Below are 114,625 nucleotides of genomic sequence, written 5' to 3' on the forward strand. Positions count from 1 at the left end.
GATGTGCAGGGCGTGGTGCACGAGCAGGACGGCGCTCGGTGCGCTGGCGGTGCCTTGATGGCCGACGAACTGGCGCGGGTCGGCCAGGCCGACGTGGTCGGAGCCGATGTCGACAGCGAGCCGGCCGTTGTCGATGCGATAGGCCTGGGCGTCGGCGTGCGAGCCGCCGTCGAGGGGGAAGTGGGCGTCGAGGAATTCAGCCGCATGGGCGACGACCTTGGCGCCCCGCTTGGGGTTGTAGCTTTTGCCTTTTTCGGCGCCGTCGGTCTCGGGGATGATGTCGGCGCCGTAGAGGGCGTCGTAGAGGCTGCCCCAACGGGCGTTGGCGGCGTTCAAGGCAAACCGGGCGTTGGTGATGGGCACGACGAGTTGCGGGCCGGGCACGGTGGCGATTTCGGGGTCGACGTGGTCGGTGGAGACCGAGAAGTCGTCGACGTCCGGCACGATGTATTCGAGTTCGGTCAGCAGTTGACGGTATGCGTCGCGGTCGAAGGCGTCGCCGCGATGTTCGCGATGCCATTTGTCCAGGGTTTCCTGGAGGTCGACACGGTGCTTGAGCAGGGCCGCGTTCTTGGGCCCGAATTCTTCGACCAGGGCCGCCAGTTCGGCCCAGAACATGTCCGAGTCGATCCCGGTCCCCGGCAGGGCGCGCTCGATCAGGTCGTATAAAGGCTGGCCGATCTGCAGGCCGGCGCGTTCGATTCGCTGGGTCATGACTAGGCCTTTCTCGCTTGTAGACGTCGGTCGCGGCAAGCCGCGCTCGAAAAAATGTATTTTCAGACAGGACGACCGACTATAGCGAAAGCCGTTGCCTGCGCAAACCGGCCGCTCAGTCAGGAAACGCCTTGTGTACGTGCCTCGAGCCGACGCAGGAATTCGGCCATGACGGCACGGTATAGCGCTTTCCCTGCCACGGCATCCTCGATCCCGGCATCGATGCTCGGGTTGTCGTTGATCTCGATCACGCGCAGCCCGTCGGCGGTCTGCTTGATATCGACCCCGTAGAGCCCGTCGCCAATCAGACCGGCCGCCGTCACGGCGGTCTCGACCACCTCGGGCGGCGCGTCTGCTACGTCCAGCGTGCGGGAATCGCCCTCGCTGATGCCATCGGCGCCGTTGTAGTCCACCACTTGCCAGTGACCGCCCGCCATCATGTATTGACAGACATACAGCGCGCGTCCGCCCAGCACGCCCACGCGCCAATCGAATTCCGTCGGCATGAATTCCTGGGCCAGGGCCAGTTCCGAATCCTCCAGCAAACGCGCTGCGATGTCGTTGAGCTCGGCCATGTTCTCGGCCTTGAACACGCCTTTCGAGAATGCGCCCTCGGGGGCCTTGAGCACCATCGGGAACCCCAGCAGCTCGGGCAGACGGTCGATCTCGTGCTCGCCGAAGATCGCGGCTTTGGGCGCGGCCACGTTGTGGCGCGTGAGCAACTCGGCGAGATAAACCTTGTTGGTACAACGCAGAATGGAGATCGGATCGTCGATCACCACCAGCCCCTCCTGCTCCGCGCGGCGCGAAAACGCATAGGTGTGGTGGTTCAAGCGCGTGGTCTCGCGGATGAACAACGCATCGAATTCGGCCAGCCGCCCCAGATCGCGCTTGGTGATCCGCTCGACTTCCAGGCCCAGTTCACGGCCCGCGGCGACGAAGCCAGCCAGCGCGGCCTCGTTGGACGGCGGCTGCGGGTCGCCGGGATCCACCAGCATGGCGACGTCGAAACGCGCATGACGTCGATGGCCGGGCTGTTGCCAGCCGCGCGCCAGATAGGCGTTCATGGCCTCGGCCAGAAAATCGGCTTCGGCCCCGTCGAGTTGACGGATCGACAACGTGCGTACCGTCCCGACCCGAACCGAACCGGCGGTTTCGCGCAGTTCCAGATTGATCAACGGAACCGCGAACTGTTCGAAGACATGGCGTGCCACGCGTTCCAGCTCTGGATAACGACAACGCCCCAGCACGATATGACAGTCCTCCGGCAGCGCTTGCCACGTTCCCGCGTCGAGCGCGGCCAGCGCCTCGTTAATAGCCGGAATCTCACTGGAATACAGCAGTTTGCGCGACAGATCGGCGAGTCGAGCCACCGACGGGATTACCCGCTGGCCACGGGCCTCGGCCAATAACGAACAGTAATAGCCGAGGCTCTGATAACGGGTACTACGACAGAGATTGATCACATGCAGCCCGGCATCGGCGTAGACCGGATCGGCCAGGTAGTCGTCGGCCAGGACCAGACGGGCGGCCGGCGATGCGGCACGCCAGTCGCGCAGGGATTCAACCACGATTACAGGTTCGGCCATTCGGCGCTCCAGTACACCTACACAATCGCTGGATTATGGCGAACCGGACCCCTCGTCGAATAGCAGGCGTTTCCCCAAACGCACGCCCGCTTCGTAACCGCCGTCCGTATCCTCGTAATAATCGATGAGCCGGCCGGTCTCATCGAAGCCACAGGCCGCGAACAGTGCCCGCGACCCCGTGTTAGACAAGCGCGCCTCGGCACTGAGACGCGTACAGCCCGCGGCCTTCGCGCTTTGCTCGGCGTCGTCGATCAGGCGCCGTGCCAACCCTCGGCCGCGCGCTTGCGCATCAACCGCGATCGAATAAATCCGCGCCACCCGCGTCCCGCGTCGATACAACAGCATCAGATAACCCAGCAGGCGACCGCCGGCTTCGGCGATGCGCAGCTCGCCATGCGCGCGCTGGATCAGATGCCGCATGCTGCGCCGGGACTGTGCGTCCTGGGCGAAACAACGGTGTTCCAGCGCCATCAGGGCATCCAGATCGGTGAGAGCGGCCCGCCGGATCCGAATATCGTCGGCGGGCCGCGGCGCGCTCACGGTATGCGGACGACGATCTTGCCGAACTGCTGGTTCGATTCCATGTAACGATGCGCTTCCACGATATCGTCGAAATCGAAGACGCGATCGACCGTCGGCACCAGATCGCCGGACGCGATGCCGTCGAACACGAACTGCTTGCCGCGCGCGAAGGCCTGCTCGTCTGCGAAAATTTCCAGCACCGTATAACCCCGCAGCGTGAGCGCCTTGGCCAGGGCCGTGAACAGCGGAAACGGCGTTTCATCGGGGGCGAGCGCGCCATAGAGGAACATCGTCCCGCCCGGGCTCATGGCGTTGGCCAGATCGTTGACCGTGGATCCCGCAACCGGGTCGAACACGATCCGTGCGCCGGCATTGTTCGTCAGCCGCATCGTCTCGCCGGCAATGTCCTGGGACTCGGAGACGATCACATGCGCCGCGCCGGCCTTCTTGAGCTGCTCGACCTTGGCATTCGTGCGCGACATCGCGATCGGCGTCGCGCCGACGTGATTGGCGATCTGGATCGCGGCCAGGCCGACGCTGGACGACGCCGCAGGAATCAGCACCGCCTCGCCGGCTTGTAGCTGACCGAATTCGATCAGCGCGCCATAAGCGGTCAGATATGCCATCCAGATCGCCGCAGACTGGACCGCATCCAACCCCGCCGGGCGCACCGTGAGCGCGTGCGCCGGCACGATGGTGGATTCGGCATACATGCTGTAAGCGTTCATGGAAAACGCGGGCGCCACCGCCACAGCATCGCCCTCGGCGAAATCGCGCACGCCAGGCCCGACGGCCTCGACGATACCCGCGCCTTCATAACCCATACCGGCCGGCAGATTCGGCGATTCCAGATAAGCACCGTTGCGAAACATCACTTCGGCCCGGTTCAGGCCGATCGCCTCAACCCGGATGCGAACTTCGCCTTCGCCCGGCTCACGCACGGTCACATCTTCGATCTTGAGCACGTCGGCATTGCCGGTTTCGTGAATACGTACGGCTCGCGTCATGATCTTCCCGGCCCGAAGCCGGTCGTTGTTAAATGATGCCCTCAGCTTATCGCGTCGACGGCCGGCGATGTCACGTGGTTGGCGGTTGCGGCGCGCAAGCGATCGCGATCCGTCGCCGCTACGCCCGGGCGCGAGGCAGCGTCATACGCACGACGAGGCCGCCCTCGGCCCGATTGCCCAGCGTGATATCGCCGCCGTGGCCGCGAATCACCGAGCGGGCGATCGACAGACCCAGGCCGACCCCGCCGGTATCCCGGCTCCGCGACGTCTCCAGCCGGACAAACGCGTCGAATACGGACGACATTGCCGATTCGGCAATACCCGGCCCGCGGTCCGCCACCTCGATCACCACCTGTCCCGGGCTTTCGACGAGGCTCACCTCGGCGCTCTGGCCGTACGCCAGCGCGTTGTCGATGACGTTACGCAGCGCGCGCCGGATCGCCACCGGCCGACAGACCAGCGTGACCTGATCGCCGGTTTTGAATACCACCGGCGCATCGGCTGCGCGGTAATCCTCGACCACGGCATCCACCAGCGCGGTCAGATCCATGCGCCGGCTGGCTTCGGCGCTGGCTTCCTCGCGCATGAAGGTGAGCGCGGCCTCCGACATATGCGCCATATCCTCGAGCGTGGCGCGCATGGCCCGCGTATTGTCGTCGTTGGGCAGGAATTCCAGTCGCAGACGCAGTGCCGTAATGGGCGTGCGTAGATCATGGGCCAGTGCGGCCACCAGGCGCGTGCGTTCGGCCACGAATCGATCGATGCGCTCGTGCATCCGGTTGAACTCGATGATCGATCGCTTGATCTCGTCACCGCCGCGTTCCGGCACCGGATCGATGGCCTCGCCGCGCCCGAAGCGCTCGGCCGCGGTTGCCAGATCCCGCAGCGGCCGCGTAAAGCGACGCGAGGCCACGACCACCATCACGATCATGATCGCCAGCGTGATCAGTATGTTACGAAGAGTCTGGCCGCCCCAGCCGTGGCCCAAACCGGGCCGGCTAGCGCGAATCTCAAGCCAACGCCCGTCCTCACGCCGCACCGAGAACGCAATCGCCGGACGTTTCGGATGGGCCGCCAGCAGTCCCGCGCCTACGCAGACCCGGGCGGCGTCGGGCGCCAGGCCGAGCTTGTCGGCCAGATCCTTGGCATAGGCCGGGCGCGGTGCGCTCGGCGGCGGGCAATGCAGCGGCCGATTCCGGATGGCATAGCTGGCAAAAGGATTCGACAGGCCCCGAACCGCGGCCCGTTCCTCACCCGGCTTGACGTGCCGGAGCATGCGATTGATCGAGGGTACCGTCTGGCTGAGATAATTGGTGAGAACGCGCTGTACCAAGTGGTCCTGGTTGTAGACGAAGCTCAGATAACCCACGAGCTGCGAAACCAGCAGCGCCACCAACGTCAACAGAATGATGCGGGCCGACAACCCGCGCGGCAGCCAGCGTTTCACGCCGGCCCCACATCAGGCGTGAAGCGATAGCCGCCGCCCCACACGGTCTTGATCAGCGCGGGCGCCGCGGAGTCGCGCTCGATCTTGCGGCGCAGCCGCGAGACCTGATTGTCCACACTGCGATCGAATACCTCGGCCTCCCGGCCCTGGGTCAGATCGAGCAACTGCTCGCGTGACAGCACGCGGTTCGGATGACGTACGAAGGCCAGTAGGAGCCGGAATTCGCCCGTCGACAGGGTTACCGACAGGCCGGTCTCGTCCTCCAGCTCCTGCCGCGCGACGTGAAACACCCAGCGATCGAAGCGCACGGTCTGTTCTTCGATCGCATCGCGCTGGGTGGGCAAGGCCGCCGCGCGACGCAGCACCGCCCGTACGCGCGCCAGGAGTTCGCGCGGCGAGAACGGTTTGGTGACGTAATCGTCCGCGCCCATTTCCAGGCCGATCACGCGATCGGTCTCCTCGGCGACAGCGGTCAACAGAATCACCGGGATCGCGGTGGTCTCGCGCAGCCAACGGCACAGGCTCAGCCCGTCCTCGCCCGGCATCATGATGTCGAGAATGACCAGATCGAGCGCGGCATCGCGAACTTGCCGGCGTGCCGCGGCGGCATCGGCCGCAGCCGATACACGAAATCCGTGACCCGCGAGATAACGGGCCAGCGAGTCGCGGATATCGCGATGATCATCGACAACCAGAAGATGCGGGGTCGGCTCGGCCATGGGGAGCGGCAATCGCTGTAAACGCTGGCGTCAATATAACGCGCAGCGTCCGGCCCGCCCGGCCGATCGTGTAACCGAGTCTGCCAGGCGGGCGCACTGACACGGTTTGCGACAAAATCGCGCATCGACGACAGAGTTGCAGCACATTTCTGCGCGGTAATGAGCACCGTGGACAGCGCCGCACACGCGGCGACCACACTCATCCGCAAAGGAGTACGTGATGAACAAGTATCTGACCCTGTCGCTGATCGCCGCCGGCCTGTCGGTTTCGGCCGCCGGGTTCGCGGCCGACAACAACGCGCCCGGCCCGGACCGCGACAGCCAGGCCGTGTTCAAAAAGCTCGACACTAACGGCGACGGCAAACTCAGCGCGGCCGAAATGACCCGGCTGCCCGAAGTGATGACGCAGCAGCGGCTCGACAAGATGGACACCAATCACGACGGCAAAATCGAAAAGAGCGAATTCGAGGCGCATGCCAAGGCCCGTGCCGATCGCATGTTCGCGCGGCTCGACACGAATCACGACGGCTCGATCTCAATCGACGAAATGGCGCAGCTGCGAGGCCGGCATCACATGGGCCCGCCCAAGCGCCCTTCCAATGGCGATATGCCGCCCCCGCCGCCCTCGGACGACGCGGGTAATGCGCCGCCGCCGAAACCGGACGACATGGCGCATCGAGGCCCCGACCCCGAGCATCACCGCTGGCACCGCCATGGCCGCCCGACCACGGACCAGATCTTCGCCCATATGGACACCAACAACGACGGCTATGTGTCGGCCCAGGAATGGCAGCAGGCCGCCCGGCAGTGGCGTCATCATCACGGCGCGCACCCGGCGAAACCGGCCCCGGCTGACGACAGCAACGGCTGATCGGCCATCGACCGATACCGATCGGAACCCTCAAAGGGCCGGCGCCTGGCGCCGGCCCTTTGTTCGATGCGCCGCCCCAGCCGAGCGCCAACCCGCGGCGATATCGGCCGGTCCGAGGGCCATCGGTATCATCAGGCTGGCTTCGCTACACCCGAACGGATGGTGGTCGCCGTCAGGCCCGCCTTGCCCCATAACCCACCGCGGGGCGTATTCTGGCGCAAATACTTCGCTCGACCCCGTCGCCATGATCGCCCGCCCTGCCCGGATTGCCGCGGCGCTGTTTGTTCCGATCGCGGCGCTATTGTCCGCCTGCGCCAGCCATCCGCCGACCGGACCCGGTGATACGCGCTCGAGCGCCGACGTGCCCGATCGCTCGATTCTGGTGTCCGACAAGCATTCGTCAGCCCTGGCGCAGGGCCTGCGCCACGCGTTGAGCCAGCGCGGCTGGCATCTGGTCCGCTATCGCGGCGATCTGACGCATCCCGGCCGGCACTATCGGGCCATGGCACAACGCGCGAAATATCGTCTCACGCTCACCGACACACCGGTCAGCGCATGCCGCGACGGCGATCCGGGCTATCGATATCGAATCGCGGTGATTCAAAACGACGGCGGCAACGTCCCGGTCACGTTATCCGGCGCGGCCTGCCTGAGCACGATCGTGCAGGACTTCGCCAGCGCGCTGGATCGCAATGGACTCGCCCGGGCCTCGCGTCAGGACGACTTGCCGTAAATCCGTCCTAGGTGTGTAAACCCACCACATTGTTCACGTTGAGCCGCAGCCGGCTGATCGGTGGTTGATGGTTCAGGCTGGCATGGGGTCGGTGCCAGTTGTAGTCATGCAGCCAGTACGGCAGATAGTCAGCGCGCTCATCGGCGTTTTGATAGCCATGGGCATACGCCGATTCGTGTAGCGCCGTCTGAATCCAGCGCTCGGCCTTGCCGTTGGTCCGCGGCCGGTACGGCCGCGTGCGCTTGTGTTCAAGCCCGAGTCGACGACAGGCGGTGGCAAAGCGCCGGGATTGATAGCACGCCCCATTGTCGGTGAGGACGGCCTTGAACTGGACGCCCAAGCGGCGGTAGTAACGCAAGGCGGCGATCAGCGCTCGAACCGCACTGGCGCCGGTCTCATCCGGCCAGATGGTGGCATGGGCCACCCGGCTGTGATCGTCGATGGCCATATGGAGGTAGTCCCAGCCGGCACCCCGCGACTTGCCGCGCCGGTCGCCGGTCACGCGATGACCGGGACGCGCAAAACGATTCACTTTCTTGATGTCCAGGTGCAACCGGTCGCCGGGGGCGTCGTGTTCGTAGCGTCGGACGGGCGGCGCGGGGTCCCGCGCCGACAATCGATTCAGGCCGCCCCGCTGGAGCACGCGCGCGCCCGTCGCGCGCGGCACGCCGGTCTGACGCGTGAGCGCCGAATAAATACGTCGCTGGCGACGGAGACGGCGGATGCGCGCTTGCTGCGCGCCTGAAGTCCGATGCGGGCATCGGTGCGGCCGGCAGCTTCGGTCCCACAACCCCGCCCAGCCTTCGTTGCGATAGCGCGCCAGCCACTTGTAGACCGTGCGGGGCCTGACCGCCATGGCCTGGGCGACATCGACCGGCCTGAGCCCTTGTTCGCTCACACGATGGACCCGCACGTGTCGACTGTGAACGGTGAGGCACGCATTCTTGTGTGTGTTCATCCGGGTCGCTCCTTACGTCTGACGGATTTCAGCACCCATCAGCTTCAAGGCTTGCGGCTCGGATGAACAATCTACTGAGAGGTCACACCTAGGGCGTGTTGAGGTTTCGTGCGGGTCCGCGCCAAGCGCTGTTTTACGGCAAGACGAGGCGTAGCGAACGTGGCGTAGTGAACCTACGCGAGAGAGCTATAACGCTGGATTGCCGCAAAACAGCGCTTGTCACTTCGGGTTGGGCCGCCCATAAAAAATTAACTAGGGGCGCCCTGCGGTGTTGCGAATCTGGGTCGTGGCACGCCACGACGCGGCGACTCGCGCCTTGCCGGACACGATTTGCGGACGCCAACGCGGCGCTCGCACCAAACCTCAACACGCCCTAGGCTGTGTCGTCACGAGATCTTAAGCCAGAGGCAGAGACAGGCGATTTGCGCTTGGGCTAGAAACGACGACAGTCGTTTCGCGTAGCGTGTGGCCAACCCACGCCAGCGTTTGAGTTGCTCGAATGCGTTTTCGACGAGGTGCCGGTGTTGATACAGCGCGGTATCCAACGCGCGCGGTGTTTTACGATGAACGCGCGATGGAATCTGGACATGCATGCCCTGACTCTGGGCGTGCTCGACAATCGCGTTGCTGTCGTAACCTTTGTCTGCAATCAAATGCTCGGCCTCGACCCCGTGGATCAACTCGTCAGCTTCTGCACAATCCGCTCGGGTACCTGACGTTGTAAGAACTCGGAGCGGCATACCATGCGCATCCACGGCCAGGTGCAGCTTGGTGTTGAGCCCCCTTTTGTACGACCTATCCCGTCATTACCGCCGAGCGCGCCTGCGGCGGCCGCATGCGCTTTGCAATGGCTGGCATCGATCATCAGCCATTCGAAATCGGGCTCGTCGATCAACACCTCAAGCAGGGCTTCCCAGATCCCGCGATCCCGCCAGCGGCAAAAGCGTCGATGCGTGTTCTTCCAGTCGCCATAGGTCGGCGGCAAATCACGCCATGGCGACCCGGTGCGTAAAATCCACAGGACCGCATTGACGAATCGGCGATTATCCCGGGCCACGCCGCCCCATTGGCCGGCGCGGCCGGGCAAGTGGGGCTCAATCAACGCCCACTGATGGTCGGTCAGATCGTGGCGATGTTGGGCGTCTGACATGCTGTGATCGTCGCTCAGGTGTATCCGCACCCTATGAAAACATATCTCGTGACGACACGCCCTAGGGTCTGTTGAGGTTTCGTGCGAGTCCTCGGCGCAAGACCGTCAGCAGGCGCGCGCGTCGCCGCGCAGGCTGGCTTCCAGCCCATCGCGATAATCGGGGAAGACCAGCGAATAGCCGGTATCGGCCAGCAATCGTGCGTTCGACAGTCGCCGCGACTCGGCCAGGAACGACAGCCGCATGGCCGAAAATCGCTGCTGCGCCTCGGTCCAGTCGATCTTTGGCGGCGCCGGTACGCCGAGTAGCGCAGCCAGCGTGTCGTAATAGGCTTCGCGACGCGTCGGCGCGCCGTCGCAGGCGTTGTAGATCGTATGCGCCGGTTGCTTGGTCGCCACCTGCCAGACCATGCCGGCGAGATCGTCGATATGGACCCGATTGGTCCAGCCACCCGCCGTGTCGGCCAGCACCGGTTCTCCGGCCAACACACGATCGACCGGGATGCGGCCCGGGCCGTATATTCCCGGCGCACGCAAAATCACGGCCTGCGGCGCCCAGGCCGCGATCCGCCGTTCTGCATCCACGCGGCGCCTGGCGCGCGGGGTGTCCGGGGCCACGGCCCGAGTCTCGTCGACCCAGGCCTCGCCGCAGTCGCCGTAGACGCCGCTGGTACTGATGTATACGACATGCTCCGGTGCCACCGGCAAGGCCGCCAGCACGCGCGCCATGCGCGCGTCGGCCTCGCCCGCACGGCCCGGCGGCGCGCTGTAGATCAGGCGCCGACAAGCCGGCAAGACCTCGATCTCGGCATCCAGATCGATACGCAACGCACGGGCGCCCACCGAGCGCACCCGCATGGCAGACGCCGGGCTGCGAACCACACCGGTCACGCGCTCACCCGCGGCCACGGCACGCGCGGCCACGCGCACGCCGGTATCGCCGCATCCGACGATGAGCGTCGACACCTCAGCCGATGCGCTCAACGCGTCGCCTCGATCCGGCCCGCCGTCTCACGACGAGGTGCGCAACTCCAGACCCCGACGATAAGCCGAGCGCGCCTGATCCGCCTCATCAATCTGCTCGAACAGATGACCCAGCTCCAGGAGCGCGTCAGCACGCGAATGCTGCGTCTGGCTGGCCTCGAAATAACTGCGGGCGCGTCCCCAGAGCTGGTTTCGCAGACACAGCCGACCGGCGACCAGCATCAACTCGGGCTCACGCCCGTGGATCTTGATCCATTCTTCGACGGTCGCGAGCTGTTCGGTCTGATCGCTGCAGTCGAGATCGCCGAAGATCAGCGCCAGCGCGGGGACCCACTGCTTCTTCAAGGCATTGCGAATCACGTTGGCGGCTTCGTCGTCGGCGCCCTGCTGTTTCAGGCACACCGCGTAGTGACGCAGGATTTCCGGTTCCTGCCGCAAATCCTTCGGCACATGACGCCAGGTTGCGGTAAGCCCGCCGATATCAGCCTGCTGACTCAGACGATGCTGATAGGCCGCAATCGACATCTCGCGTACGCGTTGTTTCGACAACGCTGAATGCTTGCCGAGTTCCGGCAACAACTCGTAGACCCGACCGTAATCGCCACAGGCCATCGCGTGCTCGGCATACATCCGCAACACCCAGGGATGCCGCGGCTCCAGTTCGTACAGTCGCGCCAACGTGGCCTGGGCCTCGGCCGTCTGACCCGCCTCAATCTGCAGCTGCGCCTGGGTGATAAGCACCGCGAGTTCGCTGACCGATTTACGCGACGACGCTTTGCGTAGATAACGGTCGCGATCGCCCAGATGATCCTGGTACTGCGCGGCGCGCGCCGAGAACAGATGATTCAGACCCGGCGCCTCGTTGGACTCGGCCAAGGCCTGCAGATCAGCTTCGGCCAGCGCCCAGCGGGCTTCGGCCATATGCTCGAGCCCAACATAGAGCGAGCGCCGCGCCTTGCGTTGACGACGTCGTCCGAAGAAACCGCGAATATTGCGCGGTGCAAACACCAGCGCAACCAGGATGCGCCAGGCCATCGCCAGCACCCACACGCCGAGGATTACGGCCGCACAGGCAAACAACAACGAGGTTTCGATCTGCCATCCGTTGAACGCGATCAGGACATAGCCCTGATGATTTCGGAACACCAGCGACAGCAGAATTCCGAGCAGCAGGAATACGAAGAAAGCCAGCAGCAGGCGACGCATCACGAGCTCCCCGCCGTATCGGCGCTGTCGGTCGCATCAGTGTTCGACTGGCCCTGGCCCTTCGTGGCGCCCTTGTCCTTCGACGTGCCGGGCTTACCCGCCTGGGACTGGCCGGACTGGGACTGTCCCGATTGATCGGACTTGCTGGCCTGGCTGCCGCTGTTGCGATCACGCGCCATGATCTGGCGCAGCGTCTTGAGACTGCCGGACAGATCGGGCGCCTGCCAGGAGAGCTTGACGTGCGACAGCTGCGACAGATCGTCGAGCACCGCCGACACCGACGAATCGCTGGTATCGAAATACTTCTGGACCCAGTCGCGCGCTTCGGACAAGGCATCGTGATAGGTCTGCGCGTTACCGTTGAGCAACGCCAGACGCGCCGTACGCAGCTGCAGCTGCAGATTCTGGACCAGGAAATAAGCCTGATCCGGCGCCATCAGCGCCGGCGCGTTCTCGGTGCCGTTCGCACGACGGATCGTGACCATCCGCGACAGGGCGTTGCCAACCGAGTTGACGAACTCATGCCACTTCTTCGCCAGCTTGATTCCGGCGAATTCCATCGAATCGCCGTTGTTCTGGCTATTGTCAGCCGTCTTGTTCGAGCCCGAAGCCTGATCGCCAGCCTGCGGCGGCTGGTAGGTGCTCGGCACGTTCGATTTGACCGGCAGTTTCGGGATCTGCTGAATCAGATTAGACAGCTTGAGCGACATCCCTTCGATATCGGGATTGGGCAACGCTTTAAGCGCGGCCATCTCGTCCGCGATCTGGGCCCGCACCGGATGTAGTTCGGGGTCGCCGCTGCGTTTGATGGCCTGATCGGCGAGCGAGAGCGCCTGAGCTGCGCCCTGCGGGTCGCGCGCGACCTGCAGGCGCTGGTTAGCCGCTTCCAGCAACAGGGCAATGCGCTGTTCAACAAACTGCGAGTGATCGCCGCCCAGTTGATCGGACAGCTGCTTGTTCTGGCTCTGGACGTGCTCGATCGTCTGCTGCAGCTGCGCGATCTGCTGCTTGCGCTGGTCCAACGCCTGCGACAGCTGATCCACCCGCTGCGAGAACTTGCCGATGCGATCGCTCATATCGGAGAGCTTCGGCATGACCACTTTCTGGACGTTGTTCTGCAGCCCTTTCTCGACGGTGTTGATCCGCGAGTCCAGATCGGCGATGCGCTGCTGGCCGCGATACCAGAGATAACCGGTCGAAGCCGCGGCCAGAACCGCCACGATCAGCGCGACGATCGCCACGAGCAGGCCGAGCTTGCGGCCCTGGCCGCCCCGTTTCGTGCTGCCGGAAGCCGGCGTACCCGTACGGTTGCCGCCGGCGGAACCCGAAGCGGCGCTACGCGCGCTGCCGGACGAGGTCGACGGGCTGTTACCCGCAGAGCTCGTCGAGGGCGAGGCGGCCGAAGAACTCGACGTACTCGAACGCGGCCCCGAGGTGCTGCTGGCGCCCGCGGATGGCTTGTTGCCGGCACTGCTGCTCTTGGCCGTGGCGGCACTCGTCGAGGCCGCGCCGGAGGCGGCCGTCGCCTTGTGCTTGCCCTTGTCAGACGTTTTGGGTCCGCTCGAGCTGGTGGTGGACGCCGATCCCGATGAGGACGAGGCCGAGCCGCTGCTGGACGCGGCCTTGTTGCCGGTGTTCTGCGCCCCGGACGACTTGCTCGGGCCGTTGCCGGTATCCGAGGCGCTCTTCGTCCCGGCGCCACTCGCGGATTTCGTCGTGCCGGACTCGCCGCTCTTGGCGCTCGATTTGTCGGCACCGGCCGTGCTGCTGGGTCCGGATTGCGAAGCCGCGCTCGACTTTCCGCCGTTCGACGACGACGCGCTCGATCCGGACGCGGTCTGGCGATCCGAGCCGGCGCCCGAACTCGCGCTCGTCGACTGGGCCGATCCCGCCGATGAGGCGTCCGATTTCCCGGCGTCGCTCGTCTTGTCCTTGGGCGGAGCGGCAGACTCCGACGGCTTGTTGCTGGCGCTCGATTGGCTCTTGTCGTCGGACGGGGCCGAGGACTTGGCTCGATCGGCGTTGTTCTGGTCGCGCTTGTCTTGACTCATAAGGTAGCGGCATTCCCCCGGTATCGGTGGCCGTTATTGTCCACGGGCCGGCCAGACCCGGTCCAGCGCGGCCACGGCACCCGCAGCATCCATGCGTTCGATCACGACGGGCGCGATAGCCCAATCGACGTCGTAGCCGGCTTGTTGTACCACACGGCGGCTGGCAGCCACCAACCGCAGGCGCGCCAGGCGGGCGCGCTCCGGGCCCTCGGCCAAAGCCAGCAAATGTCGCCACGCCTCCACGCTGGTCACCACCACGGCATCGGCCGCAAGCAGTCGTTCGAGCCGCGCGCGTTCGATCCGGGCCGCCACGCGTCGATATAGCACGATCTTGTCGAGCTGCGCGCCGCGCGTCGTCAAAGCCTCGGTGAGTGCTTCGCGTCCGCCCTGACCGGCCAGCAACGCCACCCGACACCCGGCGACGTCACGCAGTGCCGGCATGGCGAGCAGTCCCTCGCTATCCGATCGCGCCGGGGTCGCCACGGCCCGCCCGCTATAGTCGGCCAGTGCCGCGGCCGTTGCGTCGCCCACGGCCAACAGTTGACCAGTCGGTGTCCAACGCGGGCACAGGCGCGCCGCGCCCGCGATCGCATTGGCCGAAGTGGCTATGACGATATCTGCGGTTTCGGCGCGGGCCAGCCCGGCTCGGGCAGCCGGCTCGTCTTCAGGCGCCTCGATCACGAGCAATGGCTCGATCAACACCTCGGCCCCGGCCGCCTCGAACGCGCGCCGCCAGGATTCGGCGCCCGCGATCGGCCGTGTCAGCCAGACCGTGGCACCCGACAGATCGGGGGGCGACGCGCTACTCACGCTGCGCTCAGCCGAGATCGGCCAGAATACGATCCGCACCGGCCACCAGCAGCCGTTCCGCCAGGGCATGCCCAAGCGCCGCGGCCTCGTCGACCGGCCCGCTGATTTCATCGCGGACCATCTCGGAGCCGTCGGGACGACCAACGCAGGCACGCAGGCGCAAGGTCACGCCGTCGTGTGTGGCATGCGCGGCGATGGGCAAATGACAGCTGCCCTCGAGCCGGCTATTCACCGCGCGCTCGGCGTCGATGCGCACGTGCGTATATTCGTCGTCGAGCGCGGCGATGGCCGCGGCCGTCTCGTCGTCTCCGACCCGGATTTCGATGCCGAGCACACCCTGCCCGATCGCCGGCAGGCTCTGCTCCGGCGTCAGTTCGCTACGAATACGCGCCGCCAGTTCGAGGCGCTCCAGACCGGCACAGGCCAGCAGGATAGCGTCGTATTCGCCGGCATCCAGCTTGGCGAGACGCGTCTGTACGTTGCCGCGCAGGTTGCGAATCTCCAGATCCGGCCGCAGGTGCTTGATCATGGCCGACCGCCGCAGGCTGGATGTGCCCACGATCGCCCCCGCCGGCATGGCCTCCGGGTTGTCGTAGGTATTCGACACAAAGGCATCCAGCGGACTGGCCGGGGCCAGCACCACCGGCAGCACGAAGCCTTCGGGCAGCTCGGCCGGCACATCCTTCATGGAATGCACGGCCAGATCGGCCTCGCCGTTCGCCATCGCCGCTTCCAGTTCCTTGAGAAACAGGCCCTTGCCGCCGATCGCGGACAGCGGCCGATCAGTCACGCGATCGCCTTCGGTGCGGATCGGCAGCAGTTCGACGGTGGTCTCGGGCAGTGCCACGGCCAGGCGCGCCTGAACGTGGCGGGCCTGCCACAGCGCCAGTTGGGACTGCCGGGTAGCGATACGGAGGGTCTTGGGCATGAACTCTCGCTCGTGAAGGTTTTCAGAGATGGCCGGTCGCCTAGGCGAAGTCCTAAGAATCCAGCAGCGCGCGCACCTCGGCCAGGCGGCGGCGCGAAACGGGCACGGCAGTGTCGATATGGCGTAGGGTCAGGCTGGCGCTGCCGTCGCTATTGTATTTGAGCCCGGTGACATGGGCACGAGCCACCAGCGCCTTGCGATGCACCCGCATGAAGTTGTCGGACAGCGATTGCTCCAGCGTGGCCAACGACTGTTCGATCAGCAGCTCGCCATGCAGATGGAACACCGACGTATATTTCCGATCGGCCCAAAAATACAGAATGTCGCGAATCGCAACGCGCTCGATGCCGTCGCGGGTACGGGCGCTGACATAACCCATGGGGCCGCTACCGTCGGGCTGTCCAGCGAGCGCCGCGTACTGGGCTCGGCTCGGTCGGCGGGCCCGCGCCAGCGCTTCGGCCAAATCCTCACGCCGTACGGGTTTGAGCAGGTAACCGTCGGCCTGACTGTTATGCGCCGACAAGGCGTGCTCGCTGTGCGCCGTCACGAAGATCACCGCCGGCGGCAGTTCGGTTGTCGCGAGCTCACGCGCGACCCGCAGGCCGTCGATACCGGGCATATGGACATCCAGCAGCACGGCATCCGGCGCGAGTTCAGCCACACGCTCGATCGCGGAACGCCCTTCGGAAGCCTCGCCGACCACGACATGGTCCGGGAAGCTCTCGATCATGCGGCGTAGCCGCTCGCGAGCGAGCGGTTCGTCGTCGACGATCATGACATTCATGGGGGTGCGTCTTCTCGATCTTGTTGGGGCACTGCAAGCCTTACCGTGAACCAGGTCGCGTCCTGAGTGAAGTCAAGCCGGGCTCGCCCCTCGTAGGCCAGCGCGAGCCGACGTCGGATGTTCGACAACGCTTGTCGATGCCCCGGCGCCCGTTCCGCGGCGGAGGCCACCGGGTTGCGCACCTCCGCGAACAACATGCCATCCGCTATCCACGCGCGTACTCGTACCGTGCCCCCATCGGGCAACCGGGCGACACCGTGGCCGATCGCGTTCTCGACCAGCGGCTGCAGACACAATGACGGCAAGCGGCCTTCGCGCGCCGCTGGCGACAAATCCACCTCCATCGCCAGCCGGTCGCCCAGACGCAGCTGCTCTATACGCACATAGGCCTCGACCAGTCGCATCTCGTCGACCAGCCGAATCGCGGTCGGCGTCTCGGCCTTCAGGCGGGCCCGCAGCAGCGTGGCCAGGTCTTCGAGTGCGGTTTCGGCCTCGGCCGGGCGATGCTCGATCAATGCGGCCACACTGTTGAGCGTATTGAACAGAAAATGCGGTTCGATACGCGCCTGCAACGCTTCCAGTCGCGCTCGCAACTCTGCCTCGGCGTGTACGGCCCAAGAGGCCCGCAACCAGAAATAGCGCAGCGCCAAGGCGGCCACTACGGCACAGATCCCCAGGCTGCGAGCGAGAAATATCTCCTGACTGCTGTGCTCGATGATCAGGCCGAAACCGGTGAAGCGGCCGGCCACGAAAATGATCTCGGTGACTGCCAGCGTCACCAGCAATAGGCAGAGATAGGACAGTCCGACCACCGTACGCGTACTCATGCGGCCGGCATGGCGTCGGATCAGACACAGGGCGGCGGCGCTGCACACACCGATCCATTGCAGGTAGACCGATAACAGGAACAGGCGGCGCCATAAATCGCCGGACATGGAACTGCCCAGCGCCAGTACGATCGCCACGGCCTCGCACACGATCAGAACCCGAACAACACGCGAGCCGGTGCAGAAATCCGGCAGGATGGCGGTCGGTTGTTCGGGCTCGGACATTGGCGACAGTGTTTGAACAGCGCCGCATCGGCGTCAAGCCCGGCTGCCGGCCGCCGGGCCGGCATTGCTATACTCGCGCGCTGTCCGAGACCGCTCCGCGGCACGCGCGGGCGGCGCCCATCACCACCGGAGCACGCCGATGAGCACGCAATCGAGTCACCAGACCTGGGGCGGCCGTTTCGCCGAAGGCCCGGATGCCCGGGTCGCCGCGTTCACCGAATCGATTTCGTTCGAAACACGCCTCGCGCCGTACGATATCCGCGGCTCGATCGCGCATGCGCGCATGCTCTCGACCATCGGTGTGCTGAGCGCCGACGAATTCGGCGAGATCGAAGCCGGGCTGAAAGCCATCGAGGCCCGTATCGCTGCTGGCGACTTCCCGTGGGACGCCGCGCTCGAAGACGTGCACATGAACATCGAGGCGCGGCTGACCGACGACATCGGCGCGCTCGGCAAGAAGCTGCACACCGCCAGATCTCGCAACGATCAGGTCGCCACCGACGTGCGCCTGTGGCTGCGCGACACGCTCGATGCGCTTATCGACGAAGTGAAGCGTCTGCGCGCCGGCCTCATCGAGCTCGCCGAGCGGGAAGCGGACACGATCATGCCCGGCTTCACCCACATGCAGGTGGCCCAGCCGGTGACCTTCGGCCACCACATGCTGGCCTGGCAGGCGATGCTGGCGCGCGACAGTGAGCGGCTGGCCCAGATCCGGGCGCGGGCCAACGTCCTTCCCTTGGGCGCGGCCGCGCTGGCGGGCACCACGTTCGCCATCGATCGCGAAATGGTCGCCCAGGAACTGGGCTTCGACGGCGTCATCGACAACTCGCTGGATGCGGTCTCGGATCGTGATTTCGCGATCGAGTTCGTCTCGGCCGCGGCCACGATCATGATGCATCTGTCGCGGTTCTCCGAAGAGCTCATCCTCTGGATGAGCCCGGCGTTCGATTTCGTCGAGCTGCCCGATCGCTACTGCACCGGCAGCTCGATCATGCCGCAGAAGAAGAACCCGGATGTCGCCGAACTCACGCGCGGCAAGACGGCGCGCGTACAGGGCCATCTCACCGCCCTGCTCACGCTGATGAAGGGCCAGCCGCTGGCCTACAACCGCGATAATCAGGAAGACAAGGTGCCGATGTTCGACACCGCCGACACGGTGGGCGCCTGTGTCGCTCTGTTCGCCGATATGGCCCCGCATATCATGGTCAAGCGCGAACAATGCCGGGAAGCCGCGCGCCGTGGCTTCGCCACCGCCACCGATCTGGCCGATTACCTGGTGCGGGCCGGCGTCGCCTTTCGCGATGCCCACGAAATCGTCGGCAACTGTGTGTCGCGCGCCATCCGCGAAGGCTGCGATCTGGCCGAACTGGAACTCACCACCCTGCGTGAATATTCCGATGCCATCGGCGAAGACGTCTACGAAGTGCTGACGTTGGAAGGCTCCGTCGCCGCCCGCAACCACATCGGCGGCACCGCACCCGACCAGGTGCGCGCGGCCGCTGCGCGGGCGCGTCACGCCCTGGAAAGCTAGTTAAGAACATCGTCCGCAAATGAACACTAACCGGCGCAAATATAAAACAAAGATATGTATTGATTGGCGTCTAGTTTCGCGTTCATTTGCGGACTAATCGGCCTGCCCGCCAGCGACGCTATTTATCGAACAGATCCGCTCGGGCGCGATACAGCGCCGAGATATCCTCGTCGCCGTGGCCGTCGGCCATGAGCTGTTCGTATTCCTCGCGCGTCTTGGCCGATAACGGCAGCTTGCCCTGCTTCAGGCTCGCCATGTGCAGGCAGATGCCGAGATCCTTGTGGTGGTGCTTGAGCTTGAAGCCCGGATCGAAGACATCCTTGACCATGGTCTTGCCGCGGTGATTGACGAACCAGTTGCCCGCCGCGCCGGAACCGACCACATCGACCACCTTGTCCAGCGGCAGCTCCATGGCCGCAGCAAACCGCATGGCCTCGCACACCGCCTGATTGATGCCGGCAACCATGATCTGGTTGACGGCCTTGGTCGCCTGACCGAAGCCGATCGGACCCATCAGCGTGATCCCCGCGCCCATCGCCTCGAGCACGGGCGTGACCCGTTGAAACACGGCCTCGTCGGCACCGACCATGATCGAGAGCGTGCCGTTCTTGGCGCCTTCCGTGCCGCCGGACACCGGGGCATCGACGAATGCGGCCCCGGTTTCGCCGACACGCCGGGCGGCTTCCTTGGCGGTATCGCTGGCCACGGTGGAGCAATCGATCACGACGTGTCGCTCGGTAAGCGCGCCACATAGCGCATCGACCATTTCCAGCACGTCGTCGTCCGCGGACACACACAGGACGATGGCCTCGGCGTGGGCCGCGGCTTCGGCCGGATCGGTGACCACACGCACATCGTGTTCGCCGGCGAAATCCTCGGCCCGGCTCGTGGTCCGGTTATAGACCGCGGTCAGCAGCCCCGCCTTGTGTAGATTGGCCGCCATGCCGTGGCCCATGCCGCCGAGACCGAGAAATGCGCTGTTCATGACATCGTTTCCATGCGTGATTTTCGTTCGATGATAAGCTCTTGATACCCAGGGCCCAAACCGGCGAATACATGGCAGTCAGACGTGGCGCGCGATGGGCGCTGATCGCAACCGGCGCGCTGATCGTGGTGATTGCGGCCACGCTGATCATCGCCCCGCCGTTCGTCGTGCGCTATGCCCTGCAGCATTATCTGAAAGCCGAGGGTGTGACCGTTGATATCGGCGGGGTCGATGCCAACGTATTCACCGGTCAGGTTTCGCTCGACGACGTCCAAGGCCGCGGCCCGCACCACCGTCAGTTCAACATCGGGCACGTGGCGGTCGATATCGATTACCGGCCGCTGGCCGATCACCATATCGATCTGACCGTGATTCGTCTCAGCAAGGCCCGCATCGATGTCGGACGCAATGCCGACGGTCAGCTCACGGTTGCCGGCGTGCCCATTCCGCTCGGCAGCGGCGGCGCATCGAGCGGCTGGGGGTTCGGCGTGGGCGGCGTCACGCTCGGCAATGTCACGCTGCACTACCGCGAACCGGTCAACGGCGATCGGCCTGCGGTGGACGAAACGCTCGGCATCGACAGCCTGCATATCGGCAAGATTGCGACCTGGCAACCAAGCCAGGCCACGCCGGTACGGGCCCGGCTCAAGGTTGCCAATGGCCAGCTCGATCTCGACGGCCACCTTAGCCCTCTCGGTGCCACCCGCCGGGCCAACTTTGCCGTCCAAGCCAAGAATTTCGAGATGAAAGCATTCACGCCGCTGGCACGGCTGGGCTACATCACGAGACTCGAAGGCCGGTTCGACGCCGATCAACAATTGTCCATCACCTACGGTGCCGACGGCACCCTGCAAGGTCGCCTGAAGGGGCAGAGCAGTTGGCATGACGCCCGCATGACCGCTACCGACGGCACCCATCTTCGTGGCGACACGCTGTCCTGGCAGGGCGACGAACACGCCACCCTCTGGCCCGGCAACGGCCAGCCGGGCACGATCACGGCAGACGGCACGTTACGGCTGGCCGGCATTGTCGCCAAGCGCGCGAGCCAGCTCGATTTCACCCAGAAAAGCGCTTCCTGGAAGGGCAAGGCCAAGGCCACGCTCGGGCAGACGAGCACCCGCGTGACCACGACCGGCCAGCTGGACGCCGAGAAAACCAACCTCGCCTCCGGCAACTGGCTGGACCTGGCCAGTGATGCCGAGCACCTCACCGGTGGCCTCGACCTGACGCTCACCCCCGATGAAACCCGCATCGACACCGATGGCGGTTTCAAAGCCAGCGGCATGGCGTTTTCGGTACCCAACACGGTGCGCATGAAAAGCCATGCGCTGGACTGGACCGGCAAGACCACCACCCGACTGGCCGGCCACGGCACCCGCATCGACACGAACGGCTCGCTGGCCAGCGATCAGCTGGTCTTCGACGTGCCGCAAACCAGTCACGTCACGGCCGACCATGTGAACTGGAAAGGCGACGTCGCCCTGCACAGCGCCCATCTGTTCTCTCGCCGCGCGAAAGGACAGCTGGATGCCAGCGACGTCCGGCTGGATATTCCCGGCGCGCCGATTCGCATGTCAGCGGCCCATTTCGGCTTCGATGGCAACTATGCGGAACAGCCCGACACATCCGGCCAGGCATTGCGCCTGACCCTGTCGGGCGAAGCCCATAGTCACAAGCTCGATGCTATCGACACCGCCATCGACGCGCCCTGGGTCGCCCTATTGCAGACCGAGGCGAGCGGCATTGATATCAACGGACTGAATTCGATCAATGTCGGCAGCCTGAAATCCAGCGGTGTCCGTATCCTGGGCGATACCAATACCGACAGCGCCGTCATCCAGGCCGTATCGATCAAGGCGACCCGGTTCTCACTACAGGATCTGCTGCACTACAGCGTTCACGACCTGGAACTCGACGGCGCGAACATCCATACCCGCCGCGACGCCCACGGCATGGGCGTGATCAGCGAGTTTGTCGACAGCATGTCGAACAGCACCGGCAAGACCAAAAGCCAAGCAAGCCCGGCAAGCTCCAGCTCCGACGCTGCCGGCCAGACCACGGCCTCGCATTCGGCAACCTCGACCTACGCGGTGGACCATCTGCATCTGTCCGGCCCGGCCATCGCATTCGTCGACACCACCATGACGCCGACCGTCAACGTCACCGGCTCGAAGCTGGATTTCACGCTCGATCATCTCGACACCGCCAAACCCGATCAAAGCGCGAATTACACCCTGGGCCTCGACGTCGGCGCCTACGGCCATCTGGACAGCCGCGGCAAAATCGCGCCGTTCGCGCCCGGCGGTATTCACATGGATCTCGACGCCTGGCTGCGCTCGCTGGCACTGGCACCCATGTCGGGTTATCTCAACGCGGCCATGGGCCGCAAGATCTCCAACGGCGTCGCCGACGGCACGCTCAACCTCAAGGCCACCAAGGGCCAACTCAACGGTGTGCTGGATACCACCATCACCAATTTCCGCCTGGCCAACAGCGCCACCAAGGAAACGGATATCGCCTACGGCATATCGATGAACACGGCGCTCGGCCTGATCCGCGGCCAAAACGACATCATCCATTTCCGCACCAAGATCCTGGGCGACGTCACCAACCCGTACTTCTCGATCGACAACCTGATCCGCGAGGCCGTGCTCGCCGGCCTGCGTACGGCGCTGCTGTCGAATTATTCGCCGGTCGGGCTGCTCAACAACATCAAGAACGGTTTCCTCAACCTGTTCCGGTCGGTCGAGGATCGGCCCGCTATCTTTGCCAAGGGCAAGCATTACGTGCGGCCGGAAGACCGCAAGTATCTGGCACTGATCGCCAAGGCGATGCGCCAACATCCGCCGTGGGTCCTGCATCTGGCCGGCCAGGCCGTACCGGCCGATGCCAAGGCAATGAAGCTGGATGGCTCGGCCGCGGCACAGCATGCCAAGCTCGAGCAACTGGCCCGACAGCGCCAGCAGGCCGTGCGCGATTATCTGGCCGCGCGCAACGTCAATCCGGCCCGGCTGATCGGCGGTAACCCGTCAGTTAAGACCAACGATCAGGCCAAGCCGGCGGTCAAGTTCTCGCTCAACAAGAACGACAAGGATTGATCGCCGGGCGTCAGGATTCCAGCAGATAGGTATAGCCGGCCAGGCCGGCTTCCAGCAGCGCTTCGCATTCCGCGCGCTGGCCCGGCGCCAGGCCAGCGGCATTCAGCTTGCGACGATAAGCGCGACGCAATGCTTCCGGCTCGAAGTGCACATAGGTCAGCAGCTCATCGGTCCGATCGCCGTGCTGGGCATCGCCGAGATGCCAGGCGCCATCGCGAATCTCGACGTTCACCACGTCGGTATCGCCGAACAGATTGTGCATGTCGCCCAGGTTTTCCTGGTAGGCGCCGACCATGAAGATGCCGAGGCGGTAGGTCTCGTCGTCGCGCAGCGCATGCAGCGGCAGCGTCGAATCCAAGCCGTTCTCGTCCACATAACGATCGAGCCGGCCGTCCGAGTCGCAGGTCAGATCGCACAGCCGAGCATTCTGATCGGGCGCTTCGTCGAGACGCGCGAGCGGCATGACCGGAAACACCTGATCCAGCGCCCAGACGTCCGGCACCGACTGAAACACCGAGAAATTCACGAAATACTTGGTCGCGAGTTTTTCACGCGCCGCCGTGACCGCGGCGCGGTCGTCGGCATCGTCCGGTGCGAGCCGCGCCAGCGCGCGATAGACCGAAGCGGCCTCACGCTCGGCCTCGGCGCGGTCGGCGAGATTGAGCTCGCCGGCCACGAAACGGGCCTGAACATCCGCCAGATGCGCGCCCACTCGATCGAGCTGGGCCGAGGCCGAGAGCTTGTCGTCCAACACCGCCGGCGCGACTGCCACGCTGGTCTCGCTGTCGATGACCTGGGTGAGCAACACCGCGTGGTGTGCGGTCAGTGCCCGACCGGATTCGCTGATGATATTCGGCTGCGGTAGATCGAACCGCTCGGCCACCCGCGCCAGCGCGCCGACCACGACATCGGCGTAATCGGGCACGCCATAGTTCATGGAACAGAACGAACGGGCCCCACGGCCTTCATAATCCACCGCCAGACCGCCGCCGACATCCACCGTGTCCACGGGCGCACCCAGCGCGCGCAGGCTGCGATACAGATGCGCGGTTTCGTCCATGGCGCGGGCAAGCGCGGCATGATCGGCCACCTGCGAGCCGACGTGCACGTGCAGCATCGACACACAATCCAGAATGCCCAATTCGCGCATCCGCGCGACTGCGGTCACCACTTGATCGGCCGTCAGGCCGAACTTGGATTTCTCGCCCCCGGTGTTCTGCCAGTGGCCCGCCGCGACGCTTGCGAGGCGCACTCGTAGCCCGAGCCGCGGGCGCAGCCCCAGCGCGTCGGCCAGCTCGGCGATCGGCGCCAGTTCCGACGGTTTTTCCACCACGATGTAGACGCGGTGGCCGAGTTGTTGTCCGGCCAGGGCCAGCCGCAGGAAGGAGCGGTCCTTGTAACCGTTGCACACAATAGTGGAGCCCGGTCGGGCCAGCGCCAGCACGGCCATCAGTTCGGGCTTGCTACCAGCTTCCAGTCCGGCGCGATCGCCCCCGGCGGTGACCAACTGCTCGACCACGGCGCGCTGCTGGTTCACCTTGACCGGGTAGACCACCGTATAACGCCCGGCATAGTCATGGGCGCCGCGCGCGGCGTCGAACGCATCGGCCAGACGATTGAGCCGGTCGCCCAGAATATCGGTGAAACGCACCAGCACCGGCAGGCGCAGCCCGGCGTCGCGGATCTCGTCGGCCAGCGCGTCCAGATCGATGCCGGGCTGGTCGGCGGCCGGCCGTACTTCGGCGTGGCCGGCCTCGTTGATCCCGAAATAACCGTCGCCCCAGGTGGCGACCCGATACAGGCGGCGCGCGTCTTCCAGCGTCCAGCCGTCGGCGACTGCTTCTCGAGCGGATACGGACATCATCTATACTGCCAACTCATCCAGTGAATCGAACCGCCGACAACGGCGAAGGAGCATACCGCGCCATGGTAGCGGACGAATCGTGGTTCACCGAGGCCAGCGACGAGCTGGGCGTCGGCTTTTCGTTGAAAATCCGAGACAAACTCCATGAGGAGACCTCGGACTACCAGACCATCGCCGTCTACGAGACCGAAACATTCGGCCGCCTGATGACGATCGACGGTCTGGTGATGCTGACCGATCGCGACAACTTCGTCTATCACGAGATGATGACCCACCCCGCCCTGTTCGCCCATGGCCGGGCGCGCAACGTGGTGATCATCGGCGGTGGCGATTGCGGCACGCTGCGCGAGGTCCTCAAGCACGACACGGTCGAATCGGTCACCCAGATCGATATCGACGAACGCGTGACTCGTGTGGCTGAGCGTTATTTCCCGCGGCTGGTCGAATCCAACGACGACCCGCGGGCCCGGCTGGCCTTTGAGGACGGCGTGGCCTGGATGGCGGCCGCCGGCGATGCCACGGTGGATCTGATCATCATCGACAGCACCGACCCGATCGGCCCGGCCGAAGGGCTGTTCAACGAGGCTTTCTACCGGCAATGCCATCGCGTGCTCGCCCCGCACGGCCTGCTCGTGCAGCAGAGCGAATCGCCGCTGGCACACGCCACCCTGATTCATGACATGCATCGCGGCTTCAAGCGAGCCGGCTTTGCCGCCACGCACCTGCTGAGTTTCCCGCAGCCGAGCTATCCCACCGGCTGGTGGTCCGCCACGCTAGCCGCACGCGACGACCTCGCCCTGGCCGTGCCGACCGCGGAGCTGGATTTCCATACCGAGTACTACACGCCGGCGATGCACCACGCGGCATTCGCGCAACCGGCCTTCATCCAGCGCGCCCTGGCCGGCGACTGAGCGCGACAGGACGCTGCGACGCGGGCTCAGCCCCAGGGCATGTTGAGGTTTCGTGCGAGCGCCGCGTTGGCGTCCGCAAATCGTGTCCGGCAAGGCGCGAGTCTGGGTCGTGGCGTGCCACGACCCAGACTCGCAACGCCGCAGGGCGCCCCTGGTTAATTTTTAATGGGCGGCCCAACCCGAAGGGACAAGCGCCCTTAAATTAACGACACGACGGCAATACAGCGTTATAGCTCTCTCGCGTATGTCCACTACGCCACGTTCGCTACGCCTCGTCTTGCCGCCCCTAGTTAATTTTCAGGGAGCGCTTGGCACGGACTCGCACGAAACCTCAACACGCCCTAGCCCAGCGCCTTGGCGAATTCTTTCGAGCCATAGAAATCGGCCAGCTGGTCGCGCACCAGCGTCTCGAGCAGGCCGGTGTCGGCCAGTCCGGCGATCAGGTCAGGCGCCAGCGCGGCCACTTCGTCGGCCACGACCTGGCGATCGATACCGACATGGCCCATCAGCTCGGCCAGCGTATCGTCGCCGTGTCGGGCGAAATACGCCTGCACGCCCTGGTCGATCATAACGCCGAGATATTCGGTCTCGCGCAGCGAGCGCCAGACCTGCAGGCCATAATCGACCAGCCGCTGGAGCTCGTGCGAGGCCACGGCATCGGCGATGGACAAGGGCTGGTCCGCCATCGCGGCCCAGATCTCGTCGGCCAGCGCGCGCAGACGGTCGCCGTCCAGTGAATCGAGCAACAACGCTTCAGTACGCGCGAGCGTGCGCGCGGTGTTGGCCTCGATATAGGCTTTCACCCGGCTCTCGACCTGTGCCTCGAGGCCCGGCATGCGACGGCTGACCGCACTCGACGACCCTTTGATCAGCCGCGATACGCCTGGGATCGACCGAATCGCACCGGAATCCGAAAAAATATAATCCTTGATGCCCTGATACAGCACGTCGGACGCCAGCGCCGTGTAGACCGGGCTTTTCAGCAGACGCTGGATCAGCCGCACCCGCAGGTTTTCCAGTTCTACCGCCAGCGCCACGCCGTCGTCGAACAACGCCTGATCGATCACGTCGCGTACACGCGTTTCACGATTGACGTCGAGCCGTACCAGTTCGTCGGCGATGCTGCCGATGACGGCCGCCAGTTGATCGGGCAGCTCGAGGTCCAGCGCCAGTCGTTCGGCCGCGCCGCGCACGGTATCGCAATCGATCACCTCGGCCAGCGTGGTGCGTTCGGCCCAATCCCAGAAGGCGTCGACCAGACGCGCCAGCCGCTTATCGCCGCGGCGGCCGCGCCAGGCCGCCAGCTCATGGGCGACATGGGCTTCGAACAATCGGTCGGCGATATCAGGGCGGGCGGTTTCAGGCATGACGCGGGCATCGATGAGCGTGGACATCGAGCTTAATGATTATGGCTGGCCCGGGCGACCATCCGCCGGTATCCGGCCGCAGCAATACGCCTGCTGGAAACGATAGGTAGTTGCCCGGATGGTGTGCTCGCCACACGCTGATAGCGTTCGTCATACAGTTTCCAACCGTGAGTTCGCTATGAACGACGATCAGTTCGAAGGCAAATGGGATCGTATGAAAGGCTCGGTGCGCGAGCATCTGGGCCGTCTCACCGACGACGATGTCGAAGAGGTTCGCGGCAAGCGCGAAAACCTGCTTGGCAAGATCCAGGAGAAGTACGGCGACACCAAGGAAGCCGCCGAAGAAAAACTCCAGGAGTTCGAACGCAAGTTCTAAGACCGACCGTCGGGTGGCACCGACAAAGCGAGGTTTCATGGCCAAGCAATGGATTCTGGTCGCCGACGCGGCAGCGGCTCGCCTGTTTTCTCGCGAGAACGCTGGCTCGCTGTCGCGCGTGAATGCGTTCTATCACGACGACAGTCGCAAGCACGAAGGCGATCTGCGAACCGGAGGCAAAGGCGAGATCGAGGATTCGGCGGCGCACGGGCGTCATCAGGCCGATCCTCAGACCCGCACCAGCGAAAAACACGAAGACATCTTCGCCAAGGAGGTCGTGGGCAAGCTCAAGGCCGGCCTGAACGACGATGCCTTCGACGAGCTGGTGCTGGTGGCAGCGCCTCAGTTTCTCGGTCGGCTGCGCGATCATCTCGACAGCCCGCTGTCGCAGCGCGTGGCCGCGACCATCGACAAGGACTGGACCAACCAGAACGATTCCGAGATCCAAAAACATCTCGATTCGCAGCTCGGTTGATATCGTCTCTCTCAAGAGACGTTTTCACGTCGTGTGGTTCATGCCTCGTACATGAAACCACGCGATACTCAAACTGTGCCGGGCGACCGGCTGGGATGAATTTTCAATGATTGGATTCATTCCGGCCGGGCCGCTCGAACCCGCACAACAACAAGGAGGCGGATCATGCTCGGATGGGCTGTCGTATTTTTCGTTATCGCCATTATCGCGGCGGTGTTCGGTTTCGGGGGAATTGCCGCCGGAGCGGCTGGCATCGCTAAGATTCTGTTCTTTATCTTTGTCGTGCTCTTCGTACTGGCGTTGATATCCAACGCAGTCCGAGGTCGCGGGCCGAAGATATAGCTCGATGAAAAAAGCCGCTGATCAATGATCAGCGGCTTTTCGGACTACGCCGGGCAACTTTTTGTTTTGGCGTGCGAAACCTGGCGCTTTTAGCTTTCCTGTTGCGCGCCCGCGGCTAGCCAGATGCGCACAAGATGCGCCAGTGAATCGGCCTGAAGCTTTTGCATGATATGTACGCGGTGTGTTTCCACCGTACGCGCACTAATGCCTAGATCGGCCGCGACCTGCTTGTTCGCTTTTCCGTCGACGATGCCGCCAAGCACCTGTTTTTCGCGCGGTGTCAGGGTATCGATCAGCGCTGCGCGCTGACGCGCATCGCGCTGAAGCCGTTCGTTGGTATCGCTGGCCCGCGAAAGCTCGTACAGTTGCTTTAGCAGGTAGTCGGGATCGAACGGTTTTTCGAGAAAGTCGACCGCTCCCAGGCGCATGGCTTCCACGGCGTGTTCAATATCGCCGTACGCACTCATCATCACGATATCGATTTGAATCTGGCGTGCGATCAATTCCTTCTGCAGGGCGATGCCGTCCATATCCTGCAGCCGAAGATCAATCAGCGCACAGCCGGTGGCCGATTCGCAACGATCGAGAAAAGCCGAGGCGCTGGGGTAGCAAAAGGCCGGATATTCGGAGCCACGCACCAGTGTTTTCATCGACTCCCGAACGCCGGGGTCATCATCTACGATATGGATAGCAAAATCATTACGCATAGCGTCTCCCGGCTGCTCGGCTTCGATCTGCCATGTTCAACCACGGCGATCGTACGCAAAGCCGATATCTTATGGCCGCCTCGGTCATTTCGCCACCGTTAACCGATCGGTCCCATGTCATCTACACCAAATTCCTCGACATCGCTGCCTGCAGATCTCGCCACAGCGCATGAACAGATCAAGTCGCTGCGCTCCGATCTGACGCACTGCGAGAAGCGCGTCAACGCGGCAGAACGCGAAACCCGCTGTTTTCGCGAGCTTGCCGAACATATTCAAGAAGTGTTCTGGATGACCAACCCCCTCGGCGACGAGCTGATTTATATCAGCCCTGCGTACGAGCACATCTGGGGACAACCCTGTAACAGCCTCTATGAAGACCCGGGGCGGCGACTCGCCTGGGTGCATGAGAGTGACCGGGACCGCGTTTTAAAGGCGTTCAAGCGCGACGCCGCCAAGGGCCTTTATGACGAGACTTTCCGGATCAATCGGCCGGACGGCGAAGTCCGCTGGATTCGCGATCGCGCCTTTCCGGTGTACGACAGCTCGGGCGAGATTTATCGTCTGGCCGGCTTCGCCATCGACCTGACCGACGAAGTTGAAAGTCAGGATCGAATGAACGAGCTGCAGAACCTGATCGCCATGCGCGAACGCATCAGCGTATTTGCCTCGTTGGGCACCGGGCTGGCGCACGACCTGGGGCAGCCGCTGACCTCGGCCCGTAATTTCGTGACCCGGGCCCTGACGGTCGCCCGCGACGAAGGCAGCGCCGAAACCGATCTGCTGGTACGAGCCGACTATCAGATCCAGCGTGCTTCCGCGATCATCCGTCATCTGCGCGATTTCGCGCGGGAAGGACGCCCGACCATCAACCAGCAGTCGCTCTTCCCGGTGTTGAGCGAAGTCCGCGACCTGCTCGAACCCAGCCTCCGCGCCGAGCGTGTCTTGTTCTGCTGGCCCAATCAGCTCGAACTATCCAATATCGAACTGCCGATGGACCGCGTCTTCACCCAGCAGGTATTGCGCAATCTCATCAGCAATGCGATCGAAGCCCTGGCCCAATCCTCGGTCGCGACCGACAATCGCCGCATTACGCTAACCGTCGATAACACGAACGATGCACGGGTCGACATCTATGTGGCCGACAACGGGGGCGGCATCGCTGAGGATGTCGAATTATTTTCCCCGTTCACCACGACCAAGAGCAACGGTCTTGGCCTCGGTCTGAGCGTGAGCCGCTCTCTGGCCCGCAGCCACGGCGGCGACCTGTATCTCGTGCATCACGGACGGGGCGGTAGCGACCCGACCTGCTTCATGCTCCGTCTGCCGCGCAAGTTCGTGGCCGCCGCCTGACGGCATCGGCCCGCATCGAGATACGGCCGGGCGGTTGAAACAAGCGTCACGCCGCGCCCGGCGCAGACGCTTCGGGCGCTTTCCGTTATGAAATCCGTCGCGGATCGAGGCCATGTGTCGCGAGGCGTCGGCACGCGGTCGCCACGAGCCTGTTGGCTCAGACTCGGACCATCAATTCAGCGCGGCGGATGGAAAAGGCGCATCAGCAACGCGAATCCGAGCCCGTAGGCCGCGTTCGCGGCGAGCGCGACACCGATCGCATTCATCGAATAACCCACGAGCAATACGCCGAACAGGCCCATGCCCAGCCACGGCGTTACCGCCAACGCCACGCCCGTCAGCAGTACAGCCCCGAGGATGATGGCGCCGACATAGTAGCCAGCGGCCTCGGCTCGGCGTATGAGCAGCCAGATCACCAAGCCCCAAAGCCCGCCCCAGAGCGCCTGCCAGGCGATGACGGGAACATCGGTATGCATAAGACCCTGGGTACTCCAGGTCGCAACCTGAGCAAACCCCGCGCGATCGATCAACCAGAGCGCGCCCTGATTGAACACGACAATGGCGATGAGCCCAGCGACAAAAGCCTTGATGAACGCGAACACGAGCTCTTTCTCCTGGAGGGCGTAACGAAGCCGGGAATTGTACTGGTCGCGCTCACTCGCGCGAAGGCGTCGCGGCCGTGTTTGCCGTCTGCTCGAACAAACGGCGGCGGGCCGCTTCGTTTTTGGGTTGCCCGCCCCGCCACTGCTTGCCCAGATCCACGCCGCGCTGAACCGCCGGGCGCTGCTTCACGCGTGCGCGCCAGGCCGCCACGCACGGAAAATCATCCAGCGGTTGGCCCATGGCCTTGGCGATGAGTACCCAGGGCCAGTTGACGATATCAGCGATCGTGTAGGTGTCGCCGACCAGATAGTCGCGCTCGGCCAGCCGACGCTCCAGCACGCCGAGGCAGCGATGATACTCGTTGCGATAACGCCGCTCCGAGTACGGATGATCGCCCGGCGCATAATTGACATAGTGGCTCATCTGGCCGCCCATCGGGCCCAGGTTGCCCACCTGCCAGAACAGCCATTCGTCGATCTCGGTACGCAGACGCGCGTCCGGTGGATAGAACCGGCCGGTCTTGATGGCCAGATAGCGCGCGATCGCGCCCGACTCGAATACCGAAACCGCGCCCGGGCCGTATTCGGCCGTAGGCTCGTGATCGACGATCGCCGGCATGCGATTGTTGGGCGAAATCGCCAGAAACTCGGGATCGAATTGATCGCCGGCGTTGATATCGACTGGCACGGTCCGGTACGCCACGCCGAGCTCTTCCAGCAGGATCGAGATCTTCCAGCCATTCGGCGTGGGCCAATAGTAGAAATCGATCACTCCTCACCTCCCGCGTCGGCGCTGGCCGCCGCGCCGGTTTCGATCAACGCGTCGATCGTGGCGTCGTCGTAGCCGACGTCGGCCAGTACCGTACGCGTGTCGGCCGCGAGCGGCGGGGCACCGCGTACCGGCGTTTCTTCAACGCCCGAAAAACGCGCGGCCGGCCGCGCCTGGCGCAATCGCCCCGCGATATCGTGCTCGGTTTCCAGCAGGATATCGTTGGCCCGGATCTGCGGATGATCGATGAGATCCGAACGGGTCAACACCGGCGCACACGGCACGCCGTATTCTTCCAGACGTTCGAGCCAGTATTCGGCACTCGCCTCGCGCAGCCGCGACTGCGTCAGCTCCAGCCGCGCATCGATATGATCCTGGCGATCGGCCGGCGTGGCGAAGCGCGGGTCGTCGCGCCAGTGCGGCGTCTCGAGCGCTTCGGTCAGCGCATGCCACTGATCGTCGGTCTGCACCGCGACGCTGATGTAATCCGTCGTGGTTTCATAGATCAGATCGATAAAGCTCGCCGCCTCCGACTGCGCCATCGCGTCGCCGACGAAAGTCTGGCTGTTCATGTCCGAATGCCAGAGGAAATCGATCACCGCGTCCAGCATGGATACGCGAATATGCTGGCCGGCGCCGCCGTTGGTTCGTGCCAGCAATGCCGCAGTAATCGCCTGAGCCGCTACATAACCGGTGAGTTTGTCGGGCACGATGGTGCGGACGAGTCGCGGACGCGCCGTGTCTGCCCCGCCCTGAATGCTGGCGAGCCCCGACAGCGCCTGAACCAGCGGATCGTAGACCGGCTTGGTGGCGTAGGGCCCGTTCTCGCCAAAACCGCTGATCGAGACATAGATGATGTCCGGCGCTACGCCGCGAATCGCCTGTTCGCCGATGCCGATCCGCTCGGCCACCCCGGGGCGGAAGTTCTGTACGAACACATCCGAGGTGGCCGCGATCCGCTTGAGCGCCTCCAGTCCCTCCGGGTGTTTGATATCGAGCGCGACCGAGCGCTTGTTGCGATTGTTGTTGAGAAAACTGGCTGACATGCCGGCGCGTCGATTGGAGGCCAGTCGCGTGTAGTCACCCACGCCCGGACGTTCGATCTTGATGACATCCGCCCCTTGATCCGCCAACTGCATGGTGGCCAACGGCCCGGAAATCATGGCGGTGAGGTCGCAGACGCGGTAGCCGTTGAGCGGTTGTTTCATGCGTTGTATCCAGATTCCGACGATCTTTGCCCAAGAGACGGGCGCTGCGCTATAAGCCGTGCAAGATCTCGATCATGGCTCGTCACGCCCACCTGGAGCAACGCCGACCGCCATAGCTTGTTGAACTTTCCCCATGCTGGACCGCAAATCGTAGGCGTACCAGAGGGGGCCGGAATCCAATGGTTGGTGAGGCCGAACAGATCGGACGCGACAGATCAATCCCCAAAGCCCCTTATTCAGAAAGTATCAAGGCACGCGTAGGCTAAAATGTCGTCTATCGGGGGCCAAAAATGAATTCAGCCTCCGGGGGTTCATCCTATATTCAGGAGAAAACGTGAATAAAAAGATTTCGACGTTGCTGATCGCCGCGATTCTCGGCCTGACCACGCTGACGCTGGCGGCCTGTGACAACGATGATGGTCCGGCGGAAAAAGCGGGCCAGAAAATCGATAACGCCGCCGATAATACTTCCGACGCCATGGAAGATGCCGGCGACAAGGCTTCGGATGCAGCCGACGACGCCGCGGACAAAGCCAAGGATGCGACCGACAACGACTAGTCGGAACCCGACGATGGCTAGCCGGCTGCCTGTCGGCAACGAGGAAACCCGCCGCAATACCGGCGGGTTTTTTTTGTCTGTCTGGCGGCGCATCATCCGACACCAGAGTTCACCCCATATTTCCGCATGTCAGCTCCCGATAAGATCTGTCTCGTCACCGGCGCCGCGCAGGGCATCGGCCGAGCCATTACACGTCGTTTGCTCGCCGACGGGCATATCGTGTGGTGTCTTGACCACGACCAGGGCGCGCTGGACGACCTGGCCGCCGGCGTCGACGCCACGCAGACGACGCGGGTGCATACGATCGTCGCCGATGTGTCCTGCGAGGACGATGTCGCCGCCGCGGCCCAAGCCATCAAACAGCAGCACGGCCGGCTCGATCTTGTGGTCAACAACGCCGGCATCTCGGGGCCTTTCAACGGGCCGATCGATGCGCTCGCCCTGGCCGACTGGCAGCGGGTGATCGACGTCAATCTCACCGGCTTTTTCCTGGTCGTTAAGCACACCGTCCCGCTACTGCGGTCCAGCAGCCAAAACGCCACGATCGTGAACATGGCATCCAGTCGCGCCTACCAATCCGAGCCGCAAACCGAAGCGTATGCGGCGTCCAAGGGCGGCATTCACGCATTAACCCATGCCTTGGCCATCAGCCTTGGGCCGGACATTCGGGTCAATGCCGTGGCGCCCGGCTGGATCGACGTGCGCAGCGAGCAGACCGGCGCCGACACCCCCGAGCCGTTGCGCGAGATCGATCACGCCCAGCATCCGACCGGCCGCGTCGGCCGCGGAGAAGATATCGCCGGCATTGTCGCGTTCCTGGCCAGTGCCGACGCCGCCTTCATCACCGGACAGACTCTGGTCGCCGATGGCGGCATGACCCGCAAGATGATTTACGAACACTAGATACGCCGTCGCATGACGACACACCCTTAATCCGCCCGCGACAACGGGCATAAAAAACCGCCGCCGGAGTGCTCCGGCGGCGGTTTTTGTCAGACGCGTCGTACGACGCAGAATCAAGCGGCAGGCGCCGGCTCCTTGCGCGGTCCGCTACCGCCGGCATATTGCGCCTTCGAGCCCGGCAGCGGCCGGCGAGCGGTTTCCGGTATCAGCAATATCGGAATCAGCGCGACGGCCGCGGCCGTCATCAGATAAAACGCCGGTACCGACTTATTTCCGGTCACGCCGATCAACCACTGGATGACATACGGCGCCGTGCCGCCGAACAAGGCAGTCGAGATGTTGTAGGCGATCGCGAACCCGCCATAACGGACGTTGGTCGGAAAAATCGCCGGTAGCGTCGAAGGCATGCTACCTGCCAGAGACACGGTCAGCAGGCCGAGGATCACCAGACCGGCCACGATGCCCCAGACCTGCGTGGTCTGCAGCATGGCAAAAGCCGGATAGGACAGCAGAATAAAGCCAATGCAGGCCCCGACCAGAACCGGCTTGCGCCCCACCCTGTCGCACAGACCGCCGAACAGATAGATCACGCACATCATGCCGACCATCGTCACCACGAGGAGTAGGGTCGATTCGATCGAGCCAATTTTCAGCTCGGTGGTCAGATACGACGGCAGGTAAGTCAGAATTGCGTAATAGGCCACGTTGAGGATAAGCACCAGGCCCATGCACAGAATCAGCTGGCGCAGGTGATTGGACACCACTTCACCGAGCGATCCCTTGGCCTTGCCCTCTTCCTTGACGGCTTCGAAGGCCGGGCTGTCTTCCAGCTTGAGCCGCAGATACAGGCCAAACAGCCCCAGAGGCGCGGCAAACAGGAACGGGATACGCCAGCCCCAGCTATGGAAGGCGGCGTCGCCCATCAGCAGCTGCGTGCACAGCACCAGTAGCGCGCCGATGATGTAGCCGCCCAGCGTGCCGAACTCGAGAAAGCTGGCCAGAAAGCCGCGGTTCTTGTCGGGCGAATACTCACAGATGAAGGTCGCGGCCCCGCCATACTCGCCGCCGGTAGAAAACCCCTGCACCAGACGCGCCAGTACCAGCAGTATCGGGGCCCAGATACCAATACTCTCGAAGCTGGGCAGAACGCCGATCGCGAACGTGCCGATCGACATCAGGATGATGGTGGTGGCCAGCACCGCCGAGCGTCCGACCTTGTCGCCCAAGGGGCCAAAGAACAGGCCGCCAAGCGGCCGCACCATGAAGGCCACGGCAAAGCCGGCGAAGGCCGCCAGCAACGAGGCCGACTGGCTGTGTGACGGAAAGAACACGCTGCCGATAGTGGCCGCCATGTAGGAATACACGCTGAAGTCGAACCACTCCAGCGCGTTGCCCATGGCGGCCGCCATGACCGCGCGCTGTACGTCGTCGTTATCGACGGAAAAACTGTCGTCGGTCGTGTCGCTCATTATTTTTGGCGATGCCCGCATTATCGAGTCGTATTTTTGAAACTAGCAGTATCAGAAGAGCTCCACAAATCAGGAATTCGGCGGATTGCAAAGGCCGCCTGGGCCATCTGCGACCGGCGTCCGGATACGGATTCATCTTGTCTTCGCAACACGCGCGACGTAGATTCGTGGCGGTACATCGAAAACGCAAAGGAGCAATCGATGCCCGTACGCAAGGCCAATGCTCAATGGCAGGGCGACCTGAAATCCGGCAAAGGCAACATGGCGCTCGGCAGCGGCGCCTATGAAGGCCAGTTCTCGTACAAGACCCGCTTCGAGGAAGGCAACGGGACCAATCCGGAAGAACTGCTCGGCGCGGCCCATGCCGGCTGTTTCTCGATGCAGTTCTCCGCCATGCTCGCCGCCGACGGTCATACGCCCGATTCGATCCAGACCGAGGCGAAAGTGCACTTCTCGCTCGACGATACGCCGACCATCACGCAGATCGATCTGATCTGTCACGGCAAGGTACCGGGTATCGACGAAGAGACCTTCCGGCAGACGGCGAACAAGGCCAAGGATGCCTGCCCGGTCTCGCGGCTGTTCAAGGGCGCCGAGATCACCCTCACCGCGGCCCTGGACGGCTGATTGGCGCGATGGCAGCGCCCAAGCCGGGCGATATTACGCCCGGCTTTTTATGCCACGACTTGTCGTTCGCCCGAAGGCGACAACCATCGAATTGACGATCCGGCATTGTATTTTCCGCAATCGTCGCAACGTTTGATCGCTCACGAATAAAGCACTCAGAATCAAAGAGGCCAATATGCAAGCGCAGCGCGACAACGTCGTCAGCATTCACTACGTCCTGCGCGATACCGAGGGCGAAGTGATCGATCAGTCCGCCGAAGGACAACCGCTTTCCTATCTGCACGGCCACGAAAACATCGTGCCCGGCCTGGAAAAAGCCATCGAAGGCCATGCCGAAGGCGACGAGGTTCGCGCGACGGTCGAGCCCGAAGAAGGCTACGGCCCCTATCGCGAAGAACTGGTTCAGAAGGTCAACCGCGAAGCGTTCCAGGGCGTGGACGAACTTGCCCCGGGCATGAGCTTCCGTGCCGAATCCGACGCTGGCCCGATGATCGTCACGATCAAGGAAGTCGAGGGCGACGAAGTCACGGTCGACGGTAACCACGTGCTGGCCGGCCAGACGCTGGACTTCACGGTGAACGTAGCGGGCATCCGGCCGGCGACCGACACCGAGATCGAGCACGGACACGTGCACGACGAAAACCACACGCACGAATAATCGAAGCCGGCGATCGCGCTTCGGAATCGGCTCGGGAGTCGAAAATGAGTGACGCAGTGCTTCTCATTACCGGCGGGTCGACCGGCATCGGCGCGGCTACGGCCCGCGCGGCCGTGGCCGATGGCTGGCGCGTGGCCCTGGCCGCGCGTACCGCCTCCAAGCTGGACGATCTGGTCGAGGAACTCGGCGGTGAAGCCCATGCGATGGCCGTCGCATGCGACGTGACCGACAAGGCCTCGCAACAGGCCATGGTCGACACGACGCTGGAACGCTTCGGCCGTATCGACGCGGTGTTCGCCAACGCCGGCATTGGCGGCAAGCCCGGTGGTTTCACCGGCGCCGATAGCGACGTCTGGAAGGACATGATCCTGACCAACGTCTACGGTGTCGGCCTGACGATCCAGTGCACGGCCCCCGCGCTCAAGGCCAGCCGTGGCCACTTGCTGATCACCGGTTCAGCCGCCGGACGCGTTACCATTCCCGGGTCGATGTACAGCGCCACCAAGTGGGCGGTGTCGGCCATTGGCTATGGCGTTCGCGAAGAACTCCGCGGCACCGGCGTTCGTACGACGCTGATCGAGCCGGGGATGGTGGATACGCCTTTCTTCGACGAAAAACCCGAGCATGCCTTGACCGATCGAGACATCGCGGCCTCGGTCATGTACGCGCTGTCGCAACCGGCGCATGTGGACGTCAACGAAATCCTGATTCGGCCGACGCCGCCGATCGCGGATTGATGCCCATAAACGCGTGTTGAAGCGTGATCAAAGCCGCTCTTATCGAGCGGCTTTTTTTTGGTCATGGAGGAAACAGCCCCGCGGGGGCTGCGACAGCAATGCCGTGCCGTCGCCAGTTACATGCCGCGAATCACGGAGCTCGGTCTTTACTGCGAAACGAGCAGATAACCCGCGACCCAGCCCTTCATGCCGCCCGGGGTGCGGACATAACGCCAGCCATTGTGCTCGTCGAGCAACTTGACCCGATCGCCGCGATGCAACTGACCGACCACCCGGGCCCCGCCGGCGGCCTTGGCGCGCAGATTGGCCGCGTCGACGCCCACGGTGGCGTGGGTCGGCGCCGGCGTCGACTTCTTGCTCGCCGATGGCGCCTTCGGCGTCGCCTTGGCCGGCGCCGTTGTCTTGCCAGCCGGGTGCGAGGCGCCAGCCGACGCCTGCTTCGGCGTGGCGGACGTCTTGGACGCGGCAATCGCGGGCGCCGTGCTCGACGGCTCAGGCTGGGCCTGCGAGTGATCGGCTGGTTGTTTCGATTGATCAGCCGGCTCCGAGCCGGCGGCCGGCGGCTCCGCCGATGACGCGGTCTTTGTTTCCGGCGGCGCCTTGGTGGTCGCCTGCGAACCGGTGGCCGACGGTCCGGGCGCCGAGCGACGATCGAGCGTCAGGTCTTTCCCGCTGGCATGAGTCGGCGCTTCGGCTTGGGTCGGCTCGGGGTTCGACTGCGGCTGCGGCGGTTTTGCCGGTGCGGCGTTCGCTTGAGCCTGGCCGGCGCTGTTTGCGTTGGGCGCCGGCGTGCTCGAGCTCGTCGCTATCGATCCGGTATGGCCCGGCTTCGACGATGCCGGCGCCGGTTGCGGCATGGCGTTGCCGGCCAGCGGGGCCTGGCTATCGGAGAGCAGGAAATTCGCCACCCAACCTAACGTGTAGTCGTCCGGCAAGAGAACCTGAGTCCAGTGATCCCGGCGCGAGAGCACAACGGCCACCGTGTCGCTGTCGACGTGGCCAACGACGCGCGACTCACGATTCGGCTGATCGCGAACGTTGACGTTCTCGGCGTTGACATGGATATGCGGCAAGCCGGCGATGATGCGCGGCAGGTTATCGATGGCAGCGCTATTGCCGCCAGCCGCCGCCTTGGCCGCCCAGAATGCCGCCTTGCCGGTATTCTGAGGCACGCCCTCGCCTTTCATGTAGAGCACGGCAAGGTTGTTCTGGGAGGCGGTCTGGCCATCGTCGGCACCACGACGGAACCAGTGTGCCGCCTTGCTTGGATCGCGCGGGACACCCTTGCCTGCCTCGTACATGATGCCGAGATTGTGTTCGGCGCGGGCGTAGTGCTGGGCCGCAGCCTTCTCGTACCACTGCCGAGCCTTGGCATAATCGCGCTTGACGCCATAGCCGCGGTCGTACAGCACGCCCATGTTGTATTGCGCGCTGGCATCGCCTTGCTTGGCCAACGGGCGGTTCTGCTCCAGGATCTGCTCGGCACGCGCGGGGGCCGGGGCGTCGCTTCCGGCGCTCCAGGCGACCGTGGGCGCGGCGACGAGCGTCGCGGCAATAACGATGGCAAGCCGAACGTCGGCCCTTGCGCTCATGTAGGGATCCTTGGAAACAGCGACAACAGGCCTCGCTACACTAACCCCAGCGCCGCACGAACGCGAGCCCGGCCATCGATCGGCGCACGCCTTTCAATCCGTGGGGTAAACGGTGGCGTAGCGTGCGGTAAAAGTCGCCACCGCCTCGGCAATGGCCGGGTCGCGTTCGGCCGCATCGGGCGATTGACCCAGCAGGATGCGCATATGCAGATCGCCCCGTAGCAGGCTCAGAAACTGCTCGGCTGCGCGGCGTGTATCGCAATCGATCAACCAGCCCTGGCGCCGGGCCCGATCGAGATAGCAGGTCACGCTCGTCAGCGTCTGCCCGGGCGCGCTGTCGTAATAGATCTGGCCGAGTTCGGGGAAACGTGTCGATTCGGCGATCACCATGCGCAGCAGACCCACGATCTCCGGCGACATCAGCGTATCGAGAAAGGCTCGGCCGATATGCGTCAACGCCTCCTCCAGCGAGCGATGCGCCACCAGATCGTCGCCGATCGCCATGCGGGCGACGGCACGACGGCACTCACGACGCGCCGTCGCCGCGAATAAGACTTCCTTGCTTTCGTAGTGCGCATAGATCGTCGCCTTGGAGACACCGGCGGCGGCGGCCAATGCATCCATATTGGTGGCGCCGAAACCATGCTCGACGAACAGTCGCCGAGCGGCATCGAGTACCTGTTCGGCTTTCTTGGACGGGGATTTACAGGAGGACACGGCAAACACGAATACGCGGATGAACAAGGTATCGAACGACGGTATGTGTATTTGACAGGCATACCGCCAGCGACTAAATTAACGCACCTGAACTAAACCGTACAGTTCAGTCCTGAACCCCCACCGGATCGGGTCCCATGCGAACCGTCTTGCTCACACGCTCCCGGGCTCAGCGTCCCGCGCTGACTGCCGCGTTCATGTTGATTACGTTGATCACCGGCTGCACCGTCGGCCCGGATTATCATCCGCCGGCTGCGCCCGCGAGCAACGCGTACGACATCAATGGCTCGACGACCGGCGACGAGAATGCCGAGGCGTCCGACAGCCGCGAATCGATTCCGAAGCAGGCCTTCGAGCGCGCCAGCAAGGTCCGGGCGGACTGGTACAAAGTGTTTGGCTCCGACAAGCTCGATGCGCTGATCGGCCGAGCTATCCAGCACAGCCCGACGCTGGCCGCGGGCCGCGCCCGTATCAAGGCGGCGCGAGAAGTGGTGAAAGAAAACAAGGCCGCGCTGTATCCGCAGATCGGCGTCAACGGGGGTTACTCGCGCAACCGGGTGACCGGGGCCCAGTTCGGCATCACGCAATCCTCGTTCACCAACGTCTTCAACTTGTATCAGGCGCAGGCGACGGCGAGCTACGACCTCGATCTGTTCGGCAAGACCCGGCGCATGATAGAAGCCAGTAACGCCCAGCTCGATGAGCAGCAGTATCAGGTCATCAATACCTACGTCACGCTGATTAACAACGTGGTGGCCACCGCGATTACCGAGGCGGGCCTGAACGCTGCCATCGAAACCACCCGTGATATCGCCAAGAGCCAGGCCGATGCATTGGCTATCGTGCGCAAGCAGATCAAATATGGCGCGGCGATCGACGCCGACGCCACCCAGATCCAGACCCAGCTCGCCCGCACGCGTGCGTCGCTCGAGCCGCTGCTCAAGCAAAAGACGCTGGCGGTCAATCGGCTCGCCGTGCTGGTCGGCAGCAACCCGGGTGATTTCAGCGACCCCGATTTCACGCTCGATCAGCTACGCCTGCCGCACAAACTGCCGGTGAGCGTGCCGGGGCAACTCGTCGAGCAGCGCCCGGATATCCTGGCGGCGGCCGCAGCGGTACACGCGGCCAGCGCCCGAATCGGCGTGGCCACCGCCAATCTGCTGCCGGACATCAGCATCAGCGGGTCCTACAGCCGCTCGGCGCTCACGCCGTCGGATCTCGGCGATCCGGCTTTTGCGCTGTATTCGCTCGGCGCCTCGCTGAGCGCGCCGCTGTTCGAGGGTGGGCGCCTGCACGCCGCCAAGCGCCAGGCGCAGGATCTGTTCGTGGCGGCCCTGTCGGATTATCGCGCCACCACGCTCTCGGCCTTTGGCGAAGTGGCTAACAGTCTGCGCTCCATTGAATCCGATGCGCGCGCGCTGGAAGCCCAGCGTACGGCGCTCAGGGCCGCCCGAAACAACCTGCAGACCGTACGTACGCAGCTGAAGAACGGGGCCGCGGATTACGTCAATCTGTATACGGCCCAGGCGCAATATCAGAGTGCGGAACTCGATTACACCGAAGCGCGGGTCACGCGTTATCGGGATACAGCTGACCTGTTCCGGGCCCTGGGCGGCGGCTGGGCGAAAGGTGATCGCATGCCAACAGCCCGCACGACCGATGCCAGCCGCCATAGCGATTCCGCCAACGCTCATACGGACTAGACGCTCATGGCCGACAACGACAACGCCTCGTCGAAAGACAGCAGCCAACGTAAGTCAGGACGCCGCAAATGGTATCTGCTGGGTCTGGCCGCGATCTTCATCGTGGCCGGCGCGGCGTACGCGGTCTATTACTTCACGGTCGCCCAGTTCTATGCCCAGACCGACGATGCCTACGTCAAAGGCAATCGGATCGAGCTGACACCGCAGATCAGCGGCACGGTAACGTCGATCGCCGCCGACGACACCGACCTCGTCCATGCCGGCGACATCGTGGTGCGACTCGACCCGACCGATGCGCGCAATTCGCTCGATGCGGCCGAGGCCCGGTTGGCCGAAACCGTGCGCTCCGTCCACCAGCTCTATGCCCAGGTCGCCGAGCAGCAAGCGATCATCGATCAACGACAGAGTACGCTGGCGCAGGCCAAGCGTGACTACGAACGAGACCGCCGCCTGGTCCGCGCCAATGGCGTGACCCGTCAGGCGTTCGAGCGTTCGCGTGCGACGTACCATGAAGATCGGGCCGCGCTCTCGGCTGCCCGACACAAACTGACGGAACTCAAGGCCCAGACCGACGGCACGACCGTGCGCGATCATCCGCGCGTGAAACAGGCCGAAAGCGCGCTCCGAAACGCTTACCTCAACCTCCAGCGCACGAAAATTCCGGCGCCGGTCACCGGCCATATCGCCCAACGCGAGGTCCAGGTCGGCGAGCGGGTCGATCCATCCAAGCCGATGTTATCGATCGTGCCGAGCAACCAGGTATGGGTGGACGCCAACTTCAAGGAAACCGATCTCGCGTCGATGCGCATCGGCCAACCGGTCACCGTGACCTCGGATTTCTATGGCAGCAACGTGACATATCACGGCCATGTCGCCGGTATCAGCGCGGGTACCGGCTCGGCGTTCGAGCTGCTGCCGCCGCAGAACGCGACCGGCAACTGGATCAAGATCGTGCGCCGCGTGCCGGTACGTATCGTGCTGGACAACCAGCACCACGCGCTTGACAAATATCCGCTGCGGCTCGGCCTGTCGATGAGCGTCACGGTCAATCTGCACAACACCAGTGGGCCGCGGCTTTCGCGCGAGGCGCCGAAAGAACCCCGCTATCGCACCGAGGTCTATCAGCATCGGCTGGCCGGCGCGAACCAGTTGATCCGGCGCATCGTCGAAGCCAATGACGGCTCGACGTCGAACAGCGCGGCCGGCACGAGCCATACGAAGGGCTCATGAGCGAGCGCGGCGAGGCCGCAGCGGACGCCGCCAACGCGCCGCTGCCCACCGGTGCGCTGGTCATGGTCACCCTGAGCCTAGCGCTCGCGGTGTTCATGAACGTGCTGGATGTGTCGATCGCCAACGTCTCGATCCCGACCATCGCCGGCAATCTGGCGGTGTCCTCGAGCCAGGGGACCTGGGTCATCACCTCGTTCGCGGTGGCCAACGCCATCGCTGTGCCGGTCTCCGGCTGGCTGGCCAAGCGCGTCGGCGAAGTGAAACTCTTCGTGCTCTGCACCGCGTTGTTCACCGCGGCTTCGTTCGCCTGTGGCATCGCGCCGAGTTTCTATTTCCTGCTCGCCATGCGCGCAGCACAGGGCCTGGTCGCAGGGCCCATGATCCCCCTTTCACAAAGCCTGTTGCTCGCCAACTATCCGCCGGAACGACGCGGCTTCGCCAACGGCATCTGGGGCATGACGGCCGTGGTCGGACCGGTCGCCGGACCGATCATGGGCGGCTGGATCACCGACAACATCAGCTGGTCGTGGATCTTCTACATCAACGTCCCGGTCGGTATCTTCTCGGCCTTGGTGACCTGGTTCGTCCTACGCGAGCGTGAGACCGAAACCTCCCGCCTACCGCTGGACGTGGTCGGGCTGGTGCTGCTGACCATCGGCGTCGGCGCGCTCCAGATCATGCTCGACAAAGGCAACGAGGATGCCTGGTTCCAGTCCAACTTCATTACGATACTGGCGATCGTCGCGGTGGTGTTCCTGGCATTCTGGATCGTCTGGGAACTCACCGACGACAATCCCGTGGTCGATCTTCGGCTGTTCGCACGGCGCAACTTCACGGTTGCAACGCTGTGCGTCACCTTCGGTTTCATGACCTACTTCGCGGGTGTCGTGCTGCTGCCCCTGTGGCTGCAGAACGTACAGAACTACACGGCGACCTGGGCCGGGCTGACCACCGCATCGCTCGGGCTGCTCGGCGCCATCTTCTCGCCCATCGTCGGTCGGCTGACCGACAAGATTGACCTTCGACTGATCGTCACCTTCGGCATGATGCTGTTTGCCGTGCTGTCGTTCGTCAAAGCCGACGCCAATACCAGCATTAGCTTCGAGCGGTTGTTCCTGACCCGGCTGCCCTGGGGTATCGGGCTGGCTTGTTTCTTCATTCCGCTGATCACGCTTTCGCTCACCGGCCTGCCCTCGAACAAGATCGCCAGCGCGTCGGGGTTGTTCAACTTCATGCGGCTGATCGCGCTCGCCATCGGCACGTCGCTGTCTCAGACGCTGTGGGACTGGCGCGAGGCCTTCCACGACCATGTGCTGTCGGCCCACACGGCCGTCGCCGATCCGGCCACCGAACACTGGCTGGCCCAGGCTCAGGCAGCCGGACTCACCCAAGGCCAGGCTTACGGCGCCATGGCCGGGGTGATCAAACAGCAGTCATTCATGATCGGGCTCAATGAGATGTACACCCTTGCCGGCTGGGTCTTCCTTGGGCTCACGGTGCTGATCTGGTTGTCCAAGCCACACGCACGCTGATATTGATCCAGTATCACCACGGCTGCCCCATCAGCGGGTTTAAAAGGCGTCGCGGCGGACGGTCGCGACGCGCATGCATCCTCGCGCTATCCCCCTGACCAGTCGTCTGTTTTGCGTACAAGACGCATAACGCAGCTTGCACGCCGGCTCATTATGTTATTTTATAACGATACCTGAAACACGGTGTCCGTCGACATGGTGCGCCTTCCGTTTATCACCCCGGCCGCTCATCACGCGGCCCTGCGTGGCCTACCATCGCTGTGCCTGATCGCCGCGGCATGTTGGCTCGTGCTGGTAGTCGCCGCCGGCCGCGACGGGCTCTGGGTGCTGACGACGCTGACCGTGTTCAGTGCCGCTGCGTTTCTGGCCGGCGCCGCCATCAGCGCGCTGCCCCATGACCCGCGACTCATCACGCGCATCGATGCGGCCGCAGCCGGCGCCATGCTCGCCTCGGCGCTCGTGCTGGTGGTCCCGCATGCACTGGCTGAACATGCCCGCACCGGCGCCATCGGCCTCGTCGTCGGGCTACTGGTGGGGGTAGGCCTGCAAATCGCCGCTTCGGGCCGGGGGAGTCGCTCGATTCTCGGCGCCCTCACCCTTCATTCGATCTGCGACGGCATCGTACTGGGCGCGTTGTACACCCTCATGCCGGCTCTCGGCTGGGGCGTAGGGCTCGCGATTCTGGCGCACAAGGCACCGGCCGGATACGTGCTTGCCAGGCGCCTGGCGGCCCATCCTGGACACCGGATATTAGTCGTACTTCCGGCCCTGGGGACTGGACTCGGTGCGCTTTGTGTTGCAATCATGCCTGCGGCGGTGGCCCTGCCTGCCGGTCTGATCTTCGGCGCGGCCGCCGGATTGTTTCTGTTTGTGGCCCTGGCATTTTTTGCCGCGAGCGCCAAGACCGGGGCGCACGATACTGCGGATTGGGCCGCATTCGTCTTGGGTGGCATGGCTATTGCCTTGACCGGATGGATAGCGCCACACGGCATCTAGACCGGGCGCTGCAACGAACCAGACGAACAAGAAACTTTATCGGCGATAGCCGGTCGAAGGGTTTGATTTTTTCGCTAAACAGGCGTGGTGCCGGCACGGACGACAGACCGGTCACGTCATCGAGGGTTGGGAATGCAACACAAGCGCGTGCTACGTGCCGGTGCCGCCGGCGCGCTCGGTGTAACTTTATGTTTTTGCGGTGGAGCTCAGGCTTCTCCCGGCAAATCCGACAGCACCGGCATCCGCGCTTCCAGCCAACAAAAGACCCACCTCGAAATCCAGCCGCTCGCTGCCAATCAGATGCAGGCAGCCAAGGCGCTCGGTCTGATCACGACGCCGCAAATCACCCCCTGGCAACAGATCAGCGTACGATCCGGCGATACTCTTTCGGGCGTGTTCTCGCGCGCCGGGCTAGGCGCCTCCCAGTGGCAGAAACTGCTCAAACTGGGCAAGTCGACTGACGCTCTGCGTCACATTCACCCCGGAGACACGCTGGAAATCCGCAAGACGCCGACGGGGAAACTCGCCGAATTGCGCTATCGATTGAACTCGATCAAGACGCTGCATGTGAACCGTCGGGGCGGCCGCCTCCAAGCCAGCATCGAGAAGCGCGCGACTCAGACCCGTGAGATCACCGCCACCGGCACGGTGGGCAAATCCTTGTCGCACTCGATGACCGCCGACGGCGTCCCGGCGAGCGTGGCCGATCAGATGGCCCGGATTTATCGCTATCGTCACAACCTGCGCCATCTACACCCGGGCGACCAGTTTGCCGTGGTCTATCGCGCAACCTACAGTGACGGGCAACAGATCGCTACCGGGCCGGTGTTAGCCGCCAGTATCACGACCAACCACCATAACTACAAAGCCTTTCGTGCCAAGGGTGCGAACGGCAACTTCGGTTATTTCGACACCACCGGTACCTCTTACAAGCCGGCCTTCACACGCAAGCCGGTGGCCTATACGCGCATTAGCAGCCCCTTCAATCTGCATCGCATGAATCCGGTCACGCATCATGTACGACCGCATAAGGGCGTGGACATGGCCGCGCCCATGGGCACCCCGATCCACGCGGCCGCCGAAGGCACAGTCAAATATGCCGGCTGGATGCACGGCTACGGGCGTATCGTCGAGCTCACCAATTTCGACGGTTACAGCACCCGCTACGCTCATATGCACAAGATCCGTTCGAAGCTGCATGTCGGCGAGCATGTCACCAAGGGTGAGGTGATCGGGTATGTTGGCGAATCCGGCGAAGCAACCGGGCCGCATCTGCATTTCGAAATCCGCCGCAACGGCGTGGCTTACAACCCGCTGACCGTGAAGCTACCGGCCGGGCAGTCACTACCGCACAGCGAACTGGCGGCTTATACCCATAAGATTCAGCCGCTAATCGCCAAGCTGTCGCCGGCGCCGACTACGCTTCTGGCCAAAACGGCGTCGACCCCGACCAACAACAACAGCTGTACCCGCGCGGTTTCGCTCAACGCCACCCTGGCGCTGGACCCGGTGGGTGCGGCCCGTCGACACAGCCTAAGCAACATTTTCTGCGTGGTCCGACATCACGCGACCAACGCCTAGGGCATGTCGTCATGAGATACCCCGCCGCACCCGCGCCCGTGAGGTGGCAAGACAAGGCCTCGTGAGCGTCGCGTGGCCCGGCCACGGGAGCGAACGATAACGCCGGATTGCCGGCTCCCGGGCCCGGGCCCTGCGGGTGAGGCCCGCCCACCGCGCCAGGCGGCGTTGCATGCCTTGACCGTGGGCCCGCCACGCTCGGCGGCATGCGCCTTGCCTGACACGATGGGCGGGCCTCATGCGGTGGCGTCTCTCGTGACAACATGCCCTAGAGCAACGAGCACAGCCTGGCTTGGTCGGCAACCGCTCGACGCATGCGCCGCCGGGGTCGCCCGGACCGCTGCCGGCAACTCGGCCCACCCACCCTATCGGCGACACGCACCACTGGGTGGGCTGATCTGACGATCGCGGCGATCGACAATGCGTCGGATACGGCGCCAAGGGCCGGGGATACGTAAAACCCTGAGGCGTTTTGTTTGTAGTGCGGTCTCGTTGCACTGCGACGGTGACCCCAGCACAGGGCCGGGTGCTGTGGCCCCTGGATTACGTCATCTTGATCAAGCAAGCACGGCGACTCGCGCTACAGCACGAAACCGAAGATCGGCGAAGACGGAGGAACGAGGCTTTCCTCCGTTTCTCCTTGGTATGCGTTCTCACCCAAACGACACACCGAGCAATTGGCGAGCACTCAACCCTGAACTGTCAGGATTAGCCGAACGCGATAACCTTAATGCCACTCAAAAAAAGGCCGCGCGGCGAAACCGCACGGCCTTTTGAACAATCAGCCACCGCCAGCCGCGCCGACCGGCCCGGTGCGCGGAAATCGCTAGCGCCAGTCGCGCCGATCCCAGCCATGATGACGCCACCGATCGTGATCGCGGTGCCCGTAATGGACGTCACGACGGCGATGATCCCAGTCGCGACCGCGATAATGGTCGTCATCATGCTCGTTGTATTTGCCGGCGAGAATCGCGCCACCGGCGCCGCCGAGGCCGCCGCCGATCACGGCGCCGGTCTGCCCACCCATGGAACCGCCAATCGCCGCACCAATGGCGCCGCCCAGACCGCCGCCCAGCGCGTTATTGAAGGTATCGCTGGCCATGGCGGCCGAGCTGCCACCCGCTAATGTCAACGCCACGACCCACGGAATAATGTGCTTGCTACGCATGTTCGTCACCCTGTCTTTTCGAGACTTGAGCGTAAGCCTATACCTGAGCGTTTAACCAAATCTGAACAGAATGAATGGACAGCGCTGCGCTTCGTTCAGCCGCGGTCGTAGCGGTAACGTCAAACTGTAAGTCTGTTACCCAAGGCTTCCACGACACACCATGGACCTCATTCGTATCTTGTTGTCGATCCTGTTGCCGCCGGTCGGCGTATTTCTCCAGGTCGGCATCGGTCTTCAATTCTGGATCAATATTCTGTTGACGCTGCTCGGTTACATCCCCGGCGTCGTGCATGCCGTCTATATCATTGCGACACGGGACTGACGGCGGTTGCGGGCGCGCCCTATGAAATCGGCGGGTGCGCCCCCATCGTGATCGATATCGAATCACGACTTCGTAACTTGTCATGTCCATTGATCTTTCCGTGCTCGATCTGGTCCCGGTCCCGAGCGGCACGGCGCCCTCGCAAGCCGTCCGCGACAGCATCGATCTCGCGATGCTGGCCGAGAGTCACGGCTATAAGCGCTACTGGATCTCCGAGCACCACAGTATGCCGGCGATCGCCAGTTCTTCGCCGGAAGTTCTATTATCCCGGATCGGCGCGCTGACCGAGCGTATCCGGATCGGCTCCGGCGGCATCATGTTGCCCAACCATGCCCCGATGCGGGTCGCGGAGCACTTCCGCACGCTGGAGGCCCTCTACCCTGGCCGTGTAGACCTGGGTCTCGGACGTGCGCCGGGTTCGGATATGCGTGCCAATCGGGCATTGCACGCCCGCTCGGGCGAGCACTTCGCCGAAATGCTCGACGAAATGCGCTCGCTCTCGGAGGACCGCTACGCCGCCGACCACCCCTATGCCGGGGTCAAGGTCGTGCCCGAGGATGTACCGCTACCGCCAATTTGGATTCTCGGCTCGTCGGGCGCAAGTGCCGATATGGCAGGCGCCGGAGGCTACGGCTATAGCTTTGCCAGCCATTTCAGCCCGATGCCGGCCGAACCCGCGCTCGAACGCTATCGCTATGCGTTCGAACCATCAGCGCAATTCAGCCAGCCACATACCATCCTGGGTGTATCGGTCATCTGCGCGCCGACCGACGAAGAAGCCGAGGAACTGGCCGCCACGGTCGATCTGATGTGGCTACGGTTGCGCAAAGGACAATTCCTGCCTCTGCCATCACCGGCCGAGGCCCATGCCTATTCCTACAGCGATATCGAGCGCAATGCGATCAAGGAAAACCGCGCGCGCCATATCATCGGCTCCCCCGAAACGGTGCGCGCCGGCCTTGAGGACGTCGCGAGCCGCACCCGTGCCGACGAGTTGATGATCGTGTCCAACATTCACGACGCCGAAGCTCGACTTCGTTCGTACGCGCTGGTCGCCGACGCGCTATCGACCTGATTACGGCGGGCGGCGTTTTTCCACAAAGATGACGCCGCCTACCTGTACAGCGCACAATACCGGCGCATATACATTGAGGATGAGTTCGCCATGACCGCCCAATCCGCGCCTGTAGACGCCGACTTTCCGGCGCTCGACGACCAGTTGTGCTTCGCGTTGTATACCGCGACACATCGAATAACTCGAGCGTATCGCCCGTTGCTTGAGCCGCTGGGGCTCACTTATGTTCAGTATCTGGTGATGCTGGTGCTTTGGGAAGCCGCCCCGCGCTCGGTAGGCGAACTCGGCCAGGCGTTATATCTGGACAGCGGCACGCTCACGCCTTTGCTCAAACGCATGGAAAAGGCCGGCATGGTCACGCGGCAGCGGGATAACAACGATGAGCGGCGCGTGCTCATTCATCTGACCGAGCACGGCGCCAGCCTCAAATCGCAGGCTCGAAACATTCAGGACGAATTACTCTGCCGGATGGAGCTGACACGCGAACAGTCGCGCGAGCTCAAGGTCCGGGTGATGACGCTGATCGACAAGCTCGAAGATCACTAGGGCCTAGCTAGACGGATGCCGACGGCACCAGATCGCGCCAGGCCGGGGGAATAGTCGTCAGCCGCGGGTAGCCGGTATCGGCGAGTTGGTCGGCCTCGGCCAGCCAGGGGGCGTGGCGCTGCTTACGCGGCAAAGCACGCAGTTCGGGGATCCAGTAGCTGACATATTCGGCCTCACCGTCGTAATGCAGCGCCTGAGACATTACGTTGAACCCTTCGTCGCGCTTGTCGGTGCCCACACCGGCGATATTCGCCCAGTTGCCCCAGTTGCTGGCGACGTCGTAATCGACGAGCTGTGCCTCGAACCAGGCCGCGCCCCAGCGCCAGTCCTGACGCAGATCACGGATGAAATAGCTGGCCACGTTTTGGCGGCCGCGATTGGACATGTAGCCGGTCGCGGCCAGTTCCCGCATATTGGCATCGACGAACGGCATACCCGTCCGCCCAGCTTTCCAAGCATCGATGACGGCAGCATCGACAGCGTCCGGACGATCATGGCGGTCGAGCAGCCCGCTACGCGCGAACAAGCGCACGCCATGGCGCGCGAGGACCCAGTAGAAAAATTCACGCCAACGCAGCTCGAGCATCAGCCAGTACGTCGATTCATTGGCGAGCACCGAGGACTCGAAGCGCGATAATTCGTCCGCGACCCGCCGAACCGACAAACAACCGCTTGCGAGCCACGGCGAGAGCTTCGACGAGAAATGCTCACCCAACAGCCGGTTACGAGTCTGCTTATAGTGAGTCACGGCCCGCGTCTGCCAGAGGTAGTGCGACAAGCGAGCCCGGGCCACATCTTCGCCCCCGACGAACGGCACGTCGGTCGCCGGCGGGTCGCTGGAATCGACCCACGCCACCCCGGACAAATCCGGATCCTCGATACCGCGGCACCAGTCCGGCGGATCGATCGGGGGTGCCGGACGCGCAGCCCGCTCGATACGGCGGCGGAACCGCGTGAACACGCGGGGCATTTCTGCCAGCTCGAACGGCAGCTCATCCCGAGCGTGCAGTGTATTCGGGCGGGTTTCGTACAACGTGACGTCGACACGCGCGAGCGCATCGCGTACGCGTTGCATCTGCCATCTTTCCTCGGGTGCGATTTCTGCCACGGTCCACACCGAATCCACGCCGTTTTTGACGGCCAGGCGCACCATTACGTCCTCGGGCTCGCCGACGGCCACCACAAGACGAACGCCCAGGCTGGCTAGGCGCTCGTGCAATGCCGCCAGTGCTTGCGCGATAAAATCGCGGCGGTGTGCGCCCATTCGCGGCGCCCCGTAGGCGCTGTCACCCGCGCATCGTGCTTCCAGGCAATAAACCGCGAGTAATGCCCCCGCCCGCGCAGCGGACGTCAGCGCGGGGTTGTCGTCTATCCGAAGATCGTTCTTGAACCAGCAGATCGCGCGGCTCATCTTGCCACTCCACGCCCCGCAGTAAGCGCCTTGGATGCCGACCGGCAGGCCTTGCTGCAGTATTTGACCTGATGCCAGTCGCGCGCCCATTTACGGCGCCAAGTGAACGGCCGACCACAGTGCACACAACTCTTCGTGGGCAAGTCGCCCTTCCTGCGCATCCGCGCCATGAAACCGCATCTCCGTCGGAGTCCCGACGATGGCCTACGCACCGCTCCCGTCGCCGGATGCAGCACCTGGGGGCCGGCGCATGATGTCCTCGCCGTGCACGCGTCGTCCGGTGTCCTCGAACCCCAGACGGGCGTACAAACGTCGCGCCGCGGTATTGTCGGGCTTCAGGCTGATCGTCACGGCCGCGGTCGGGCATTCTGCGGCAAGTTCTTCCAGGAGCCGCGCCAGACCGGCACGACCGTAGCCATAACCCTGCCAGGCAACATCGATCATGAAACGAGGAATGTTGAAGATCTCCTCGGCCGCCACGTATTCGTACATGGCGAAACCCACGACCGTACGCCCGGCGACGATGGCGCGCGGTCGACAACGTGGCTCGACATAGGCCTCGGCAAGCGAATAAAGGTTGGATGCCAGGTTCCCCGCCTGATCGTTGGCGACACGCAAGGCGATGACCGCCTGCCAGTTGGCCGGCGTCACCGGCGCCAACGTAACCGCCAGCTTGGTGCCTTGCGTTTCGCTCGGGTCGTGACCGGTCATTCCATGTCCGCGAACGCCGACCGATGAAATTCGGCGATCTTCGCGACCTCATCCACGCCCGGCTCGTTCAGCGGGCTCGGGGCGCCCCCGGCCATTACTTCCAGCGTCGTGCGCGTACATCGGGCCAACGTATCCGGGTTGTAGCCGCCTTCGAGCGCCATCACGAGCCGGCCATCGCAATAGGTATCGGCCAGCGCCTGCACGATGCCGGTCAGCTTGCTAAAGCCGTCGAACGTCATGGTCAGGCACATCTCGTTGATGTGGGCATCCATGCCGGCCGACACCATCACCAGATCCGGTTTGAACCAGTCGGCGGCGGGCACGAGGATATCCTCGAAGGCCCGGACGATCGCCCGATCGCCGGCTTCGCCGGGCAGCGGTACGTTGACGGTGGTGCCCTCGCCCAGACCTTCGCCCACGTTGTCCATCTGCCCGGTGCCGGGGTAGAACGGCGCCGCGCGGTGCGTATCGAAGAACAGCACGCTCGGGTCGGCGGCAAAGATATCCTGGGTGCCATTACCATGGTGGGCATCCCAGTCAACGATCAATATGCGCTCGGCATCCCAATGCGCCTGGGCGTGCGCGGCGCCCACCGCGATGTTGTTGACCAAACAAAAGCCGCGCGCCCGCACCGCATTGGCGTGATGCCCCGGCGGTCGCGACACGACGAAGGCCGAGCCAGTGCGCTTATCGAATACGGCATCCACCGCCGCCACGACCGACCCGGCGGCGACTTCGGCTGCTTCCAGGCTGCCGGCAGAAACAGCGGTGGTATCCACATCCAGCCAGGCCTGCTTGCCCTTGAGATGCTGCAGGCTTTCCAGATAGGACGTGGTATGCACGCGCTGGAGCTGTTCCATGGTGGCCGGTCGCCCGCCCTCGAAGCGCACGCCCGGCACCGGTTCGGCATGGAGCAACTCGTTGATCGCGGTCACGCGGCCGGGATGTTCCGGATAGCTCCATTTGGCCTCCATGCCGAGGCCCTGAAGAATGTGCTGCACGCGGCTGTTCATTCGGCCCGGTAGAAAAGGCTCTTGAGCCTCGGGCCGATGCAGCAGCACGCGTTCGTCGTAGAACACCGTCACATCTCGATCACCGATCACGCTTGACCCTCCAGTGCGGACCGTCTCGCAGCATAGCGTGTGGCCCCGCCGCTGCGATAGCGGCAACACCCGGCCACCCTACCCGATCGAGCCGGATTCGCGCGCACGCATACGGATCAGCGTCTGCAGTGTATGCAGCCGCGGCACGGCCACGCCGAGGCGCTCGGCCTTGGTCACCACGTTGCCGAGAATGGCGTCAATCTCCAGCGCCCGGCCGGCGCGATAATCCAGCGCCATGCTGTTGCGATAGGCCGGCATACGCCGTGTCGCTTCGATATTGCGGTCGATCGCGTCGTCCGGCAGCGGGTATCCATCGGCAGCGGCGACCGCCATCACCTCGGCCATCGCCGCCCGCGCCAGTGCCTCGCCGCCCGGGGTCTCCAGCAGGGTGACCGTATCGGTGCCGTCGGCCAGAACCGAGATCGGGTTAAACGGCGTATTCCAAAGGCTTTTGGCCCAGCGCTCTCGCACGATCGACTCGCGGCATTTTGCGTCCACGCCGCCGGCCTCGAACCATTGCGCCAGCTGGCGCGCTTCCTCACTCACGCCTTGGGGCCAAGCGCCGAGCGTAAGCCGCCCGTAGGCACGATGCTCGATCTCGCCCGGCCCCCGTCGGCTGACCGCGATAAAGGCCAGCGCGCTGATCAGCGGATGATCCGGCAGTGCTTCGGCCACGGCGGGCTCGATATCCAGCCCGTTCTCGATCAGGGCGATGGCCGATTGCGGGCCAAGCCACGGCGCAATCAGCGCCGCGCGATCGATATCGGGCAATACCTTCACGCAACAGATCACGAAATCGGCGCCGGGCACGGGCGTATCCTCGGGGCCGTAGACCGCAGCAGGCCGGTACGACAGATCGCCCAGCGGGCTGTCGATACAGAACCCGCGCTCGCGCACGACCGCGGCATCCGAACGCAGTACGACCTCCACCCGTGCGCCGGCGCGCTGCAGGATCGCGCCGTAGAAAGCACCGATCGCCCCGGCCCCGACGATCACGACCCGCGGCGCGTGCGTTGTCATCCGGCGCCCCGCGCCGTGGCCGGCGTGTCGCCCAATGGCCATTCATGACCGACACCCACGGCCTCCAGCCGCGCCTCGTCGCAGCGCTCGCGCTTGAGCGGCATGGCCGAGACATAGCCTTCGCGCAGTGCGACCGCATCCGAATGTGCGTGATCGACCGCTTCCAGACCGCGCTCGAACGCGATCCAGCGATAGGATTGCCCGCGTGAATCCTGTTGTTCGACCAGCCGAGGCGAGGCCATGCTGCCACCGACCTGACGCGTGAAACGCAGGCCCTGGATCCGCGCCGGATCGCCCGTCGGGAAATTCACATTCCAGACACAGCCATGTGCCTCGCGCGCGGCCCAGAGCGCTTCGACCGCCGCCCGGGCCCAGGTTTCGGTGACGGCGAAATCGAAAGCCGCTCGATCGGTAAATGCCTGGCTGAGTGCGATCGCCGGCAGATTGAAATGCGCCGCGGCCACGGCCGCGCCCACGGTGCCGGAATACATCACCGAATCGGACAGATTGTGGCCCCAGTTCACGCCGGACAGTACGAGATCCGGTCGTGCACCGTCCATCAGCTCGGTACCGAGCGCCACCATCACGCAGTCGGCCGGTGTGCCGGTCACGGAATAGCGCCGAGCCCCGTGTTCGCCCACGCGCAGCGGATGATGCATCGACAGCGCCTGGGCCATGCCGCTCTGGTCGGTCGCGGGCGCGAACACCCACACTTCTTCAGCCAGCTCAGCGGCCAGACGTTCCGCCACGGCCAGGCCCGGCGCATCAATGCCGTCGTCGTTGGTCACGACGATGCGTTTGAGTTTCATCGAAGCAGATCTCCAGCTTCTTCAAAGGACGCCCAGCTTAGCGTTTCAACCGTACGCCCGGTAATCATTCCGGGCGACCGCCATCGACACCCGTCGGCGGGTCGACGATCGCCGAAGACGGCCGACTTGCCCCACGCCGCCACAACGGTTTACATACGGTGGAGTATCTTCATCGTTGCACGAGTTGTTCATGACCGAAACCGAGCTGCAGAGCGGCTTTGTCCGCGCCGAGATCGACGACCACGTCCTGCGCATCACGCTCGATCGCGCCGACAAGCGCAACGCCCTCACCCGAGCGATGTACGCCGATCTGGGCCGGGTTCTGAACAACGGCATCAACGATGCTTCGGTCCATGTCATCGTGCTCGACGGCAACGGCCAGATGTTCTGTGCCGGCAACGACATCGCGGATTTCGCCCACGTCGACATCGACTCCGGGGATGCCGGCCCGACCGGGCCGGCGCTGAGTTTCATCCGCGCGATGGCCGAATGCGACAAGCCGATCGTCGTAGCCGTCCAGGGTCAGGCCACCGGCATCGGCACCACGTTGCTGCTCCACGCCGATCTGGTGATTGCCGCCGACGACGCGCGTTTCTATACCGCCTTCATCGATCTCGGCCTGGTCCCGGAAGCCGGCTCGAGCCGGCTGCTGCCGGCGGTGCTCGGACGCCAGAACGCCGCCCGCCTGCTGCTGGCCGGCGATACGCTGACCGCCGAGGAAGCCGAGCGCATGGGGTTAATCGCCTATCGCGTTCCGGCCGCCGAGCTGGCCGAGCGCACCCGTGAACTGGCAGCCCGGCTGGCGGCCAAGCCGCCGGGCGCGATGGCCGCTAGCAAGCAGCTGCTACGTGAAGGGATGGACCACGCCGCGACCATCGCCCAGATCGAGCGCGAGGCCGACGTATTCGGCCAGCGTCTCGTCAGCACCGAGGTCCGCGACATCATGAACGCGTTTCTGAACCGCAAGAAACGTTGACGGGCGCCGGCTCGTTGCCGTCTTGACGGGGCCGGACGGCCTTTCCATACTCCGGCGTATGTCAGGTGCCGGCTTCCGGCCCGCTCGCCGCGCGCCCGCGGCCCTCGTCAGATTTCTCCCGTTCGACCCGGCAAGGAGTTGCCATGCGTCAGGCCGTTATCGTATCCACCGCCCGTACGCCGATCGGCAAGGCGTATCGCGGCGCCTTCAACGACACCCAGGCCCAGGCACTCGGCGCGCACGCCATCGAGCACGCCGTGGCGCGCGCTCGTCTCGCCCCGGCCGAAATCGAGGATGTCGTGCTCGGCGCGGCCATGCAGCAGGGCTCGACTGCGCCCAATATCGCGCGCCAGTGCGCCCTGCGCGCCGGCCTGCCGGTGACGGTGCCCGGCATGAGCATCGACCGGCAGTGTGCGTCGGGACTCATGGGCATCGCCAGCGCGGCGCATCAGATCGTGCACGACGGCATGAACGTGGTCGTCGGCGGCGGGCTCGAATCGATCTCGCTGGTCCAGAACGAACACATGAATCATTTTCGAGCCCGCGATCCGTGGCTGGACGAACACGTCCCCGCGCTGTATATGAGCATGCTCGAAACCGCCGAGATCGTGGCCGAACGCTACGGCATCTCGCGCGAAGCACAGGACGAATACGCCTGGCAATCGCAGATGCGCACGGCGGATGCCCAGGCCGCCGGTCGTTTCGACGACGAAATCGTGCCGATGGCCACGCACAAGCAGGTCCTGGACAAGACCACCGGCGAAACCCATACCGAAGCGGTCACGCTCGAACGCGACGAAGGCAATCGTCCGGACACTACGCTGGAGGGCCTCGCCTCGCTCAAACCGGTCTTCCGGCACGGTCAGCAAGTCGAGACCGGCGCGTACGTCACCGCCGGCAATGCCTCGCAGCTGTCCGACGGCGCCTCGGCCAGCGTACTCATGGAAGCTGCCGAAGCCGAGCGCCGCGGACTGGAACCGCTCGGCGCCTATCTCGGTATGGCGGTGGCCGGCTGCGCGCCCGAGGAAATGGGGATCGGCCCGGTCTTCGCCGTACCCAAGCTGCTCGATCGGTTCGGCCTCACGATCGACGACATCGGGCTGTGGGAACTCAACGAAGCATTCGCCAGCCAGTGCTTCTACTGCCGCGACACCCTCGGCATCGACCCGTCGATCTACAACGTCGACGGCGGCTCCATCGCCATCGGCCATCCCTACGGCATGTCGGGGGCGCGCATGACCGGGCATGCATTGATCGAGGGCCGTCGCCGCGGCGCGAAGTACGTGGTCGTAACCATGTGCGTCGGCGGCGGCATCGGCGCTGCCGGCCTGTTCGAAGTGTTCTGAAGCAAACCGCGGCAGCCGACATCGTGCTTTGAAATGATCGCTGGCGGGCCACGCCAGCCTCCGCCGCGGTCCACGCTGGCGACGCACCCGGCGAAGCCGAAAGCCGCTATCGGTCGATAGCGGCTTTTTTTATGGTTCTGCCCTTAAAGACACCGCGGACGCCGCATCCGGCACGGTTGCCGCCGTCACTCCATCAGGACCCCGCACGCGCGCGCCGGACGTAATCGTCCAGCGCCTGAGTCACCCGACGGCGCCAGACCAGCGCCTGCTGGGCGCCCAGCTGATCGGCCATGTCGTAACTATCGGACGCCACCGTGCGGCGCACCATCGCGATCTGGCGCGCCCGATACACCTGATACGAGTCGTTACAGTGTGCCTGGGCACGCAGTGCAGCCTCTCGCGATGTCAGGTTGCGTTGATTGACATATGGCCGAACGGCTTGGCTCGCGCATGCCCAGTATTGGTTGTACGCATCCTGCGTCTGGGACGCGGGATGCGAGGCGCAACCGGCCAACCCGGCCAGCACCGAAGCAGCCACCAGCATTCGTCGCATCATGAGCTATCTCCCTGAAAGCTAAAGCCAGATCGGCCTCACTATAGCGTGTGCTCGGCACCCTGTCGGCGGCGAGTTGATAACATGCCGCCAGACTTCGCTTAATCGCAGGATCTGACGTCATGGCGCATGTCTTTTCAACCTACCGATGGCTGCTCGGGCTCGGTTTTTGCCTGGCCCTGCTGACAGCGGCCGGCTGTGCGCACCGGGCGGAGACATCGGCCGAACTCGGCCATCTCCCGTCTCACTACCAAGGCACGCTGCCCTGCTCCGACTGTGCGGGTATCGACTACAGCCTGTGGCTATCGGCCGACCATGTATACGTCCTGCGAGAACATTACCGGAGCGATCAGCCGGTCGGCGACGTGATCGAGACCGGCCGCTGGCGTGTGCGCAAAGCGGTAAACCAGCTGCGACTGACCCCCTCCGATACCGACGCGCGCTTCACCAGCCTGTGGCGCATCGATGGGCGTCACGGCCTCACCGCGCTGGACGAACATGGCCAGCCGATCGATTCGGGCGCCCATTACACGCTCAAGCGCGCGGCCGATCCCATCAAGCGCCATCTCGCCGGTCCGCGATGGATGCTGGTCGATGCCCCGGATCGGCCTGGGGCCAGTCCGGCGTTCATTCGTTTCGATCACAAGACCCGGCGCGTAACGGGCTCGACTGGCTGCAATCGATTGATGGCGCATTATCAGCGCAAGGACGACCAGCTACATATCGCGCAAGCCGCCACGACCCGCCGCGCCTGTCCGGAACAGGCCGACACCGAGCAGGCGCTCGACGAAGCATTGCGTCGTACGCGGCACTTCGAAACCCTGGGCCGATTCTTGTTACTTTACGGCGCCGACAGCGACCCGTCGCCGCTCGCGGTCTTCAGCGCTGCCTGAGCGAGGGTCAGCACGACGCTCAGAGGGTCTGACGGAGCCGCCACGCCCGGCGACTCGCCGCATTCCGCGACACCGCTACCGATACGGCGATGACAATCGCGACACCGGGTCGCACCATGGCCTGCCACGCGATGCAGGGGTTGTTCAGAACGTCGCCCAGTCGGCGTCGTCCGGCTCGTCGGCTTCTTTGCGTCTCGGTTCAGCCGCCGGCGCTGGCCTTTTTGTTTCGGCCGGCGCATCGTCGCCAGCGAGCGTCGGTTGCGCTACAGCAATCGGAACCGATGCGCGTTTCGGCGCGTTGTCGTGTGCCACCGCTGCGGATTCGGCCTCGTTGTCGAGCCGGAAGAAAGCGACTTCGGCGATCAACTCACGAGCCTGTTCAGTCAACGAACGACTGGCGGCCGCCGACTCTTCGACCAAGGCCGCGTTCTGCTGTGTCATGCCGTCCATTTGTGTCACGGCCTGGTTGACCTGCTCGATCCCGCCGGTCTGTTCCTTGCTGGCGGCGGCGATCTCGGCGACGACATCACTGACCTGATTGATACTGCCGGTGATCTGCTGCAACGTCTCGCCCGATCGGCCGACATCGCGCGAGCCCTCGGCCACCTTAGCGGTGCTGTCGGTCACCAGCGCGTTGATTTCCTTGGCGGCGGCGGCGCTTCGCGTGGCGAGATTACGCACTTCCGTGGCCACCACCGCGAAACCGCGCCCCTGCTCGCCAGCCCGGGCCGCTTCGACCGAAGCATTGAGCGCGAGCAGATTGGTCTGGAAGGCGATGTCGTCGATCAGGCTGATATTTTCGGCGATACGGCGGCTGACCTCGTCGATCGCCTGCATCGAAGCTACCGCCTGCCCGACGATATCGGCCCCTGAACGTGCTTGGTCGCGTACCGTGCGCGCCAGCTGGTCGGCCTGCGCGGCGTTGTCCGCATTCTGACGCACGGTCGAGGTCATCTGCTCCATCGAGGCGGCGGTTTCTTCGAGGCTCGCGGCCTGTTGCTGGGTCCGGGTACTGAGTTCTTCGTTGCCCGAGGCGATCTCGCCGACGCCGCCGGAAACCGACTCGGCGTGCCCTCGTACGCGCGCTACTACGCGCGCCAGGCGTTCGCGCATGACTTCGATAGCGCCCAGCATGGCACCAAATTCATCGCGATAAGGGTTATTGATGGTCGCGCTAAGGTTACCGTCGGCGATGGCTTCCACAGCGCCGCGCGCGGCCGCCAAAGGCCGCATGATCATGCGCACCAGCCAGATCATCGAGAGGAGCGTCACCAGAAGCACCGCCCCACCAAAGCCCATCAGCCCTAGCCGCGCCAGATGCGCAATATGCTGTTCCTCGGCAAAGGCCTTGGCACCCGCCTTGCTCTGATAACCGGCCAACGTGTCGAACTCGTCGTTGAGCTGTTCGAACGGTTGCCGCAGTGACATACCATAGAACGTCGCCGCACCCAGCGTCCCCTGGTCCTTGATGGTATCGACGAAACGGCCGAGCGCAGCGTCGATCTGTTTCAATTCCGCCTGGGTTTTCTTGGCGGCCCGGGCTTCGTCGCCGGCGCCCGCGAGCGCCGGATAATATTGGGCCCACGCTGCGTTGACACGCTGGCGTACACGGGTAATTTCCTTGGGCAGGTCGTGGACGTTGGCCGACTGCGCTGACGAATTGAGTGCGATCTTGATGTCGCCGTTCAGCCCGGAGAGCAATGCCTGGCTGCGAGCAATAGCCTTACCACCAACGATATTGCTGCGATAGATTTCGGTCGTAGCGCGATTCACTAGCGTTATCGCGCCCACCGACACCGCGACCAAAGCGGCCACCAGAACAAACGTCAGCCCCAGACCCAGGCCCAGCTTCGCCCGTACGCTCTTTCTGACATTCAGCATCCTGTCATTTCTCCGCTCTCTCCGCCGGAGCTCCGGCTGCCGACGCCGTCCATGCGTCGCTTACCGACTGCTTATCGGCGTTTGGCCATAAATCTTGAGCCTCGGATACCGACCAAGCAGCGCGCGCGGCCGCGAAGTTGCCCATAACCGCCAAACCTGATCTCATGCGCACCGCGAGGGAAACTGGAGGCGCATACGCGCCGGGGCCGGATCGATCGATCATATTCATGAGGTCCGACCTGATGTCCCATTCGCGCTCCGTGTCACGCGCTCTGCCCCTGATCGCCCTGCTGCTCACGAGCGGGTGCGCGCCCGCGGCCTCGCCTTCCGTGGTGACCGTGTCCTCGTTGGACGGTTTGCAGACCGCCATCGACAATGCATCCGCCGGCGAGACGATCATCCTGGCGCCCGGCGTCTACCACGAAACGCGCGCGATCCGGATTGCGGGTCGACACGATCTGACCATCACCGGCGCCACCAAGGATTACGCCGACACAGTCATCCGCGGACCGGGCATGAACGATCCGAGCCTGCAGTCGAATATTCGTCTGAATAACGCCGACGGCATCACGCTCGAAAATCTGACGCTGCGCGACAGCTATTATCACGGCGTCCAGGTCAACAACGACTCCGACCGCTTCACCGCGGACAACGTCCGCACGCTCGACAACGGCGAATCGGGGTTCAAGGTCACCAGCCCGACCAATGCCAGCGGCCCCGCCGCCTATTCCGACAAGGGCACCATCGAGAACTGCTGGATCGGGTTCACCACCACCGGGCGGCGCGGTGTGGTCGAGGGCGTGGACATCGTCGCCGGCAATGGCTGGCATCTGCTCGGCAATCATTTCGTCAATATCCGGCGCGCCGATGGCGGGCCGGCGTATGCGGCCTTCGCCAAGGGCAACGCGCATAACCCAGTGTTTGCCGACAACGAGGTCGAAAACAGCTTTATCGGGCTCTCGTTCGGCGGGGGCGGGACCGATGGCGTCTACTTCCGCAACGGCGATACACGCTACGAGACGCAGGGCGGCGTGATGCGACACAACGTGATCCACGACACCGACGATGCCGGCATCTATCTCAACAAAGCCCACGATTTTTTGATCGAAGGCAACACCGTTTTGCGCAACGGCCCCGGCACGGGCGCGATCGAGTCACGCTTTACTCAAAGCACGGGCACGATCCGTGATAACCGAGTCAGCGGCCCGATCAAGATGCGCGACGGCGGAACCGCAGTGACCCGAAACAATCAGACCGTGCCGGCCGATACGCATGCCCCTGATCCCAACGGCGACGCCGACTAATAGGCGCGTGTTCCAATAGGCCCGAGGGTCTGTTGAGGTTTCTTGGGAGTCCGCGCCAAGCGCAGTTTTGCGGCAAGACGAGGCGTAGCGAACGTGGCGTAGTGAACCTACGCGAGAGAGCTATAACGCTGGATTGCCGTCGTGTCGTTAATTCATGGGCGCTTGTCCCTTCGGGTTGGGCCGCCCATAAAAAATTAACCATGGACGCCCGGCGGCGTTGCGAGTCTGGGGCGTGGCACGCCACGACGCAGCGACTCGCGCCTTGCCGGACACGATTTGCGGACGCCAACGCGGCGCTCGCACGAAACCTCAACAGACCCCAGGTCTGTCAGCGCGAGTCTTTGACGCCGACCGGGCGGCGGGCCGGGCCGCCCGAGCCTGCGCGTGCGCTGCCCGCACGGTAGCGTTCCTTCTCGGCATATAAGCCGGCGTCGGCATATTCATGCAACGCCTTGGCGCCGCGCCCGTCGTCCGGATAGATCGCCGTGCCGATACTCGCGCCGACGCGGATACTGTGACCCTCCAGCACCATCGGCTGTTCCAGCACGCTGGTCACACGATCGGCAAGGCGCGTGGCGTCGCGACTATCCTCCACATGCCATTGCATGATCGCGAACTCGTCGCCGCCCAGCCTTGCCACCACGTCCTCGCGCCGCGCAAGCGCGCTCATGAGGACCGCAATCTCCTTCAGCAGAGCGTCGCCGGTGCCGTGACCATAGGTGTCGTTGATCGGCTTGAAGCGATCGAGATCGATCAGATGCAGCGCAAAGCGTTCGCCGGTTCGCTCGCAGTGCTCGATCTTGTCCGTCATCGCCTGTTCAAAAGCGTGTCGGTTGGCCACGCCAGTCAGTGGATCCTGATAAGCCAACTCCTTGTGATACGCCGCCTGCAAAAATTCCGCGAGCATGCCGCGCAGCTCTTCGGCGATTCGGAGCACCGCGACATCCCAGCGCTTGGCCCGATGCCGTACGCTCTCCGACCACGCAGCAAAGGAATGCCGCGGTGACAGGGACTGGACGACCGAGCCGTCCGGGGGCTGGCCAGCCCAGGTAATCTTCTCGACCTGTTCCTTGCGCACGGCGATCACGTCACAGCGTTCGCCGAACGGTAGATACAGCACGCCGGCGGCATCCGCACACAACCCGGGCCGATCGCGTAGATCCGGCGGCAACGCATCGAAATGCGTGCAATGCCCTTCCACGTGCTGATCGTGCAGCCAGGACTCCAGCGCGGCCAGATCGTACTCCTCGGGCAATTCGCCGCGACGATAGACAGTGCCCCCCCAGCGCAGACAGACCCCGTCGGCATCGAGCAACAGGCAGATCTGGCGCAACTGGCCGGCCAAAATCGCCCCCGTGTCCTCGAGCGCGGGGTCGAGCGCCCGATTCATGACCGACAACCGTTCGCGCAGAATCGAATGCAGCGTGGCCTCTTCCAGGCGGGCCAGATTGGCCAGATGAAGACTGGCCAGCCGCGCCATTTCCTCCAGCGCCAGCCGCTGTTCCGCGTGTAGGTGCTTAGCCTCGTGGTGATGACAAGTGACCAGCCCCCAGAGCACGCCGTCGACGATCAGGGAGACACTGAACGAACCGCGTACCCCCATATTGCGGAGATAGCGAATATGGACCGGATGCACGGAACGCAGCATCGAGTGGGTGAGATCCAGCGGCTCGGCATCCGCGTGCATCGTGCACAACGCCGCATCGGGCGTCTCGGTATCGGCAATCAATCGCTGCCAGTTCACCGTATAGAGACGACGCGCGTTCTCCGGAATATCCTGGGCCGGGAAGCGCAGCCCGAGAAAGCCTTCGACGCCCTCGGCACAACGTTGGTCGACAACTTCGCCGTCCCAGTTCTCCAGAAAACGATAGACCATGACGCGGTCGTAACCGGTGAACTCGGCAATGCGATCAGTAATGACGGCGGCCACGTCGGCGGACGAATGCGCGTTCGACAGCCGTGAAATGAAATCGATACGCGCCGACTCGTTCCAACAACCGCTTCGCGAAGTCGCCGGCGCCTCGAATTCGAGCAATAGCCGGTCATTGCGGCAATGGCCAATCGCTGTCGCCAGACGCCCATCGGGCAGATGAATACTCACACAGCGCGGTGCATCGACCGCCAGTTCGGCAAGCGCCGGCCACTGCGCCCCAAACACCGCGGCCGCGTCGCATCCGAGCAACACCGCCGGCCAAACGCCAAGCCAATCGGCGATATTGTCCGAACAATAGTCAATGCGACGTGTGGTCCGGTCGACGGCAACCAGTGCACCGAACGACTGGATCGAACCAATCAGATGAAGACCGCCGTGCTTGCAGTCGTCCATGACACTGGACATCAATGGCCTTCCTCGCTCGCCGCCTCGGCGAAACAGCTCTGAAACAGATCGAACATGTAGCGTGCGGCAATAGTGGCCGCGGCCGCCGACGATCGCGTCGGCATGTTCATCAGCCGGCGGCATAACGAGCGCCAATCCTCGGTCGCCAGAAATCGCGTACGCCAGAACGATAACGCCGAAGCCGGCAAAGTCGCGGCGACTTCGGACGACGCCAGGGCCCGGGCGATCACGAGATGCCCGAATTGTGCGCCGTCCAGAACATAGCGACACCCCAAATAAGCCGCCGTGTTATCGATCGCTCGATCGGCGCCCGATCGCACCGGCCCCGACGAAAAATCGCCGAGAGCCGACAAGGCGCCCCCGATCAACGGCGAGCGCGCCCGATACGGGGCCACACCGGTGGGCCGATGTGCTTCGGCTGCAACGAGGATGGCATCGGCGCGCGCATAGGCGCGCGCGAGCGGGACCAGCGCCGCGCGGTACTCCGTGAGCGAGCAGTTAGCAAACGCCAGACGCGCCAGCGAGGATTCCCGGTCGAGCTGGCGATGCCGACGGCGCGTGCCATGACGCACGCGACTCAGCGCATCGACCTCGACGGCCCCGCCCCACTCTGCAACCAAGCAAGGAGACGACATGAAGACCACGGCGAATAAATGTGGATAAACCGCCGGTCGCGACCCGATCGGCCTTGAACCGATCGACCACGCCGAAAGGCCGCAAGTCTACCCGATAACCGTACCCAAGATAGCGACCTGAGTAAGTAAAAATACCCAGTTTCAGAGCATTTAAACTACAAAAATAAATAAGACTTACGTCTTGTTTTCACCCCCATGCGCCCCACGGCTATCCTTAATTCGAGTAATCTGCGTTTCCGCATATGAATGACGCATGGCCGAGTGGATCGGCCATACAGGTAGCGGATGCGTGCTATAGCATCCGCAAAGAACATATCGAGGTTTCGAGCCATGGACAAAGACAAGGCGATCTGGCTGGCGCTCGGCGCCGGTGCCGCGATTGGAGCCAGTCTGGCGGCGCGCCGCGGCGCGACCGTGGCATGGCGGCACGCTGTCGGCGAAGAACCGCCAGGACATGCCGCCGATCCGCGCGCAAACTGGACGACCCTGGTGGCCTGGGCCACGCTCAGCGGCCTCTGCGTGGCGACCGCGCGGCTCATCGGTCGCGGCGCGGCCGCCGCAACTTACCAAAGGCTTCGGGGCCGGACGCCGCCTTCCTCATAGGGCATCGAGACAGCAACCTTCATCAGCCCATTTCAATGGATTGCTGGCTTTCGGGGCGCGGCGAGCATGAGATTGCGTGCTCGCCTCGATCGAGCCACCAGTTCGGCCCATACAGACCGACGCGGTCACGCCTTGCCGCAGCTACTCAGTCGGCATCGCCCATGACCAAACCTTCGATCGTGTGTTTCTGTACGATCGGCTCGAGTGTATCCACGATCGGGCAGCTCAAATGCTGGCGGACACGTGGTGGCAACTCGGCCCAGTAATCCCGCGTAACCGCCATGTCGTGGTGTTCGGCGTTGCCGGCGCCGGGCGCATCCATGCCCAGTACCAGTACCGGACGCGCTTTCCGGGAATGGTTTGTCGTACCACGATGGATGGTCAGGGCCGAGCGGGCCGAAATATCTCCCATCTGCGGGAATTTGCGCACGGCGAGTTTTTCGTAGCGCGGGTATTCCGAGCGCGGCGGGAACATCTCGTGCTCGAAGTCCGTCCCCGGTTCCCACTGGGTACCCGGCGCCACCTCGAAAGGCCCCATGTCGGCGTCGGTATCCACACAGGTGACATTGAACGCCAGCGACGTCAGCCGGCGCTCGCGGCGCGTGGCCAGTGGACTGGGGAAGTCGCGATGCCAGGGCTGATTGACGGCGCCAGCCAGCGGAACGTCGAACCCGATTTCGACGATCTGATAATTGGGGCCCAGCACCGCTTCGGATACCGCACGCACCCAAGGATGGTCGACCAGATCGACGAACCCCCGCAGGGCCTGGGGATGAATCTCCACATACCAGCGCTGTGGTCCGCGTCCAACGGCCCCACCGTCACGACTGCGTGCTTCGACGAACGCTGCATCGACGTCCTCGGCCAGGCGAGTCACCCAATCTCGGCCGAATGCCTGTTTCTTTCCCGCGATCCCGTCCCGGTACAGCGCATCGACGGCGTCGCTAACGTCGGGCAGCTTGGCCTCCTCGAGCCCACCCATCCCTGTATCCGCCATTATCTCCTCCAGCTTGGTTTGTTTTCTTTCCAGATATTGCAACGTTGCAAAAACAAATTGCAATACCATGGCCATTTCGTATCGACCACTGGATCTGGGGGAGCTGATGACCCGAGTCACGCTACGCGACGTGGCCGCGCAAGCCGAAGTTTCGGTGCGTACGGTTTCCAACGTCGTCAACGACTTCCCGCATGTGGCGCCGGCCACACGCCGTCGGGTCCAGGCTGCCATCTCTGAACTGGGCTATCGCCCCAACATCGCTGCCCGACAACTCCGGCAGGGACAGCGACTGACCATCAGCCTGGTATTGCCGGAGATCGATTCGCCCTATTTCGCCGAGATCGCAGCCCACTTCGTGCGTGCGGCGGAACAGCGCGACTGGACTGTCCATATCGAACAAACCGACGGCGAACTGGCCCGAGAACGTGCCATGCTCAACGGCACCCATGGGCCCGGGGCCGACGGCATCGTGTTCAGCCCCTGGTCGCTGGCAGCGAACGAGATCCAACGCGGCCCGTCGGCCCCGCCGGTCGTCATGCTCGGCGAACGCCCGGGGACCGGGCTGGTCGATCGGGTCGCCGTGGATAGTGTGGCCGCAGCGCGGCAGGCCACCGCGCATTTGCTCGCGGGCGGGCGAACGCGTATCGCGGCCATCGGGCTTCAGCCGCATTTATCGAACGAAACCGGTCGCCTGCGTACTCAAGGGTATCGCGAAGCACTGGCGGCGGCCGGTCTCACGCCGGATCCGGCACTCGAAATGCCGGTGGAGCGGCTGCATCGTCCGGATGGCGCTCGCGCCATGCGCCATCTACTCGATCGCGGGGCCGACATCGACGGCGTGTTCTGCTTCACCGACCAGCTGGCCCTGGGCGCGATGCATACCCTCGCGGCAGCCGGGCGCTCGGTGCCTGACGATGTCGCCGTGATCGGTTTCGACGACATCGAGGCCGGGCGCTACAGCGTACCGACCCTATCGACGGTTGCGCCGGACAAACCCCGCCTCGTGGAACTGGTTCTCGACTGCCTGGCCGATCGACTCGCCGACCATACGCTGCCGGCCCGCGAGCGGTGCGTGCCGCATCGCCTGGAGATTCGTCAAAGCTCTCATCCCTGATACCGCCAGAACGCGCTTCGTCCGCCACGACTCGGCGCCGAGACACGCCGCTCCTGCGGCAGATCAGGACGGACCGGATCCTTCGGCGGCCACCACGCAGTCGCGGCCGGCCCGTTTGGCCGTATAGACCGCCCGATCGGCCTCCGCGATCAGCCGGTCGAGATCGGCCGGCTGGTCGGCTCGATGGGTCGCAACGCCAACGCTGACGGTCGAGACTATATCGAGCTCATAAGCATCCGAGCGACACGCCGCGCTTTTGACCGCGTGGCGCATACGCTCGGCGACGACCCGGGCTTCTTCGACATCAGTATCTGGCAACAGCACCACGAACTCCTCGCCACCGTAGCGCGCGATCAAATCTCGATCACCCAGCACATGCCGAAGCCGGCCGACCACATGCGTAAGCACCTGGTCCCCGAGCACATGGCCATGCATGTCGTTGATCGCCTTGAAACGATCGATGTCGATGAACAGAAGGCTCGTCGCACGGCCCTGCTCGCTCTGCAGCCGCAGCCGGGCCGTCGCTTCGGTCAGGAAATACCGTCGGTTCGCTACCGCGGTCAGACCATCCGTACCGGCTTGGGCCTCGACCTGCCGGCGATAGCGAAATACGGTCCAGTACAGATATTCGAACAACAACAGGATCAGCATTACCGGCCCGATCACGAGGCCGATATAGGCGAAGTAGATGCGCCATTCGATCCCGACCGACCACCCGGCCAGGTGGAGCAGCGGCGGAAACACGGCGATCCCGACCAACACCACCACCGAGAACGCGAGCGGCTGCGCCAGCGTCAAAAACGGCATGAAAATGAAGAAATACAGAAACCCGCCCATGCCATAGGCCGCGCCCTGATCCAGCACACCGAGAATGTGGACGAACGTGGCCTCGACGGCCATCGGCCCCAGCACGGCGAGTACGCGCGCCATGGGCGCATGCACGTTGCGCCAGCTGGCCAACGCCCACATGAGAACCAACGCCGCCTGGAGACAACGCAACCAGATGACGCGCGGTGCATTCACCGCATCGATCGTGAAATCCCAGACGATGGTCGAGAGTACGAACACAGCCGTAACCAGCAAGGCCCCGCGCGTGAACGCCGCGAAGTCCGAGGCCTTGGCTGCCAAGTAGTCGTTCCCGTGGACCGTCTTCAGAAAAGGGCGCGCGTTTCGGATCGCCTCGATCAAACGCACGTCCTGGTCCGCCACGTCTGCCCCCGTTCATCGTCGATGCGACTCGCCCCCATTTGCGGGCACGGCCCTTTTATTCAGAGTATACGTAACCGTGATTGCCGTCGTAAGCGCGCCGTCGGCCGCGTTAACGGGCAGGACAACCGCCTCGTCTCAAGGTAGGCTTGAGCGCCTCGTTTCCCGATTGCACGTATTCCGATGGCCCATTCGAGCGTCCCGCACCCCGCATTCGATGCCTTGCTGTTCGATATGGACGGCACCGTACTGACCTCGATCGCCGCCGCCGAACGGGTCTGGACGCAGTGGGCGCGCCGCCACGGCCTGGATGTCGACACCTTCCTGCCGACCATTCACGGCAAACGCGCGATCGACACGGTCCGCGACGCCGGCGTCCCCGGCATCGACGTCGAAGCCGAAGCCCAGGCTATTCTAGAAGCCGAAGTCGCCGACGTAGAGGGTATCGAGCCGATCACCGGCGCCGCCGATTTCCTGGCTAGCCTGCCGCGTGATCGCTGGGCGATCGTGACCTCGGCGCCGCGCCGTCTGGCAGAACGCCGCATCGAGGCCGCCGGCCTGCCGTTGCCGGAAAATCTGATCGCCGGCGACGATGTCACCCGCGGTAAACCGGCCCCGGATGCCTTCCAACTTGGCGCCAAGCGTCTGGGCGTGGAGGCGGCGCGCTGCCTGATCTTCGAGGACGCCACCGCCGGCGTGCAGGCCGCCGAAGCCGTAGGCGCGTCCGTGGTCGTAGTCAGCGCGCTGCATTCCGCCGCAACCGATACGCCACATCCCAGTATTCCGGATTATCGCGGCGTGTCCTCGGAAGTGCTCGACGATGGCCGCCTGCGGGTACATCTGCCGTAGGCGTCACCCCATAAGCTCACGCCGCAGCCAACACCCGGCCCGGTCAATCTCGGTTTCATCCGCGTTGGCGTAACCCAGCACCAGACCGGGCATGGCGGGCGCCTCGGCGTAGTATCCGGACAGCGGTACAAGCGCGATGCCCTGTGTCGCGGCCGCCTCGATCAGCCGGCGCTCGGCATCTTGCGAGGCCAGCCGCAGCACCACGTGCAAACCGGCGTCGCCGCCCATCAGCTCGGCCGCCGGCCCCAGCGCCTCACGCAGCCGGGCCTGTCGTTGCCGATACAGCCGGCGCATACGCGCCACGTGCTTGGCATAACTCCCCTCGTGCATGAACGCCGCCAGCGCGGCCTGCACGATATAGTCGCCTTCACGGAACTGGCGCACATTGGCTCGACGCATGGGCGCCACCAGCGAGGGCGGTAACACGACATAGCCGAGCCGCAAGCCGGGATACAACGTCTTGCTGAAAGTGCCGACATACAACACCGGCGCGCCGCCGTCGCCGGCATCGGTCAGCCCCTGCAGGGACGACAACGGCGCCGAGCTGTAGCGAAACTCGCTGTCGTAGTCGTCCTCGATGATCCAGGCCCCGTGTCGCCGCGCGAGGTCGAGCAGCGCCTGCCGTCGGCTCATCGTCAGCGTGACGCCCATCGGAAACTGGTTTGATGGCGTCAGATGTATGAGCTTCGGGCGGGCCGATTCCGGTTTCGCTGCCGCCGGATCGAGCCCGTGCGCGTCCACCGTCACCGGCGCCAGTGACAGTCCGGCCGCCGTGAAGGCCGCACGCGCGCCGGCGTAGCCCGGCTCTTCCACCCAGACCGTATCCCCCGGATCCGACAGCATCCGCGCGATCAGGTCGAACGCATGCTGGGCACCGTGGGTAATGAGGATCTGGTCGGCCCGGCATCGCACGTTGCGCGCGATGGTCACATAATCGGCGATCGCGGCCTTGAGTGCCGGATGCCCTCCTTCAGCGCCATAATCCAGCCAGCGTCCGCGTTGTCGGGTGCGATGGCGGCGCAGCACGCGTTGCCATGCCGCCCAGGGAAACGCATCCAGTGCCGGCACGCCGGGGACGAACGCACCGCGATTGCCTTGACCGCCGCGGGAATAAGCCAGCAGCGTCTGGCCTCGTCGGGACAGGCCGACCGATCGCGACGTACGATCCGCGGCCGCGCCGGTCGGGCGCCGGAACCCGATATCCGCCACATAGAGCCCGGCCCCCGGGCGCGTGTCCACAAAGCCTTCGGCGCCGAGATGATCGAGTGCCGCCAACGCCGTATTGCGGCCGATACCCAACTCGCGCGCGATCCGTCGCGACGACGGCAACGAGCGGCCGGCCGCGAGCTCGCCGGACTGAATCCAGCCGCGCAGCGCATCGTAGAGACAACGCGCAAGCGTCGTGTCTGCCTCGCGCCGAGCCAGTGCCAGACGCAGGCCATCCACGATCCAAGTGTCGGTGCTGGCGCCGCGACGCACTGGTTCCTTCGAATCGGGCATGACTGGATCTTACGCTGGAACCGGCGCGCTTGCAGACTGGCCCCCGTCACGTCCGTCCACGATTATCATGTCCGCCACGACCAACGCCCACGGCCAGCCGATCGGCCCCGCTCTGCCCAACTGGCAGGCGCCGCCCCATCCCGCCCGCGAACCGATGGCCGGGCGTTTCTGTCGCCTCGAACCGCTATCGCCAACACGGCATGCCGCGGCCCTGTACGAACAGATCGCGATCGACGACGATCCGTCCGGCTGGACTTATCTCGGCTACGGCCCGTTCCAATCGGCCGCGGCGTATCGCGCCTGGGTTGCCGATGTGGCCGCCGGCGACGATCCGCTGTTCTTTGCCATCGTGGATGCTCAGGACAACCAGCCGATCGGCGTGGCCAGCTATTTGCGCATCGACCCGCCCAACGGCGCGATCGAAGTCGGCCATCTGCATTTCACGCATCGATTGCGGCAGACGCCGGCTGCCACCGAGGCCATGGCGCTTATGATGCGGCGTGCGTTCGAACTCGGCTATCGACGCTACGAATGGAAATGCGATGCGCTGAATGCCCCATCGAGTCGCGCCGCCGCACGACTCGGTTTTCAGTTCGAGGGGGTATTCCGCCAGGCCGTGGTTTATAACGACCGCAGTCGCGATACCGCGTGGTTCTCGATCATCGATCGCGAATGGCCGGCAATCGACGCCGCGCTCACGGCCTGGCTGGCGCCCGACAACTTCGATGCCGACGGGCGCCAACGCCAATCACTGTCGGCATTCATGCCGAGGGGCCAGACGGAGATCGACGACTGAACACGCGCGCCCACGACAGTTCATGCAGCGTGCAGACAAGCCCGTTCAAAGTGACGGGATATCCCTCGATGCGGATTGCCTGATGTACACGCGTCGTTTACTTGTAGCCACTCTCGTTGCCCTGTTCGCCCTGACCGCCGGCTGTGCCCGCGGCCCGAGCGGCGACGACCTGCGAGCAGCCATCCAGGCTAATGTTCGATCCGATCTATCGAAAGTGGATTCGCTGGCCAGCACGCTCGGCGGCGATTCGGCCGTCCATCTGCTGCGGGCGCTCGGATCACCCGATCCGAAGGACGTCCGCGTTGAACATGTGACGGTGCTCGAGCAGCAACGCCTCGACGACGGCGACTACGACATGCGCGTGCGCTACGACCTGGTCACGCCGAACGGCAGCGACACGCTCACCCGCGACTTGTTGCTCGAACACCGCGACGACGGTCACTGGCGGGCGGTGCCCCACGAGCAATCCGACTCGTAGATCGATCGGTAGATTCCCCGGTTGTGGCGGCGCTTCCGACTTGGTCGGATAGAAGACGCTTCATTTCCACGCAAAAGGAATCCGACATGGCCTACGATCCGACCCAGGTCGCCACTTATCTCGAAGGCGCCGAGTTCCCTGCCACCGGCGGCGAACTGGCCGGCGTGGCGGCCGGCAACGACGCCCCGGAAGAACTGTTGACGCGGCTTCGCTCGTTCGAGGGTCGGCATTTCCAGGATGCGCCCGCAGTGGCCGAAGCCCTGACCCAGGGCACCGACTGAGTCGCCCGCAATCCGTCCGGGCCGGCCGGCGCCGTTAGCGCGCCGCGTCGAGCGCCAGCCGGTCGGGGCGGGCGTCGAGCGCGCGCAGGCGTCCCCGTAGCAGATCGGGGAAGCGTGCGTACCAGGTCGCGTTCAACGGCGACGGATGGGGCAGCGGGTAAAGCGTAAACGTCGCGGACGTCCCTTTTTCGGTGGCCAGCGCGACGTCGATCGACGACTCGAAGCGATCCGCGCTCTTCCAGAACGCTTCGATGCGCTGACGCTCGGCTTTCGACTGGTCGATACCGAACCAGAGAAACGCTTCACGCCCGAGCGTGATTAGGGAGCGGCCCTGCCATTGCTCGATCAGCAACGCGTTCATCAAGGGATGAAAACGCCGCTTGACCTTCATCGACCAGGCTTTGTTGCCCACCGGTTTGTAGGGCACCGTGTTGATCCAGAAAAACTCGCGGCCGAGTTCGCGCGATGTCTCGAAATCCGGCATCGGCTCGCCGTGCAGATATTCGTAGATCGTGCGGCGCACGAGCTGGCCGCCGGCCCCGATGAACGGCTCGCCGTAGCGGACTTCATCGCGCCCGGGATCGCGCCCGAAAAAACCGATGCGCGCATTAGGCCGCCCGAGCCCGATGATGGGCTCCAGCGGGTCCTTGTCGAAACGCGCATAGACCTCGGTGTCGATGCCTTCGGTTTCGCCGGCGAGTGCGCGAAAGGCGCGGCGCTGATGGTCGTCGAGAGGCATCGGCCCGTCCTTGGCTACCTATTTCCTGAGCAATCGGCGCGCAATATACCACCCCGTTCACTCAACGGTCGTCGTCGTTACCGGGCTCGTCGTCGTGCGGATCGGCCGGCCCGTCACTGTGACGGTTCGTCTCGTCCTGGCTTCCGCGCCGTGGGCGCGAGGGATCGTCCTTGATGGGGTCTTCTTCCCGGCGCTGTCGGTCGTTCGGCTTGATCGCCATGATGCACTCCTGAAGTTATGCCGCAGGTGAATACCGGGCCAGCATCACGCCGAACCCTACCCTGGACCTACCCGTGCTCTACCGGATGGTTGCAGGGCATTCCCCGGGGCTAGCCTCGGGGCCTCATTCGCACAGACGTTTCGTCATGTCTCGTTTTTCCTATCTCGCCCTGCCGACCCTGCTGATCATGGCGGCCGGTCCGGCACTCGCCGCGCCCTCCTTCGATTCGCTGGATCACAACCACGACGGGCATATCAAGAAAGAAGAGCTCTACGGTCAGATCCACGACTACGCCCGGTGGGATCGCAACGATAACGGGTTGATTGAACGCAACGAATTCGAGCGGCTGCCGTTCAAGAAACAACAATTCAGCGACTGGGACAGCAACGGCGACGGCGAGATCGACTCAAAGGAGTTTTACGACGGTTTGTTCCGCGCCTACGACCGCGATCGCAACGGCCGCTGGACGCGCCGCGAGTATCGTGAAGCCCGTGCCAACGGCCTGTTCGGCGCCGGTGGCACGAACGGTCAGTGATGCCGCGTGAGCTTGTCCAGTATCCCCATGGCAAACGCCGAAACGACGAACGTGATATGAATAATCACGTACCACATGAGGTTCGACTCGGCCACGTTGGGCGTGTTCATGAAGATCTTGAGCAGATGGATGGACGAGATCGCGACGATCGAAGACGCGACCTTGTTCTTGAGACTCGTATAGTCCATCCGGCCGAGCCAGTCGAGCTTGTCCGAATCCGAGGCCAGGTCGAGCCGCGAGACGAAACTTTCGTAGCTCGACAGCATCACCATCACGATCAGGCCGCCCACGAGCGCAAGATCGATCAACGTGAGTACGAGCAGCACCAGATCGGTCTCCTTGATGGCCAGGATATGCGGCAGCACGTGGAGAATTTCCTGGAAAAACTTGATGCCCAACGCCACCAGCGCGAGGCTGAGCCCGAGGTAGATCGGAGCGAGCACCCAGCGCGACGCATAGATCAAGCGCTCGATCACGGTTTCGATACGTTCACCCGGCGACACCGGCATTCTCCTTGTAGCGGCCTATGGGTCACTTCCATGCCCGGGGCGGCGACCGCCGGGCTTCCGGATAATGAGTCTACACAAGCAGGCAGGCGACCAGACCGATAACGCCCGCCGGCGACCGCGTCGCGTTCACGATCACCATTGACGATCCCGATCTCAACCTGGCCCGCATGTTGCTTGGGGCGTGCTGTATCTGTCGTGCGATGTCTATGCCGATGCGGCGACGGGGCCGGAGCGGCCACCTTTTGGCGGCGCGGGCCACGCCACGCGGCTTCAACAGGCGAGGTCTTCTCCCAGCGGCACTTCGGGCGCCGCGGCCGGGGCCGGTGTCACCCGGTTGCGTCCGGCCATCTTGCTTTCGTACAGGGCTCGGTCGGCCCGTACGATGGCGGCTTCCAGCGTTTCACCGGGGGCGAGGCTGGCCACGCCGAGCGATACGGTGCAGGCCACCTCGGTTGGCGCTTTCGGTACCAGCGGATGACGTGCCACAGCGACGCGCACGCGCCGTGCAAAGTCCAGCGCGGCTTCAATGTCGGTATTCGGCAGCAGAAACAGAAATTCCTCGCCACCCCAGCGGGCAACCGTATCGGACGCGCGACAACAAGCCTGGAACAGCCCGCTGACGTGAACAAGTACCCGGTCGCCGACATCATGCCCGAGTTCGTCGTTGATTTGCTTGAAGTGATCGATATCCACGATCACCAACGACAACGACGTGTCGTCACGCCGGGCGCGTGCCAGCTCGCCCTCGGCGATCTCCAGCAGATGGCGGCGGTTGAACAGCTGGGTCAGCGTATCCCGGGTCGCGTGTTCGCGCAGGCGCCCCTCGGTGCGCCGCACGAGCAGATAATAGAACCGCGCGGTATAGCTCGCCATCGCGAAGAATATCGACACGTTGAAGACGTTGAGTAACGCGAGCGCGGTGTCATCGATCGGCACGAGCGGGCCGAGTTGATTCGACACTGCATGCAGTCCGAGGTAGATCGCGAACAACATCGCCAGCGGCGCCGCCACCCGTGGCCAGTCGCCGCTGACCATGATCGCGGGAATAAACATTAACAGGTAGTAGTTGAACCCGGCGTCCCAACCGACGCAGAGGCTACCGATGACGGCATGGCCGATTACTTCGAGCCAGATCAGCAACAACGCGCTGCGATTCCATCGCCATACGAGCAGTCGGTTGGCCGCCCCATAGAGCCCGACGCTCAGCACATTCAACCACGCCAGCAAGGGCGAACCGGCCCATAGAAAAAAGACGAAGAACACGATATCGACGCTCGCCGCCAGAATCGTGACCCGGCGCGTCATCATCCAGAACGCTGCATGCGCCGTGGTGCGACGCGCATCCGCTGCCAGGCTCATCACGATCCCCCTCGTCAGCCTGTTCACCTGATTTTTACGCCGGGCCCCGCGGGGGCGTTATCGAAGGCGTCGTCCGTCCAGTTTACAACAGCATTCCGCGCACTCCACGTCGACGCGGCGACATCAAGCCGAGCGGGATTCCACCACGAAACATCGGTCCAACGGCCGTTGCACTGAGCGCACGACATGAAGCTTTTCCAGCTGCGCACGCAGCGTCTCGGCCGAGCGCGCACCGGAGACCGTGAGGTCCACATGCAGCTGATCCGCCTCATGGGCCGCGTGCACGCGCTCGATCACGAATCCGCGACGGCGCACGACCTGAAACAGTCGTTCCAGACCGGCCGGTTCGAAATCGAGTCGGCAGATCAAGCGATGTATTGCGGCGGTCTTCGGCTCGGACATGACTCAGGCCTCGGCAGTGGCCGCCGGCATGGCGGCGGGAACGGCGTGCAGCATGTCGCGATTGGCCCGGCCGGGCGCGACGGTCGGCCAGACGTTGTCGGCGCGATCGATCGCCACGTGCAGCAGGGCCGCCCCGGGCGCCTCGAACAACGCCCGCAAGCCGGCATCGATCTCCCCGATGCGCGTCACGCAATGTGTCGGAATATCAAAAGCCGAGGCGAGCACGGCGAAATCGGGATTGTCGTCCAGATCGATCTGGCTTTCGCGGTTGTCGTAGAACAGCTCCTGTTGCTGGCGCACCATGCCCAGACAGGCGTTGTCGGCCACCACGATCTTCACCGGCAGGCGGTGGCGACGGATCGTGGCCAGTTCCTGCACATTCATCATGAACGAGCCATCGCCGGCGATATTGATGACGGTCCGCGCCGGATGCGCGAACTGGGCGCCGATCGCCGCCGGCAGGCCGTAGCCCATCGTACCGAGACCGCCGCTGCTCAGATGATGGCGCGGCGCATCGAAGGCGAAATGCTGGGCCACCCACATCTGGTGCTGGCCGACGTCGCAGGCCACGATCGCATCGGCGGGCGCCGCATCCGACAGCGCCCGCACGAAAGCCGGGCCGCCGATCGGCGCCCGCGGGTCGGCCGGCCGGGTCGCGGCAAACCCGTCGCGGGCGCGCCAGTCCCGGCAGCGGCGTCGCCAGGCCGCGATCGCCAGCGGTCGGTCGGCGAGCGTCTGCGTCAGCGCCGTCAACATCGGCGCCAAGTCGCCGCGTAGCCCCAATTCGGCGCGGCGTCGCTTGTTCAGCTCGGCAGCATCGATATCAAGATGGATCAGACGCGCGTTCGGCGCGAATCCGTCGAGCTGCCCGGTCGCACGATCGTCGAGCCGGGCCCCGACCACCAACAACAGATCGCAGGCATCGACGGCCTGATTGGCCGCCTTGGAGCCATGCATGCCAAGCATGCCCAGATCCTCCGCATGCGCCCGCCCGGCATTGCCGATGCCGTTGAGGCTGTGCACATGCGGCAGCCCCGAGGTTTCGGCAAACGCACGGAACGCCGCTTCGGCGCCGGCACGGCTCACGCCACCGCCGCTGTACAACAACGGCCGGCGCGCCCGGCGCAGCATATCGACGATGGCCGCCACGTCGGTAAGAGCAGCGCCACCACCGGGCGCGCGCCCGGGCTCGGTGGGCTCGGCCCATGCCATCGCCGCGACCTCGCCCTGCAGCACATCCTTCGGGATATCGATCCACACCGGACCAGGCCGGCCGCTGGCAGCCAGGCGCAAGGCCTCGTCGATGGCCGGCCCGACCTCCTCGGCCCGGGTGACGAGCGCACTATGCTTGACGATGTCCAGCGTCATGCCGAGCACGTCGACTTCCTGGAACGCGTCCGTGCCGATCAGCGCCGACGGGGCCTGCCCCGTGATCACCACCATCGGCACCGAGTCGCGATGAGCGTTGGCCACACCGGTAATCAGGTTCGTCGCGCCCGGCCCGGAAGTGGCAATGGCCACGCCGACCCGGCCGCTGGATCGCGCATAGCCGTCGGCCGCCAGCGCACAGCCCTGTTCGTGCCGACACAACACGTGCGTAACCCCGGCGCTATCCACCAGCGCATCGTAGAGGGGCATGATGCATCCGCCGGGGTAGCCGAACACGGTATCGATGCCGTGGGCCTCGAAAATCTCCAGGATCTGCTGTGCTGCGTTCATTGCTTGTCGTCCACGAGTCGTCCGTTTGTCGAGCGGCCAAAAAAAAGCCCCCGGAACCTTGCGGTGCCGGGGGCTTCGGAGTGCCTGATTGTCGGATGTCGGTTTATCTCATCCTTTCACGCACGCCAAAACCCCCGGCGGGTACGAGTACCACCAGGGCGCCTACGACGCGTACGTTGACGAGATTGAACAGCATGGCGTGCGGCTTTGCCTGCATCCGATTACAACTGGCCCAGAAATTACGGTGCGCTCGCGCGGCTGTCAATACCACGAGGCCCGGCCCGGCGGGTTCGCACGCGCGGCCGTGACGTTCTGGCAGACAGCCATCAGCGCAGCGTCGTCTGCGTGACCTGGCCCGGCCGATAGGCCGCGGCCTCCGCCTCGATCGGATCGGACTCGATCACCTGGGCTCGTTTCCAACCGCCACGCGCGAACCAGATCCCCGCGATCGCCGCCGTGATGGTGTTCTGTACCGGATAGGCAATCCAGATACCGGTCGCCCCGAGCCCGGCGTGGGTGGACAACAGCCAGGCCAGCGGGAATTGCAGCATCCACAGCGAAACGAGCGCGATCATCATCGCCACGACGGTATTGCCCGAACCGCGAAATGCGCCCGTGATGACTTGCTGGGCGCCGATCAGCCCATAGCTGAAAGCGGTGATCTGCACGAACAGGCTGCCCTGGGCGATCACGGCCGGCGATTGCGGCACGAACGCCCGTACGATCGGCACGGCGAAGAAGAACGCCAGCACGCCGATTGCCGTAAGCACGACCACCGCAATCAACGCCGAAAGCCAGGCCGTGCGCTCGGCCCGGTCGACACGCCCGGCGCCGATGTTCTGCCCCACCAGCGCCGAGGTCGCCTGCGACAGACCCAACGCGGGGATGATCACAAAGCTGAGCATTCGCGTGCCGATGCCGTAGGCCGCCAGCGTATGCGTGCCGAACCCGGCCACCAGAATCGTCATCAGCATCAACCCGAGCGCGCGGGTGGATTGCTCGACCCCCGACGGCGCACCGAGCTTGAACAAGCGCCAGAGCGTGGCGATGTCGGGCACCAGATGCCGCGCTCGCAACGCAATGCCGTAGCGGCCCGAAAACAGCATCCACAGACCGACGACCGCCGCCAGCCCCTGGGTGATAACGGTGGCGAGCGCCGCCCCGGCCACCCCCATCGCCGGCACCGGCCCAAATCCGAGGATGAACAATGGGTCGAGAATGAAATTGAGCACCACCGTGCCGGAGACGATGTACAACGGCGTGCGCGCGTCGCCCACGCCGCGCATCAGCGACTGGAAAATCACGTACGCAAACAGAAACGGCATGCCGACGAACGACACCCGCATGTAGATCGTCGCCAGCGGCAGCACCTCGGCGCGGGCGCCGAGAAACAGCACCACCCAGTGCGCGGTGATTGCGCCGACAACGGCCACGATCAACGAAATAGCGAGCACGCCCACCAGCGCCTGCGCGGCCACGTGGTTCACCTGCGCCCGGTCGCCGCGGCCGGTGTATTGCGACACCAGGATCGTGCCGGCGATCGCCAGCCCCAGGCCGAGCGAAATCAGGAAGAAGATCACCGGAAAACTGAGCGACACGGCGGCCACGGCCGCCGCGCCGAGGCGACCCACCCAGAACGTGTCGATCAGCTGATAAGCCGTCTGCAGCAGGTTGGAGAACACGATCGGCACTGCCAGCGCGAGCAGCGCCCGGACGATGGAACCCTGGGTCAGATCACGAGTCGAGGATGAAGCCACGATGCCGCCGGCTAGCGAATACAGAGCCTCATGCTACATCGCAGGCCGTGCCGGCTCGGCACCGCGTCGGCATCAGTGCAGCACGACGGCGTGAATATCGTCCGGCAGCGACTCGCCGATCTTGTTCATCAGGCCTGCGTCGAGTTCGCGATCGAGCACACGAAACACGGCGCGCGACGCGATGCCGGCCTGCTCGGCGCCGATATGGGTACCGGCACGGGCGATCGCCTGTCGCCACTCGTCGGCACGGCGGTATTTCTTCGGCACGTCGGCGGGCACGAAGCCTTCGTAATAGAGCCCGCGGATCAACAGCGGGAGCTGGGCCCCGAAGCGGGCACACTGATCGAGCGGCAATCGATCGCGCAGCGTGGTCAGCACGGCGCGTAACGTCTGGAAGGCATATTGCTTGTCGTGGGTGCCCAGCTCCGACATGAGGGCATCGAGCCAGCGATTGGTTTCCTGCACCGACGTATCGATCGTGGCCAGTCCGAGTTCGGGCATGGTTCGTATTCCCGTGGGAGGCGCAGCCGTCCGATGCGAACAGCCGCACGCGGTGAATGGTGGCCCCACCTTGTAGCGCCCCCGCTGGACGATCAATGCGAAACTCTCCGGATGCGCGTGGCGAGCGTACGCCAGCGGCGTCCTGACCTGCCGTTGCCGACGCTTCGAGACAGGCTATTTGCCCCCGCACGCCGCGGCAGTGGGATAATGCAGTGATGCTCACCGCCCGAAACACGGCATGATGGCGCTACGGCACAATGCTCTGACTGGCGTCGAGTCCGCCTTGCGTCGTGTTTCCGTGGGACGGCGTACGATCGCCGTGCTCGTTCTGTTGTTGTTGCCGCTCGGCGTACTCAGCATCGTGAGCGTCGCCGTACTCGATGCACAACAGAGCGCCTTCCGGGAAAGCGTGCAGGAATCGATCGATACGCTCATGCCGTTGACAACGCTCGAGTATTACCTGCAAAGCGCGCGCATCGACGGGTTGGAGGCCGAAACCGGCCAGCCCGAGTCGAATACCCAAACCCTGGCCGCCCGCATCGATACCACGTTCGCACGAATGGGCCGGGCCGAGGCGAATCCGGATCTATCTGCGCATCTCGTGGAATCCGCACGCACGGCATGGGACAAAGCGCGGCCGGCCGTGGAGCATCTCGTGACCCAGCCCCATACCCTGAGCGGCGAGACGCCGCGTCTTGCGCCGTCCGAGCAGGAACTGGCCCGATCGATCGACGATATTCAGCAGGCGCGCGCACAACTCACGCAGGCCATCAAGTCGCGCTACGAGCGGGCCGAACACGAGCGTCATGCCCAGATCGTGCGGCTGATCTGGGCCTGGGCGGCCACCCTGTTGTTCGCGATCGTGTTGATCGGCGTATTCGTGTATTCGCTGCTACGCCCGGTACGCGCGCTCAATCGCGTTGCCGAACGTCTGGAGTCCGGCGAATTCGGCGCTCGGGCGCCGACGGTCGGCAATGATGAACTCACGCGGCTCTCGCAGCGCTTCAACGCCATGGTGGAAAGCTGGGAACACACGCAGCGGGATTTGCTGACCCAGGCCGAATACGACGCCCTTACGCATGTTCTCAATCGACGCGGTATCCGTAGCGTTCTGGATATCGAGCTCGCCAACCATCGCCAGCGGGGTCATCCGCTCAGCGTGCTGGTGCTGGATCTGGATCGCTTCAAGCCCATCAACGATACCTATGGCCACGGCGCCGGCGACCGTGCCCTCGTCTGGATCGCCGAACAGATCACCCAGACGTTGCGCAAAACCGATCATCTCGGTCGTTACGGGGGCGACGAGTTTCTCGCCGTGTTGCCCAATACCTGCAAGACCGAAGCAATTCGGCTGGCCGAACGACTGACCCAGGCCATCGACCGGGCCGCACGCGGCCGGCCGACATTGCCGGCTCTGAGCGTCGGTACCGCCAGCCTGTCCGAAGACGGGGCGACCGCCGACGAACTCGTGGAAGCCGCGGACGCCGTCCTGTATCGCCACAAGCAGTGGCGCCGGGAACAACGCGGCGCCAGGGCCTGATCACGGCATCGTGATGCCCGCATCAACCGGGTAGGCACGCCGTTCAGCCGATCGCCTCGAACGGCCTTTGCCGAGTCGCGCCGATCAACGGCGGCGCCATGGCGCGAACCAGCCGAGACCGGATTCGGTGTCGTCGCGCGGGATATATTCACAGCCGACCCAGCCGTTATAACCAGCCGCATCGAGCCGCTCGAACAGCCACGGGTAGTTGAGTTCCCCGTCGTCCGGTTCGTTGCGCTCCGGCACGCCGGCGATCTGGATATGGCCGATATTGTCGCGCCCGGCCCGGAACGTGGTCCAGATATCGCCGTCCATGATCTGGGCATGATAGAAATCCATCTGCACCGCGATATTATCGGCGCCGACCTCGGCCACGATCTCGTGCGCCGCCGCCTGACGTGTCAGGAAATAATGCGGCATGTCACGGCTGTTGATCGGCTCGATCAACGCCGTGATGCCGTATGCAGCGAATCGATCCGCTGCATGGGCCAGGTTGTCGAGATAGGTGGCGTGCATGGCCTCGGCGGCAGCCAGATCGGCCACGTTGCCGGCCATGACGTGTACCCGCCGGCAGTCGAGCCGCTCGGCGTAGCGTAGTACGTCGTCCAGGCCGGCACGAAACTCGGCCTCGCGCCCTGGCAACGCCGCCAGCCCGCGCTCGCCGCCATCCCAGTCGCCGGGCGGCGCATTGAACAACACCTGGGTCAGCCGGTGGGCCTCGAGCGCCCCGGCGATGTCGTCGGCCGCCCAGGCATAAGGAAACAGAAACTCGACGCCGGCAAAGCCGGCATGCGCGGCACGTTCGAAGCGCGCCATGAATTCGACTTCATTGAACATCAGGCTGAGATTGGCGGCAAAACGCGGCATGGCGAACTCCTCCGGCACTGCGGCCCGGTTCGACGGCGGGCGCCGGCCGGGCATCGTCTGTATTGATCCACGTCCGATCCCAGGCGGCAAGCACGGCCGAGCACGAGCGTCTGTTATCGCGCGGCGATCTGCTCGCCAAGCCGACGTCCGTTTTCAAGACAGTCGCCGACCGCAATGCCGTCGCGCCAGTTGCCGGCCAGCGACAACCCGGGATGATGCGTCAATGCCGCATCGATCGCCGCCACCCGATCCAGATGACCGATCTCGTACTGCGGGATCGCCCTCGGCCAGCGTACGACGCGCTGCCACACCGGCGCGCCCCGGATATGCAACAGATCACTCAGATCGGCGATCGCCTGGCCGATCTGGGTTGCATCGTCTTCTTCGGTGATCTGCGGTGAACGTCGCCCGCCCAGGAATACGTTGAGCAGGTGATGGCCCTCGGGCGCACGATGCGCAAACAACGACGACGGAAACAGCACGCCCAGCGTCTGGCGCTGCTCGACACGCGGAATCAGCAGACCGAACCCGTCGAGCGGATGCCCGATGTCGGCTTGACGAAAACCGAGCGACACCACGTTCACCGGCGGATACACGATCTCGGCCAGCGGCTCGGCCAACGCTACGTCGACCGGCGCCAGTAGACGCGCCGCGACATGCGCCGGCACAGCAAGCAACAGCTCGCGCGCGCGCCAGCGGCGACCGGCATCGTCCTCGGCCAGCCAGTGGTCGTCTTCCCGCGCGATGCGCTCGATCCGGCAATTGCAGGCCAGCGTGGCATTCGGGCGTGCCGTAATCACTTCGCCCAGCCGCTCGGCCAGGCGCTGCAGCCCGGATGGAAAACTCAACAGCCGACCGCGCCATTCGCGCGGCACCGCCGGGCCCTGTCGTGCGCCGCGGAACAACCGGGCCAACCCGCCGCAAATCAACGAGCCATGCGCCTGTTCGAGCGCCACCAGCCGCGGCATCGCCGCCTTGGCCGACAAGCGTTGCGGATCACCGGCATAGACCCCGGAGACGAACGGATCGACCAGGCGATCCATGATGCGCGGGCCCAGGCGCCGCGTTACGAAGTCGGCCAGGCTTTCCTCGTCGGACGGCCCGCGGCCGACGAACGGCTCGCGCAACAGCCCCGCCCAGCCTTGCCAGCCCAGCAATGGATTGCCCGGTGCGTTCCATAACCGGGTCGGCAGCGGGACCGGATGACCATTGAGCGCGATGAAACGCTTGCGGCTGGCGTCGTCGGCCGGCCGGGCTTCGTCGAGCAGCGACAGCTCTTGCAGCAGCGCATAGAACGGCGGCTTCATGATCACCGTATTCGGGCCGTGCTCGATCTGCCATTCGCCCGCGCGCTCGCTGTGCAGATTGCCGCCGATCCGAGGCGACGCCTCCAGCAGCGCCACCCGCCGGCCGTTTCGGGCCAGCGACCAGGCCGCCGCCAGCCCGGTCGCGCCGGCACCGACCACGAGCGCATCCCGCACTTCTGGATCACCGGCTTCCGGCATGACGCCTCACCTTCCGCAAATCACGTCCCAGTATAAGCATCCGCTCCCGGTTGTCCGACGCCCCTCAGGCTCGCTGCAGGTCGGCGAACGGCCCTCATCACACATTACCGGGCCCGATCGAAACGCAGTTGATCCGCATCAATCGACCGCGCCGCCCCGGGCGCGAAACTGAAAACATCAAGGCCCGGAGAATTCATCATGTCGCAAACCCTGCTCGTGCCGCTGGACCTGAATCAGGAATCCGCTTTCGAAAGCATATTCGCAGCGGTGAAACGCATCGCCGACTCAAAAAACACGCGCGTCATTCTGCTGACTGTCATTCCCGAGATATCGGTGGGCGTGCTGCCGTTCATCGGTCTCGACGAAATGAACAATCTGGGGCGCGTCGCGCGCGTCCAGCTCGAACGGCTGGCCGAACAAGAGCTCGGCGATGCCGTGGCCTGGGAGATCGAAGTCCGGATCGGACCGGTGCCGCGCACGATTGTCAGCCGGGGCGAGCATTACAATGTCGACATGATCATCATGGCGTCGCACAACCCGGTCTACTGGGATGTGCTGCTCGGCAGTACCGCGGCACAGGTGGTCCGCCACAGCCGCCGCTCGATCCTGATCGTCCGCCAGCCGGGCGACAAGCCGGCCCATATCAACGACGTGAGCCGCGACGCGCTCATGCTCTGACCCCGGCGGCGCGCATCGCTCGACATCATCGTGCGGCAACACGCCCTGACCGATCTAGCGGTTTTAGTACCGCCCGACTCACCAGGTCAGCTGGCCCCGTAACCCGACCACCGTGGCATTGCCGGTCGAACGATCCACGCCCGGATGGACGATGTACTGCATATCGGGCTGGAGCGTCACGTATTGATTGACCGGCAGCTGATATGTGAGCTCGATCGCGGTCTCGGCGCGGTTGGTATCGGGCGTGGCATCGCGATACACCGAGGCCGCATGCGCCCGGGCGACCGCCAGCCCGAGCACATCGTCCGGACGCTCGGGCACCAGGCCGGTCACATCGACACCGGCCCCCAGATAACGATTCAACGGATTGCGGTCGCTCTGCGTCCCGCTGATCTGGGCGAATACATCCACCTTAGGCGTGGCCGGGCCGCCGATCAGCCGATCCTGCCCGATGATATAAAAACCGCTGTCGTGATCGCGCAAACGGCCCGCCGGGTCGTGGTAGTCAGCGGTTTGATACCACCCGCCGACGGCCAGCTTGTACGGCTTGTCGCCGCCGCCGGTCATGCCCGTTTCGGCCGATGTGAAGACCCCGTCGTGCGCATGAAACGCGATATGCGTTCCGGCCGGATGACCCGGCAGACCCGGCGTGCCGTCGAACACGCTGGCCATGGCGTAAGCGCCACTATCGCCTTGCCAGCGCGCCACCGCCCCGACGGCGGTGGTCGGATACTGAGACACGTTCGATACGGCCGTGGTCGCATCCAGCCCGAACGAGCTGTTGATGAACACCCCGGCCGCATCGAGCGTATCGAACAGCGCGTTCCAGTCCTGCTTGCCGATTCGCAGCATCACGCCGGACTGACCGAAATCGTGCTGATACCAGGCCGAGTACAGCTTGCTCGTATCGTAGGCCTCGATGTTATCCAGGCCCTGAAGATCGCCTACATCATTCGAGATCGAACTGCCCAGCGTGCCCAGATAATCGAAATACAACCGGTTATCGTCCGATCCGCCCCAGATCCGCCCCAGATCCGGCCGTCGATGCCGGCGCTGAGATTGACGGCGCCCGGCGCCGCCGTGCCCCGTCGTATACCGCCACTTACGTTGCTGAAGACGTCCTGGGTGTAAGTCGCCCCGAGAGTCAGTCCCGGGGTCAACGTGGCCGCCATGGCGCCCGGCATCACAACGGCGCTGGCGACGCCCAACGAGCCCCACAGCAATACAAGATATTTTTTCAATAACATCGGCACGGATATCGGAAGGATTGAGGCGGCGGGTAACACATCGTGATCGTGCAAGACGGTCGCGTACCGGGGCGATATCGCTCGTCGGCACGTGGACGGGCACAGGGGCTCTGGGTCACAGGTCAAAACGTAGCAGGCAATTGTCGGCTTGCGACGGCCATAGCCTACGTATTTAGAGCCTCAAGGGTTTCGGTCGAGATCTTACAAGCCCAACCGGCGCCGCGCGATCATCGCCGCTGCTCGTTCTTCGATGGCAACCGTCGCATGGCTGCCTGCCATGGCGGTCGCGTCCATTGGGGATGGCGGGCCCATTCTGTTTTTAGCGCACGTCGCCAACGCCGCCAGGCGGCTGGCGACGGCAACAGCGGCGTATGACTCAGTTCGAAATGGATGCCGCTGATCGGGTCGTCGAAAAATACAGCGTAATACCCGGGTGTATAGACCGGATACTCGGCCGGTGGCTCGGTGACCTCGACCTGCTGTTCGAGCAGAAACTCGTTGTGGAAAGCATCGACCTCGCGGCGATTTTTCGCCCAGAGCGCAATATGGTGAATGCCGGGCGCATGATTTCTCGCGTGCAGGCGAGTCCCGCCGGACGCCGGCTGAATCCCGATGTAGCTGTGGAACAGCGGGAAACGCGCCATGTAATAGGTCGAGCGATAACCGATATCCAGCGTCCAAAAGCTCTTGTAGCCCAGCCAACCGAACATGCGATCGAAAAAAGCGATCGATTCGTCATAGTCGAGCACCGAGAACTCGACGTGGTGGACGCCTTTCCATCTCATGGCGACTCCGTCTCGAACATGGCGCAGTGTCCTCCGGGGCCCCGCCATGCAAACCGGGGCCGGCTGTGTCCCGCCGGCCCCGCAGGATTACAACCGATCACTCCGAAGCTTTCTGCGCGGCTTTTTCAGCCTTGGCCGCACGTTTCTCCTTCAAAGTACGGGTCGGTTTTTTCTTGGCCATTTTCTTTCGATCCATTCCCTTACTCATGACACAGACTCCTGGCTGTTCATTCAGCAGCAAATGGTGACTCATCCTCGCTGGCGGCTCGCCCGCCGGTCCGCGGTGGACAACTCAGCCGTCACACGGGCGCGGCGGCTACTTTCGAGCCCAGCGTTCGTCGAGTGTATGCCAATTTGATGCGATGCGGGGCGGATTTTTGGGGCGACAGGCCACTGGATTATCGCAATAAAAATCAGCATTTTGCGGCATTAATCAATAACCTTTACATTGAGCAATGATTGATTTGGCGTCTCGCCCGGTGTAGCGTCAAACCACGCGCGCTCCGGAGCTGCCTGATGCATGGAGATACGGCCCACAACGCCAGCGACCCGGTCCATAGACTGCCGGACGGGCCTCGGGCCCCGTTTCTGCTGCGCATGCTCATGGCCTCGTTCGATCGCAGCAAATCGATGTCGCTCGACGAACGCCGCGCCCAATACGGGCCGGATTTCACGCTCAAACTCCCCCTGTTCGGCAAATGCCTGGTGATCAGCGAGCCGGACGAGGTGCGCCAGATCTTCAAGGCCGATCCGACCGATCTCGGCAATATGGAACCCAATCTCGGGCGCGTCATGGGCTCGGGGTCGCTGTTCGCCCGCTCCGGCGAGTCGCACCGCTCGCAGCGCAAACTGCTCACGCCCGCGTTTCACGGCAATCGCCTGGCCGAATACCGTACCCTGATGGCCGCCGAAGCCCGCGCCGGCATGGCGAACTGGCCCGTCGGCAAGGCCGTGGCCAGTCTGCCGGCGATGAACGCCATCACGCTCAACATCATCCTGCGCACGGTATTCGGCGCCGAGGGCGAGGATCTGGATGCGCTTCGCCGCCTGCTGCCGCGCATGGTCAAACTCGGCTCGATCCTGGCCGCCACGCCGATCCCCGAGTGGGATCTGTTCGGCTATGCGCCGTGGGGCCGCTTCAACCGCATGCGCGCCGAATACGATGCCATCGTCGGCCGGCTGATCGAGCGGGCGCGAGCCGATCCAAACATCGCGGCACGCAGCGATATTCTCGCCATGCTTATCGGCGCTCACTACGACGACGGCGCGCCGATGACCGACGACGAGATCGCCGACGAACTCATTACCCTGCTCACCGCCGGCCACGAAACCACCGCCACCACCCTGGCCTGGGCGATCGAGCGCCTGCGCCGCCATCCCGAATTCATGGCCAAACTGGTGGCCGCGCTGGATGCCGGCGACGACGCCCTGCTCGGCGCGTTCATCAACGAAGTGCAGCGCACGCGCCCGGTGATCGCGATGACCTTCCGCCAGGTTCTCACCGACGGTTATGCCATCGGCCGCTGGCGGGTGCCGCGCGGCATGCACCTGATGATCGCGATCTCGCTGGTGCAGACCGATCCGCGGCTGTTCGACGAGCCCAAGCAATTCCGGCCCGAACGCTTTATCGAGAAACGCCCCGATCCCTACGAACTCATTCCGTTCGGCGGCGGCGTTCGTCGTTGTATCGGCGCCGCTTTCGCGCAGATGGAATTACAGGTCGTCCTGCGCACGCTGCTGACCGAACATGTGATCGAGCCGACGAACCAACGCGGCGAAGCCTGGCTGTCGCGCGGCGTGGCCTTTGCCCCGGCCAAAGGCGGCCAGATCGTTCGCTACCCGCGCGAGGCGATGCAGCACGTCGCTTAAGAGCCTATTCCAATAGGACGTCGGGGGCTGCGCTGGTCTGAGCGTGTGCCCGGCTAGGCGCGGCCGACGCCGCGTGGTCATTTCACGTCAGGAGGCCGCAACACCGCCGGGTGCGCGCTCAGACCCGCCCTCCGGGGCGCCCGCTCGGGCCCCAGGGCGGTGTCAGGGGCGCCTTGTGTGGCGCCACCACACCGCGTCGCCCCTTCCTACCCCTGCGGCCCGAGCGGGCGCCGCAGCCTACGCCGTCCTATTGGAATAGGCTCTAAGTCGCCGGCGTCGCCCCGATCACGTCAGACCATATATTGCCGGAACCAATCCCGGGCCAGATCGCTGACGGTTTCCAGGGCACCCGGCTCTTCGAACAAATGGGTGGCACCGGGCACGATTTCGATCTTCACGAGGCCGGGCATGTGTCGGGCTGCCGTCTGGTTGAGTTCGAGAACCTCCGGATCCTGCGCGCCGACGATGAGCAGCGTCGGCGCATGGACCGCGGCCAGATGGCCGTGCGCCAGATCCGGACGCCCGCCGCGCGACACCACCGCCGAGATCCGCTCGCCCTGCCGGGCAGCGGCGATCAACGCCGCAGCGGCGCCGGTACTGGCGCCGAAATAGCCGACGGGCAATTCGCCGATGCCGTGCTGCTTGCGCAACCAGTTGGTGGCCCATTCCAGGCGCTCGGCCAGCAACGGGATATCGAACCGGAATTCTCGCGTGCGCTGGTCGACTCGATCCTCGGTCGGGGTCAGCAGATCGAGCAGGACCGTGGCGAACCCGGCGTCGACGAGGCGCGCGGCGACCCAGCGGTTGCGCGGGCTCAATCGACTGCTCCCGCTGCCGTGCGCGAACAGAATGGTACCGCGAAGGCCGACGGCCGGCCGGATGACGTCGGCCGATAGCGAAATGCCTTGGCGCGTGATGCGAACGGCGGTCTCGGCGCTGCGAACGGCAGGGGTTGATGTCATTGAAGGACTCGGTGAACGAACTGCGCGCGGCGGACAGCACGCCGCACGGCAGGTCTTGCCGGCTCACGCGGTGCGGCGCCCGTCGCCCGGTCCATATTGCGGAGCCGGTGCCGACGCGACGTTGACCTGAGTCAACGCAGCACGCCAACAGGCGCGCGGCCGGGCTCAATCGCGGATCAGTTCGTCCGAGCTTCGGGCCAGCAGTTTCTCGATCAGCGGGTTCTGAAAATAACGCTTCACGCCGATGGCATAGAAGTTCTCGTGGACGTTGGGCAACCGCCCGTATTCCACCAGCGTGCCGTCGGCGATCTCGTCGCGAACGACCACGGGCGGCATGATCGAGACGGCGTTCGAATCGCGCGCCATGAGACGCAGCATCGCCATATCGTCGACTTCGGCGAGAATATGTAGACGCAGGCCCCAATGTTCGCAATACATATCCACCGCGGTCCGGATTTCGCTGTGCTCGCCGGGCAACAGAACCCGAGCATCGGCCAGATCGTCGGGCAGCCGGAACGGTTGCGCGCGCGGCCGCCCGAGCACGCTCACCGCCTGACGCGCGATACGTCGGCTACGCCACGGTGTTTCGGCGGTACTGCGCAGATCGGTGTTGGACAACACCAGATCGAGCCGATGCGTGCTCAACTGGCCCAGCAGGTCGTCGAGCCGGCCGGACTGCAGAACCAGCGAAATATCGTTTCGGTCCATCAACGGCGCGATGAAACCTTCCTGGAAATTACGCGACAGCGTCGCCATGGCGCCGATGCGCACCACCTGTCGAGCCGCAGCGCGGCCCTCGCGCAGGGTGGCGAGCAACTCATCGCCCCGGGTGAAGATCGGTTCGGCGTAATCCAGGGCGACACGACCGGCCTCGGTGAGTTCCAACTGGCGCCCGACACGTTCGAACAGGGGTTGCCCCAGCGAGGCTTCGAGTTTCTTGATCTGCGTGGACAACGCCGACTGCGACAAATGCAGGCGCGCCGCGGTTTCCGTAAGGTTGCCTTGCTTGGCAACCCGCCAGAAGTAATACAGATGATGATAGTTCAATCGCGGCATCGTTCTATAATACAGAATGGAACGTGCATAAATAAGTATTTTTATTGAACGAAGGCCCGCTCTACTCTATGCGAGTTTTCTATCGGATCGGCCAATATGCACGTTAGCGAAAACTCAGCGACCGCTTTTTTTGCCATCAGCGTGCCCACCCTTTATCTGTGGGCCGCCCTGACGTCCGGGCATCGGCGAACCTGGGCCCGGTGGCCGGCCACACTGGTCTGTGCCCGCGCTGCGATCGGTTTCACGCTGGCGCTCGTGCTGATTCATGTCTTTACCACTCAAGCTTCGACACAAGTCGCCCGAATCCCCTGGCCCCTGCCGGCGAGCTTCGCTCCCAGCGTACGTGTCGACCCGGTGACGCTGGCCATGCTGGGGCTGATCAGCTTCATCGGCCTGGTCATCCTGACGTTTTCGCGTCGCTATCTGGCCGGGGACCCGACGGCGAATGATCCGGATCAGCATATTTACCGGCGTTGGTTCTGCGCGACGCTGGCGAGTATTTCCAGCCTGGTGATCGCCAATCAGCTGTTATGGCTCGGCGCGGCCTGGGTGGCGACCAGTCTTTGTCTGCATCAGCTGCTCACGTACTACCAGCAACGCCCGCAGGCGCTGCTGGCCGCGCACAAGAAATTCCTCATCAGCCGAATGGCGGACGCCTTCATTCTCGTGGGTCTGGTCGTGGTGGGCGTTCACTACGGCAGCTTTCAAATGGACCGCGTGTTCGCGCGGGTCGATCCGGCCGCGTTCACGCCGGGCCTGACGATCGCGACCGCCTTGATCGCGTGCGCGGCGATCCTGAAGTGTGCGCAGTTACCGTTCCATGGCTGGTTGATTCAGGTCATGGAGGCACCGACCCCGGTATCCGCCCTGCTGCACGCCGGCATCGTCAATATGGGCGGGTTCCTGATGATCCGCTTCGCACCGTTGATGGTGCACGCCGGTCTGGCTCAGGCATTGTTGGTGATCGCCGGCACCACCACGGCCGTGATCGCCGCGTTGATCATGACCACCCGCGTGAGCATCAAGGTGATGCTGGCTTGGTCGACCTGTGCCCAGATGGGTTTCATGCTCATGGAGTGCGGGCTTGGCCTGTATAACCTGGCGCTTCTGCATCTGCTCGCCCATTCGTTCTATAAGGCCTATTCCTTTCTCAGCGCGGGCGAAATGGTAGCCACCTCGGCCCAGCGCGAGCACACGCCGCGCGGTACCGAGCCCTCGCCGGCCCGCTGGTTCGTCATTGCCGGCCTGGCAGGCCTTGCGATCCTGGCGCTGTTCACGATCCCGGGGCTGGGGCGTGGCCATCCGGCGGTGTTCTCGGTCCTCATACTGGCGCTGGCGTCCCTGATCGGCGAGGCCAGCGGGTCGCGCGATCTGCTGCTGCGGGCCGGTGCCGGCGCGCTGGCGATCGCCGGCCTTTATCTGCTGTGGGCTTTTCTGTCCACGTTCTGGGTGCCGGCCGCGCGGGTCGCGCCGTCGACGATCAGCGAAGCCGGAATCACACTCGCCTTCGGCCTGTTGTTCGTCGTTCGCGCCATGCTGAGCACCAGCGGCGGCGCACGCCGCCTGGCCTGGTTGCACCCGCATGTGTACGGCGGTTTTTATCTGGACCAATTATTCACGCGGCTCACGCTCGTGATCTGGCCGCCCCGGCTCCCCACGCGCGCTCCCCTGGCTACGGCCCCCGCATCCCCAACTCGGAGTACGGCGCATGAATGACGTGACGACCCCTGACACGACCGCAACGCGCCGCCCGACGGCCGCGCCTTCGGCCGAGGCCATCGATCGGGCCATCGCAGGCGCCTGCGCTCAGATTGCGCCGGCCTGGCCGCTCGACCAATCGGTGGCGGTCAATCCCTGGTGGCCCTTGCGCGGGCTGCCGATCCAGCAGGCTGCGGCCCGGGTGGCGGCCCGCGGCGGCGCCCGAGCACTCCCCGACCGCACCTACCTGCGCAAGCAGTGGATGAACGGCCGCATCACGCGTGCCGATCTACAGGCCGCCTGTCGCGAAGCCGATTCGACGCTCGCGGTGGATACGCTGGTCGCCCATCTCGACCGGCCCTCCTGTACCGCGCGTCTGCCGTTGGTGGCCGATCAGCTCGATCAAATCCGCGATCTGGCCCACCGCACGGCCTGGACAGAGGAAATCGTCCACGAGATCAGCCAGCTGTGTGCTTCGGAATTCGATCGCGGCCAGGGCGACTGGCCCGGCACGCGGGCCGACGAACTGTATTCGGCCTGGCATCACAATGTCGTACGCGATCGCGGCATTGCGATCCTCATGGGCGAGCCCGGCCTGCAAAAACGCTTCAAGGATCTGCCGGACAACCCGGACGCGCTCATTCGGACGGCGCTTGCCGCCATGTCGGTGCCCGCCGGCGCGATCGAGGCTTATCTGCACGCGCTGCTGATGAGCGTGAACGGCTGGGCATCCTGGTGTGCCTATCTTGCCTGGCAGGCCGAACTCGCCGGACAGGAGAACACCGCCTTGCGGGATCTGCTCGCAATCCGTCTCGCCTGGGACTGGGTGTTGTATCGGTGGCTGGCCGACGAGGGGCTGCGCGATGGCTGGCGGCACGCGCTCACACGGGCCGAGGCGATCGAAGCCGATCACGCGCATGACCAGCGTCTCGACTGGATCTGGCTGCGCGCTCTCGAACTGGGATACCAGCGTCCGCTCATCGACGACCTGACGCACGCCGAGGCGGCGCCGACCGCATCGAGGCCCGCGGTGCAGGCGGCCTTTTGCATTGACGTCCGCTCGGAAGTCTTTCGTCGCGCCCTGGAAGCCGCGAACCCGGATATCCATACGCTGGGATTCGCCGGCTTTTTCGGTGCGCCAATCGCTTATCAGCCGCTCGGCAGTGCGGTATCACAGGCGCAGGTGCCCGGCTTGCTCGCCCCGAGTCTGCGGGTCATTCAGCAGAGCCGGCACGGCGACGACGACACCCATCGGCGGGGTGCATCGGCCATCCGTGGCCTGCACGTCGGCGATATCAGCCGGCGTTTTCGCTGGGGCAGCACGTCGACGTTTTCCTACGTCGAGTCCACCGGGCTGTTCTATGCATTCAAGCTCTTGAAAAACGGCCTGCTGCATCAATCCGGTAGCCACTCGAGCGCGGCGACCACCGTCAGCGAGCCCGATCCGCTCACGCTGGTACTTACGGACGACGACGGGCCGCTATCCACCGAACGCAAAACCGAGCTGGCCGCCGGCATCCTGCGCGGCATGTCGTTGACGCAGAATTTCGCCCCGATCGTGATGCTCGCCGGGCACGCCAGCCAGACCCGTAACAATCCCCAGCAATCGGCGCTCGATTGCGGTGCCTGCGGCGGCCATTCGGGAGAAATCAACGCCCGCGTGGTCACCGGGCTGTTGAACGAGCCGGCCGTGCGCGAGAGCCTGCGCGAATATGGCATCGAGGTGCCGTCCGATACCCGCTTCGTCGCCGCATTGCACAACACGACCACCGACCACATCACCCTGTTCGATCTCGACGAACCGGGCCCGCGGCATGCCGAGCTTATCGACCGGCTCGAAGGCTGGCTGGCCGAGGCGCGCGAACGTGCGAACGATGAGCGCCGAGCCCAGCTGGAACCGGAGACGGACGCCGATGGCATGGGCTATGCCGACTTCCAGCAACGTGCCGAAGACTGGTCGCAGGTCCGCCCGGAGTGGGGGCTGGCGCGCAACGCCAGCCTGATCGTGGCCCCGCGCCGACGCACCCGCGGGCTGAATCTTGCGGGCCGCGCCTTTTTGCATGAATACGAGGCGACGCAAGACCCGCAGCACGAGATTCTCGAGTCGATCATGACCGCGCCGATGATCGTGGCGCACTGGATCAATTTCCAGTACTACGCCTCGACCGTCGACAACCGGATCTACGGCAGCGGCAATAAAACGCTGCACAACGTGGCCGGCGGCCACATCGGGCTATTCGAGGGCAATGGCGGCGATCTGCGCATCGGCTTGTCGCTGCAGTCGCTGAGCGACGGTAAACGCTGGGTTCACGAACCGCTGCGCCTGAGCGTATTCATCGAAGCGCCGGCCGAGGCCATCGCCGATATCGTCCAGGCCCACGAGCCGATCGAGCAACTGGTCCATCATGAATGGCTGTTTCTATATCGCGTCGGCCCTACCGGCGAGCCCGTTCAGCGCTACGGCCGGCAAGGCTGGACGACCGTGAGCACGACCGACTCCGTATTGCCGGTCCGAAAATCGAAAGCGTAATGCGCATCGGCGTTCCGGCACGGTGCGCGGGCCGGAACGCCGGCCGCGCCGCGGTTGGCCGCTCCGATGTTAGTCAAATCAGCCTTCAGTGAGCCTGCATCCGTTTGCAGGACGTGACGTAATTGGGCAACAGTTTTCGGTATAACAGATGCCCGGCTCGCCCCGGGTCGCGACATCGCTCAACTTGCCCGCTTATCGGCGATTCGTTAACTCCGGCACGGGTAATAATTGCTGCCTCGACTATCGCCTGGCGCACCGGTTCCTGCGGGAACCCCCACCGATCTGGCGCCTTAACCCCGTCGATTGTCAGCGCCCGCATTCCGTTTTTAGGAGACGCTCAATGTCCGACACCCAGCCCACATTCGAGACGATTCAATTATCGGACCTCGAAAACATGGCACCCGAAGATCGCGACGCGCTTGAGTTTGGCGTGATCGGTCTGCGCCCGGACACGCGGGCCGATGTCTATAACGCCACCGAGGCGAACATGGCCGGCGTCGATCCCGCACAAGTGCTGGGGGCGCCGTTTTTTTCCACCATCGGCCAATGCATGAACAATTTCATGGTCGCCCAGCGATTCGAGGACGAACCTGACCTCGACGACATCGTGCCGTTCGTGCTGACGCTGCGCATGCGCCCCACGCGCGTGCGGTTGCGGCTGTTACAGGCGCGCGACACCGAACGCCGCTATATTCTCGTCGAACGCTGATCGGAGATCGTTGGCATGTCGGAAGAGGACGATCTTCTCAGTTTCATGTACGCGTGCCCATTCGGCCTGATGGAGCTCGATGCCCAAGGCAATATCGGGCTCATCAACCCGCACGCCATGAAGCACCTGCTCCCGCTCGCCGGTGCGTACGGCGTCGAGAACTTCTTCAGCGCTACCGAGAAATACGCGCCGGAGCTCCGGAATTTCGCCGACAGCTTTGTCGACTCCCACGGCACCATCTGCGATGGACACCGAATCGTGGTGGACCTGGGCTATAACAACCGCAGCAGGCAGCCCAAAGTACTGGCCTGCTCGCTGGTCAAACGGGGACCGGATCAGCTGATCGCCACCCTGAGCGATATCAGCGCCCAGGTCGCTCAAGAGCAACGGATGCGCCAGGCCGATACGTGGTTTTCGGCGTTGATCGACCAGATCAACGATCATGCCCTATTGACGATCGCCGGAGACGGCACGGTGCTGTTCGCCAACACCTCGTTCGAACGCCAGACCGGTTATACCGCCGAACAAGTCATTGGCCACCCCTTGGATAGCGTCCTGTCCGAAGCGGACAGCGCCGATCAGATGACGTTTTCGATCGCCGACCAGCTGGCCCTGGCGACTCGCGACGGCTGGCATCTGTTCGAGGGCTGGGAACAACGCGTCAACGGCGAGCGCTATTGGTGTCAGCGTCTGCTCGTCGCGCGTGCTGAACAGGGCGACAGCGACAACCCCACGTTCTCGATGGTATTGCGGGACGTGCCCGAACCCACCGAGAAAACCAACGACCTGATCGAACTGCTGACGCGGGACTATCTCACCGGCGCGACCAACCGTATGCAGTTTCACAAGGTACTGAAACTCGAACACACGCGCTGCACGACACGTCGACAACCGTTGGCCCTGATCATTCTGGATCTGGACGACTTCAAGTCGCTCAACGACGAACACGGGCATCCGGCCGGAGACACCGTGCTCAAAGAGGTGACCCGAATCGGCGCCGACTGCACACCGGCCCGGGCCATCTTCGCGCGGCTGGGCGGCGAAGAGTTCGCTCTGCTGTTGCCGGAAAAATCGTTGCACGAGGCCGTGGACCTCGCCCAGACGCTGCGCCGCCGGATCGCCGAATTGAAAATCGAGGTGCCCGGCGGACACATCGACGTCACCGCCAGCCTCGGCTGCGCGGAATTGAGCGAAACCGACGGATCGAGCGACGACCTCATTCGCGTCGCCGATCGCCGGCTTTACGACGCCAAATCCGAAGGGCGCGATCGCGTCGCGCCCGCCGCCGCATGACCGGCGACCCGGCGCTGCCGCCGGCTGCCATCCGCCGGATCACGACCGCCGTCATCGCACGCGAGCTGCGCCGTCTGCGCGACGAGGACATCGGCCAGCCCAAAGCCACCGGAACACTCGGCGACGAAACAACCGATCCTCTGGGCCTGGATTCGCTCGAGACCATGGGCGTAGCGACCGCGCTCGGGGCGGTTTTCCAGCAGGACGATCTATCGTTCGCGCCGGATACGCCGGCCACGAGTGCCGACTGGGCGGCACGCATCGCGACACGCCCGATCGAACGACTGACGGTTTACACATCCGGCGCTACCGGCCAGCCCCAACCGCATGCACACACAACCGTCGATCTGCTCGCGGAGGCCCGCGAACTCGCCCGGCAGTTCGCCCGGACGCGACGGGTCGTGGCTCTCGTGCCGGCCGATCATCTGTATGGCCTGATCTGGACCGCCATCTTGCCGGCGATCCTAGACGTCCCCGTGATCGCCGGCACGGTGCTGACCCTGCCGGCGCCGGCGGCGGGCGATCTGATCGTGGGTGTGCCCGAACACTGGGCCGCGTTGGCACGCCTGGGCAAACCCTGGCCCGCTGATGTCACCGGCATCAGTTCGGGTGGCGCGTTGCCGGAGGCACTCGGGGAAGATCTGATCGCGGCCGGGCTGACGCGCCTGGTCGATGTTTATGGCAGCTCGGAAACCGGCGCGATCGGCCTGCGCGAGGTGCCTGCCAGCGGCTACACGCTCCTGTCACGATGGCAACTGACATCCGCCGCCGACACGGCTACGCTCGTCGACCGCGAGGGCCAGCCGGTGTCGCTGCCCGACGATATTCGGCCCATCGACGAACGCCGCATCGAACTCTTGGGGCGTCGCGACCACGCGGTACAAGTCGGCGGCATCAACGTCTATCCCGACCGGATCGCGGCGGTGCTCGGCGAATGTGCGGGCGTGGCGAGCGCGGTCGTGCGGCTGGGCGATAACGGCCGGCTCAAGGCGTTCATCGTACCGGCCGGCGAGCCAGACGAAGCCGCGCTGGAACAACAACTGCGTCAATTCGTCGCCGCGCGGTTGGCGCCCGCCGAACGCCCGACGAGTTTTCGCTTCGGCGCCGAGCTGCCGCGGAACCCCATGGGCAAACCCGCCGACTGGCGTTAACCGTACCGAGATCGCGTACGAGCCAGTTCCGGCGCCGCCGGGCGCCCGTCGGCGTCTAACCGACGATCGGCAAACGCAGAGACACGATCAACCCCGGCGCGTTATCGTCCAGCGTCAGCGTCGCCTCGTGCAGATCGGCCACCGCCGCCACCATACTCAGACCCAGGCCATTGCCGGGCCGGGTCCGGCTCGCTTCGAGCCGATAAAACCGCTGGGTTACTTTGGTCCGGGCGTCGGCAGGAATGCCCGGGCCGTTGTCGGCGACACTCACAACGGCCGCCCCGTCGCGAGTGCGCAGGGTCATCTCGATCCGCGTGCCGGGCGGCGTATGCGTGAGCGCATTTTCGATCAGATTGGCCAGCGCCTGGGTCACCAGTTCGCGATCACCGCGAACCGCCACGCCGGGCTGAATATCGCCAGAAAACACATGCGCGGTTTCCTCGGCCACCACGGCATACGTTTCGGCGAGCGTTTCCACCAGCGCCGACAGCTCGACCCGGGCAAAACGCGCGCGGCGGCTGCCGGATTCGATCTGGGCAATACGCAGCAACGCGGAGAATGTCTCCAGAATCTGGTCGGTCTGGGCGATCGCGCGATCCACCGCCGGTCGATAATCGCCCGGCGATTGAGCCTGCTCGCGCGCCGTATCCAGCCCCTGGCGCAGGCGGCCGAGCGGGGTGCGCAGGTCGTGGGCGATGTCGCTGCTGACCTGGCGCATGCTGTCCATCAGGCGTTCGATCTGGTCCAGCATGCGGTTGAGATGCCGCGCCAGATGATCGAATTCGTCACCGCGCCCGCTATCGGGCACGCGTTGTGACAGGTCACCGTCGATGATTCGGCCGGCCACCCGGTTGATTCGCTCCACACGTCGCAGAGCGGCCCGCCCCATGAGCGCGCCGCCGGCCGCCCCCAGCAGTAACACGACGACCAGCCCCCAGAGCACGGCATCGACCAAACGGGCGCGCAGTGCGGCGAGCTGCTGCGCGTCGCGGGCCACGACCAGAACGGCGCCGTCGGGCAGTGTCGTGCCCCGCAGAACGAGCGGAATGCGCCCGTCGTCGGGCCGATCGGCCATCGTGTCGCCCGGCTGAACCGAGCGATAGGCCCGCGACCAGCCAACCACCGCCGCTCGGGCGGGCAGATCCCCCGCGAGCCGTCGATCATGCACGGCCAGCAGATAGTGGTTGTCGTTGTTCCCGGACTCCAGACGATCGCCGATCGCTTTTTTCAGGCCGGCCAGCCCGCCCTCGTGATACGCGCCGACCAGGGTCTGCGTCTCGTGATCGATTACGCCATGCAACTGATTCTGCATGTAACCCGCGGTTTGCCAGTAAACGACAGCAAACAGAATGACGGCGCTGACGGTGAACAGGCCCGCATAGGCCAGCCCGCTTTTAAACGCTCGGCTGCGGAATACGTCAGGCATCGGCGTACAACGAATAACCGGCGCCACGAACGGTATGAATCAGCGGCGTGTCGAAACCGCGATCGATCTTGGTGCGCAGCCGGCTGATATGGGTTTCCACCACGCTGGTCTTGGGCTCGAAATGAAAATCCCAGACCTGTTCGAGCAGCATCGTGCGGGTCACGACTTCGTCGGCATGCCGCATGAGATATTCCAGCAGTCGAAACTCCCGCGGCTGCAGGTCGATGGCTCGATCGGCCCGCCAGACGCGTCGTTTGACCAGATCCATGGTCAGGTCCGCCACCCGCAGTACGGTCGCTTCCGACTGCAACGGCGGCCGCCGCGCCAGCGCCTGCACGCGTGCGACCAATTCGGCGAAGGCGAACGGCTTGGTCAGGTAATCGTCGCCACCGGCCTCCAGCCCCTCGACCCGATCATCGATACCGCCCAGCGTGGTCAGAAACAACACCGGCGTATTCAAACCGGTATCGCGCAGGGTTTTCACGATGGCGAGCCCGTCCAGCCGCGGCAGCATGCGATCGACGATCAGCAGCTGATAGCCACTTTCCTCCGTCGCCAGAAACAGCCCCTCGGCACCATCGCCGGCTACATCGACCGTATGCCCCAGCTCACGCAAACCGTGGGCGACGTAATCGGCCGTCTCCCGATCGTCTTCGATCAACAGAATCTTGCAAGCACTCGTCATGGCGGTTCCAGGCCGGCAAGCGGGGACACCCCGCTTGCCGGCGGCTCGTCAGTCTTCCGCACCGTTGCGGTCGTGATCATTGTCCTCGGTCTCACCGTTGTTCGAGCCCGAAGTCTGCTCGTGCTCGCTGCGCGCTTCCTGAGCTTCGCTGCCGGCGCTTTCATGGCTGTTTTCCAGCACCTTGCCGGACACCGCGTCGATGCCGACTTCCCGCAGGCCGTGCGACGTCTGGATATCAAAGGAATAACGCAGCCCCGATCCGCCGGCCTCTTTTTCCAGCTCGGCGCTCTTGATCTTGCCGTGGACCTGATTAAGTGCCTCGGCACGGGCCTGCGGCATCGTCAATCGGGCTCCGGACGGCGCGCCGGTGTCGGTCGCGGCATACGCGGCCGTCGAAATCCCGCTGATTGCGGCCAGAGTGATCATCGCAAACTTGAAACCTTTCAAACGCATCGTCTTCTCCTAAAAGGAATGAGATCAATCGAGCCGCTCCCCGGCTCGAATCCGCCTAGCGGATGCGTCCAAGAATGGCGTTCAGCGCCTTGCGACGCGTTTGCCGGAACTTTACGAAACGGTAAGTGTGCCGGGCGTCACGAAACGCCTTATTTGGGCCTGTTGCCGTTTCGTACGCGCGCCCATCGATGGCGAGGAGCCGTCAAAGCCTGCCACCACGATCAGCCGCGTCGGCGGCATCACCGGCGAGCCCGTTATTCGGGCGCGCTGGCCCGGTGCCACTCGGGATTGATCTCGGTCAAGCCTGTCGCCGCGCGCGCGCACCAAACTATTCGTCATGGCGTCATTCCGCATGGCAATAACGGCGGCATGTCGCGTTTCGACAACGTAGAAGCACGAGGACCTCATCATGGCACTTCGCAAGACTCTTAAGACCACCACCTGGCTCGGCGTTTTGGCGCTGACCACGGCCTTGTCGTCTCCGGCTTTCGCCCAAAACGGCATGATGGGCGGCACCGGGCAATCGAGCGCCCCGCCTGCCCAGCAGACCCCGACCAACCCACAAACGCCGCCCTATGGCTACGGCCCGGGCATGATGTACGGCTACGGCCCCGGCGCCATGATGTATGGCTACGGTCCCATGATGGGCAATGGTTACGGGCCCGGCGGCATGCCGGGCTATGGGCCCGGCTACGGCGCACATATGGGGCCGGGTTATGGCTACGGATACGGCATGCATGGCTATGGCCCCGGCATGATGTACGGATACGGCCAGGGCGTGGGACCGGGCTTGAACCTCAATCCCAAACAGCGTGAGGCGTTGCGCCAGCAATGGCAGAAGCAAGCCGGCCAACAGCAACAGCTACGCTCACAGCTGTATCAGGACATGAACCAGATGCAGAGCCTGATGGCCCAGCAGAATCCTGACCCGCAGGCCGTGGGCAAAATCTACGACCGCATCGCGAAAACCCGGCGGCAAATGCTGATCAACGGGGTCGAGATGCGCAATAAATTCGAGCATACGCTCACGCCGGAGCAACGCACGCGCTGGCACCGCAACGGGCCATGGTGTCCGGGCAACGCGTATCCCGACAACGACGACTGAGCCTGTAGTGCGTCGACGGGCACAGCGGGCGACGTTTCGCCCGCGGCTCGTCTCGCAGGCCTCGTTGACCACATCTGCCGGCGGGCGGCCGTGCCCCATGGCTAGGCCGCCCATCTGAACTCGGCGTTGCACGCCGGGGAGTCACGTCATGTCCGCGTTTTTGTATGCCCGCGCCCGGCGGGCCTGCCTGGCCGGCCTGATCGTCGCCAGTGCGCTCGTGTTTTCGATGCCGGTCTGGGCCGCCAGTTATGCCGTGGTATCGGCCTCGGTCGATCTGCGCGCCGGCCCGCGCGTCGGGTATCCGGTTCTCTATGTCCTGCGGCCCGGGGTTCGCGTGCTGATTCACGGCTGCCTGGACGACTATTCCTGGTGCGACGTATCGGCACTCGATTATCGCGGCTGGGTCTATGCCGATTATCTGGATTATGAGTACGACAACCGCCGCGTCACGATCGCCGGCTACGGGCCGCAGATCGGCATCGCAATCGTCGTCTTCAGCCTCGGCGACTATTGGTCGCACCACTATCGGCAGCGGCCCTGGTATCGCGAGCGCCACAGCTATGAAATCCGTTACGGGCCGCATGGCGATCGAGGGCGGCCCGTCCATCCTGGCAGCGGCGCGCCGGATCGCCGGCCACCGTCCCGCATCGAGCACCGCAGCCCATCGCGCCCGGCCTCTCCGCAACACGAACGCAACCCTCAATATCGTCCGGATCGACAGCCACGGCCGACGCATTCGCCGTCCTCTCCACACGCACAGCCACCGCGTCATACTCGACCGCCGCAACGGCCATCGCAGGCGCCGCGCCAGCACAACGGCCCGTCCGGCCATGGGTCGGGCGCGCGCCAGAGCCGACCGGGCCAGCACGGCAACAATGATTAGCGACGCGAACGCCGGCGCCGACGTTCCATTCACGAGGTCCACGCATGGGTATCGCCATCCCCCGATTCGGCGCTGAGAACCCCCATCCACCGGCTGAGCGCGCCAAAGCCGGCGATGTGGTATGCCTGCCACAGGCCTTGCGTCGAAAGCGGCGCGACACAATGCAACGGTGGCTTCTGATGACAACACTCGTGGGCAGTCTGTTCTCGGCCGGTTGCTCGGTATTCGGTTACCGCGGCGATACGGAAACGCCGCATTACGACGTCGTCGACCGGATCGGCGACGTGACCATCCGACGCTATGCAGCCCGGCTCGCCGCGGATACCGTCGTGGACACGCCCGACGTGATCGACGCTCGCCAGCAGGGCTTCAAGCGCCTGGCCGGCTATATCTTCGGCGGCAACACGACCAAGACCGAGATCGCCATGACCGCTCCGGTGGCACAATCCACCCAGAAGATCGAGATGACCGCGCCTGTTTCGCAGACACGCACGGGCGCCGGTTGGCGGATACGATTCTTCCTGCCCAGCCGCTTCAACCGGGCCAATGCCCCGCAGCCGAACGACGACCGCGTCGTGTTGCAGGAATTGCCGCCCGAAACCTTCGCCGTGCTGCGATTTTCCAACAGCCGCAGCGAAGCCGCGGTACGCGAGCACACCGCCGCGCTCGAACAGGCGCTGGCCGGCAGTCGCTGGCAACCCAGCGGCGCCCCGGTCGCCTGGTTCTATGATCCGCCGTGGACGCTACCTTTCCTGCGCCGCAACGAAGTCGCCATCCCCGTGCACCAGACATCCGAGACGCCGCAGCCCTGATCGCACCGGGGTGTGGCGCGTCGGTTGCGAGCCGGCGGCGGGCCTGCCTACGCTGGGATTCAGACCGCTCATGCCGACCGCCGGAGACGTACCATGGCCCCAACCGATGGCACGACATTCGTTCTTGTCGATACCCCGGATCGTGACGTCGTCTGGTCCCTGGATCACAGGATGCTCGGCCTCGGCGACGCGTACGCGTTTTCGATACGCCAGTACGTCCTGCACGGTGGCAAGCAGGAAGGTGTGTCGTTGATCGAGATCGATAACGGGCATCTGGTTTTTACCGTTATCCCGACGCGGGGCATGGGCATTCTTGAGGCCCGCGCCGGCGACATCGCCCTGGGCTGGGATTCGCCGGTGCGGGAGGTCGTGAACCCTGCTTTCATCGACCTGGAGGCCCGCGGCGGGCTGGGCTGGCTGGACGGTTTCAATGAAATGCTGGTGCGCGGCGGTTTCGCGTGGTCCGGCCATCCCGGCCTGGACGGCGAGCATCGGCTCACCCTGCATGGTCGCGCGGGCAACACGCCAGCCTCGCGCGTCGAGATTACGGTGGACCCCGAACCGCCGCACCGCATCCGCGTTCGCGGCGTGGTCCGCGAGGCCACGTTCAAGTTCGCCGATTTCGAGATGGCCACCGAGATCTCCACGCTGCCGGGCGAAGCCGCCTTCCGAATCTCGGATCGCCTTACCAATCGCAGCGACTACGAGCGCGAGTTCCAGATCCTCTACCACGGCAATTTCGGCCCGCCGCTGCTCGAAGAGAACGCGGCGTTCGTCGGCGCCATTCGCGACGTAGCACCGTTCAACACCTACGCCGCCCGTGATCTCGACAGCTGGCCCCGCTACCGCGGGCCCACCGGGCACTTCGACGAACAGGCCTATACGCTCTGGCCCTATGCCAACGACGACAACCGGACCACGGCCATGCTGCATAACGCGGCCGCCGATCGTGGCGTCGCGATTCGTTATCGCGTCGATCAATTGCCCGGCCTGACGCTCTGGAAGAACACCGATACCCGGCAACAGGGCTACGTCACCGGCATCGAGCCGGGCAGCGGTTTTCCCTACAACCGGGCCATAGAACGCGAGGCCGGACGCGTGCCGACACTCGCCCCCGGCGCTTCAAGAGAATTCGAGCTGGATTATGCGATTCTCGCCACCCGCGACCAGGTTACCGCGGTCGACGATGAAATCGCCGGGATCCGTGCCGGCCGCGAGACGCACATACATACCGAGCCGCCCGTGAAGCGATAGTCCGCGCGTGCTGCCGTCAGTAGTGCCAGCCGTCGTCGGCATGCGCAATAATCGGGAATCGGCCGTTAACGTCGTGCCGGCGTGCCGTCGTTGAGACCCGAACGGCCCGGTCGATCGAAGGTGGGTGCATGAGTGTTACGGCGGACTTCCTGGCGACGAACCGAACCACGCTGAACCTGGCGGTTGCCCTGTTGCTGGGCGCGATCATCGGACTCGAGCGGGGCTGGGAAGCCCGCGAGCAACAGGCCGGGCAACGCATCGCCGGCATCCGGACCTTCGCCCTGATCGGTCTTCTTGGCGGTGTATCGGCCTTGCTGACCACCGAGGTCTCGCCCTGGGCTTTTCCCGTGCTGCTGGTCAGCGTCGTCGCGATTGCTCTGGTCGCGTTCAGCCAGCGCCTGGCGCATATCCAGAATTTCAGCATCACCAGCGTCATCGGCATTCTGTTGACGTTCTGCTACGGCGCCATGGCGGTGGCGATCGACCCGGCCGTGGCCGCGGCAGCCGCTGTGGTCACCGCCATCGTGCTGGACAACAAGGCCGAGATTCACGGGCTGGTCGAACGCCTGAAATCGTACGAGCTGGACGCCGCGCTCAAGCTGTTGCTGATCTCGGTGGTGATGCTGCCGTTGCTGCCCGATATCGGTATGGGTCCACGCGGGGTGCTCAACCCGTACCAGATCTGGTGGATGGTGGTGCTGATCGCCTCGATCTCCTTCGTCGGCTATTTCGCGATCCGGGTCGCCGGGGTTCGCAAAGGCATTCTGTTCACCAGTCTGTTCGCCGGGCTGAGTTCATCCACGGCGTTGACCCTGCATTTCGCGCGTCAGTCGGCGCGCGCGCCCGAGCTGAGCCCGCAGTTCGCCACCGGCATCCTGATCGCCTGCGGCACGATGTTCCCGCGCATCTTCATCTATTGCGTGCTGATCAACCGCCAGTTGCTGCCGTGGCTGGTCTGGCCGATCGCGGTGATGACGTTGCTCTTCTATATTCCGGCCGCCATCCTCTGGGCGCGCCAGACCGCGGAGCCAACCGTCAGCCAGCCGACGCTCAGCCAGAACCCGCTCGATCTCAATTCCGCGCTGCTGTTCGGCTTGTTGCTCACCGGCATTCTGGTGGTCGGTGAGTTCGCCCGCGAATGGCTGGGCAATACCGGGCTTTATGCGCTGGCGGCGGCCTCCGGCATCGCCGATGTGGATGCGATCACCCTGTCCCTCACCCGCATGTCGCAGCAATCGATCACCGTACAGACCGCGGTGATCGGCATCGTGATCGCCGCGGCGACCAACAACGTCGTCAAGCTCGGCATCGCGGCCGCTATCGGTCGAAAAAAACTCGCGCTCCGGGTCGCCGGCCCCATGCTCTTGTCGCTGCTCGCCGGGCTTGCCGTGGCCTGGCTGCAGTGAACCGGACACCCGCCGACACTTGGCCTCACCGTCGCCGCACAACGGGACTCGAATATAGGCACGATACATTCAGGAATTGGCGTATTGCCCAAACGGCGACACCGCCGGCCATCTAATCATCCAGCCGAAGCCATTATCCGACCGCCTCGGTCCCGCACATACGCGAAGAGCCTAAAAAAAAGCCCCGACCGTCGGGCCGGGGCTGTCGCCGCTATCGACGCCGTGATCGACCTATTCAGATATCGAGACAGATCTTGCCGAAGTGCTGGTTGGTTTCCTGGTAGCGGAACGCATCCGCCAGCTCGCTCAGCGGGAAGTGCTTGTCGATGACCGGATGAATATCGTTGGCTTCGACCGCGCGGACCATGTCCTGCTGCTGGCGCCGGTTGCCGACCAGCACGCCCTGCAGACGAATCTGCTTGGCCAGCATCGGCATCAGCGACATCTCGCCCGCCACGCCGGTCAGCACGCCGATCACGGCGATATGGCCGCCCACGCACACGGCGGTCATGGATTGTTCGAGCGTATGCGGCCCACCAACCTCGATCACGTGATCGACGCCGCGGCCACCGGTGAGATCGCGCGCGGTCTGGCCCCAGTTGGCGTCTTGCTTGTAGTTGATCAGGTGGTCGGCGCCCAGCGCGCGCAAGCGCTCGAGCTTGTCATCGCGCGAGGAGGTGGCGATCACGGTGGCACCACAGCTCTTGGCGAACTGCAGGGCAAACACCGACACACCGCCGGTGCCCTGGACGAGTACGGTCTCGCCGGGCTGCAGCGCGCCGTCTTCCATCAACGCCCGCCAGGCGGTCAGGCCGGCGGTGGTCAGCGTCGCGGCCTCGGCCGGCGTGTAGTTGGCCGGTGCACGCGTAAAGGCCTGCGCTGACCGGGTCACGCGTTCGCGGGCATAGCCGTCGATGCCGTCGCCGGGCACGGTGTCGAAGCCTTCCACCTCGGCCTCGCCGTCGAGCCAGGTCGGGAAGAACGTGCTCACAACATGATCGCCCACGGCGAACTCGGTCACGCCCTCGCCGACCGCCTCGACATGGCCGGCGCCGTCGGCCATCGGGATACGGTCTTCGGTCACACCGCCCCAGAGCCCGGTAACCACGGCATAATCGTGGAAATTCAGTGAATTCGCCTTGAGCCGTACCGTGATTTCACCCGGCCCGGGCGCAGGCGCTTCGCGCTGTTCGCTACGCACGTTGTCATAGCCACTGCCAACACCGACCACAATCGCTTGATTCGACATATCTGGCTCCTTTCGATTCGTTATTTCGTTAACTGACGAAATGTTTGGGCCTACGGTATCAAACCATGCGGCGGATGTCGTCCAGCAAGGCCTCGATCGCCGGTTCATTGCGGCGGTAATACGTCCATTTGCCGATCCGCGTGGCACAAACCAGCTCCGCGCGCTGGAGAATCGCCAGATGCGTCGAGGCCGTGGACGGCGACAACCCGGCCTTGTGCTGGATATGACTGACGCAGACGCCGATGCCCACCGGATCACCATGCGCCTGCGGCGGAAACTGTGTGTCCGGCTCGCGCAGCCAGGTCATGATCTGCAGGCGCGTATCGCTGGCCAGAGCCTTGAGTTGATCCACCATCATTCGGCCTACGATAAAGGCTTCGCCGCGGCCTGTCTTCGAGGGCTCATCCCCGCCGACGCCGCCATCGGCCAATCCATTGTGCGCCAAGGAATTCTCGCCCAAAACGGGGCGGTTGTTCGGCCCGTCGGGCCCCGGTAAGGTCCGAAACAAACGATGCGCCGGCCCAGCCAGGCCCAGGGCTGGTCATCACCGGCAGGTCCACAGCCAAGAGAACAACAATCGATGACACCGCCGGGGGTTTTACATTACCACCACGACCGCTGCGATCTGCGCGGGGCTGCCGTACTGGCCTTCCTGGGCGGTCTGGTCTTGCTGGGCATCGTCCTGCCCGTCGTACACGGCGCGATCTCGAACGACGTGGCGTTGACGGCCATGGCGGCTGCGGTCGTGCTGTGGCTCGGCGTCTGGGGCGCCTACGGCTGGCGCGCCCGGGCAGCGCGTGGGCGCGAGGAAACGGTGCACTTCGACGACACCGGCTTCGAATCCCGTTTGTTCGGCCGTGTTGCCTTTGCCGACGTGCAGCGGCATGCCACCGGGCGCGATATGGGCCTGTGGCGCTGGGAGGTCTCGGCGCCGTCGCTCACGCTCAAGCTCGCCAACCGGCCACGGCTACATTTCCATCTCGACAAACGTCATTATTGCGACGACCTGCTCGACTATGTCGCGTTCATCGAGGCAACACTCGCGGGGATCGAGAGCAAGCGTCACAACGCCACCCTGCCGGGACGCGCCCTGCTGTTCGACGGGCCCGACACGGCACGCGATCCCGCCATGGCCACCGCCCGAACCGCTCGCGAGCCGGCGACCGAGGCGACCACGCGCGATGTCGAGGCCGCTGACACCCGCCGACGCCGAGCCCGCACCGCAAGAAAGAACAACGCGCCGGCCGACCGGGCATCGGCCCGCCAGAGCAGCTCCGCCGCCGATCTGAGCCGCGCCAACACGGCGGCCCGTCGGCGCCTGCGCGAACAGCTCAAGAAAAACAGCAAGTGGATCGCGCTGGCCGGCATCCTGTTGCCGCTGAGCTATAGCATTCGCGCCTGCGACCCGGGCTGGATCAAGTCGATCGTCGACCCGAGCCCGTTCCAGGGCATGGCCGAACGCGCGCCGGTGGTGCTTAAACAAACCACCAACCGGCTGCAACGAGCCGTGGCCAAAAAAGGGCCGGTCTATGCCTGGACCCATGCCGACAACGCCGACCTCAAGCCCGTGCTGGCGCCCAACATCAACGCCCGGCATATCGGCAGCAAGATGCTGGATATGATGAGCACCGCGAACAGCATCACGGAATTCCTGATCAACGGCGAAGCCGAGGGCTATCGCATGGGCGTGCAGCACGACGGCACGCTCACGCTCGCCCCGTATTCGGCGATTTCCCTGCAACCGATGCCGGGTGAGCACACGCTGTCGTTCTTTCTGCTGGCGCCCAAAGGCGTTACCACGAAAGACCTGGGCGGCCGCACGCCACCGCAACTGAGCTGGCGCGTGCGTTATCGCGACGCCGCCGATATACCGGACCAGCTGCGTCAACTCACCGGCCAGCTACCCATGCCGATCATCGCGCGCTGGCTGAAAATGACGCCCGCGCCGCGCCTGGTCGTCGCCGCCTCGCGTTATCAGGGCATGACGGACAAAGATTTCCAGGCCGCCATCGACGTCGTGACGCAGGATTTGAAACGCCGGGGTATCGATACCGACAGCTTCGAGATCCATCGCTTTGCCGATGGCACGGTCGACCCGCCCCGGGCCGCCGATGTCACGCGCCCGACCCGCCCATCAAACCGGAGCGTCGCCCCCGATGTCGTCGAATAAGTCCGCCCCGCCCTATCCGGAACGCACCGGCGCCGTATTCTGCGTCCGGGCGACCTGTCGCGATCTGCAGCAGATGCCGGTCGAAGACGGCATCTCGCTCGGCCGCCTGCGCACCGACGGCGGCGTTTTCTTCTTCAATCGTGCTCAATTCGACGAGGCCGCGTTAGCCCAGGGCCTGAAGCACGACGAATCGGTCGTCATCGGCGCCCACCGGCTGCATGACGGCAGCGCCTGGCTGCACTGGCTGGTGCGCGACAACGGCAAGGCCTGGGCGCCTCAATCGGGACAACGCCGTTGGTTGGCCCCGCTGGTGCTGTTGTTGTGCCCGGTACCGATCGTGGCCGCTTTGATGCTGCCGTTCGGCGTCAATCTATTCGTGGTGTTGTTTCAGATCGTGCTGTTCTCGGTTGGCGGTTTTGCCGGCGCCTGGGCGATCTATCGACTGGCGCTGATGGCCCATCCCGGGCGCCGGCGTTTGGCGCGCCTGTTCCACGCCGCGCGCGCCGGCGAGCCGATCGCGACCCATCAGCCACCGGCCCATCGCACGCCGCAGCGGCTGCAACTCGACGACGGCCTGCATCGCGACTTCGGACTGCTGCAGGGTCGGCTCGATCATGTCTCGGTCAAGCAAGAAACGTATGGCAGCGGTCGCTACAGCTATCAGATGCTCGAATATCACTTATCCTGCGGTGGCGCGCCGTTTTCGATCCACTCCCGTACCGGCGCCGGCGAGTGGCGTACCCTGCTCGACCCGGTGCTGATCCGCCGGGCGCCGCTGTTTCTGGCGGCCGGCGATCATGTTTCGCTGCTCACGCTGGCGGCAGATGGCGAAATCCACGGCTTGCTGAATGAAAGCGACGGCATCGCGCATGTCACCTACAAGGGCACACTGCATACGCCGTTGGCGCGGCGCGCCATCCAGCTCTTTGTCCTGTTTATCCTGGTATTCATGACCGGTGTCGGGTTCACGCTGTCCGCCATCGACTGGATATCCCGTGGCGTCGGCCCCGACTACTGGGACTGGATGGAGCTCATGCACCTGAGCCTCGCCATGTTGCTGATCATGACGCTGCTGTTCTGCGGCTTGGGGTTGATCGGCGAGCGCATCCATCACTTCTACTTCCGGCGCAAACAAGCCCGGCCGATCGAGAAGATCCTCGGCATCGCCTTCGGCTGGCGGCTGCGGGCCGGGCGCAGCGCCACGCTCAACGAGTATTCCTGATCATGGTGCCGACCTGGATACGACCCTGGCTGCTCGCGGCCTTGTTCAGCTACGGCGTGTTCGCCATGTACTGGTATTTCATGGCCGGATTCGCACACGGCTGGCAATACGGCGACCGCCGCATGCTCGACACCCGGCTCGCCGAGCCGGTGGACTGGGACAGCCTCGAGGCCGCGGCCGCCGGCGACGACAGCTTGCTCACGGTGAACTCGCATGGCCGCGACCCGGAAGCCGAATCCTGCATGCAGGCCGGAGACTGCCAGACCCAGTGTCAGGCCGCCGGGCAAGTCACCGCCGGACCGGATCAGCCCGTGCTCAATTGTCTGGTCAGGCCGCCAAAAATCGACCCGAACGACCGTCAACAGCAGATCGAACGGCTCATACGTCGCAGCCACCCCAAGGGGCTGACCTATGTACTGCGCCGCCACGATCGGCAATTGGCCGTGGTGGCCCGCCTGCAAGGCGAGGCCGAAGCGCTGGCCTGTGGTGCGAGCGGGCGCTGCTATCTGGTCGCCGAGCTGCCCAATTTATCCGATAACACCGTATTCGTATCGGACGATTTCGGGCAACACTGGCGGCTGGCCGCCCAGCAGACGCTGAAAAAAGCCTACACGCCGAAAATTGTCGCGATCGACGGCGAACGGGTATGGCTGAAGGGCTTCAAGCGTTTGTATCGGTCGTCCGACGGCGGGCGTCACTGGCAGGTCCTGATCGACACGGATCGCGTGATGGCCTATCACCCCGAACTGCTGACGTCGTCGCTGTACAACGACAACATGACCGATCATTTCGACTGGTACATGGATGACAGCGGCCGGCTTTATGCGGTCACCGGCGGCCAATACCGGCGCGCGCCGAATACCGTGATGTACCAGATCGATGCCGACAGCGGCGAGCTGTTGGCCGCCACGAAATACGACGGCGCCTTCATCGACATCGAACGCAGCCCCACAGGAGCGCTGTTCGGCATCTTCCGCTCGAACACACCCGAGCGCTACACCCTCTATCGCCTGCGCGCCGGCGAACTGCAGCCGCTGGTGGAAACCGGCAACGAACGCATGAGTTCGCTGCGCGCCGGCGGCCGACTGCTGATGTTCAATCGCGGCCAGAACGACGGCGAATTTATCGCCCTGAGCCGCGATGGCGGGCGCCACTGGCGGCCCATGAATACGTTCTACTTCGACCAGCGCATGCTGTTCGACCCGACCGGCGGCGGCTTTCTGCACATCGGCTACAAGAACCGCGGCACGCAATATCCCTACCACTGGCAACAGCCCTAGCGCTCGCCTATGGCGGGAGGCTCGTCTCACGCGGCCGCCTCCGCCTGCTGCATCGAATCGCCGCCGGGCGGCTCGCGCCTGCGGAACAAGCACCCGCTCTGTCGATCATGCGATCATGATGGATGACTGATTTCGCTTCCCTCGCGCTCCGCCGCGAATTGATCGATAGCGCCGCGGCCCGCGGCTTCGAGCGCATGACGCCGGTGCAGGCCCAGACGCTGCCGGCGATTCTGGCCGGTGCCGATGTCCTGGGCCAGGCCGAGACCGGCAGCGGCAAGACCGCGGCCTTCGGTTTCGGCCTGCTCAACAAACTGACCGTCGATCCGGACCGAACCCAGGCGCTGGTGCTATGCCCGACCCGCGAACTCGCCGATCAGGTGGGTCAGGCGCTGCGCCAGTTCGCCGCGCCGATCGCCAACGTCAAGCTGGTGATTCTCTGCGGCGGCGCGCCGATGCGCGCCCAGGCCCAGTCGCTCAACCAGGCGCCGCATATCGTGGTGGGCACACCGGGCCGTATTCTGGCTCATCTGCGACGCGGCCATCTGCAGGTCGATGCGCTGCAGACGCTGGTGCTCGACGAAGCCGATCGCATGCTGGATATGGGCTTTATCGACGATATCCAGGCCATCGTCGGCCACCTGCCGGCCGCTCGACAGACGCTGCTGTTCTCGGCCACCTGGCCCGAGAGCATCCGTGATATCTCGGCCCGCTTTCAGCGCGATCCGAAGCAGATCACCGCAACTCGCGGCGACGGCCCGGCCCAGCGGATCACGCAAATATTTCATCGGGTGACCGAAGCCGAAAAGCTGGCCGTGCTGGAACGGGTACTGGCCGATAGCCAGCGCCGCCAGCGGGGATTTGCCCAGGCGTTATTGTTCTGCAACCGGCGCGACGACGTGGATCGCGTCTGTCGTCATCTGAATAACCGCGGCGTTTCGGCCCTCGCCCTGCATGGCGATCGGGAACAACGCGAGCGTGACGAAGTGCTGCTGCGCTTTGCCAACCAGAGCTGTGCCGTATTGGTCGCAACCGACGTCGCCGCCCGCGGTCTGGATATTCCGTCGCTGCCGCTGGTGGTGAGCGTCGATCTGGCCCGCGATATCGAAACCCATACCCATCGTATCGGCCGAACCGGACGCGCTGGCGAATCGGGCCGCGCGGTCTCGCTATGCACCCCGGGCGAACGCGACCGGGCCGAGCGCATCGCCGCCGCGGCCGGCCTCCGCCTGAACTGGGCGGCCTGGCCGGACAACGACGGCGCGGCCCGTGCCCAGCCGCCCATGGCCACGCTGGTCATTCAAGGCGGCCGGCGCGACAAACTCCGCCCGGGCGATATCCTCGGCGCGCTCACCGGCGAGGGCGGGCTCGACGGCCACGACGTCGGCAAGATCGAAATCACCACAGTGCGCGCCTATGTCGCGGTCGCACGCTCCAAAGCCAAGGCCGTGCGCGATCGGCTGCGCCAGTCAGGCATCAAGAAACGGCGTTTCCGCGTGAGCATCCTGGGCGATTGATCGATCGCGAACCGGGCTCGCCATTAGCCGGATCGATAGGTCGGTCATCGCCGGATGGCATGCCAAAATCGCTCCGATGGGCGAGCCGTTGCACTGCGTCGCGAGCGCGGCTGAATCCGCTATGGTAGGCAGCGATTCATTTGAAATCTCGATAGCCTGGGCTATGACATTCGAAATCAGTGCAACTCGATGGCTCGTCGTTGGCGCCCTCG

The 114,625-nt window shown here is 64.4% G+C and carries 109 protein-coding genes and 1 pseudogene (1 of these 110 cut by a window edge); 52 read left to right on the forward strand and 58 right to left on the reverse strand.

What is annotated here, in order from left to right; all coding sequences use genetic code 11:
- From C41B8_RS05905 to C41B8_RS05930, 6 genes and pseudogenes are all read right to left on the reverse strand, one after another.
- A pseudogene (locus C41B8_RS05905) lies at positions 1-714 on the reverse strand (malate synthase G); the annotation flags it as partial.
- A gap of 119 nt (positions 715-833) precedes the next feature.
- On the reverse strand, positions 834-2,303 hold the full coding sequence (locus C41B8_RS05910; protein WP_037335457.1) for a RimK family protein: 1,470 nt from the start codon (positions 2,301-2,303) through the stop codon (positions 834-836).
- Between the two features lie 33 nt (positions 2,304-2,336).
- Positions 2,337-2,843, reverse strand: a complete 507-nt coding sequence (locus tag C41B8_RS05915) for a GNAT family N-acetyltransferase (RefSeq protein ID WP_051883152.1) — start codon at positions 2,841-2,843, stop codon at positions 2,337-2,339.
- Positions 2,840-3,832: a zinc-dependent alcohol dehydrogenase family protein gene (locus C41B8_RS05920; RefSeq protein ID WP_037335459.1), complete on the reverse strand. Its 993-nt coding sequence runs from the start codon at positions 3,830-3,832 to the stop codon at positions 2,840-2,842. Before C41B8_RS05920 ends, C41B8_RS05915 begins: the two co-directional genes overlap by 4 nt.
- A 118-nt stretch (positions 3,833-3,950) precedes the next feature.
- Positions 3,951-5,279: an ATP-binding protein gene (locus C41B8_RS19445; protein WP_051883153.1), complete on the reverse strand. Its 1,329-nt coding sequence runs from the start codon at positions 5,277-5,279 to the stop codon at positions 3,951-3,953.
- Entirely contained in the window at positions 5,276-5,998 is a 723-nt protein-coding gene (locus C41B8_RS05930) for a response regulator (protein ID WP_037335462.1), read from the reverse strand. Before C41B8_RS05930 ends, C41B8_RS19445 begins: the two co-directional genes overlap by 4 nt.
- A gap of 220 nt (positions 5,999-6,218) precedes the next feature.
- On the opposite strand from C41B8_RS05930, the gene C41B8_RS19450 reads away from it, so the two are divergent.
- Both C41B8_RS19450 and C41B8_RS05940 read left to right on the forward strand, forming a co-directional pair.
- A complete protein-coding gene (locus tag C41B8_RS19450; RefSeq protein WP_051883154.1) occupies positions 6,219-6,869 on the forward strand; it encodes an EF-hand domain-containing protein in 651 nt (216 codons plus the stop codon).
- 244 nt (positions 6,870-7,113) lie between these two features.
- Complete coding sequence (locus tag C41B8_RS05940) at positions 7,114-7,602, forward strand: hypothetical protein (RefSeq protein WP_037335464.1); 489 nt, start codon at positions 7,114-7,116, stop codon at positions 7,600-7,602.
- A 7-nt stretch (positions 7,603-7,609) separates the two neighbouring features.
- Here C41B8_RS05940 and C41B8_RS05945 read toward each other — a convergent pair whose 3' ends face one another.
- The 5 genes from C41B8_RS05945 to C41B8_RS20640 form a co-directional block, all read right to left on the reverse strand.
- On the reverse strand, positions 7,610-8,560 hold the full coding sequence (locus C41B8_RS05945; protein WP_084188566.1) for an IS481 family transposase: 951 nt from the start codon (positions 8,558-8,560) through the stop codon (positions 7,610-7,612).
- Between the two features lie 386 nt (positions 8,561-8,946).
- A protein-coding gene (locus C41B8_RS20020) for an IS5 family transposase (RefSeq protein WP_156962436.1) occupies positions 8,947-9,710 on the reverse strand; the annotation gives its coding sequence in 2 pieces (ribosomal slippage) (positions 8,947-9,338 and positions 9,338-9,710; 765 coding nt in all).
- A 105-nt stretch (positions 9,711-9,815) separates the two neighbouring features.
- The gene (locus C41B8_RS05960; protein ID WP_156962437.1) at positions 9,816-10,691 is read right to left on the reverse strand and encodes an SDR family oxidoreductase; all 876 of its coding nucleotides are present in this window, start codon (positions 10,689-10,691) and stop codon (positions 9,816-9,818) included.
- A 27-nt stretch (positions 10,692-10,718) separates the two neighbouring features.
- Positions 10,719-11,897: a heme biosynthesis HemY N-terminal domain-containing protein gene (locus tag C41B8_RS05965; RefSeq protein ID WP_037335475.1), complete on the reverse strand. Its 1,179-nt coding sequence runs from the start codon at positions 11,895-11,897 to the stop codon at positions 10,719-10,721.
- The gene (locus tag C41B8_RS20640; protein WP_037335477.1) at positions 11,897-13,138 is read right to left on the reverse strand and encodes a uroporphyrinogen-III C-methyltransferase; all 1,242 of its coding nucleotides are present in this window, start codon (positions 13,136-13,138) and stop codon (positions 11,897-11,899) included. Before C41B8_RS20640 ends, C41B8_RS05965 begins: the two co-directional genes overlap by 1 nt.
- Before the next feature lie 13 nt (positions 13,139-13,151).
- On the opposite strand from C41B8_RS20640, the gene C41B8_RS20645 reads away from it, so the two are divergent.
- Positions 13,152-13,943, forward strand: coding sequence for a hypothetical protein (locus C41B8_RS20645; RefSeq protein WP_037335479.1), 792 nt, complete (start codon positions 13,152-13,154; stop codon positions 13,941-13,943).
- A 38-nt stretch (positions 13,944-13,981) separates the two neighbouring features.
- Here C41B8_RS20645 and C41B8_RS19455 read toward each other — a convergent pair whose 3' ends face one another.
- Genes C41B8_RS19455 through C41B8_RS05995 form a run of 4 tightly spaced genes read right to left on the reverse strand, consistent with a single transcriptional unit; the run spans position 13,982 to position 17,522 of the window.
- Complete coding sequence (locus C41B8_RS19455; RefSeq protein WP_051883156.1) at positions 13,982-14,827, reverse strand: uroporphyrinogen-III synthase; 846 nt, start codon at positions 14,825-14,827, stop codon at positions 13,982-13,984.
- Entirely contained in the window at positions 14,766-15,686 is a 921-nt protein-coding gene (gene hemC, locus C41B8_RS05985) for a hydroxymethylbilane synthase (protein ID WP_037335483.1), read from the reverse strand. The genes C41B8_RS19455 and hemC overlap by 62 nt, the downstream gene beginning before the upstream one ends.
- A 52-nt stretch (positions 15,687-15,738) precedes the next feature.
- Complete coding sequence (locus C41B8_RS05990) at positions 15,739-16,470, reverse strand: LytR/AlgR family response regulator transcription factor (RefSeq protein ID WP_037335485.1); 732 nt, start codon at positions 16,468-16,470, stop codon at positions 15,739-15,741.
- Positions 16,467-17,522, reverse strand: a complete 1,056-nt coding sequence (locus tag C41B8_RS05995; RefSeq protein WP_037335487.1) for a sensor histidine kinase — start codon at positions 17,520-17,522, stop codon at positions 16,467-16,469. Before C41B8_RS05995 ends, C41B8_RS05990 begins: the two co-directional genes overlap by 4 nt.
- Before the next feature lie 139 nt (positions 17,523-17,661).
- Here C41B8_RS05995 and argH point away from each other — a divergent pair, with 139 nt between their 5' ends.
- Positions 17,662-19,053 (forward strand): argininosuccinate lyase, encoded by a 1,392-nt coding sequence (gene argH / locus C41B8_RS06000; protein ID WP_037335489.1) that lies wholly within the window; start codon positions 17,662-17,664, stop codon positions 19,051-19,053.
- A 118-nt stretch (positions 19,054-19,171) separates the two neighbouring features.
- On the opposite strand, the gene C41B8_RS06005 is transcribed toward argH, so the two are convergent.
- Positions 19,172-20,038: an NAD(P)-dependent oxidoreductase gene (locus C41B8_RS06005; protein WP_198025074.1), complete on the reverse strand. Its 867-nt coding sequence runs from the start codon at positions 20,036-20,038 to the stop codon at positions 19,172-19,174.
- 71 nt (positions 20,039-20,109) lie between these two features.
- On the opposite strand from C41B8_RS06005, the gene C41B8_RS06015 reads away from it, so the two are divergent.
- Positions 20,110-23,136: a DUF748 domain-containing protein gene (locus tag C41B8_RS06015; protein ID WP_051883157.1), complete on the forward strand. Its 3,027-nt coding sequence runs from the start codon at positions 20,110-20,112 to the stop codon at positions 23,134-23,136.
- A 10-nt stretch (positions 23,137-23,146) separates the two neighbouring features.
- Here the strand turns inward: C41B8_RS06015 and speA are convergent, their stop codons facing one another.
- Complete coding sequence (speA, locus tag C41B8_RS06020) at positions 23,147-25,000, reverse strand: biosynthetic arginine decarboxylase (protein ID WP_198025075.1); 1,854 nt, start codon at positions 24,998-25,000, stop codon at positions 23,147-23,149.
- Positions 25,001-25,062: 62 nt separating this feature from the next.
- On the opposite strand from speA, the gene speE reads away from it, so the two are divergent.
- Positions 25,063-25,911: a polyamine aminopropyltransferase gene (gene speE, locus C41B8_RS06025; RefSeq protein WP_037335501.1), complete on the forward strand. Its 849-nt coding sequence runs from the start codon at positions 25,063-25,065 to the stop codon at positions 25,909-25,911.
- A 341-nt stretch (positions 25,912-26,252) separates the two neighbouring features.
- Here speE and C41B8_RS06030 read toward each other — a convergent pair whose 3' ends face one another.
- On the reverse strand, positions 26,253-27,305 hold the full coding sequence (locus C41B8_RS06030; protein WP_037335504.1) for a hypothetical protein: 1,053 nt from the start codon (positions 27,303-27,305) through the stop codon (positions 26,253-26,255).
- A gap of 151 nt (positions 27,306-27,456) precedes the next feature.
- Between C41B8_RS06030 and C41B8_RS06035 the strand changes: the two genes are divergently transcribed.
- The 3 genes from C41B8_RS06035 (at position 27,457) to C41B8_RS20030 (ending at position 28,471) form a co-directional block, all read left to right on the forward strand.
- On the forward strand, positions 27,457-27,654 hold the full coding sequence (locus C41B8_RS06035) for a CsbD family protein (protein WP_037335506.1): 198 nt from the start codon (positions 27,457-27,459) through the stop codon (positions 27,652-27,654).
- A gap of 37 nt (positions 27,655-27,691) precedes the next feature.
- Positions 27,692-28,129, forward strand: coding sequence for a host attachment protein (locus C41B8_RS06040; protein WP_037335756.1), 438 nt, complete (start codon positions 27,692-27,694; stop codon positions 28,127-28,129).
- A gap of 165 nt (positions 28,130-28,294) precedes the next feature.
- Positions 28,295-28,471 (forward strand): DUF1328 domain-containing protein, encoded by a 177-nt coding sequence (locus C41B8_RS20030; RefSeq protein WP_037335509.1) that lies wholly within the window; start codon positions 28,295-28,297, stop codon positions 28,469-28,471.
- Positions 28,472-28,560: 89 nt separating this feature from the next.
- Here C41B8_RS20030 and C41B8_RS06050 read toward each other — a convergent pair whose 3' ends face one another.
- Positions 28,561-29,178, reverse strand: a complete 618-nt coding sequence (locus C41B8_RS06050; RefSeq protein ID WP_037335512.1) for a response regulator transcription factor — start codon at positions 29,176-29,178, stop codon at positions 28,561-28,563.
- Between the two features lie 114 nt (positions 29,179-29,292).
- Here C41B8_RS06050 and C41B8_RS06055 point away from each other — a divergent pair, with 114 nt between their 5' ends.
- Positions 29,293-30,528 (forward strand): sensor histidine kinase, encoded by a 1,236-nt coding sequence (locus tag C41B8_RS06055; protein ID WP_037335515.1) that lies wholly within the window; start codon positions 29,293-29,295, stop codon positions 30,526-30,528.
- 176 nt (positions 30,529-30,704) lie between these two features.
- On the opposite strand, the gene C41B8_RS06060 is transcribed toward C41B8_RS06055, so the two are convergent.
- The 3 genes from C41B8_RS06060 to C41B8_RS06070 are packed head-to-tail and all read right to left on the reverse strand — an operon-like array spanning position 30,705 to position 33,107.
- The gene (locus C41B8_RS06060; RefSeq protein ID WP_037335517.1) at positions 30,705-31,130 is read right to left on the reverse strand and encodes a hypothetical protein; all 426 of its coding nucleotides are present in this window, start codon (positions 31,128-31,130) and stop codon (positions 30,705-30,707) included.
- Between the two features lie 52 nt (positions 31,131-31,182).
- Positions 31,183-31,902 (reverse strand): glutathione S-transferase family protein, encoded by a 720-nt coding sequence (locus C41B8_RS06065; protein WP_037335518.1) that lies wholly within the window; start codon positions 31,900-31,902, stop codon positions 31,183-31,185.
- A complete protein-coding gene (locus C41B8_RS06070; RefSeq protein WP_037335522.1) occupies positions 31,899-33,107 on the reverse strand; it encodes a CaiB/BaiF CoA transferase family protein in 1,209 nt (402 codons plus the stop codon). Before C41B8_RS06070 ends, C41B8_RS06065 begins: the two co-directional genes overlap by 4 nt.
- A gap of 334 nt (positions 33,108-33,441) precedes the next feature.
- Here C41B8_RS06070 and C41B8_RS06075 point away from each other — a divergent pair, with 334 nt between their 5' ends.
- Positions 33,442-33,666, forward strand: a complete 225-nt coding sequence (locus C41B8_RS06075) for a hypothetical protein (RefSeq protein ID WP_037335525.1) — start codon at positions 33,442-33,444, stop codon at positions 33,664-33,666.
- A gap of 126 nt (positions 33,667-33,792) precedes the next feature.
- Positions 33,793-34,569: an SDR family oxidoreductase gene (locus C41B8_RS06080; protein WP_037335531.1), complete on the forward strand. Its 777-nt coding sequence runs from the start codon at positions 33,793-33,795 to the stop codon at positions 34,567-34,569.
- 113 nt (positions 34,570-34,682) lie between these two features.
- Here the strand turns inward: C41B8_RS06080 and C41B8_RS06085 are convergent, their stop codons facing one another.
- Complete coding sequence (locus tag C41B8_RS06085; RefSeq protein ID WP_051883160.1) at positions 34,683-36,038, reverse strand: MFS transporter; 1,356 nt, start codon at positions 36,036-36,038, stop codon at positions 34,683-34,685.
- Positions 36,039-36,239: 201 nt separating this feature from the next.
- Here C41B8_RS06085 and C41B8_RS06090 point away from each other — a divergent pair, with 201 nt between their 5' ends.
- From C41B8_RS06090 to C41B8_RS06100, 3 genes are all read left to right on the forward strand, one after another.
- Positions 36,240-36,665, forward strand: a complete 426-nt coding sequence (locus C41B8_RS06090; RefSeq protein WP_037335534.1) for an OsmC family protein — start codon at positions 36,240-36,242, stop codon at positions 36,663-36,665.
- Positions 36,666-36,840: 175 nt separating this feature from the next.
- Complete coding sequence (locus C41B8_RS06095; protein ID WP_037335536.1) at positions 36,841-37,323, forward strand: FKBP-type peptidyl-prolyl cis-trans isomerase; 483 nt, start codon at positions 36,841-36,843, stop codon at positions 37,321-37,323.
- Positions 37,324-37,367: 44 nt separating this feature from the next.
- A complete protein-coding gene (locus C41B8_RS06100) occupies positions 37,368-38,060 on the forward strand; it encodes an SDR family oxidoreductase (RefSeq protein WP_037335538.1) in 693 nt (230 codons plus the stop codon).
- A 146-nt stretch (positions 38,061-38,206) separates the two neighbouring features.
- Here the strand turns inward: C41B8_RS06100 and C41B8_RS19460 are convergent, their stop codons facing one another.
- Together C41B8_RS19460 and C41B8_RS06110 are read right to left on the reverse strand one after the other, a co-directional pair.
- Entirely contained in the window at positions 38,207-39,652 is a 1,446-nt protein-coding gene (locus C41B8_RS19460; RefSeq protein ID WP_051883161.1) for an SH3 domain-containing protein, read from the reverse strand.
- A gap of 93 nt (positions 39,653-39,745) precedes the next feature.
- Positions 39,746-40,396, reverse strand: coding sequence for a TetR/AcrR family transcriptional regulator (locus tag C41B8_RS06110; RefSeq protein ID WP_051883162.1), 651 nt, complete (start codon positions 40,394-40,396; stop codon positions 39,746-39,748).
- Between the two features lie 110 nt (positions 40,397-40,506).
- Between C41B8_RS06110 and C41B8_RS06115 the strand changes: the two genes are divergently transcribed.
- The 5 genes from C41B8_RS06115 (at position 40,507) to C41B8_RS06135 (ending at position 47,411) form a co-directional block, all read left to right on the forward strand.
- Positions 40,507-42,072 carry an efflux transporter outer membrane subunit gene (locus tag C41B8_RS06115; protein WP_051883163.1) on the forward strand — a complete coding sequence of 522 codons (1,566 nt, stop codon included), beginning with the start codon at positions 40,507-40,509 and terminating at the stop codon, positions 42,070-42,072.
- A gap of 6 nt (positions 42,073-42,078) precedes the next feature.
- The gene (locus C41B8_RS06120; protein ID WP_037335541.1) at positions 42,079-43,302 is read left to right on the forward strand and encodes an HlyD family secretion protein; all 1,224 of its coding nucleotides are present in this window, start codon (positions 42,079-42,081) and stop codon (positions 43,300-43,302) included.
- Positions 43,299-44,834, forward strand: coding sequence for a DHA2 family efflux MFS transporter permease subunit (locus C41B8_RS06125; RefSeq protein WP_051883164.1), 1,536 nt, complete (start codon positions 43,299-43,301; stop codon positions 44,832-44,834). Before C41B8_RS06120 ends, C41B8_RS06125 begins: the two co-directional genes overlap by 4 nt.
- A gap of 195 nt (positions 44,835-45,029) precedes the next feature.
- Positions 45,030-45,830, forward strand: coding sequence for a ZIP family metal transporter (locus tag C41B8_RS19465; protein ID WP_051883165.1), 801 nt, complete (start codon positions 45,030-45,032; stop codon positions 45,828-45,830).
- Between the two features lie 132 nt (positions 45,831-45,962).
- Positions 45,963-47,411: a peptidoglycan DD-metalloendopeptidase family protein gene (locus C41B8_RS06135; protein ID WP_051883166.1), complete on the forward strand. Its 1,449-nt coding sequence runs from the start codon at positions 45,963-45,965 to the stop codon at positions 47,409-47,411.
- Positions 47,412-48,234: 823 nt separating this feature from the next.
- Here the strand turns inward: C41B8_RS06135 and C41B8_RS06140 are convergent.
- On the reverse strand, positions 48,235-48,576 hold the full coding sequence (locus C41B8_RS06140) for a hypothetical protein (protein WP_084188574.1): 342 nt from the start codon (positions 48,574-48,576) through the stop codon (positions 48,235-48,237).
- Between the two features lie 160 nt (positions 48,577-48,736).
- Between C41B8_RS06140 and C41B8_RS20035 the strand changes: the two genes are divergently transcribed.
- The 3 genes from C41B8_RS20035 (at position 48,737) to C41B8_RS06155 (ending at position 50,519) form a co-directional block, all read left to right on the forward strand.
- Positions 48,737-48,898, forward strand: a complete 162-nt coding sequence (locus C41B8_RS20035; protein ID WP_037335544.1) for a YqaE/Pmp3 family membrane protein — start codon at positions 48,737-48,739, stop codon at positions 48,896-48,898.
- Positions 48,899-48,980: 82 nt separating this feature from the next.
- The gene (locus C41B8_RS06150) at positions 48,981-49,973 is read left to right on the forward strand and encodes an LLM class flavin-dependent oxidoreductase (RefSeq protein ID WP_037335547.1); all 993 of its coding nucleotides are present in this window, start codon (positions 48,981-48,983) and stop codon (positions 49,971-49,973) included.
- A gap of 90 nt (positions 49,974-50,063) precedes the next feature.
- Complete coding sequence (locus tag C41B8_RS06155; RefSeq protein WP_037335549.1) at positions 50,064-50,519, forward strand: MarR family winged helix-turn-helix transcriptional regulator; 456 nt, start codon at positions 50,064-50,066, stop codon at positions 50,517-50,519.
- A gap of 7 nt (positions 50,520-50,526) precedes the next feature.
- Here the strand turns inward: C41B8_RS06155 and C41B8_RS06160 are convergent, their stop codons facing one another.
- The 6 genes from C41B8_RS06160 to surE form a co-directional block, all read right to left on the reverse strand.
- Positions 50,527-51,930 (reverse strand): DASH family cryptochrome, encoded by a 1,404-nt coding sequence (locus tag C41B8_RS06160; RefSeq protein WP_037335551.1) that lies wholly within the window; start codon positions 51,928-51,930, stop codon positions 50,527-50,529.
- The gene (locus C41B8_RS21115; RefSeq protein WP_084188578.1) at positions 51,927-52,100 is read right to left on the reverse strand and encodes a DUF2256 domain-containing protein; all 174 of its coding nucleotides are present in this window, start codon (positions 52,098-52,100) and stop codon (positions 51,927-51,929) included. Before C41B8_RS21115 ends, C41B8_RS06160 begins: the two co-directional genes overlap by 4 nt.
- A 34-nt stretch (positions 52,101-52,134) precedes the next feature.
- Positions 52,135-52,641, reverse strand: coding sequence for a GNAT family N-acetyltransferase (locus C41B8_RS06165; protein ID WP_051883168.1), 507 nt, complete (start codon positions 52,639-52,641; stop codon positions 52,135-52,137).
- The gene (locus C41B8_RS06170) at positions 52,638-53,744 is read right to left on the reverse strand and encodes a histone deacetylase family protein (protein ID WP_037335554.1); all 1,107 of its coding nucleotides are present in this window, start codon (positions 53,742-53,744) and stop codon (positions 52,638-52,640) included. Before C41B8_RS06170 ends, C41B8_RS06165 begins: the two co-directional genes overlap by 4 nt.
- 78 nt (positions 53,745-53,822) lie before the next feature.
- Positions 53,823-54,764: a ketopantoate reductase family protein gene (locus C41B8_RS06175; RefSeq protein WP_037335773.1), complete on the reverse strand. Its 942-nt coding sequence runs from the start codon at positions 54,762-54,764 to the stop codon at positions 53,823-53,825.
- Positions 54,761-55,573 (reverse strand): 5'/3'-nucleotidase SurE, encoded by an 813-nt coding sequence (gene surE / locus C41B8_RS06180; protein WP_051883169.1) that lies wholly within the window; start codon positions 55,571-55,573, stop codon positions 54,761-54,763. Before surE ends, C41B8_RS06175 begins: the two co-directional genes overlap by 4 nt.
- A gap of 190 nt (positions 55,574-55,763) precedes the next feature.
- Here surE and C41B8_RS06185 point away from each other — a divergent pair, with 190 nt between their 5' ends.
- Together C41B8_RS06185 and C41B8_RS06190 are read left to right on the forward strand one after the other, a co-directional pair.
- Positions 55,764-56,549: an enoyl-CoA hydratase-related protein gene (locus C41B8_RS06185; protein WP_037335557.1), complete on the forward strand. Its 786-nt coding sequence runs from the start codon at positions 55,764-55,766 to the stop codon at positions 56,547-56,549.
- 143 nt (positions 56,550-56,692) lie between these two features.
- Positions 56,693-57,895, forward strand: coding sequence for an acetyl-CoA C-acyltransferase (locus C41B8_RS06190; RefSeq protein ID WP_037335560.1), 1,203 nt, complete (start codon positions 56,693-56,695; stop codon positions 57,893-57,895).
- A 193-nt stretch (positions 57,896-58,088) separates the two neighbouring features.
- Here the strand turns inward: C41B8_RS06190 and C41B8_RS06195 are convergent, their stop codons facing one another.
- Positions 58,089-58,451 carry a hypothetical protein gene (locus C41B8_RS06195; protein ID WP_156962441.1) on the reverse strand — a complete coding sequence of 121 codons (363 nt, stop codon included), beginning with the start codon at positions 58,449-58,451 and terminating at the stop codon, positions 58,089-58,091.
- A gap of 119 nt (positions 58,452-58,570) precedes the next feature.
- Between C41B8_RS06195 and C41B8_RS06200 the strand changes: the two genes are divergently transcribed.
- On the forward strand, positions 58,571-59,341 hold the full coding sequence (locus C41B8_RS06200) for an META domain-containing protein (protein WP_037335567.1): 771 nt from the start codon (positions 58,571-58,573) through the stop codon (positions 59,339-59,341).
- Between the two features lie 144 nt (positions 59,342-59,485).
- Here the strand turns inward: C41B8_RS06200 and C41B8_RS06205 are convergent, their stop codons facing one another.
- Entirely contained in the window at positions 59,486-61,222 is a 1,737-nt protein-coding gene (locus tag C41B8_RS06205; RefSeq protein WP_037335570.1) for a methyl-accepting chemotaxis protein, read from the reverse strand.
- Between the two features lie 242 nt (positions 61,223-61,464).
- Between C41B8_RS06205 and C41B8_RS06210 the strand changes: the two genes are divergently transcribed.
- Positions 61,465-62,526, forward strand: coding sequence for a right-handed parallel beta-helix repeat-containing protein (locus tag C41B8_RS06210; protein ID WP_037335573.1), 1,062 nt, complete (start codon positions 61,465-61,467; stop codon positions 62,524-62,526).
- Positions 62,527-62,854: 328 nt separating this feature from the next.
- Here the strand turns inward: C41B8_RS06210 and C41B8_RS06215 are convergent, their stop codons facing one another.
- Both C41B8_RS06215 and C41B8_RS20650 read right to left on the reverse strand, forming a co-directional pair.
- A complete protein-coding gene (locus C41B8_RS06215) occupies positions 62,855-64,864 on the reverse strand; it encodes a sensor domain-containing diguanylate cyclase (RefSeq protein ID WP_037335575.1) in 2,010 nt (669 codons plus the stop codon).
- Positions 64,864-65,484 carry a heme oxygenase-like domain-containing protein gene (locus tag C41B8_RS20650; protein ID WP_037335580.1) on the reverse strand — a complete coding sequence of 207 codons (621 nt, stop codon included), beginning with the start codon at positions 65,482-65,484 and terminating at the stop codon, positions 64,864-64,866. The genes C41B8_RS06215 and C41B8_RS20650 overlap by 1 nt, the downstream gene beginning before the upstream one ends.
- A gap of 345 nt (positions 65,485-65,829) precedes the next feature.
- Here C41B8_RS20650 and C41B8_RS06225 point away from each other — a divergent pair, with 345 nt between their 5' ends.
- On the forward strand, positions 65,830-66,102 hold the full coding sequence (locus tag C41B8_RS06225; protein WP_037335584.1) for a DUF4235 domain-containing protein: 273 nt from the start codon (positions 65,830-65,832) through the stop codon (positions 66,100-66,102).
- Between the two features lie 145 nt (positions 66,103-66,247).
- Here the strand turns inward: C41B8_RS06225 and C41B8_RS06230 are convergent, their stop codons facing one another.
- Positions 66,248-67,099 (reverse strand): phytanoyl-CoA dioxygenase family protein, encoded by an 852-nt coding sequence (locus C41B8_RS06230; protein ID WP_037335775.1) that lies wholly within the window; start codon positions 67,097-67,099, stop codon positions 66,248-66,250.
- 67 nt (positions 67,100-67,166) lie between these two features.
- On the opposite strand from C41B8_RS06230, the gene C41B8_RS06235 reads away from it, so the two are divergent.
- The gene (locus C41B8_RS06235) at positions 67,167-68,213 is read left to right on the forward strand and encodes a LacI family DNA-binding transcriptional regulator (RefSeq protein WP_084188586.1); all 1,047 of its coding nucleotides are present in this window, start codon (positions 67,167-67,169) and stop codon (positions 68,211-68,213) included.
- 63 nt (positions 68,214-68,276) lie between these two features.
- On the opposite strand, the gene C41B8_RS06240 is transcribed toward C41B8_RS06235, so the two are convergent.
- Positions 68,277-69,422, reverse strand: coding sequence for a GGDEF domain-containing protein (locus C41B8_RS06240; RefSeq protein WP_051883170.1), 1,146 nt, complete (start codon positions 69,420-69,422; stop codon positions 68,277-68,279).
- A gap of 180 nt (positions 69,423-69,602) precedes the next feature.
- Between C41B8_RS06240 and C41B8_RS06245 the strand changes: the two genes are divergently transcribed.
- Positions 69,603-70,268 (forward strand): HAD-IA family hydrolase, encoded by a 666-nt coding sequence (locus tag C41B8_RS06245; protein ID WP_037335587.1) that lies wholly within the window; start codon positions 69,603-69,605, stop codon positions 70,266-70,268.
- Positions 70,269-70,271: 3 nt separating this feature from the next.
- On the opposite strand, the gene pdxR is transcribed toward C41B8_RS06245, so the two are convergent.
- A complete protein-coding gene (pdxR, locus tag C41B8_RS06250; RefSeq protein ID WP_051883171.1) occupies positions 70,272-71,768 on the reverse strand; it encodes a MocR-like pyridoxine biosynthesis transcription factor PdxR in 1,497 nt (498 codons plus the stop codon).
- Positions 71,769-71,835: 67 nt separating this feature from the next.
- Here pdxR and C41B8_RS06255 point away from each other — a divergent pair, with 67 nt between their 5' ends.
- From C41B8_RS06255 to C41B8_RS06265, 3 genes are all read left to right on the forward strand, one after another.
- Complete coding sequence (locus tag C41B8_RS06255) at positions 71,836-72,564, forward strand: GNAT family N-acetyltransferase (protein ID WP_037335589.1); 729 nt, start codon at positions 71,836-71,838, stop codon at positions 72,562-72,564.
- An 82-nt stretch (positions 72,565-72,646) separates the two neighbouring features.
- Positions 72,647-73,042 (forward strand): hypothetical protein, encoded by a 396-nt coding sequence (locus C41B8_RS06260; protein WP_037335592.1) that lies wholly within the window; start codon positions 72,647-72,649, stop codon positions 73,040-73,042.
- 86 nt (positions 73,043-73,128) lie between these two features.
- Positions 73,129-73,323: a DUF2795 domain-containing protein gene (locus C41B8_RS06265; RefSeq protein ID WP_037335604.1), complete on the forward strand. Its 195-nt coding sequence runs from the start codon at positions 73,129-73,131 to the stop codon at positions 73,321-73,323.
- A 34-nt stretch (positions 73,324-73,357) separates the two neighbouring features.
- Here C41B8_RS06265 and C41B8_RS06270 read toward each other — a convergent pair whose 3' ends face one another.
- Together C41B8_RS06270 and C41B8_RS20415 are read right to left on the reverse strand one after the other, a co-directional pair.
- Positions 73,358-74,062, reverse strand: coding sequence for a uracil-DNA glycosylase family protein (locus tag C41B8_RS06270; protein ID WP_037335607.1), 705 nt, complete (start codon positions 74,060-74,062; stop codon positions 73,358-73,360).
- A gap of 61 nt (positions 74,063-74,123) precedes the next feature.
- Positions 74,124-74,282 carry a hypothetical protein gene (locus tag C41B8_RS20415; RefSeq protein ID WP_156962442.1) on the reverse strand — a complete coding sequence of 53 codons (159 nt, stop codon included), beginning with the start codon at positions 74,280-74,282 and terminating at the stop codon, positions 74,124-74,126.
- Positions 74,283-74,427: 145 nt separating this feature from the next.
- On the opposite strand from C41B8_RS20415, the gene C41B8_RS06275 reads away from it, so the two are divergent.
- Positions 74,428-74,817: an EF-hand domain-containing protein gene (locus tag C41B8_RS06275; protein WP_037335609.1), complete on the forward strand. Its 390-nt coding sequence runs from the start codon at positions 74,428-74,430 to the stop codon at positions 74,815-74,817.
- Here the strand turns inward: C41B8_RS06275 and C41B8_RS06280 are convergent.
- The 6 genes from C41B8_RS06280 to C41B8_RS06305 form a co-directional block, all read right to left on the reverse strand.
- A complete protein-coding gene (locus tag C41B8_RS06280) occupies positions 74,811-75,302 on the reverse strand; it encodes a TIGR00645 family protein (RefSeq protein ID WP_037335780.1) in 492 nt (163 codons plus the stop codon). The genes C41B8_RS06275 and C41B8_RS06280 overlap by 7 nt on opposite strands.
- A gap of 294 nt (positions 75,303-75,596) precedes the next feature.
- Positions 75,597-76,685, reverse strand: coding sequence for a GGDEF domain-containing protein (locus C41B8_RS06285; RefSeq protein WP_051883172.1), 1,089 nt, complete (start codon positions 76,683-76,685; stop codon positions 75,597-75,599).
- Positions 76,686-76,808: 123 nt separating this feature from the next.
- Positions 76,809-77,087, reverse strand: a complete 279-nt coding sequence (locus C41B8_RS06290) for an ACT domain-containing protein (protein WP_037335612.1) — start codon at positions 77,085-77,087, stop codon at positions 76,809-76,811.
- Between the two features lie 3 nt (positions 77,088-77,090).
- Positions 77,091-78,806 (reverse strand): acetolactate synthase 2 catalytic subunit, encoded by a 1,716-nt coding sequence (ilvG, locus tag C41B8_RS06295; protein ID WP_037335616.1) that lies wholly within the window; start codon positions 78,804-78,806, stop codon positions 77,091-77,093.
- Positions 78,807-79,132: 326 nt separating this feature from the next.
- A complete protein-coding gene (locus C41B8_RS06300) occupies positions 79,133-80,563 on the reverse strand; it encodes an MATE family efflux transporter (RefSeq protein WP_084188588.1) in 1,431 nt (476 codons plus the stop codon).
- A 72-nt stretch (positions 80,564-80,635) separates the two neighbouring features.
- Positions 80,636-81,064, reverse strand: a complete 429-nt coding sequence (locus tag C41B8_RS06305) for a DUF2267 domain-containing protein (protein ID WP_037335620.1) — start codon at positions 81,062-81,064, stop codon at positions 80,636-80,638.
- A gap of 283 nt (positions 81,065-81,347) precedes the next feature.
- On the opposite strand from C41B8_RS06305, the gene C41B8_RS19470 reads away from it, so the two are divergent.
- Positions 81,348-82,604 (forward strand): GGDEF domain-containing protein, encoded by a 1,257-nt coding sequence (locus C41B8_RS19470; RefSeq protein WP_198025077.1) that lies wholly within the window; start codon positions 81,348-81,350, stop codon positions 82,602-82,604.
- An 84-nt stretch (positions 82,605-82,688) separates the two neighbouring features.
- Here the strand turns inward: C41B8_RS19470 and otnI are convergent, their stop codons facing one another.
- Both otnI and hemG read right to left on the reverse strand, forming a co-directional pair.
- Positions 82,689-83,471, reverse strand: coding sequence for a 2-oxo-tetronate isomerase (otnI, locus tag C41B8_RS06315; RefSeq protein WP_037335786.1), 783 nt, complete (start codon positions 83,469-83,471; stop codon positions 82,689-82,691).
- 113 nt (positions 83,472-83,584) lie between these two features.
- Positions 83,585-84,976, reverse strand: a complete 1,392-nt coding sequence (gene hemG, locus C41B8_RS06320) for a protoporphyrinogen oxidase (protein ID WP_051883175.1) — start codon at positions 84,974-84,976, stop codon at positions 83,585-83,587.
- Between the two features lie 198 nt (positions 84,977-85,174).
- Here hemG and C41B8_RS06325 point away from each other — a divergent pair, with 198 nt between their 5' ends.
- A complete protein-coding gene (locus C41B8_RS06325) occupies positions 85,175-85,654 on the forward strand; it encodes a universal stress protein (RefSeq protein WP_037335621.1) in 480 nt (159 codons plus the stop codon).
- Between the two features lie 78 nt (positions 85,655-85,732).
- On the opposite strand, the gene C41B8_RS06330 is transcribed toward C41B8_RS06325, so the two are convergent.
- Positions 85,733-87,004, reverse strand: a complete 1,272-nt coding sequence (locus C41B8_RS06330; protein WP_084188590.1) for a carbohydrate porin — start codon at positions 87,002-87,004, stop codon at positions 85,733-85,735.
- Positions 87,005-87,128: 124 nt separating this feature from the next.
- Positions 87,129-87,686, reverse strand: coding sequence for a VOC family protein (locus tag C41B8_RS06335; protein ID WP_037335624.1), 558 nt, complete (start codon positions 87,684-87,686; stop codon positions 87,129-87,131).
- Between the two features lie 516 nt (positions 87,687-88,202).
- Here C41B8_RS06335 and C41B8_RS06340 point away from each other — a divergent pair.
- Positions 88,203-89,555 carry a cytochrome P450 gene (locus C41B8_RS06340; protein ID WP_051883176.1) on the forward strand — a complete coding sequence of 451 codons (1,353 nt, stop codon included), beginning with the start codon at positions 88,203-88,205 and terminating at the stop codon, positions 89,553-89,555.
- Positions 89,556-89,845: 290 nt separating this feature from the next.
- Here the strand turns inward: C41B8_RS06340 and C41B8_RS06345 are convergent, their stop codons facing one another.
- Both C41B8_RS06345 and C41B8_RS06350 read right to left on the reverse strand, forming a co-directional pair.
- Positions 89,846-90,517, reverse strand: coding sequence for a dienelactone hydrolase family protein (locus C41B8_RS06345; RefSeq protein ID WP_084188592.1), 672 nt, complete (start codon positions 90,515-90,517; stop codon positions 89,846-89,848).
- Positions 90,518-90,682: 165 nt separating this feature from the next.
- The gene (locus tag C41B8_RS06350; protein ID WP_037335626.1) at positions 90,683-91,573 is read right to left on the reverse strand and encodes a LysR family transcriptional regulator; all 891 of its coding nucleotides are present in this window, start codon (positions 91,571-91,573) and stop codon (positions 90,683-90,685) included.
- A 96-nt stretch (positions 91,574-91,669) separates the two neighbouring features.
- On the opposite strand from C41B8_RS06350, the gene C41B8_RS06355 reads away from it, so the two are divergent.
- The 5 genes from C41B8_RS06355 (at position 91,670) to C41B8_RS06375 (ending at position 98,954) form a co-directional block, all read left to right on the forward strand.
- Positions 91,670-93,289, forward strand: coding sequence for an NADH-quinone oxidoreductase subunit L (locus tag C41B8_RS06355; protein ID WP_051883177.1), 1,620 nt, complete (start codon positions 91,670-91,672; stop codon positions 93,287-93,289).
- Complete coding sequence (locus C41B8_RS06360) at positions 93,282-95,801, forward strand: YbcC family protein (protein ID WP_051883178.1); 2,520 nt, start codon at positions 93,282-93,284, stop codon at positions 95,799-95,801. Before C41B8_RS06355 ends, C41B8_RS06360 begins: the two co-directional genes overlap by 8 nt.
- Before the next feature lie 340 nt (positions 95,802-96,141).
- On the forward strand, positions 96,142-96,510 hold the full coding sequence (locus C41B8_RS06365) for a phosphonate transporter (RefSeq protein ID WP_037335628.1): 369 nt from the start codon (positions 96,142-96,144) through the stop codon (positions 96,508-96,510).
- Between the two features lie 15 nt (positions 96,511-96,525).
- Positions 96,526-97,803: a diguanylate cyclase gene (locus C41B8_RS06370; RefSeq protein WP_037335634.1), complete on the forward strand. Its 1,278-nt coding sequence runs from the start codon at positions 96,526-96,528 to the stop codon at positions 97,801-97,803.
- Entirely contained in the window at positions 97,800-98,954 is a 1,155-nt protein-coding gene (locus tag C41B8_RS06375; protein WP_037335636.1) for an AMP-binding protein, read from the forward strand. The genes C41B8_RS06370 and C41B8_RS06375 overlap by 4 nt, the downstream gene beginning before the upstream one ends.
- 55 nt (positions 98,955-99,009) lie before the next feature.
- Here the strand turns inward: C41B8_RS06375 and C41B8_RS06380 are convergent, their stop codons facing one another.
- The 3 genes from C41B8_RS06380 to C41B8_RS06390 are packed head-to-tail and all read right to left on the reverse strand — an operon-like array spanning position 99,010 to position 101,518.
- On the reverse strand, positions 99,010-100,380 hold the full coding sequence (locus tag C41B8_RS06380; RefSeq protein WP_037335637.1) for a sensor histidine kinase: 1,371 nt from the start codon (positions 100,378-100,380) through the stop codon (positions 99,010-99,012).
- Positions 100,373-101,065, reverse strand: a complete 693-nt coding sequence (locus tag C41B8_RS06385; protein ID WP_037335639.1) for a winged helix-turn-helix domain-containing protein — start codon at positions 101,063-101,065, stop codon at positions 100,373-100,375. The genes C41B8_RS06380 and C41B8_RS06385 overlap by 8 nt, the downstream gene beginning before the upstream one ends.
- A 48-nt stretch (positions 101,066-101,113) precedes the next feature.
- Positions 101,114-101,518 (reverse strand): PepSY domain-containing protein, encoded by a 405-nt coding sequence (locus C41B8_RS06390; RefSeq protein ID WP_156962444.1) that lies wholly within the window; start codon positions 101,516-101,518, stop codon positions 101,114-101,116.
- Between the two features lie 409 nt (positions 101,519-101,927).
- On the opposite strand from C41B8_RS06390, the gene C41B8_RS19475 reads away from it, so the two are divergent.
- From C41B8_RS19475 to C41B8_RS06415, 5 genes are all read left to right on the forward strand, one after another.
- A complete protein-coding gene (locus C41B8_RS19475; protein ID WP_051883179.1) occupies positions 101,928-102,623 on the forward strand; it encodes a Spy/CpxP family protein refolding chaperone in 696 nt (231 codons plus the stop codon).
- A 148-nt stretch (positions 102,624-102,771) separates the two neighbouring features.
- The gene (locus C41B8_RS06400; protein ID WP_051883180.1) at positions 102,772-103,506 is read left to right on the forward strand and encodes an SH3 domain-containing protein; all 735 of its coding nucleotides are present in this window, start codon (positions 102,772-102,774) and stop codon (positions 103,504-103,506) included.
- Between the two features lie 179 nt (positions 103,507-103,685).
- Positions 103,686-104,318, forward strand: a complete 633-nt coding sequence (locus C41B8_RS06405) for an SOUL family heme-binding protein (protein WP_051883192.1) — start codon at positions 103,686-103,688, stop codon at positions 104,316-104,318.
- Between the two features lie 93 nt (positions 104,319-104,411).
- Positions 104,412-105,572, forward strand: a complete 1,161-nt coding sequence (locus C41B8_RS06410; protein WP_084188594.1) for an aldose 1-epimerase family protein — start codon at positions 104,412-104,414, stop codon at positions 105,570-105,572.
- 128 nt (positions 105,573-105,700) lie between these two features.
- Positions 105,701-106,978: an MgtC/SapB family protein gene (locus tag C41B8_RS06415; RefSeq protein ID WP_037335645.1), complete on the forward strand. Its 1,278-nt coding sequence runs from the start codon at positions 105,701-105,703 to the stop codon at positions 106,976-106,978.
- 235 nt (positions 106,979-107,213) lie between these two features.
- Here the strand turns inward: C41B8_RS06415 and C41B8_RS06420 are convergent, their stop codons facing one another.
- Entirely contained in the window at positions 107,214-108,227 is a 1,014-nt protein-coding gene (locus C41B8_RS06420; RefSeq protein ID WP_037335648.1) for a zinc-dependent alcohol dehydrogenase family protein, read from the reverse strand.
- Between the two features lie 58 nt (positions 108,228-108,285).
- Positions 108,286-108,585, reverse strand: coding sequence for an ArsR/SmtB family transcription factor (locus tag C41B8_RS06425; RefSeq protein WP_037335653.1), 300 nt, complete (start codon positions 108,583-108,585; stop codon positions 108,286-108,288).
- Positions 108,586-108,738: 153 nt separating this feature from the next.
- Between C41B8_RS06425 and C41B8_RS06430 the strand changes: the two genes are divergently transcribed.
- From C41B8_RS06430 to C41B8_RS06450, 5 genes are all read left to right on the forward strand, one after another.
- Positions 108,739-110,397, forward strand: a complete 1,659-nt coding sequence (locus tag C41B8_RS06430) for a hypothetical protein (protein ID WP_232226006.1) — start codon at positions 108,739-108,741, stop codon at positions 110,395-110,397.
- On the forward strand, positions 110,384-111,619 hold the full coding sequence (locus C41B8_RS06435) for a hypothetical protein (protein ID WP_037335657.1): 1,236 nt from the start codon (positions 110,384-110,386) through the stop codon (positions 111,617-111,619). The genes C41B8_RS06430 and C41B8_RS06435 overlap by 14 nt, the downstream gene beginning before the upstream one ends.
- Positions 111,620-111,621: 2 nt before the next feature.
- The gene (locus tag C41B8_RS06440; protein WP_037335663.1) at positions 111,622-112,899 is read left to right on the forward strand and encodes a WD40/YVTN/BNR-like repeat-containing protein; all 1,278 of its coding nucleotides are present in this window, start codon (positions 111,622-111,624) and stop codon (positions 112,897-112,899) included.
- A 122-nt stretch (positions 112,900-113,021) separates the two neighbouring features.
- Positions 113,022-114,413: an ATP-dependent RNA helicase DbpA gene (gene dbpA, locus C41B8_RS06445; protein ID WP_037335669.1), complete on the forward strand. Its 1,392-nt coding sequence runs from the start codon at positions 113,022-113,024 to the stop codon at positions 114,411-114,413.
- Positions 114,414-114,576: 163 nt separating this feature from the next.
- Positions 114,577-114,625: the 5' portion of a hypothetical protein gene (locus C41B8_RS06450; protein ID WP_037335671.1), read on the forward strand. The gene runs 473 nt beyond the window's last position; 49 of the gene's 522 nt are visible here — the first part of the coding sequence; it begins with the start codon at positions 114,577-114,579; the stop codon falls past the right edge of the window.

Origin of the sequence: Salinisphaera hydrothermalis C41B8 (assembly GCF_000732535.1) — a bacterium.
Classification (GTDB): Bacteria; Pseudomonadota; Gammaproteobacteria; order Nevskiales; family Salinisphaeraceae; genus Salinisphaera; species Salinisphaera hydrothermalis.

Bases quoted from the DNA above. Each gene is read 5' to 3' on its own strand.
- C41B8_RS05910 (WP_037335457.1), bottom strand. From the start codon at position 2,303: ATGGCCGAACCTGTAATCGTGGTTGAATCCCTGCGCGACTGGCGTGCC.
- C41B8_RS05920 (WP_037335459.1), bottom strand. From the start codon at position 3,832: ATGACGCGAGCCGTACGTATTCACGAAACCGGCAATGCCGACGTGCTC.
- C41B8_RS05930 (WP_037335462.1), bottom strand. From the start codon at position 5,998: ATGGCCGAGCCGACCCCGCATCTTCTGGTTGTCGATGATCATCGCGAT.
- C41B8_RS19450 (WP_051883154.1), top strand. From the start codon at position 6,219: ATGAACAAGTATCTGACCCTGTCGCTGATCGCCGCCGGCCTGTCGGTT.
- C41B8_RS05940 (WP_037335464.1), top strand. From the start codon at position 7,114: ATGATCGCCCGCCCTGCCCGGATTGCCGCGGCGCTGTTTGTTCCGATC.
- C41B8_RS05945 (WP_084188566.1), bottom strand. From the start codon at position 8,560: ATGAACACACACAAGAATGCGTGCCTCACCGTTCACAGTCGACACGTG.
- C41B8_RS05965 (WP_037335475.1), bottom strand. From the start codon at position 11,897: ATGCGTCGCCTGCTGCTGGCTTTCTTCGTATTCCTGCTGCTCGGAATT.
- C41B8_RS19455 (WP_051883156.1), bottom strand. From the start codon at position 14,827: ATGCCCTGGCGGAACGGCTGCTGGTGGCCGGTGCGGATCGTATTCTGG.
- hemC (WP_037335483.1), bottom strand. From the start codon at position 15,686: ATGCCCAAGACCCTCCGTATCGCTACCCGGCAGTCCCAACTGGCGCTG.
- C41B8_RS05990 (WP_037335485.1), bottom strand. From the start codon at position 16,470: ATGAATGTCATGATCGTCGACGACGAACCGCTCGCTCGCGAGCGGCTA.
- C41B8_RS05995 (WP_037335487.1), bottom strand. From the start codon at position 17,522: ATGTCCGAGCCCGAACAACCGACCGCCATCCTGCCGGATTTCTGCACC.
- argH (WP_037335489.1), top strand. From the start codon at position 17,662: ATGAGCACGCAATCGAGTCACCAGACCTGGGGCGGCCGTTTCGCCGAA.
- C41B8_RS06005 (WP_198025074.1), bottom strand. From the start codon at position 20,038: ATGAACAGCGCATTTCTCGGTCTCGGCGGCATGGGCCACGGCATGGCG.
- C41B8_RS06015 (WP_051883157.1), top strand. From the start codon at position 20,110: ATGGCAGTCAGACGTGGCGCGCGATGGGCGCTGATCGCAACCGGCGCG.
- speA (WP_198025075.1), bottom strand. From the start codon at position 25,000: ATGATGTCCGTATCCGCTCGAGAAGCAGTCGCCGACGGCTGGACGCTG.
- speE (WP_037335501.1), top strand. From the start codon at position 25,063: ATGGTAGCGGACGAATCGTGGTTCACCGAGGCCAGCGACGAGCTGGGC.
- C41B8_RS06030 (WP_037335504.1), bottom strand. From the start codon at position 27,305: ATGTCCACGCTCATCGATGCCCGCGTCATGCCTGAAACCGCCCGCCCT.
- C41B8_RS06035 (WP_037335506.1), top strand. From the start codon at position 27,457: ATGAACGACGATCAGTTCGAAGGCAAATGGGATCGTATGAAAGGCTCG.
- C41B8_RS06040 (WP_037335756.1), top strand. From the start codon at position 27,692: ATGGCCAAGCAATGGATTCTGGTCGCCGACGCGGCAGCGGCTCGCCTG.
- C41B8_RS20030 (WP_037335509.1), top strand. From the start codon at position 28,295: ATGCTCGGATGGGCTGTCGTATTTTTCGTTATCGCCATTATCGCGGCG.
- C41B8_RS06050 (WP_037335512.1), bottom strand. From the start codon at position 29,178: ATGCGTAATGATTTTGCTATCCATATCGTAGATGATGACCCCGGCGTT.
- C41B8_RS06055 (WP_037335515.1), top strand. From the start codon at position 29,293: ATGTCATCTACACCAAATTCCTCGACATCGCTGCCTGCAGATCTCGCC.
- C41B8_RS06070 (WP_037335522.1), bottom strand. From the start codon at position 33,107: ATGAAACAACCGCTCAACGGCTACCGCGTCTGCGACCTCACCGCCATG.
- C41B8_RS06080 (WP_037335531.1), top strand. From the start codon at position 33,793: ATGTCAGCTCCCGATAAGATCTGTCTCGTCACCGGCGCCGCGCAGGGC.
- C41B8_RS06085 (WP_051883160.1), bottom strand. From the start codon at position 36,038: ATGAGCGACACGACCGACGACAGTTTTTCCGTCGATAACGACGACGTA.
- C41B8_RS06090 (WP_037335534.1), top strand. From the start codon at position 36,240: ATGCCCGTACGCAAGGCCAATGCTCAATGGCAGGGCGACCTGAAATCC.
- C41B8_RS06095 (WP_037335536.1), top strand. From the start codon at position 36,841: ATGCAAGCGCAGCGCGACAACGTCGTCAGCATTCACTACGTCCTGCGC.
- C41B8_RS06100 (WP_037335538.1), top strand. From the start codon at position 37,368: ATGAGTGACGCAGTGCTTCTCATTACCGGCGGGTCGACCGGCATCGGC.
- C41B8_RS19460 (WP_051883161.1), bottom strand. From the start codon at position 39,652: ATGAGCGCAAGGGCCGACGTTCGGCTTGCCATCGTTATTGCCGCGACG.
- C41B8_RS06115 (WP_051883163.1), top strand. From the start codon at position 40,507: ATGCGAACCGTCTTGCTCACACGCTCCCGGGCTCAGCGTCCCGCGCTG.
- C41B8_RS06120 (WP_037335541.1), top strand. From the start codon at position 42,079: ATGGCCGACAACGACAACGCCTCGTCGAAAGACAGCAGCCAACGTAAG.
- C41B8_RS06125 (WP_051883164.1), top strand. From the start codon at position 43,299: ATGAGCGAGCGCGGCGAGGCCGCAGCGGACGCCGCCAACGCGCCGCTG.
- C41B8_RS19465 (WP_051883165.1), top strand. From the start codon at position 45,030: ATGGTGCGCCTTCCGTTTATCACCCCGGCCGCTCATCACGCGGCCCTG.
- C41B8_RS06135 (WP_051883166.1), top strand. From the start codon at position 45,963: ATGCAACACAAGCGCGTGCTACGTGCCGGTGCCGCCGGCGCGCTCGGT.
- C41B8_RS06140 (WP_084188574.1), bottom strand. From the start codon at position 48,576: ATGCGTAGCAAGCACATTATTCCGTGGGTCGTGGCGTTGACATTAGCG.
- C41B8_RS20035 (WP_037335544.1), top strand. From the start codon at position 48,737: ATGGACCTCATTCGTATCTTGTTGTCGATCCTGTTGCCGCCGGTCGGC.
- C41B8_RS06150 (WP_037335547.1), top strand. From the start codon at position 48,981: ATGTCCATTGATCTTTCCGTGCTCGATCTGGTCCCGGTCCCGAGCGGC.
- C41B8_RS06155 (WP_037335549.1), top strand. From the start codon at position 50,064: ATGACCGCCCAATCCGCGCCTGTAGACGCCGACTTTCCGGCGCTCGAC.
- C41B8_RS06160 (WP_037335551.1), bottom strand. From the start codon at position 51,930: ATGAGCCGCGCGATCTGCTGGTTCAAGAACGATCTTCGGATAGACGAC.
- C41B8_RS21115 (WP_084188578.1), bottom strand. From the start codon at position 52,100: ATGGCGCGGATGCGCAGGAAGGGCGACTTGCCCACGAAGAGTTGTGTG.
- C41B8_RS06165 (WP_051883168.1), bottom strand. From the start codon at position 52,641: ATGACCGGTCACGACCCGAGCGAAACGCAAGGCACCAAGCTGGCGGTT.
- C41B8_RS06175 (WP_037335773.1), bottom strand. From the start codon at position 54,764: ATGACAACGCACGCGCCGCGGGTCGTGATCGTCGGGGCCGGGGCGATC.
- surE (WP_051883169.1), bottom strand. From the start codon at position 55,573: ATGAAACTCAAACGCATCGTCGTGACCAACGACGACGGCATTGATGCG.
- C41B8_RS06185 (WP_037335557.1), top strand. From the start codon at position 55,764: ATGACCGAAACCGAGCTGCAGAGCGGCTTTGTCCGCGCCGAGATCGAC.
- C41B8_RS06190 (WP_037335560.1), top strand. From the start codon at position 56,693: ATGCGTCAGGCCGTTATCGTATCCACCGCCCGTACGCCGATCGGCAAG.
- C41B8_RS06195 (WP_156962441.1), bottom strand. From the start codon at position 58,451: ATGATGCGACGAATGCTGGTGGCTGCTTCGGTGCTGGCCGGGTTGGCC.
- C41B8_RS06200 (WP_037335567.1), top strand. From the start codon at position 58,571: ATGGCGCATGTCTTTTCAACCTACCGATGGCTGCTCGGGCTCGGTTTT.
- C41B8_RS06205 (WP_037335570.1), bottom strand. From the start codon at position 61,222: ATGCTGAATGTCAGAAAGAGCGTACGGGCGAAGCTGGGCCTGGGTCTG.
- C41B8_RS06210 (WP_037335573.1), top strand. From the start codon at position 61,465: ATGTCCCATTCGCGCTCCGTGTCACGCGCTCTGCCCCTGATCGCCCTG.
- C41B8_RS06215 (WP_037335575.1), bottom strand. From the start codon at position 64,864: ATGTCCAGTGTCATGGACGACTGCAAGCACGGCGGTCTTCATCTGATT.
- C41B8_RS06225 (WP_037335584.1), top strand. From the start codon at position 65,830: ATGGACAAAGACAAGGCGATCTGGCTGGCGCTCGGCGCCGGTGCCGCG.
- C41B8_RS06230 (WP_037335775.1), bottom strand. From the start codon at position 67,099: ATGGCGGATACAGGGATGGGTGGGCTCGAGGAGGCCAAGCTGCCCGAC.
- C41B8_RS06235 (WP_084188586.1), top strand. From the start codon at position 67,167: ATGGCCATTTCGTATCGACCACTGGATCTGGGGGAGCTGATGACCCGA.
- C41B8_RS06245 (WP_037335587.1), top strand. From the start codon at position 69,603: ATGGCCCATTCGAGCGTCCCGCACCCCGCATTCGATGCCTTGCTGTTC.
- pdxR (WP_051883171.1), bottom strand. From the start codon at position 71,768: ATGCCCGATTCGAAGGAACCAGTGCGTCGCGGCGCCAGCACCGACACT.
- C41B8_RS06255 (WP_037335589.1), top strand. From the start codon at position 71,836: ATGTCCGCCACGACCAACGCCCACGGCCAGCCGATCGGCCCCGCTCTG.
- C41B8_RS06260 (WP_037335592.1), top strand. From the start codon at position 72,647: ATGTACACGCGTCGTTTACTTGTAGCCACTCTCGTTGCCCTGTTCGCC.
- C41B8_RS06265 (WP_037335604.1), top strand. From the start codon at position 73,129: ATGGCCTACGATCCGACCCAGGTCGCCACTTATCTCGAAGGCGCCGAG.
- C41B8_RS06270 (WP_037335607.1), bottom strand. From the start codon at position 74,062: ATGCCTCTCGACGACCATCAGCGCCGCGCCTTTCGCGCACTCGCCGGC.
- C41B8_RS20415 (WP_156962442.1), bottom strand. From the start codon at position 74,282: ATGGCGATCAAGCCGAACGACCGACAGCGCCGGGAAGAAGACCCCATC.
- C41B8_RS06275 (WP_037335609.1), top strand. From the start codon at position 74,428: ATGTCTCGTTTTTCCTATCTCGCCCTGCCGACCCTGCTGATCATGGCG.
- C41B8_RS06285 (WP_051883172.1), bottom strand. From the start codon at position 76,685: ATGAGCCTGGCAGCGGATGCGCGTCGCACCACGGCGCATGCAGCGTTC.
- C41B8_RS06290 (WP_037335612.1), bottom strand. From the start codon at position 77,087: ATGTCCGAGCCGAAGACCGCCGCAATACATCGCTTGATCTGCCGACTC.
- ilvG (WP_037335616.1), bottom strand. From the start codon at position 78,806: ATGAACGCAGCACAGCAGATCCTGGAGATTTTCGAGGCCCACGGCATC.
- C41B8_RS06305 (WP_037335620.1), bottom strand. From the start codon at position 81,064: ATGCCCGAACTCGGACTGGCCACGATCGATACGTCGGTGCAGGAAACC.
- otnI (WP_037335786.1), bottom strand. From the start codon at position 83,471: ATGCCGCGTTTTGCCGCCAATCTCAGCCTGATGTTCAATGAAGTCGAA.
- hemG (WP_051883175.1), bottom strand. From the start codon at position 84,976: ATGCCGGAAGCCGGTGATCCAGAAGTGCGGGATGCGCTCGTGGTCGGT.
- C41B8_RS06325 (WP_037335621.1), top strand. From the start codon at position 85,175: ATGTCGCAAACCCTGCTCGTGCCGCTGGACCTGAATCAGGAATCCGCT.
- C41B8_RS06335 (WP_037335624.1), bottom strand. From the start codon at position 87,686: ATGAGATGGAAAGGCGTCCACCACGTCGAGTTCTCGGTGCTCGACTAT.
- C41B8_RS06340 (WP_051883176.1), top strand. From the start codon at position 88,203: ATGCATGGAGATACGGCCCACAACGCCAGCGACCCGGTCCATAGACTG.
- C41B8_RS06345 (WP_084188592.1), bottom strand. From the start codon at position 90,517: ATGACATCAACCCCTGCCGTTCGCAGCGCCGAGACCGCCGTTCGCATC.
- C41B8_RS06350 (WP_037335626.1), bottom strand. From the start codon at position 91,573: ATGCCGCGATTGAACTATCATCATCTGTATTACTTCTGGCGGGTTGCC.
- C41B8_RS06355 (WP_051883177.1), top strand. From the start codon at position 91,670: ATGCACGTTAGCGAAAACTCAGCGACCGCTTTTTTTGCCATCAGCGTG.
- C41B8_RS06360 (WP_051883178.1), top strand. From the start codon at position 93,282: ATGAATGACGTGACGACCCCTGACACGACCGCAACGCGCCGCCCGACG.
- C41B8_RS06365 (WP_037335628.1), top strand. From the start codon at position 96,142: ATGTCCGACACCCAGCCCACATTCGAGACGATTCAATTATCGGACCTC.
- C41B8_RS06370 (WP_037335634.1), top strand. From the start codon at position 96,526: ATGTCGGAAGAGGACGATCTTCTCAGTTTCATGTACGCGTGCCCATTC.
- C41B8_RS06375 (WP_037335636.1), top strand. From the start codon at position 97,800: ATGACCGGCGACCCGGCGCTGCCGCCGGCTGCCATCCGCCGGATCACG.
- C41B8_RS06380 (WP_037335637.1), bottom strand. From the start codon at position 100,380: ATGCCTGACGTATTCCGCAGCCGAGCGTTTAAAAGCGGGCTGGCCTAT.
- C41B8_RS06385 (WP_037335639.1), bottom strand. From the start codon at position 101,065: ATGACGAGTGCTTGCAAGATTCTGTTGATCGAAGACGATCGGGAGACG.
- C41B8_RS06390 (WP_156962444.1), bottom strand. From the start codon at position 101,518: ATGCGTTTGAAAGGTTTCAAGTTTGCGATGATCACTCTGGCCGCAATC.
- C41B8_RS19475 (WP_051883179.1), top strand. From the start codon at position 101,928: ATGGCACTTCGCAAGACTCTTAAGACCACCACCTGGCTCGGCGTTTTG.
- C41B8_RS06400 (WP_051883180.1), top strand. From the start codon at position 102,772: ATGTCCGCGTTTTTGTATGCCCGCGCCCGGCGGGCCTGCCTGGCCGGC.
- C41B8_RS06405 (WP_051883192.1), top strand. From the start codon at position 103,686: ATGACAACACTCGTGGGCAGTCTGTTCTCGGCCGGTTGCTCGGTATTC.
- C41B8_RS06410 (WP_084188594.1), top strand. From the start codon at position 104,412: ATGGCCCCAACCGATGGCACGACATTCGTTCTTGTCGATACCCCGGAT.
- C41B8_RS06415 (WP_037335645.1), top strand. From the start codon at position 105,701: ATGAGTGTTACGGCGGACTTCCTGGCGACGAACCGAACCACGCTGAAC.
- C41B8_RS06420 (WP_037335648.1), bottom strand. From the start codon at position 108,227: ATGTCGAATCAAGCGATTGTGGTCGGTGTTGGCAGTGGCTATGACAAC.
- C41B8_RS06425 (WP_037335653.1), bottom strand. From the start codon at position 108,585: ATGATGGTGGATCAACTCAAGGCTCTGGCCAGCGATACGCGCCTGCAG.
- C41B8_RS06430 (WP_232226006.1), top strand. From the start codon at position 108,739: ATGCGCCGGCCCAGCCAGGCCCAGGGCTGGTCATCACCGGCAGGTCCA.
- C41B8_RS06435 (WP_037335657.1), top strand. From the start codon at position 110,384: ATGTCGTCGAATAAGTCCGCCCCGCCCTATCCGGAACGCACCGGCGCC.
- C41B8_RS06440 (WP_037335663.1), top strand. From the start codon at position 111,622: ATGGTGCCGACCTGGATACGACCCTGGCTGCTCGCGGCCTTGTTCAGC.
- dbpA (WP_037335669.1), top strand. From the start codon at position 113,022: ATGACTGATTTCGCTTCCCTCGCGCTCCGCCGCGAATTGATCGATAGC.